The organism is Paenibacillus sp. T2-29 (assembly GCF_052921365.1).
This window is the reverse complement of sequence record NZ_JBREVE010000004.1, coordinates 285867-401209: the sequence shown is the minus strand read 5'-3', so window position 1 is coordinate 401209 and position 115343 is coordinate 285867. Positions and strand designations below refer to the sequence as shown.

Annotated in this window: 114 protein-coding genes and 2 riboswitches (2 of these 116 cut by a window edge); of the genes, 65 read left to right on the top strand and 49 right to left on the bottom strand. The window is 44.9% G+C overall.

What is annotated here, in order from left to right:
- From araA to ACU1JV_RS14590, 3 genes are all read left to right on the top strand, one after another.
- Nucleotides 1-931, top strand: the 3' portion of a protein-coding gene (gene araA / locus ACU1JV_RS14600) for an L-arabinose isomerase (protein ID WP_025678176.1). It extends 494 nt beyond the left edge of the window; only the last 931 of its 1425 coding nucleotides appear in the window; its start codon lies beyond the left edge, outside the window; the stop codon is at nucleotides 929-931.
- Nucleotides 932-1103: 172 nt separating this feature from the next.
- Entirely contained in the window at nucleotides 1104-1349 is a 246-nt protein-coding gene (locus ACU1JV_RS14595; protein ID WP_413987250.1) for a hypothetical protein, read from the top strand.
- 155 nt (nucleotides 1350-1504) lie between these two features.
- Entirely contained in the window at nucleotides 1505-3082 is a 1578-nt protein-coding gene (locus ACU1JV_RS14590; protein WP_413987249.1) for a sigma-70 family RNA polymerase sigma factor, read from the top strand.
- A gap of 31 nt (nucleotides 3083-3113) precedes the next feature.
- Here ACU1JV_RS14590 and ACU1JV_RS14585 read toward each other — a convergent pair whose 3' ends face one another.
- Complete coding sequence (locus ACU1JV_RS14585; RefSeq protein WP_413987248.1) at nucleotides 3114-3470, bottom strand: hypothetical protein; 357 nt, start codon at nucleotides 3468-3470, stop codon at nucleotides 3114-3116.
- 546 nt (nucleotides 3471-4016) lie between these two features.
- On the opposite strand from ACU1JV_RS14585, the gene ACU1JV_RS14580 reads away from it, so the two are divergent.
- The 5 genes from ACU1JV_RS14580 (at nucleotide 4017) to ACU1JV_RS14560 (ending at nucleotide 8590) form a co-directional block, all read left to right on the top strand.
- Entirely contained in the window at nucleotides 4017-5516 is a 1500-nt protein-coding gene (locus ACU1JV_RS14580; RefSeq protein WP_013373848.1) for a malate:quinone oxidoreductase, read from the top strand.
- A 374-nt stretch (nucleotides 5517-5890) separates the two neighbouring features.
- The gene (locus ACU1JV_RS14575; RefSeq protein WP_413987247.1) at nucleotides 5891-6469 is read left to right on the top strand and encodes a TetR/AcrR family transcriptional regulator; all 579 of its coding nucleotides are present in this window, start codon (nucleotides 5891-5893) and stop codon (nucleotides 6467-6469) included.
- An 80-nt stretch (nucleotides 6470-6549) separates the two neighbouring features.
- Complete coding sequence (locus tag ACU1JV_RS14570) at nucleotides 6550-7110, top strand: NAD(P)H-dependent oxidoreductase (RefSeq protein WP_413987246.1); 561 nt, start codon at nucleotides 6550-6552, stop codon at nucleotides 7108-7110.
- Nucleotides 7111-7131: 21 nt separating this feature from the next.
- Nucleotides 7132-7842, top strand: a complete 711-nt coding sequence (locus tag ACU1JV_RS14565; RefSeq protein ID WP_413987245.1) for an SDR family oxidoreductase — start codon at nucleotides 7132-7134, stop codon at nucleotides 7840-7842.
- A 172-nt stretch (nucleotides 7843-8014) separates the two neighbouring features.
- Entirely contained in the window at nucleotides 8015-8590 is a 576-nt protein-coding gene (locus ACU1JV_RS14560) for a histidine phosphatase family protein (RefSeq protein WP_413987244.1), read from the top strand.
- A gap of 90 nt (nucleotides 8591-8680) precedes the next feature.
- Here ACU1JV_RS14560 and ACU1JV_RS14555 read toward each other — a convergent pair whose 3' ends face one another.
- A complete protein-coding gene (locus ACU1JV_RS14555) occupies nucleotides 8681-9748 on the bottom strand; it encodes a DUF4367 domain-containing protein (protein ID WP_413987243.1) in 1068 nt (355 codons plus the stop codon).
- Nucleotides 9709-10299, bottom strand: a complete 591-nt coding sequence (locus tag ACU1JV_RS14550) for an RNA polymerase sigma factor (RefSeq protein WP_413987242.1) — start codon at nucleotides 10297-10299, stop codon at nucleotides 9709-9711. The genes ACU1JV_RS14555 and ACU1JV_RS14550 overlap by 40 nt, the downstream gene beginning before the upstream one ends.
- Before the next feature lie 267 nt (nucleotides 10300-10566).
- On the opposite strand from ACU1JV_RS14550, the gene ACU1JV_RS14545 reads away from it, so the two are divergent.
- Nucleotides 10567-11646 (top strand): elongation factor G, encoded by a 1080-nt coding sequence (locus ACU1JV_RS14545; RefSeq protein WP_238791070.1) that lies wholly within the window; start codon nucleotides 10567-10569, stop codon nucleotides 11644-11646.
- A gap of 63 nt (nucleotides 11647-11709) precedes the next feature.
- Here the strand turns inward: ACU1JV_RS14545 and ACU1JV_RS14540 are convergent, their stop codons facing one another.
- On the bottom strand, nucleotides 11710-13155 hold the full coding sequence (locus ACU1JV_RS14540) for a DEAD/DEAH box helicase (protein ID WP_137079554.1): 1446 nt from the start codon (nucleotides 13153-13155) through the stop codon (nucleotides 11710-11712).
- A gap of 286 nt (nucleotides 13156-13441) precedes the next feature.
- Here ACU1JV_RS14540 and ACU1JV_RS14535 point away from each other — a divergent pair, with 286 nt between their 5' ends.
- Nucleotides 13442-13852 (top strand): YjdF family protein, encoded by a 411-nt coding sequence (locus ACU1JV_RS14535; RefSeq protein ID WP_413987241.1) that lies wholly within the window; start codon nucleotides 13442-13444, stop codon nucleotides 13850-13852.
- 149 nt (nucleotides 13853-14001) lie between these two features.
- Here ACU1JV_RS14535 and ACU1JV_RS14530 read toward each other — a convergent pair whose 3' ends face one another.
- Complete coding sequence (locus tag ACU1JV_RS14530) at nucleotides 14002-14583, bottom strand: TetR/AcrR family transcriptional regulator (RefSeq protein ID WP_264217067.1); 582 nt, start codon at nucleotides 14581-14583, stop codon at nucleotides 14002-14004.
- A 320-nt stretch (nucleotides 14584-14903) separates the two neighbouring features.
- On the opposite strand from ACU1JV_RS14530, the gene ACU1JV_RS14525 reads away from it, so the two are divergent.
- The 5 genes from ACU1JV_RS14525 (at nucleotide 14904) to ACU1JV_RS14505 (ending at nucleotide 19292) form a co-directional block, all read left to right on the top strand.
- A complete protein-coding gene (locus ACU1JV_RS14525; protein WP_016324914.1) occupies nucleotides 14904-15965 on the top strand; it encodes an LLM class flavin-dependent oxidoreductase in 1062 nt (353 codons plus the stop codon).
- A gap of 26 nt (nucleotides 15966-15991) precedes the next feature.
- Complete coding sequence (locus tag ACU1JV_RS14520; RefSeq protein WP_413987240.1) at nucleotides 15992-16930, top strand: alpha/beta hydrolase; 939 nt, start codon at nucleotides 15992-15994, stop codon at nucleotides 16928-16930.
- Between the two features lie 294 nt (nucleotides 16931-17224).
- A complete protein-coding gene (locus tag ACU1JV_RS14515; protein WP_013373834.1) occupies nucleotides 17225-18181 on the top strand; it encodes an endo-1,4-beta-xylanase in 957 nt (318 codons plus the stop codon).
- 188 nt (nucleotides 18182-18369) lie between these two features.
- Nucleotides 18370-18921, top strand: coding sequence for a TetR/AcrR family transcriptional regulator (locus ACU1JV_RS14510; protein ID WP_413987239.1), 552 nt, complete (start codon nucleotides 18370-18372; stop codon nucleotides 18919-18921).
- Entirely contained in the window at nucleotides 18921-19292 is a 372-nt protein-coding gene (locus ACU1JV_RS14505; protein ID WP_016822518.1) for a DMT family transporter, read from the top strand. Before ACU1JV_RS14510 ends, ACU1JV_RS14505 begins: the two co-directional genes overlap by 1 nt.
- Before the next feature lie 107 nt (nucleotides 19293-19399).
- Here ACU1JV_RS14505 and ACU1JV_RS14500 read toward each other — a convergent pair whose 3' ends face one another.
- Genes ACU1JV_RS14500 through ACU1JV_RS14490 form a run of 3 tightly spaced genes read right to left on the bottom strand, consistent with a single transcriptional unit; the run spans nucleotide 19400 to nucleotide 23035 of the window.
- Nucleotides 19400-20746 carry a GntP family permease gene (locus ACU1JV_RS14500; RefSeq protein WP_413987238.1) on the bottom strand — a complete coding sequence of 449 codons (1347 nt, stop codon included), beginning with the start codon at nucleotides 20744-20746 and terminating at the stop codon, nucleotides 19400-19402.
- 26 nt (nucleotides 20747-20772) lie between these two features.
- Complete coding sequence (gntK, locus tag ACU1JV_RS14495) at nucleotides 20773-22311, bottom strand: gluconokinase (protein ID WP_126666313.1); 1539 nt, start codon at nucleotides 22309-22311, stop codon at nucleotides 20773-20775.
- Complete coding sequence (locus tag ACU1JV_RS14490) at nucleotides 22304-23035, bottom strand: GntR family transcriptional regulator (protein ID WP_413987237.1); 732 nt, start codon at nucleotides 23033-23035, stop codon at nucleotides 22304-22306. Before ACU1JV_RS14490 ends, gntK begins: the two co-directional genes overlap by 8 nt.
- A gap of 213 nt (nucleotides 23036-23248) precedes the next feature.
- Here ACU1JV_RS14490 and ACU1JV_RS14485 point away from each other — a divergent pair, with 213 nt between their 5' ends.
- Together ACU1JV_RS14485 and ACU1JV_RS14480 are read left to right on the top strand one after the other, a co-directional pair.
- Nucleotides 23249-24544, top strand: coding sequence for a GntP family permease (locus tag ACU1JV_RS14485; RefSeq protein ID WP_013373826.1), 1296 nt, complete (start codon nucleotides 23249-23251; stop codon nucleotides 24542-24544).
- Nucleotides 24545-24565: 21 nt separating this feature from the next.
- The gene (locus ACU1JV_RS14480; RefSeq protein WP_413987236.1) at nucleotides 24566-25711 is read left to right on the top strand and encodes a glycerate kinase family protein; all 1146 of its coding nucleotides are present in this window, start codon (nucleotides 24566-24568) and stop codon (nucleotides 25709-25711) included.
- A gap of 25 nt (nucleotides 25712-25736) precedes the next feature.
- Here the strand turns inward: ACU1JV_RS14480 and ACU1JV_RS14475 are convergent, their stop codons facing one another.
- Entirely contained in the window at nucleotides 25737-26777 is a 1041-nt protein-coding gene (locus ACU1JV_RS14475) for a CdaR family transcriptional regulator (protein WP_137079550.1), read from the bottom strand.
- A 223-nt stretch (nucleotides 26778-27000) separates the two neighbouring features.
- Nucleotides 27001-28119 carry an RDD family protein gene (locus tag ACU1JV_RS14470; protein ID WP_413987235.1) on the bottom strand — a complete coding sequence of 373 codons (1119 nt, stop codon included), beginning with the start codon at nucleotides 28117-28119 and terminating at the stop codon, nucleotides 27001-27003.
- Between the two features lie 244 nt (nucleotides 28120-28363).
- Between ACU1JV_RS14470 and ACU1JV_RS14465 the strand changes: the two genes are divergently transcribed.
- Entirely contained in the window at nucleotides 28364-28915 is a 552-nt protein-coding gene (locus tag ACU1JV_RS14465; RefSeq protein WP_413987234.1) for a GNAT family N-acetyltransferase, read from the top strand.
- Here the strand turns inward: ACU1JV_RS14465 and ACU1JV_RS14460 are convergent.
- The gene (locus tag ACU1JV_RS14460) at nucleotides 28906-29763 is read right to left on the bottom strand and encodes a GNAT family N-acetyltransferase (RefSeq protein WP_413987233.1); all 858 of its coding nucleotides are present in this window, start codon (nucleotides 29761-29763) and stop codon (nucleotides 28906-28908) included. The two genes, ACU1JV_RS14465 and ACU1JV_RS14460, sit on opposite strands and share 10 nt — an antisense overlap.
- A gap of 172 nt (nucleotides 29764-29935) precedes the next feature.
- Here ACU1JV_RS14460 and ACU1JV_RS14455 point away from each other — a divergent pair, with 172 nt between their 5' ends.
- Both ACU1JV_RS14455 and ACU1JV_RS14450 read left to right on the top strand, forming a co-directional pair.
- Complete coding sequence (locus ACU1JV_RS14455; protein WP_413987232.1) at nucleotides 29936-31888, top strand: BglG family transcription antiterminator; 1953 nt, start codon at nucleotides 29936-29938, stop codon at nucleotides 31886-31888.
- Nucleotides 31889-32058: 170 nt separating this feature from the next.
- Entirely contained in the window at nucleotides 32059-34026 is a 1968-nt protein-coding gene (locus ACU1JV_RS14450) for a fructose-specific PTS transporter subunit EIIC (RefSeq protein WP_413987231.1), read from the top strand.
- A gap of 139 nt (nucleotides 34027-34165) precedes the next feature.
- Here ACU1JV_RS14450 and ACU1JV_RS14445 read toward each other — a convergent pair whose 3' ends face one another.
- Together ACU1JV_RS14445 and ACU1JV_RS14440 are read right to left on the bottom strand one after the other, a co-directional pair.
- Nucleotides 34166-34507: a DUF3243 domain-containing protein gene (locus ACU1JV_RS14445; protein ID WP_013373818.1), complete on the bottom strand. Its 342-nt coding sequence runs from the start codon at nucleotides 34505-34507 to the stop codon at nucleotides 34166-34168.
- A gap of 133 nt (nucleotides 34508-34640) precedes the next feature.
- The gene (locus tag ACU1JV_RS14440; protein ID WP_165082150.1) at nucleotides 34641-35555 is read right to left on the bottom strand and encodes a phosphatidate cytidylyltransferase; all 915 of its coding nucleotides are present in this window, start codon (nucleotides 35553-35555) and stop codon (nucleotides 34641-34643) included.
- A gap of 97 nt (nucleotides 35556-35652) precedes the next feature.
- On the opposite strand from ACU1JV_RS14440, the gene ACU1JV_RS14435 reads away from it, so the two are divergent.
- Nucleotides 35653-36195, top strand: a complete 543-nt coding sequence (locus ACU1JV_RS14435) for a hypothetical protein (RefSeq protein WP_040102510.1) — start codon at nucleotides 35653-35655, stop codon at nucleotides 36193-36195.
- Nucleotides 36196-36209: 14 nt separating this feature from the next.
- Here the strand turns inward: ACU1JV_RS14435 and ACU1JV_RS14430 are convergent, their stop codons facing one another.
- On the bottom strand, nucleotides 36210-37103 hold the full coding sequence (locus ACU1JV_RS14430; protein ID WP_058830945.1) for a diacylglycerol/lipid kinase family protein: 894 nt from the start codon (nucleotides 37101-37103) through the stop codon (nucleotides 36210-36212).
- Between the two features lie 138 nt (nucleotides 37104-37241).
- Between ACU1JV_RS14430 and ACU1JV_RS14425 the strand changes: the two genes are divergently transcribed.
- Nucleotides 37242-38108: an SDR family oxidoreductase gene (locus ACU1JV_RS14425; RefSeq protein WP_013373814.1), complete on the top strand. Its 867-nt coding sequence runs from the start codon at nucleotides 37242-37244 to the stop codon at nucleotides 38106-38108.
- 154 nt (nucleotides 38109-38262) lie between these two features.
- Nucleotides 38263-38604 (top strand): zinc ribbon domain-containing protein YjdM, encoded by a 342-nt coding sequence (locus ACU1JV_RS14420; RefSeq protein ID WP_013373813.1) that lies wholly within the window; start codon nucleotides 38263-38265, stop codon nucleotides 38602-38604.
- A gap of 117 nt (nucleotides 38605-38721) precedes the next feature.
- On the opposite strand, the gene ACU1JV_RS14415 is transcribed toward ACU1JV_RS14420, so the two are convergent.
- Complete coding sequence (locus ACU1JV_RS14415; protein ID WP_016822536.1) at nucleotides 38722-39477, bottom strand: AIM24 family protein; 756 nt, start codon at nucleotides 39475-39477, stop codon at nucleotides 38722-38724.
- Between the two features lie 250 nt (nucleotides 39478-39727).
- Between ACU1JV_RS14415 and ACU1JV_RS14410 the strand changes: the two genes are divergently transcribed.
- A complete protein-coding gene (locus ACU1JV_RS14410) occupies nucleotides 39728-40780 on the top strand; it encodes an LLM class flavin-dependent oxidoreductase (RefSeq protein ID WP_058830946.1) in 1053 nt (350 codons plus the stop codon).
- Between the two features lie 124 nt (nucleotides 40781-40904).
- Here the strand turns inward: ACU1JV_RS14410 and ACU1JV_RS14405 are convergent, their stop codons facing one another.
- From ACU1JV_RS14405 to ACU1JV_RS14395, 3 genes are all read right to left on the bottom strand, one after another.
- On the bottom strand, nucleotides 40905-41414 hold the full coding sequence (locus tag ACU1JV_RS14405) for a DUF1036 domain-containing protein (RefSeq protein ID WP_058830947.1): 510 nt from the start codon (nucleotides 41412-41414) through the stop codon (nucleotides 40905-40907).
- Nucleotides 41415-41495: 81 nt separating this feature from the next.
- Complete coding sequence (locus ACU1JV_RS14400) at nucleotides 41496-43004, bottom strand: aminotransferase class V-fold PLP-dependent enzyme (protein ID WP_165082146.1); 1509 nt, start codon at nucleotides 43002-43004, stop codon at nucleotides 41496-41498.
- 135 nt (nucleotides 43005-43139) lie between these two features.
- On the bottom strand, nucleotides 43140-43616 hold the full coding sequence (locus tag ACU1JV_RS14395; protein ID WP_013373806.1) for a DsrE/DsrF/DrsH-like family protein: 477 nt from the start codon (nucleotides 43614-43616) through the stop codon (nucleotides 43140-43142).
- A gap of 376 nt (nucleotides 43617-43992) precedes the next feature.
- Here ACU1JV_RS14395 and ACU1JV_RS14390 point away from each other — a divergent pair, with 376 nt between their 5' ends.
- From ACU1JV_RS14390 to ACU1JV_RS14375, 4 genes are all read left to right on the top strand, one after another.
- Nucleotides 43993-44736, top strand: coding sequence for a spr1630 family ClpXP-sensitive toxin (locus ACU1JV_RS14390; protein WP_064962866.1), 744 nt, complete (start codon nucleotides 43993-43995; stop codon nucleotides 44734-44736).
- A gap of 40 nt (nucleotides 44737-44776) precedes the next feature.
- Nucleotides 44777-45991: a spr1629 family repressor/antitoxin gene (locus ACU1JV_RS14385; protein ID WP_165082144.1), complete on the top strand. Its 1215-nt coding sequence runs from the start codon at nucleotides 44777-44779 to the stop codon at nucleotides 45989-45991.
- Between the two features lie 206 nt (nucleotides 45992-46197).
- Entirely contained in the window at nucleotides 46198-47163 is a 966-nt protein-coding gene (locus tag ACU1JV_RS14380; protein ID WP_413987230.1) for a radical SAM protein, read from the top strand.
- A 164-nt stretch (nucleotides 47164-47327) separates the two neighbouring features.
- Entirely contained in the window at nucleotides 47328-48302 is a 975-nt protein-coding gene (locus ACU1JV_RS14375; protein WP_058830950.1) for an aldo/keto reductase family protein, read from the top strand.
- An 84-nt stretch (nucleotides 48303-48386) separates the two neighbouring features.
- On the opposite strand, the gene ACU1JV_RS14370 is transcribed toward ACU1JV_RS14375, so the two are convergent.
- From ACU1JV_RS14370 to ACU1JV_RS14350, 5 genes are all read right to left on the bottom strand, one after another.
- Nucleotides 48387-48782, bottom strand: coding sequence for a hypothetical protein (locus tag ACU1JV_RS14370; protein WP_013373802.1), 396 nt, complete (start codon nucleotides 48780-48782; stop codon nucleotides 48387-48389).
- A gap of 189 nt (nucleotides 48783-48971) precedes the next feature.
- The gene (locus ACU1JV_RS14365) at nucleotides 48972-50912 is read right to left on the bottom strand and encodes an ABC transporter permease (RefSeq protein WP_413987229.1); all 1941 of its coding nucleotides are present in this window, start codon (nucleotides 50910-50912) and stop codon (nucleotides 48972-48974) included.
- Nucleotides 50902-51663, bottom strand: a complete 762-nt coding sequence (locus ACU1JV_RS14360; RefSeq protein WP_013373800.1) for an ABC transporter ATP-binding protein — start codon at nucleotides 51661-51663, stop codon at nucleotides 50902-50904. The genes ACU1JV_RS14365 and ACU1JV_RS14360 overlap by 11 nt, the downstream gene beginning before the upstream one ends.
- Nucleotides 51664-51765: 102 nt before the next feature.
- Nucleotides 51766-52770: a sensor histidine kinase gene (locus ACU1JV_RS14355; RefSeq protein WP_040102519.1), complete on the bottom strand. Its 1005-nt coding sequence runs from the start codon at nucleotides 52768-52770 to the stop codon at nucleotides 51766-51768.
- Complete coding sequence (locus tag ACU1JV_RS14350) at nucleotides 52763-53458, bottom strand: response regulator transcription factor (protein WP_016324908.1); 696 nt, start codon at nucleotides 53456-53458, stop codon at nucleotides 52763-52765. The genes ACU1JV_RS14355 and ACU1JV_RS14350 overlap by 8 nt, the downstream gene beginning before the upstream one ends.
- Before the next feature lie 166 nt (nucleotides 53459-53624).
- On the opposite strand from ACU1JV_RS14350, the gene ACU1JV_RS14345 reads away from it, so the two are divergent.
- A complete protein-coding gene (locus ACU1JV_RS14345) occupies nucleotides 53625-54254 on the top strand; it encodes a YfbR-like 5'-deoxynucleotidase (protein WP_013373797.1) in 630 nt (209 codons plus the stop codon).
- A 168-nt stretch (nucleotides 54255-54422) separates the two neighbouring features.
- Here the strand turns inward: ACU1JV_RS14345 and ACU1JV_RS14340 are convergent, their stop codons facing one another.
- Nucleotides 54423-55607 carry an RCC1 domain-containing protein gene (locus ACU1JV_RS14340; protein WP_025675723.1) on the bottom strand — a complete coding sequence of 395 codons (1185 nt, stop codon included), beginning with the start codon at nucleotides 55605-55607 and terminating at the stop codon, nucleotides 54423-54425.
- A 119-nt stretch (nucleotides 55608-55726) separates the two neighbouring features.
- Here ACU1JV_RS14340 and ACU1JV_RS14335 point away from each other — a divergent pair, with 119 nt between their 5' ends.
- Entirely contained in the window at nucleotides 55727-56218 is a 492-nt protein-coding gene (locus ACU1JV_RS14335) for a hypothetical protein (RefSeq protein ID WP_413987228.1), read from the top strand.
- 49 nt (nucleotides 56219-56267) lie between these two features.
- Here ACU1JV_RS14335 and ACU1JV_RS14330 read toward each other — a convergent pair whose 3' ends face one another.
- Entirely contained in the window at nucleotides 56268-56975 is a 708-nt protein-coding gene (locus ACU1JV_RS14330; protein WP_025675725.1) for a phosphodiester glycosidase family protein, read from the bottom strand.
- 238 nt (nucleotides 56976-57213) lie between these two features.
- Here ACU1JV_RS14330 and ACU1JV_RS14325 point away from each other — a divergent pair, with 238 nt between their 5' ends.
- The gene (locus tag ACU1JV_RS14325; protein ID WP_025675726.1) at nucleotides 57214-58200 is read left to right on the top strand and encodes an aldo/keto reductase; all 987 of its coding nucleotides are present in this window, start codon (nucleotides 57214-57216) and stop codon (nucleotides 58198-58200) included.
- A 116-nt stretch (nucleotides 58201-58316) separates the two neighbouring features.
- Here the strand turns inward: ACU1JV_RS14325 and ACU1JV_RS14320 are convergent, their stop codons facing one another.
- The 7 genes from ACU1JV_RS14320 to ACU1JV_RS14290 all read right to left on the bottom strand — a co-directional run bounded on the left by ACU1JV_RS14320 (nucleotide 58317) and on the right by ACU1JV_RS14290 (nucleotide 63044).
- Nucleotides 58317-58616, bottom strand: a complete 300-nt coding sequence (locus ACU1JV_RS14320) for a spore coat protein (protein ID WP_013373790.1) — start codon at nucleotides 58614-58616, stop codon at nucleotides 58317-58319.
- Complete coding sequence (locus ACU1JV_RS14315) at nucleotides 58613-58825, bottom strand: hypothetical protein (RefSeq protein ID WP_013373789.1); 213 nt, start codon at nucleotides 58823-58825, stop codon at nucleotides 58613-58615. Before ACU1JV_RS14315 ends, ACU1JV_RS14320 begins: the two co-directional genes overlap by 4 nt.
- 29 nt (nucleotides 58826-58854) lie before the next feature.
- Entirely contained in the window at nucleotides 58855-59991 is a 1137-nt protein-coding gene (locus tag ACU1JV_RS14310; RefSeq protein ID WP_413987227.1) for a zinc-dependent alcohol dehydrogenase, read from the bottom strand.
- A complete protein-coding gene (locus tag ACU1JV_RS14305) occupies nucleotides 59988-60368 on the bottom strand; it encodes a spore coat protein (RefSeq protein ID WP_090739150.1) in 381 nt (126 codons plus the stop codon). Before ACU1JV_RS14305 ends, ACU1JV_RS14310 begins: the two co-directional genes overlap by 4 nt.
- A 40-nt stretch (nucleotides 60369-60408) precedes the next feature.
- Complete coding sequence (locus ACU1JV_RS14300) at nucleotides 60409-60660, bottom strand: hypothetical protein (RefSeq protein WP_040102524.1); 252 nt, start codon at nucleotides 60658-60660, stop codon at nucleotides 60409-60411.
- A gap of 77 nt (nucleotides 60661-60737) precedes the next feature.
- A complete protein-coding gene (locus ACU1JV_RS14295) occupies nucleotides 60738-62276 on the bottom strand; it encodes an FAD-dependent oxidoreductase (RefSeq protein ID WP_137079533.1) in 1539 nt (512 codons plus the stop codon).
- A gap of 144 nt (nucleotides 62277-62420) precedes the next feature.
- Entirely contained in the window at nucleotides 62421-63044 is a 624-nt protein-coding gene (locus ACU1JV_RS14290) for an acetate uptake transporter (RefSeq protein WP_013373781.1), read from the bottom strand.
- A gap of 217 nt (nucleotides 63045-63261) precedes the next feature.
- Here ACU1JV_RS14290 and ACU1JV_RS14285 point away from each other — a divergent pair, with 217 nt between their 5' ends.
- The 3 genes from ACU1JV_RS14285 (at nucleotide 63262) to ACU1JV_RS14275 (ending at nucleotide 65260) form a co-directional block, all read left to right on the top strand.
- Nucleotides 63262-63618: a nucleotide excision repair endonuclease gene (locus tag ACU1JV_RS14285; RefSeq protein WP_016822573.1), complete on the top strand. Its 357-nt coding sequence runs from the start codon at nucleotides 63262-63264 to the stop codon at nucleotides 63616-63618.
- Nucleotides 63619-63729: 111 nt separating this feature from the next.
- On the top strand, nucleotides 63730-64674 hold the full coding sequence (locus ACU1JV_RS14280) for a helix-turn-helix transcriptional regulator (protein ID WP_216974526.1): 945 nt from the start codon (nucleotides 63730-63732) through the stop codon (nucleotides 64672-64674).
- 64 nt (nucleotides 64675-64738) lie between these two features.
- Nucleotides 64739-65260: a DinB family protein gene (locus tag ACU1JV_RS14275; RefSeq protein WP_040102530.1), complete on the top strand. Its 522-nt coding sequence runs from the start codon at nucleotides 64739-64741 to the stop codon at nucleotides 65258-65260.
- Here ACU1JV_RS14275 and ACU1JV_RS14270 read toward each other — a convergent pair.
- The 4 genes from ACU1JV_RS14270 to ACU1JV_RS14255 all read right to left on the bottom strand — a co-directional run bounded on the left by ACU1JV_RS14270 (nucleotide 65193) and on the right by ACU1JV_RS14255 (nucleotide 67794).
- Nucleotides 65193-65729, bottom strand: coding sequence for a Crp/Fnr family transcriptional regulator (locus ACU1JV_RS14270; RefSeq protein ID WP_013373777.1), 537 nt, complete (start codon nucleotides 65727-65729; stop codon nucleotides 65193-65195). The two genes, ACU1JV_RS14275 and ACU1JV_RS14270, sit on opposite strands and share 68 nt — an antisense overlap.
- A gap of 36 nt (nucleotides 65730-65765) precedes the next feature.
- Nucleotides 65766-66506, bottom strand: coding sequence for an SDR family oxidoreductase (locus tag ACU1JV_RS14265; protein ID WP_129550250.1), 741 nt, complete (start codon nucleotides 66504-66506; stop codon nucleotides 65766-65768).
- Nucleotides 66507-66534: 28 nt separating this feature from the next.
- Nucleotides 66535-67113 (bottom strand): TetR/AcrR family transcriptional regulator, encoded by a 579-nt coding sequence (locus ACU1JV_RS14260; RefSeq protein WP_129550249.1) that lies wholly within the window; start codon nucleotides 67111-67113, stop codon nucleotides 66535-66537.
- 135 nt (nucleotides 67114-67248) lie between these two features.
- Nucleotides 67249-67794 carry a glutathione peroxidase gene (locus tag ACU1JV_RS14255; RefSeq protein WP_040102533.1) on the bottom strand — a complete coding sequence of 182 codons (546 nt, stop codon included), beginning with the start codon at nucleotides 67792-67794 and terminating at the stop codon, nucleotides 67249-67251.
- 277 nt (nucleotides 67795-68071) lie between these two features.
- Between ACU1JV_RS14255 and ACU1JV_RS14250 the strand changes: the two genes are divergently transcribed.
- Entirely contained in the window at nucleotides 68072-68803 is a 732-nt protein-coding gene (locus ACU1JV_RS14250) for a YheC/YheD family protein (protein ID WP_225683706.1), read from the top strand.
- Nucleotides 68804-68985: 182 nt separating this feature from the next.
- A complete protein-coding gene (locus ACU1JV_RS14245) occupies nucleotides 68986-69501 on the top strand; it encodes a hypothetical protein (protein ID WP_025675731.1) in 516 nt (171 codons plus the stop codon).
- A gap of 60 nt (nucleotides 69502-69561) precedes the next feature.
- On the opposite strand, the gene ACU1JV_RS14240 is transcribed toward ACU1JV_RS14245, so the two are convergent.
- Complete coding sequence (locus ACU1JV_RS14240; protein ID WP_413987226.1) at nucleotides 69562-70302, bottom strand: SDR family NAD(P)-dependent oxidoreductase; 741 nt, start codon at nucleotides 70300-70302, stop codon at nucleotides 69562-69564.
- A gap of 159 nt (nucleotides 70303-70461) precedes the next feature.
- Here ACU1JV_RS14240 and ACU1JV_RS14235 point away from each other — a divergent pair, with 159 nt between their 5' ends.
- Nucleotides 70462-71349 (top strand): LysR family transcriptional regulator, encoded by an 888-nt coding sequence (locus tag ACU1JV_RS14235; protein WP_040102536.1) that lies wholly within the window; start codon nucleotides 70462-70464, stop codon nucleotides 71347-71349.
- Between the two features lie 45 nt (nucleotides 71350-71394).
- Here the strand turns inward: ACU1JV_RS14235 and ACU1JV_RS14230 are convergent, their stop codons facing one another.
- A complete protein-coding gene (locus ACU1JV_RS14230) occupies nucleotides 71395-72264 on the bottom strand; it encodes an AraC family transcriptional regulator (RefSeq protein ID WP_040102537.1) in 870 nt (289 codons plus the stop codon).
- A gap of 246 nt (nucleotides 72265-72510) precedes the next feature.
- Between ACU1JV_RS14230 and rlmN the strand changes: the two genes are divergently transcribed.
- The 3 genes from rlmN to ACU1JV_RS14215 all read left to right on the top strand — a co-directional run bounded on the left by rlmN (nucleotide 72511) and on the right by ACU1JV_RS14215 (nucleotide 75363).
- Nucleotides 72511-73608 (top strand): 23S rRNA (adenine(2503)-C(2))-methyltransferase RlmN, encoded by a 1098-nt coding sequence (gene rlmN, locus ACU1JV_RS14225; RefSeq protein ID WP_058830965.1) that lies wholly within the window; start codon nucleotides 72511-72513, stop codon nucleotides 73606-73608.
- Between the two features lie 140 nt (nucleotides 73609-73748).
- Complete coding sequence (locus tag ACU1JV_RS14220) at nucleotides 73749-74450, top strand: dihydroorotate dehydrogenase electron transfer subunit (protein WP_413987225.1); 702 nt, start codon at nucleotides 73749-73751, stop codon at nucleotides 74448-74450.
- A complete protein-coding gene (locus tag ACU1JV_RS14215; RefSeq protein ID WP_129550244.1) occupies nucleotides 74431-75363 on the top strand; it encodes a dihydroorotate dehydrogenase in 933 nt (310 codons plus the stop codon). The genes ACU1JV_RS14220 and ACU1JV_RS14215 overlap by 20 nt, the downstream gene beginning before the upstream one ends.
- A 101-nt stretch (nucleotides 75364-75464) precedes the next feature.
- On the opposite strand, the gene ACU1JV_RS14210 is transcribed toward ACU1JV_RS14215, so the two are convergent.
- Nucleotides 75465-75647: a hypothetical protein gene (locus ACU1JV_RS14210; RefSeq protein ID WP_013373763.1), complete on the bottom strand. Its 183-nt coding sequence runs from the start codon at nucleotides 75645-75647 to the stop codon at nucleotides 75465-75467.
- Nucleotides 75648-75897: 250 nt separating this feature from the next.
- On the opposite strand from ACU1JV_RS14210, the gene ACU1JV_RS14205 reads away from it, so the two are divergent.
- The gene (locus ACU1JV_RS14205; RefSeq protein WP_025675733.1) at nucleotides 75898-77523 is read left to right on the top strand and encodes an ATP-binding protein; all 1626 of its coding nucleotides are present in this window, start codon (nucleotides 75898-75900) and stop codon (nucleotides 77521-77523) included.
- Nucleotides 77520-78257 carry a response regulator gene (locus ACU1JV_RS14200; protein ID WP_090737663.1) on the top strand — a complete coding sequence of 246 codons (738 nt, stop codon included), beginning with the start codon at nucleotides 77520-77522 and terminating at the stop codon, nucleotides 78255-78257. Before ACU1JV_RS14205 ends, ACU1JV_RS14200 begins: the two co-directional genes overlap by 4 nt.
- A gap of 51 nt (nucleotides 78258-78308) precedes the next feature.
- Here the strand turns inward: ACU1JV_RS14200 and ACU1JV_RS14195 are convergent, their stop codons facing one another.
- Together ACU1JV_RS14195 and ACU1JV_RS14190 are read right to left on the bottom strand one after the other, a co-directional pair.
- Nucleotides 78309-79328 (bottom strand): 2-hydroxyacid dehydrogenase, encoded by a 1020-nt coding sequence (locus tag ACU1JV_RS14195; RefSeq protein ID WP_413987224.1) that lies wholly within the window; start codon nucleotides 79326-79328, stop codon nucleotides 78309-78311.
- Nucleotides 79329-79345: 17 nt separating this feature from the next.
- The gene (locus ACU1JV_RS14190; RefSeq protein ID WP_277508141.1) at nucleotides 79346-80401 is read right to left on the bottom strand and encodes an AEC family transporter; all 1056 of its coding nucleotides are present in this window, start codon (nucleotides 80399-80401) and stop codon (nucleotides 79346-79348) included.
- A gap of 291 nt (nucleotides 80402-80692) precedes the next feature.
- Here ACU1JV_RS14190 and mmuM point away from each other — a divergent pair, with 291 nt between their 5' ends.
- The gene (gene mmuM, locus ACU1JV_RS14185; RefSeq protein WP_040102541.1) at nucleotides 80693-81640 is read left to right on the top strand and encodes a homocysteine S-methyltransferase; all 948 of its coding nucleotides are present in this window, start codon (nucleotides 80693-80695) and stop codon (nucleotides 81638-81640) included.
- Nucleotides 81641-81828: 188 nt separating this feature from the next.
- Here mmuM and ACU1JV_RS14180 read toward each other — a convergent pair whose 3' ends face one another.
- From ACU1JV_RS14180 to rhaB, 5 genes are all read right to left on the bottom strand, one after another.
- The gene (locus tag ACU1JV_RS14180; RefSeq protein ID WP_413987525.1) at nucleotides 81829-84066 is read right to left on the bottom strand and encodes a GDYXXLXY domain-containing protein; all 2238 of its coding nucleotides are present in this window, start codon (nucleotides 84064-84066) and stop codon (nucleotides 81829-81831) included.
- Between the two features lie 143 nt (nucleotides 84067-84209).
- On the bottom strand, nucleotides 84210-85103 hold the full coding sequence (locus ACU1JV_RS14175) for a helix-turn-helix domain-containing protein (RefSeq protein ID WP_413987223.1): 894 nt from the start codon (nucleotides 85101-85103) through the stop codon (nucleotides 84210-84212).
- Between the two features lie 268 nt (nucleotides 85104-85371).
- A complete protein-coding gene (gene rhaD / locus ACU1JV_RS14170) occupies nucleotides 85372-86217 on the bottom strand; it encodes a rhamnulose-1-phosphate aldolase (protein ID WP_064962795.1) in 846 nt (281 codons plus the stop codon).
- 52 nt (nucleotides 86218-86269) lie between these two features.
- The gene (gene rhaA, locus ACU1JV_RS14165) at nucleotides 86270-87526 is read right to left on the bottom strand and encodes an L-rhamnose isomerase (protein ID WP_413987222.1); all 1257 of its coding nucleotides are present in this window, start codon (nucleotides 87524-87526) and stop codon (nucleotides 86270-86272) included.
- Between the two features lie 12 nt (nucleotides 87527-87538).
- A complete protein-coding gene (gene rhaB / locus ACU1JV_RS14160) occupies nucleotides 87539-89020 on the bottom strand; it encodes a rhamnulokinase (protein WP_413987221.1) in 1482 nt (493 codons plus the stop codon).
- Nucleotides 89021-89346: 326 nt separating this feature from the next.
- Nucleotides 89347-89450, top strand: a riboswitch (purine riboswitch).
- Between the two features lie 156 nt (nucleotides 89451-89606).
- Here rhaB and ACU1JV_RS14155 point away from each other — a divergent pair.
- The 16 genes from ACU1JV_RS14155 (at nucleotide 89607) to ACU1JV_RS14080 (ending at nucleotide 106746) form a co-directional block, all read left to right on the top strand.
- The gene (locus tag ACU1JV_RS14155) at nucleotides 89607-90224 is read left to right on the top strand and encodes a xanthine phosphoribosyltransferase (protein ID WP_413987220.1); all 618 of its coding nucleotides are present in this window, start codon (nucleotides 89607-89609) and stop codon (nucleotides 90222-90224) included.
- Nucleotides 90218-91525, top strand: coding sequence for a nucleobase:cation symporter-2 family protein (locus ACU1JV_RS14150; protein WP_016822599.1), 1308 nt, complete (start codon nucleotides 90218-90220; stop codon nucleotides 91523-91525). Before ACU1JV_RS14155 ends, ACU1JV_RS14150 begins: the two co-directional genes overlap by 7 nt.
- Before the next feature lie 767 nt (nucleotides 91526-92292).
- Nucleotides 92293-92496, top strand: a riboswitch (cobalamin riboswitch).
- Between the two features lie 219 nt (nucleotides 92497-92715).
- Nucleotides 92716-94299 (top strand): ABC transporter substrate-binding protein, encoded by a 1584-nt coding sequence (locus ACU1JV_RS14145; RefSeq protein WP_413987219.1) that lies wholly within the window; start codon nucleotides 92716-92718, stop codon nucleotides 94297-94299.
- A 15-nt stretch (nucleotides 94300-94314) separates the two neighbouring features.
- A complete protein-coding gene (gene nikB, locus ACU1JV_RS14140; RefSeq protein WP_129550236.1) occupies nucleotides 94315-95244 on the top strand; it encodes a nickel ABC transporter permease in 930 nt (309 codons plus the stop codon).
- Between the two features lie 14 nt (nucleotides 95245-95258).
- The gene (gene nikC / locus ACU1JV_RS14135; RefSeq protein ID WP_413987218.1) at nucleotides 95259-96074 is read left to right on the top strand and encodes a nickel transporter permease; all 816 of its coding nucleotides are present in this window, start codon (nucleotides 95259-95261) and stop codon (nucleotides 96072-96074) included.
- Nucleotides 96074-96976 (top strand): ATP-binding cassette domain-containing protein, encoded by a 903-nt coding sequence (locus ACU1JV_RS14130; RefSeq protein WP_413987217.1) that lies wholly within the window; start codon nucleotides 96074-96076, stop codon nucleotides 96974-96976. Before nikC (ACU1JV_RS14135) ends, ACU1JV_RS14130 begins: the two co-directional genes overlap by 1 nt.
- Nucleotides 96973-97752, top strand: a complete 780-nt coding sequence (locus ACU1JV_RS14125; protein ID WP_413987216.1) for an ABC transporter ATP-binding protein — start codon at nucleotides 96973-96975, stop codon at nucleotides 97750-97752. Before ACU1JV_RS14130 ends, ACU1JV_RS14125 begins: the two co-directional genes overlap by 4 nt.
- Before the next feature lie 142 nt (nucleotides 97753-97894).
- Nucleotides 97895-99520 carry a nickel ABC transporter substrate-binding protein gene (gene nikA, locus ACU1JV_RS14120; protein ID WP_413987215.1) on the top strand — a complete coding sequence of 542 codons (1626 nt, stop codon included), beginning with the start codon at nucleotides 97895-97897 and terminating at the stop codon, nucleotides 99518-99520.
- 46 nt (nucleotides 99521-99566) lie between these two features.
- Complete coding sequence (gene nikB / locus ACU1JV_RS14115; RefSeq protein WP_058830982.1) at nucleotides 99567-100511, top strand: nickel ABC transporter permease subunit NikB; 945 nt, start codon at nucleotides 99567-99569, stop codon at nucleotides 100509-100511.
- Nucleotides 100511-101341 carry a nickel ABC transporter permease subunit NikC gene (gene nikC / locus ACU1JV_RS14110; protein WP_040102553.1) on the top strand — a complete coding sequence of 277 codons (831 nt, stop codon included), beginning with the start codon at nucleotides 100511-100513 and terminating at the stop codon, nucleotides 101339-101341. Before nikB (ACU1JV_RS14115) ends, nikC (ACU1JV_RS14110) begins: the two co-directional genes overlap by 1 nt.
- Before the next feature lie 19 nt (nucleotides 101342-101360).
- Nucleotides 101361-102182, top strand: a complete 822-nt coding sequence (locus ACU1JV_RS14105) for an ABC transporter ATP-binding protein (protein ID WP_413987214.1) — start codon at nucleotides 101361-101363, stop codon at nucleotides 102180-102182.
- Nucleotides 102183-102223: 41 nt separating this feature from the next.
- Entirely contained in the window at nucleotides 102224-103033 is an 810-nt protein-coding gene (nikE, locus tag ACU1JV_RS14100; protein WP_413987213.1) for a nickel import ATP-binding protein NikE, read from the top strand.
- 140 nt (nucleotides 103034-103173) lie between these two features.
- On the top strand, nucleotides 103174-103983 hold the full coding sequence (locus tag ACU1JV_RS14095) for a transporter substrate-binding domain-containing protein (RefSeq protein ID WP_013373735.1): 810 nt from the start codon (nucleotides 103174-103176) through the stop codon (nucleotides 103981-103983).
- 30 nt (nucleotides 103984-104013) lie between these two features.
- Nucleotides 104014-104730 carry an amino acid ABC transporter permease gene (locus ACU1JV_RS14090; RefSeq protein ID WP_413987212.1) on the top strand — a complete coding sequence of 239 codons (717 nt, stop codon included), beginning with the start codon at nucleotides 104014-104016 and terminating at the stop codon, nucleotides 104728-104730.
- Between the two features lie 4 nt (nucleotides 104731-104734).
- On the top strand, nucleotides 104735-105502 hold the full coding sequence (locus tag ACU1JV_RS14085; RefSeq protein WP_413987211.1) for an amino acid ABC transporter ATP-binding protein: 768 nt from the start codon (nucleotides 104735-104737) through the stop codon (nucleotides 105500-105502).
- A 230-nt stretch (nucleotides 105503-105732) separates the two neighbouring features.
- A complete protein-coding gene (locus ACU1JV_RS14080; RefSeq protein ID WP_044786650.1) occupies nucleotides 105733-106746 on the top strand; it encodes an asparaginase in 1014 nt (337 codons plus the stop codon).
- A gap of 38 nt (nucleotides 106747-106784) precedes the next feature.
- On the opposite strand, the gene ACU1JV_RS14075 is transcribed toward ACU1JV_RS14080, so the two are convergent.
- On the bottom strand, nucleotides 106785-107732 hold the full coding sequence (locus ACU1JV_RS14075) for a Gfo/Idh/MocA family protein (RefSeq protein WP_413987210.1): 948 nt from the start codon (nucleotides 107730-107732) through the stop codon (nucleotides 106785-106787).
- 111 nt (nucleotides 107733-107843) lie between these two features.
- Between ACU1JV_RS14075 and ACU1JV_RS14070 the strand changes: the two genes are divergently transcribed.
- Nucleotides 107844-108803 (top strand): helix-turn-helix transcriptional regulator, encoded by a 960-nt coding sequence (locus tag ACU1JV_RS14070; RefSeq protein ID WP_413987209.1) that lies wholly within the window; start codon nucleotides 107844-107846, stop codon nucleotides 108801-108803.
- Between the two features lie 42 nt (nucleotides 108804-108845).
- Here the strand turns inward: ACU1JV_RS14070 and ACU1JV_RS14065 are convergent, their stop codons facing one another.
- Nucleotides 108846-109091, bottom strand: coding sequence for a DUF6953 family protein (locus ACU1JV_RS14065; protein ID WP_013373729.1), 246 nt, complete (start codon nucleotides 109089-109091; stop codon nucleotides 108846-108848).
- Between the two features lie 211 nt (nucleotides 109092-109302).
- Here ACU1JV_RS14065 and ACU1JV_RS14060 point away from each other — a divergent pair, with 211 nt between their 5' ends.
- Nucleotides 109303-110703, top strand: coding sequence for a transcriptional regulator (locus ACU1JV_RS14060; protein WP_446724575.1), 1401 nt, complete (start codon nucleotides 109303-109305; stop codon nucleotides 110701-110703).
- 206 nt (nucleotides 110704-110909) lie between these two features.
- On the opposite strand, the gene ACU1JV_RS14055 is transcribed toward ACU1JV_RS14060, so the two are convergent.
- Nucleotides 110910-112652 carry an ABC transporter substrate-binding protein gene (locus ACU1JV_RS14055; RefSeq protein ID WP_413987208.1) on the bottom strand — a complete coding sequence of 581 codons (1743 nt, stop codon included), beginning with the start codon at nucleotides 112650-112652 and terminating at the stop codon, nucleotides 110910-110912.
- A gap of 148 nt (nucleotides 112653-112800) precedes the next feature.
- Here ACU1JV_RS14055 and ACU1JV_RS14050 point away from each other — a divergent pair, with 148 nt between their 5' ends.
- The 4 genes from ACU1JV_RS14050 to ACU1JV_RS14035 all read left to right on the top strand — a co-directional run.
- Entirely contained in the window at nucleotides 112801-114315 is a 1515-nt protein-coding gene (locus ACU1JV_RS14050) for a DUF4153 domain-containing protein (protein ID WP_413987207.1), read from the top strand.
- A gap of 13 nt (nucleotides 114316-114328) precedes the next feature.
- Nucleotides 114329-114895 (top strand): hypothetical protein, encoded by a 567-nt coding sequence (locus ACU1JV_RS14045; protein WP_013373723.1) that lies wholly within the window; start codon nucleotides 114329-114331, stop codon nucleotides 114893-114895.
- 9 nt (nucleotides 114896-114904) lie between these two features.
- Nucleotides 114905-115063: a hypothetical protein gene (locus ACU1JV_RS14040; RefSeq protein WP_013373722.1), complete on the top strand. Its 159-nt coding sequence runs from the start codon at nucleotides 114905-114907 to the stop codon at nucleotides 115061-115063.
- 214 nt (nucleotides 115064-115277) lie between these two features.
- On the top strand, nucleotides 115278-115343 hold the beginning of the coding sequence (locus tag ACU1JV_RS14035; RefSeq protein WP_040102563.1) for a hypothetical protein. It continues 372 nt past the right edge of the window; only the first 66 of its 438 coding nucleotides appear in the window; its start codon is at nucleotides 115278-115280; the stop codon falls past the right edge of the window.

Here is a 115343-nt window from a genome sequence, read left to right as displayed (position 1 = left end):
TGTAGCGGTTGCTTATAACGAAAGCTTCAATATCAAAGTTGCCCGCTTCGGCGACAACATGCGTAACGTTGGTGTTACGGAAGGCGATAAGGTCGAAGCCCAAATCCAATTTGGATGGACTGTTGATTACTTCGGAATTGGCGACCTTGTTCAGTACGTCAATGCTGTGAAGGAAGAAGAAATTGATGCTTTGTTCGCGGAATACTCCGAACTCTATGAATTTGATTATGGTACTTACAGCAAGGAAGCTTGGGAATCCAGCGTAAGAGTGCAAGCAAGCTATGAAATTGCTATTAAGCGATTCCTGGATGATGGCGGCTATACTGCCTTCACAACAAACTTTGAAGACCTCTATGGTATGAAACAGCTTCCTGGTCTTGCCGTTCAACGTCTGATGGCACAAGGATACGGATTTGCTGGTGAAGGCGACTGGAAGACTGCAGCGCTCGATCGCTTGCTTAAAGTCATGAGCCATAACCAATCCACTGGCTTTATGGAAGACTACACCTATGAATTAGCAGCGGGTCAGGAATCGATCCTTCAATCCCATATGCTTGAAGTTGACCCAACGTTGGCAAGCAACAAGCCTAAAATCATCGTGTCTCCGTTAGGTATCGGCGATCGCGAAGATCCAGCCCGTCTGGTATTTGACGGTAAGGCAGGAGACGGTGTAGTTGTTTCCATGGCTGACTTTGGCACCCATTATAAACTGCTGATCAATGAGGTTACTGCATTTGAACCAACAGTTCCTGCTCCAAAACTTCCAGTGGCTCGTGTACTGTGGAACGTGAAGCCAAACTTTCAAGATGGAGTTAAAGCATGGATTGAGAACGGTGGCGGTCACCATACCGTGGTTTCCTTGAATCTAACCACAGACCAAATTGTTACTTATGCAAAACTGGTTAACCTGGAATACGTAATAATTAAATAATTATAGTTCATCGATAAAAGCATTGGGTCAGTCCTCAAGACCCAATGCTTTTTATTGTTTCTCAGAGGATTTTTAATTCATAAGGACGTGATACTATGACAAATTTACCAGCTACAAAAACGAAATTGGTTATCGTTGAAGGCAACCTAGTGTCCGTGAGGCGATTGAGCGAGTGAAAACGATGAGGTCTCCAGAGTGGCTGGATTTTGTGATTTGGTACCATACAGAGCAGGATTATGGAAAGAATAAGGGGCTGCACGGGTACGAAGGATATATTCAGTTCCTTGAGTATCGACGAGAGCTAGAATTGCACATTATTGAGCAACTTCCTTTTCAATCCTTTATACTGGATAACTCCGATTATGATTGGGGGAATCAACCACAGACCGTTTCAAACATCATGATGAAGTGTTTATAATTACGGGAAACGATCGTTTAATTAGAGAGGGCCATCCTATAAGGGATGGCTCTAAACTTGCTATAGGTTTTTCACAACTTCAATCGAACAAAGTAACCATTTGCAGCAATACCGGCACTTATATATAGAATTTGCATACAGAGGAGGTGCAAGAGGTGCAGTGTTGGATTGAGGAAGCTCGGCTAGGCGATCAAAATGCTTGGAAGCAGATCGTGCAGCATTTCAGTGGGATGGCTTTTTCAGTAGCATATACGAGGTTGGGGGACTGGAGTCTGGTAGAGGATACAGTTCAGGAGGCGTTCGCTGAGGCTTTTGCCAATCTTCATAAATTACAGGAAGCAGAGGCGTTCCCTGGATGGTTCAAGATCATTGTCGAACGTCAATGTCATCGTATTCTGCGCCGGAAGAGGCCCACGATGATGCCGTTGGCCGAAACTATAGTAATGGATGTAGAGAAATATGATGTGGAACTCATCGCAGAGAGAAGGGAATGGCATCAAAAGCTTCATCAATCCGTCGAGGGTTTATCTGACAAGTTAAAACTGGCGGTTCAGCTGTACTATTTTCAAGGGTACTCAATCGGTGAAATATCAAGCTATCTAAGCGTATCTCCATCCGTGCTCAAAAAACGGTTGTTTGATGCCCGCAATAAGCTGAGAGCTTCACTACTTGTCACCGACTTTGTATCCATGTTTAACGATATTTATGAAGGAGGAGAGTCAATGCTACATATAGTTAATGGAGATCATGTCGGTGACAAGCTGAGGAAAGGGAACATTCGTGGAGATATCTTGGTCTGGAGAGAAGTGTATCCGGTAGGTCCAGTTTCCCTTGAAATGAGCGAGCACTCATCGAGAGCAGCTAGAGCAGAATATTTGGAGAAAACTCTCGGTATCCCAGCAGAAGACTATGTATCAAATTGCGAGGCTCAGGAGCAGATTTTGCATAATTTTCATAAATATGATGAAGTCGTGCTATGGTTCGAGCACGATTTGTTCGACCAGCTGATGCTAAGCTACTTATTGCACTGGTTTTCGACGCAGACCCTAGGTCAAACCAAACTGAGCTTGCTGTGTATCGGCAACTACCCCGGTATTGATCCGTTTAGGGGCTTAGGACAGCTTACAACGAAGCAGTTAGAAAAATTGTCAGGCACGTGGCAGCAGATCGGTCAGCAGGAGCTTGAGACGGGCAAAAAAATCTGGGAGGCATATACTTCCCCGGATATAACGCGGCATACTGACATTTTGCATGAAGACACATCTGCCCTGCCTTTTGCTCATGCGGCACTTGAACTGCACCTATCTCGTCTACCTTCCACCATGAATGGGCTGGGCATCGTAGAGCAGACAACCCTGGAACTCATCCAGCAAGGAGTAGACTCTCCACAAGAGCTGTTTAAGCAGATCGGGAACCGGATAAGCGGCCTAGGAATGGGTGATTTGGAATTTTGGTATCGTTTAAGGAATATGTCGGAACAACCACATGCACTATTAGAGATTCAAGGGCCCCACTCATTTCCTGATCATCAAAAGAAAACAACTCCATCCTTTGACCAATGTGTTGTTGTATTAACGGAAGTAGGGAGAAATATAACGGCGGGGGCACATGACTGGGTGAAGATGAAGGGAATAGACGAGTGGTATGGCGGCTTGTGGCTGCAAGGTGATTTAGCATGGCGCTGGGATTCAGAGAGAAACCAGTTGGTGTATACGGAACCGTATCATAAATGACAACAAGTTCTGGATGTAGAGCGGGCTTAGTTCATATCAAAAGCCCGGTTACATCCTGATACCCCATACTAACCAACAATTCATTACCATTTAGCTCATGCACTTTCTCCACTGTCACATCTAACTCCATACAAAGTATATACTGTAACACTTCAGCAACATACTTAGGTTGGTTAAGATTAATAGAATATTGTTTGCCCTCTCTCATCACCCGTAATCCCTCATTCAAAGGGCTACCAGTGACAATTGTATCTTTAGTAGTAAACAGAATTATAAATTTTATATCTTTATTTTCAGAAATAATAGTCAACTTGGATCTACAGTAAATATCTCTGACCGTTCTATAATTCCACAAATACGTATTTCCACTAACTACTATTCTCCTCATAGCACTCTAGTCTCCATTCCTACAAGGATGGCAGAATCATTGCGGATTCTGCTTCTTTAGCATTTCAGTCCGGAAGCCGTTCTTACCTGACAAAAAGAAAATGTTTCAAAAACAGTCCAGGTCATGGGGTATCTTCACCACCTGTCCCTTATTTTACTTGATTTCTACGCATTGTACAGTTGGCGTACGGGTCCTAGATGAATCACGTGTTAATTCTTGAAATCCCACATAACAATTCCTGGTTATTCATATACATAAACTGTTGATTTAATTATTGGGAAGCTGTAATCCACGGGAGTAACAAAAACAGCTAGGTTTCTTATAAAAAAACGGAGTTCAATTCTTATTTTCGCGAAGAAAATTCTCACTTTTTAGCAGAAATGATTTATAATTATCAGATAAAAGTAGATATAATTTTTAAATGATTATATTTAAGTTATAATGGAGATAGAAAAGGTATGTTCCTGAGTGGAGCCTTGCTTCTTGAGTCAGTTAAGCAGGAGGGCCTGCTCTTTTTTGCAAATATAAGAGATAAGGAAGGTTTTTATGAATAGTATTCAGAAAAATACAGACGTTATCTTAATTGGTGCCGGGGTCATGAGCGCGACTCTGGGATCATTGCTGAAAGAGTTAGCACCGGAATGGGAAATTAAAGTGTTTGAGAAACTGGCAAGTGCAGGAGAAGAAAGCTCTAACGAATGGAATAATGCAGGCACGGGTCATGCTGCACTGTGCGAGCTGAACTACACATCCGAAAAATCAGACGGATCTGTAGATATTCGTAAAGCGGTTAATATCAACGAACAGTTTCAGCTCTCAAGACAGTTTTGGTCTTTTCTTGTCAACAGTAATTTGATTCGTAATCCACAGGACTTTATCAGGCCAATACCCCATATGAGTTTGGTAATGGGTGAAAAAAACGTATCTTTTTTAAAAAAGCGCTTTAAAGCGCTTTCAAGTGTTTCCCTGTTTCAAGGCATGGAATTTTCCGATGACCCTGAAAAGCTAAAGGAATGGATTCCGCTGATTATGGAAGGTCGTACATTGAATGAACCAATTGCGGCAACCAAAATCGACTCTGGAACAGATGTCAACTTTGGTGCTTTAACACGCATGTTGTTTGACCATTTAAAAAGCAAAAATGTCGAGATTAAATACAAGCATAGTGTAAAGGATATTAAACGTGCGAGCGACGGCTCGTGGAGAGTCAAAGTGCATAATCTGGATAACGGAAAAATCGAATATCATACTGCCAAATTCGTTTTTATCGGTGGTGGTGGCGGAAGTCTACCTTTACTGCAAAGAACCGGCATTCCTGAGTCCAAATATATCGGGGGATTCCCGGTAAGTGGACTATTTATGGTATGTAACAATCCTAAAGTGGTCGCCCAACATCATGCAAAAGTATACGGTAAAGCGAAGGTTGGTGCTCCTCCCATGTCTGTCCCGCATCTGGATACAAGATACATCGGTAACCAAAAAGCACTGCTGTTTGGACCATTTGCCGGCTTCTCACCAAAGTTCTTGAAAACGGGTTCAAACTTGGACCTGATTGGTTCCGTAAAACCCAATAACCTCATTACAATGTTGGCAGCAGGGGCAAAAGAGATGGCATTGACCAAATACCTGATCCAGCAAGTGATGTTATCGAATGAAAAGCGTCTGGAGGAACTACGCGAGTTTATTCCCAACGCCAAAATCGAGGACTGGGAGATCGTGGTAGCAGGCCAGCGTGTGCAGGTGATCAAAGATACGGAGGGCGGTAAAGGGACCCTTCAATTTGGTACGGAAGTGGTGAGTTCGGCTGATGGTACAGTAGCTGCATTGCTTGGGGCTTCTCCGGGTGCTTCCACTGCTGTGCACGTTATGCTGGAAGTATTAGAAAAATGCTTCCCACAGCATATGGACGAGTGGGAACCGAAAATAAAAGAGATGATCCCTTCTTATGGGATGTCACTAGCGGAAAACCCAGAGCTTTACCAAGAAATCCATAATACCACAACAGAGACGCTGGGTCTGGGCGAAAAAGAACCGCTGCATCATTAATTTTTACATGGCTAGTAAATTCGATCATCCAAATATTTTTAATAAAATACACAGTAATCTTACGATACGTATTCAAGTCGTATAAGCGACAACGCCAAGCGGTGGGAAGCTCCCCACCGCTAAAATGATTATTTTACGAGTGCAAAACTTTGTAATGCTTCTGTGTTTATCGGTGTCTGCTATAGTGACTGCAGTAATTATGGAACGGGTTATAAAGGGAAAAACAAATAATTCTTTACCGACCGTTCCCAATATGTTAGGATAAAGCCAGACAGAGAAGAAAAACATATGCGATGACCAATGTAGAACGATCGTTTCCAAAAGGTCGATCCATTTAATCCAGACATATTCTAAATGGTCAGGGGGTAGATAGAATGGCCAGGAGCAAAGAATTTGAAGAAAACGTTGTTCTGGAAAAGGCCATGAAGCTGTTCTGGGAGCAGGGGTATGAGAAAACCTCGATGAATGATCTTGTCGAACATATGGGGATTCATCGAAGAAGTATCTATGATACCTTTACCGACAAGCATACCTTGTTCCTCAAAGTGATGGACCGATTCGGAGAGCGTATTAACGGTAGGTGGGCAGCAGGCATCAAGCAATCTCGGACGGCTAAGCAGGCACTTCAGTTCATTTTTGACTCCATCATTAACGGTGAAGAGGACGTACCGCCCGGCTGCATGTTCGTGAATTCGGCTGTTGAATTAGCGATTCGGGATGAGGACATTGACGAGATAGCGACGAAGGCCTTTGCAAAATCGGAGGAACTGCTTGCAGAAATCGTAACGTGGGGACAGCAAAACGGCGAATTTACACAGCAATACGAAGCGAAGGAACTGGCTGAGTATCTGCAAAATGCCTTAACGGGACTAAGGGTTATGGTGCGGACTTCCGTTCCGAAAGAAAAGCTGCAACGGATAGCTGAGTTAAACCTACGCATTTTAGAGACATAGACGATAAACGAAAACAAATTTTTTTCATTTTTCTAGAACGATCATTCCCATAAACTTTGAAATAGCAAAGGAGAGTTAGTATGAAAACATTAATCATCGTTGCACATCCAGATTTGCAAAGTTCCCGAATGAATCGAGCCTGGACGGAAATCATGAGGCAGCAGCCTGAAACGACCGTACATGTGCTGTATGAAGCCTATCCTGACCAGCAGATTAATGTCAGCCGTGAACAAGCTTTGTTGGACAGCCATGATCGAATCATTTTCCAGTACCCGCTCTATTGGTATAGTACGCCGCCATTATTGAAGCAGTGGTTTGATGAAGTGTTGGCATTCGGCTGGGCTTTTGGACTCGGCGGGGAGCACTTGAAGGGCAAGGAAATCGGCATCGCCATCTCGACGGCAGGAACTGCGGCCTCATATCAGCCCGGCGGCTACAACCTGTTTACGATTCGGGATATCGCGAAGCCGATGGAGGCGCTGGCCAACTATGTGAGTGCCCACTATCTGCCGCCTTTTGCTATCCATAATGCGAACCATGTGACGGATGAGCAGATTACCGCGAGCCAGGCTGCATATGTCCAGCATCTGGCGACCGTGCGTCATGTCCAAACATCTGATTTGATCACAATCAATAAATAAAAATCGAGGAGGAAATGAATCATGACAAATAAAATCGCATTAATTACCGGAGCAAGCAAAGGAATCGGACTGGAGGTTGCTAGACAACTGGGGCAGCAAGGTATAACGGTATTAGTCGCTGCACGTACGAAAACAGCAGCAGATGAAGCAGCCGCCGGGTTGTTGCAAGAAGGCATTCAGGCAGTCGGTGTGAAGCTCGAGGTGACGAATTCTGCACATATCGCAGAATTGGCCCAATTCATCAAGGATACTTACGGACGGCTGGACATTTTGGTCAACAATGCAGGCATTTTGGCAGAAAAAGCGGATTATGACGGGGATGCTTTCAGAGATACTTTTGAGGTGAACACGTTCGCACCCTATTTGATTACAGAAGCACTGTTGCCGTTACTGCTAAAGAGCAAAGCAGGCAGAATCGTCAACCAAAGTAGCGCTATAGGCTCGATTCAATTTCAGTTGACCAATGAACGGGTGCAGCGTCTTGCTACCCCGGCTTATGCGGCATCTAAAGCAGCTTTGAATATGCTGACGGCCTACTGGGCGCAAAAAAATAGCGGGACACATCTGAAGGTCAATTCCGTACACCCCGGCTTAGTCAAAACGCAAATGGGTGGGGAAAAGGCGGAGCTGTCGGTGGAGGATGGAGCAAAAACGGCGATCCGACTGGCAACCCTGCCGGAAGAGGGTCCAACAGGCGGATTCTATTACATGGATGATCAGCTTCCGTGGTAAAGCTTTATTTATTGAAAGAAAAAGATTTATATGACATCGTAACAGCAATTATCAATTCGTGTATGGTGAGTGCAGACTGATTGGTCATACCGAAAGATTTGCTCTAGAATTATAATTAATGGGAGGTTTCAGGAATTACGAGAACAAAACGATATCCTTTAAGGAGGCTATTTTGGAAACTTTCATTTACATGGTGAGACATGGCGAGTCACCAAAGACGGAAGGAAATGAAAGAACAAGAGGTTTAACGGATAAAGGTAAATCAGATGCTTATCGAATAACTGAATTATTGAAGGGAGAGGGGATCGAGGTTTTCGTTTCAAGTCCATATCAACGAGCAATTCTGACCATTCAAGAGCTGGCTCGGCGTTCAGGACAAGAAGTTTTGGTATTCGAAGATCTTAAAGAAAGGATCTTTTTGAATGAAGACCACCGAATGCCCGATGCGGAATTATTTCCTTTGTTAGATAAGTCATTTTCTGATCCAAACTTTGCTTTACAGGGAGGAGAGTCTAATACGGCTTGTCAGAACCGAAGTATAGCAGTTCTAAAAGAATTGTTAAAAACCTATCGAGGACAGAAAGTTGCATTAGGCACTCATGGGGCGATAATGACGTTGATGATGGGGTATTATGACAAGCAGTACGACTTGAATTTTCTACTACACACATCCAAACCAGATGTATACAGAATGAAGTTCAACGGTCAGGAGTTAATAGAAGTTAAAAGATTGTGGTATACGCCGTAATGTTACGGGAGAAATAGGTACGAAAACGTTGCTCAAAGAGAGACCGTCCTTAGTACAGGATAGTCTCTCTTCAAAACCTTTCTGTAACATCTATTGCAATGAAGCATTAAGCAAATCCTCAGCTATTTTAACCAAATCATCTTTGGTCAGCGGGCTGTCCTGGTTATCGGATATGTTGTAGTGTAAATGTCTTTTTTCATCGAGCCATCCCAGTCGATTTTTTCCTGCTTCCAAGGGCCTGCTTGCTTCACTTGCCCTGATGTAATAGGCCTTGGTTCCTTTGATTGTCAATTGCTCAGCCGAATCCTGTTCATTTTGCATGATGGTTGTCTTTGTGACTTCAGGAGTGTATTTGGTGACGGTAATGTTTACATAGTCGTTTCCTCTCGCATACCGGGCAAAGGAGGAGTCTGATTTGTTCCATCTCAGCTTTTGAATAAACAGATTTTCACCCTTCGGTGCAGCTTTGGCCTGTTGCATCAGTTTATCGGTTAAAGCTCGATATTCCTTTTTATTCATCATCCCAGGATATGCAGCGATTGGATAGACGTATCCGAATTCAAACTGATAGCCATCCGGTAGATGAGTGAGGTTGCTGAATAATGGAGCCTCAGTACGCTTGATTTCATCTTGTAAGCTGTTGAAACTTGAAAGTTCTGCCGGTTTGTACGCAAACAGGGCCAGATTAGATAGGTTGTTTTGATTCATAGAATCGTCTTTGACGTAATAAGCGGCATACTCTCCTGGTTGCAAACGGTTCTTCACCTCTTCGTTCCACCGTGTGTAGGTGGAGGAATACGTTTTGGAGGCGTCCGTTTCGGCAGGTGTTTTGGCGGTATTTAATACAACGTCGCCCTTACTGTTGCGGAATTCAAGATATTGTGAAGCTGCGTAACCGGTCACAGAGGCCCCTACTACAAAAAGCAAAATCATGATAGGGACGGTGATACGAGGCTGGAAATGGATTTTTCCTATATTCCCCTTTTCGAGCGTCGCCTTTTGGTAGACCTGTTCCATCACTTTGTCAGAGACGTCAAAAGCCTGGATTTTTAAGGCATTCTCTGGCTCGGTTAGCTTGTCCATGTTTTTGAATCCCCTGTCTTGCAGATCGGTGTATTTCAGGCTTTGTTTTTGAGTTCTGTTTTGTAACTCACGCATTTGTGATCCTCCTTTAGGGGCTCCATTATTTTTTTGAGCTTTGTTTTTGTTCTGCCGTATTTTTTCTTGATAGCTCCCTCACTTTTGTTCATGATTTCCCCGATTTCTCCAAACGTTCTCTCTTCAAAAATGCGCAGCACCAGCAGGTTACGCTCCTCCGCGCTCAGTTGGTCCAACGCCCGGCTCAGCGGTTCACTGAAAAGCTGACGTTCCATAACCTGCGCTGCACTGTCTGAAGTCATGTTAGTTGAGGTGAACAGGCTAAGTTTAAATTTGCGCTGTAGATTCTTCCTGCGAATCAGGTTCAGGCAGTGATGATAGGCCATTTTATACAGCCAGGAGGAGAAGCCCACTGTCGGCTTGTACCTGCTAATTCTCTCAAAAGCATTGACGAAAATATCCTGCACAGCCTCTTCCGCCTCCTGCTCACTTCCTAATAGCCTCCAGCAGTACACAAAAATCTGACGCTGATACTCCTTTACAATGTAGGCGTAATCCTGGATCTCGCCAGCTTGAACTTGTTTGATTCTGTATTCGATTTCCTCATTCAAAGATGTAGGCACCCCCTCTGATCAAAAAGAAAATTATATCTGTATAACAAACGAAGATGACCGAAAGGGACACTTGTCTAAAATTTTTTTAAGTGTTCTATCAACTCTCTAAGAGAATACGATAAAGCAGAACAATTATCACCCACGTGGTTAGTTTTATAGAATTAAAGGTATATTGTGGAAGTGAGGGGATGGTAAAATGAAATTAAGATATTCCAGTAATAGTAGGCCCATCTCGTAAATAAATAGGAGAGGACACAGTTTCTAATGAATGAAAATGCTAAGAAATATAATTTTGATAATGTGATGCTTTACCTTCATGATCAAATGAAGCTGCTACCTAACTTAGAATCAAAATATATTGGATTAACCATGCCATTTCCTCGACAAGCTGCGCTACGAAGTAGGATTATTGAAAGTATTGAGACATTGAAAGCATACGATGAGGACGTTTGTATTGCTGTTCATTTTAATCAATCTGATGCTGGGACTATTGAATATAAGAAAATAGTTTTTATAGGAACGGATTATTTGCATCTAAAGAAAATCGCTGATTTTATGAAAAGACAAGACATTAAACTGGATATCAAAGACACCTGTATACTCTATAGAGAATGTACTGCTGACTTGAATATAAATTTAAAAGGCAATCATTCCAGAATAACAAGTTTAAATGACTTATTTGCTGGAGTTGAAATTCATATTGATCATTTAGAGGCTGGAATGGGATATCAATATGAAAATAAACAAGTGAAAGAAGATATTATTCATTATTGCTGTCATAAAGACGATGAGGAAGGTAAGGAGCTTGGATACCAATTATTTGTAAAATCGTTGAATTACTTCTCCAGGAGATTATTAGCTGAAGGATTTGTATTAGGGTATCCTGCTGTAGATTCAAAAATTAAAATAATGAAGGCCTCTTGTTCAATGTGTTTTTATCGAGATTATTATTACATTAATGGAGCACATGTATCGCTCAAAACCGCTATGCTTGAGGCAGATTGGCAAATATGCGAACCATTGATGCAGGTCCATATGACCTGTAACAAGCTATATTTCGAAGGGAACTCCTTTTTTAGAGAGGTAGAAAATCTATATATACTCAAAGACGAAGATGATTGTAAGCTGTCTTTTAAATCTAGACTTTCCACAATCATAGGTGTTCTAGAAGAGATGTATGATCACAAACAGGATGTTTTGGACTTCCATATGGAATTGGACAGCTATGTGCCAGTTGAAGATGTTACTCAGTTAAAAGAGAAATTCAAAGTGATTAATAATATCGATAAATGGAAAGATGAATTAGAGGAGCAAGAGATGAACTCGGCCATCCCGCCTGTATAGCTTACGAAAGCCATCGGCCGTACTGAACGGGATTGCCTCACTCTTTTTTATACAGCGTACCTTCTACTTATGCCCTTTGCGTACCTTTAAAAGCTTGCCCTTTACGGTAGTATTCTTCATAATCTCAAGCACCAGTGGGCCCTTGCCATTCAGAATCTCAACATCTGTCACATTATCCAGAATCGTAATGATCCCGATATCATCTGCCGTTACCCCGTCAAGCTTAGCGATGGTACCCACAAAGTCGACAGCTCTAAGTTTCTTTTTCTTACCGCCGTTAAAATTGAGCTTCATAATCTGTTGGTTTAATTGCTCGCGTTTGTCGTTTTTGAGTACAGTTTTCACATGTAGTTTCCGCTCAAAATCTTTTCTGCGTAGATCAACAGCCTCTTCTGAGGGGGCCTTTACTTGCGGAATTGCAAATCCGATATATGCTTCGATATCAGCTAATCGTTTGCTATCTTTAGGAGTGATTAGAGTAATGGCTTTCCCTGTTTTGCCAGCACGTCCTGTACGTCCTGTACGATGAACATAGCTTTCCTTTTCAAGGGGAATATCGTAGTTGATGACATGGGTGATATTCGTGATATCAATCCCTCTGGCGGCTACATCAGTTGCGATCAAGTAACGGAATTGTCCCCTTCTGAATGCGTTCATTACCTCAAATCGCTCATCTTGCTCCATGCCGCCATGGATGCGATCACATGGATATTCGAGGTCAGCCAATGCTCTGAATAGTGTATCTACATGTTCCTGCGTACGACAGAAAATGATGCAGCTGTCAGGGTTCTCAACAATGAGCAGATCCTGTAGCAGAGCCAGCTTGTCCGCCTCCCGCACCTGAATAAGAGAGTGATCAATCGTGGCTGTGGTTATACCTGTCGCCTTAATCTCAATTTCCACAGGATCGTTCATATATTTACGTGACAGTTTGGCTACATCTTCGGGAAAAGTAGCGGAAAACAACATCGTAACCCGGTCATTAGGCAGTGCCTGAATAATCGACTGAACCTGCTCGATAAAGCCCATATTTAGCATCTCGTCAGCTTCATCAATCACGAGATAGGCAATTCGATTTAAGGATAGCGTGCCTCGTTCAATATGGTCTAGTACACGTCCGGGCGTACCTACAGCCACATGTGTCCTTTGTTTTAGCTCGGCCTTTTGTATATGAAAAGGATGTTTCCCATAAAGAGGCGTTGCTTTTATCCGCTTAAAGCGTCCAATATTCGTGATGTCTTCAGTAACCTGTAATGCGAGTTCACGGGTTGGTGTCAGGATTAAAGCTTGGGGTTTATTCTCATTCCAATCTACTAGCTCACACAGTGGAATACCATATGCTGCTGTTTTGCCGCTGCCTGTTTGCGATTTGGCCACAAGATCCTTCTTCTCAAGGGCAACGGGAATAACCTCCGTTTGAATTTCTGTTGGCGTCTCATAGCCCAGGCTATTCAGAGCCCTCACAATTTCTTCACTTAATGGGTAATCTGCAAAATGCTTTTGACTCATTCTCAACCTCTTCTGCGCTGTATTTAAGTACCATTACATATATCATGTCATCGTGTATCGAACTTATACTCAACCAGTATACTCTATTCCAGCTACACTCTAATACATATCAGCGATTAACTTGCTGTTTTCCAGTAAGGCAACTATACTTTTTCTGAGACGAAAAAACACAGTCTGGTTGGTAGTCCAGGCGCATGGACGACTCTATAATTGCAAGAGTGCCATGTCAGTAACCTTCCCCCCCTCGGGATGTCCATCGTTTCGATTTAAAATGAGGGGGATTCAAATGAAGCTTACGATTTATCATGATGGACAGTATTGGGTTGGAGTCATGGAGGAGCAGGACCAAGGGAAATTGAAGGCAGCCAGGTACATTTTTGGGACAGAGCCTAAAGACGAAGAAATTCTCCATTTTATCCGTGAGGAAATGTGGGAACTTGTTAGTCGGCTTTCACAAGAGGTGGCTATAAAGTGGTCTGAAACGAAGAAGGTCAATCCGAAGCGGCTAGCAAGGCAGGCAGCGTATGAATTAAGGCGGAAGGGAGTCTCTTCCAACGCACAAGAGGCTTTAAAGTTAGAGTATGAGAAGCGCAAGTTGGAGAAACGTACCTACTCTAAACAGCAAAGGGAATCTATGAAGGCACGGATAAGGGAATTAAAGGAGAAAAAAGCGAAAGAAAAACATCGCGGACATTAATAAAACCTCCCTCCCTATCCGCCACTGTAACGCATGTTTTATATCTGCATATGTGAAAACATGTGTTACACACACAAAGGGCACCCGACTGGGTGCCCTTTAAACTGTCGTATAGAGATTGCTATCCGCTAAAATGAATCCATTCCAAATTACTTAAGCAATGTGAGTGTTACTTCTATTGTATTATCAATAAATGATCGCTCTGGACGAGACTTTATCATGACGGTCAGACCAATTAACGATACAACTAATGCCTGTGATACAGCCTTCGCATCTAGTCCGATCTCAAGCTCACCTGATTGTATACCTCGTTCAATGGTTTCTTGAAAAATGACCGCCAGGTACATTTGATGCTCCCTTGTAAGAATTTCAAACTTCTCATCATGGGGCGCAAGTTCAACCATTGTATTAATGCAAAAGCATCCTTTTCTAGGATTTTCCGCAAACTCCTCTTCAACCACACCCTCAAAAAAAGTACGAAATGCTTCTTTTACAGATGGAATGCTTTGAAGTTTGGTTCGGATTAAAGAAGCACGGGACATCGTGTATTTGCGTAGCGCGGCTTCGAACAATTCTTTTTTGCCCCCAAAAGTGGAATATATACTGGGGCGTTGAATTTCCATTCTGGAAGTTAAATCACTTAATGAGGTGGCTTCATATCCCTTTTCCCAAAATATTTGCATAGCTGCATCTAAAACTTTCTCTTCGTCAAATTCGCGGGTTCGTCCCATAACAATACCTCTCGTTACTCATGATTTTATTCTTAATGGCTCCATGTATCTGATTATAATGTTCAGTGACATTCATTTGATTACCAATTAGTACGTTATTATCTTATAATTAGTCCTTAAAATTGTCAAATGAAGGTTGGTCTTTCCCGAAAAGAGGAGGTGAATATGAAAGAATAATCAAAGTGGATTTACTATGACTGTTGACAGTATTCTTTTTTGTGAGTTATATTTACTGGGGAAAATAACATACCGGTTGGTATGATATTTATTGTTATTCAATTGGCACACAAAGAAAGCTATTAGAATGGGAGAGATAGACCATGGAGATAGGTATTACCTCGTTTGTAGAGACAAAGCCTGATGTTCAGACAGGCGAAGTGATAAGTCACGCACAGCGGTTGCGTGAAGTTGTCGAGGAAATTATCCTTGCTGATCAAGTGGGACTTGATGTGTTTGGTGTAGGTGAGCATCATCGAAAGGATTATTCGGCATCTTCACCAGCAATGGTGCTGTCCGCGGCTGCAGCGCAGACGCAACGGATCCGGCTAACCAGTGCAGTGACGGTGCTTTCTTCAGCTGATCCGGTGCGCGTTTTTCAAGACTTTGCTACGCTGGATGGTATTTCAAATGGACGTGCCGAGATTATGGCGGGTCGAGGTTCTTTTATTGAGTCTTTTCCTCTGTTCGGCTATGACTTGGATGACTATGATGAGCTGTTTGAACAACATTTGGAACTTCTCCTTAAAATACGGGAGTCCGAAAAGGTAATCTGGAAGGGCGGTCATCGGCCAGCCATTAACAATTTGGGCGTGTATCCCCGGCCAGTTCAGAATCCTTTACCAATATGGGTAGGTAGCGGGGGGAGGCAGGATTCTGCTATTCGTGCAGGTCTGTTAGGACTGCCCTTGATGTTGGCGATCATTGGAGGGAACCCGATAAATTTTGCACCGCTTGTCCAGCTTTATAAGAAGGCAGCAGCGCACGCTGGTCATGATGAATCGCAGCTTAGGGTTGGGTCGCACTCGATAGGATTTGTCGGAGAGAATAATGAGCGAGCGGCAGATACATATTTCCCCTCTACGATGGCAGGTATGAATAGATTGGGCAGGGAGCGAGGATGGGCGCATTATGATCGTTCCAGCTATGATGCCGCGCGCAGCTTTGAAGGTGCGCTGTATGTTGGCGATCCCGAGACGGTTGCCCAGAAGATCATTCATCTTCGCAAGCATGTAGGTGTTACACGCTTTATGCTGTATGTTCCGTTAAGCACGATGCCGCATGCCGAGGTGATGAGAGCCATTGAGCTACTTGGAACAGAGGTAGCACCCCGAGTGCGGAAGGAAATAGCCAAGTGGGAAGCGGAGACGGAAAAAAGACTATAAAATAACCTAACATAGGAGTGATTCGCATGGATTTTGAAAATCGTTTATTACCAGAATTAAGGTCAGTAATTGCACAATTCCCCGGTTTCCAACTAGAGGAGAATTTAGAACTGAGCAGAAGTTATTTGTCGAGTCCGCCTATTGAGCAGTCGGAACACGTACGCACGACAAGCCGGATGATTCCAAGCGTTGCAGGCGAGATATTAGTCAAAATCTACGAACCTGCCCAGCGAACTGACGTTAAGCTTCCGGCCATGCTGTGGATTCACGGGGGAGGCTATGTAATGGGGCATCCTGATATGGACGATGCTTTGTGCGAACGCTTCGTGCAGGCGGCTAATTGCGTCGTCGTATCGGTCGATTATCGACTTGCTCCCGAGCACCCCTACCCAGCTGCCATCGATGACTGTTATGCCGCTTTGACGTGGATGACCGATGAAGCTGAGCTGCTGGGCATCGACTTGGACCGGGTCGCAATTGCTGGTGCAAGCGGGGGTGGCGGTCTAACCGCAGCACTTGCTTTAATGGCTCGTGACAAAGGCGGACCAGCCCTTATCTTCCAAATGCCGCTATATCCGATGATCGACGACCGCAATGTTACGGCATCAAGTCATGAAATTACGGCCGATAATGCACCATGGAGCCGGAAGAACAACTTGACGGCCTGGAACATGTACTTGGGTAATCGTACCGAAGATAGCGAGGTCTCCCCATATGCGGTGCCGTCGAGAGCAGAAAGCTTGGCTGGTCTGCCGCCGACCTACACGTGCGTAGGGCAGCTCGATCTATTCCGAGATGAGACGATCGAATATGTGGCACGCCTTGCCCAAGCGGGCGTTGACGTCGAATTTCATCTGTATCCCGGCACATTCCACAATTTTGAAGGGATGATTCCTCAAGCAGAAGTAAGTCAACGCGCCAGCCAAAGTTATGTAGACGCGATTGCAAGAGCGCTTAATCCTTAAATAATTAAGGAGCGGTCTTCAGGTGATATGCTCCCAAGAAGATAGACAGGTTGAATAATAAAACCTACTACTGTGAAGGGGGTATATCACTTTTCGCAGCAGCCTTTTCTTTTCGTTTCAGAGTTGTTTGGGATTCGTGTTGTGGCTGTTCTGCAATGATGTAAGATTTTTCGGGTAAAATCTATACTTTCACATGTAGCAGAAAACAACTATTCATTCTTATAATTGGAAATGTAAGCGCTTAAATTATTGAGGAAGAGTATTATCAAATTATACGTGTGAGGAGGAGATTTTATGTTAAGAACTAAAGTGGGCAAGCTGGTGAGCAGTTTGGCGTTGGCGGGTGTGTTGTTATCATCTGTTCTGGTCAACCAGGCTGATGCTGGCCTGGCAAATGGAAGCAAATTTCTGGGGAATATCATTGCGGGCAGTGTCCCTCCTAGTTACGGGACATACTGGAATCAAGTGACGCCGGAGAACTCGACTAAGTGGGAATCGGTTGAAGGCAGTCGTAACAACATGAACTGGTCGCAGGCGGATACCGCCTACAATTATGCCCGTAGCAATGGTTTCCCGTTCAAGTTCCATACGTTGGTATGGGGTGCCCAGGAGCCAGGATGGGTTAAAGGACTGTCGGCTGCTGATCAGAAAGCGGAAGTGACTCAGTGGATTAAAGCAGCAGGTCAGCGCTATCCGAATGCGGCGTTTGTAGATGTGGTGAATGAGCCGTTGCATCAGAAGCCGTCCTACCGCAATGCCATTGGTGGTGACGGGTCGACCGGATGGGATTGGGTCATATGGTCGTTCCAACAGGCCAGACAAGCTTTCCCGAATGCCAAACTGCATATAAATGATTATGGTATTATCAACGACCCTTCTTTAGCCGACCAATATGTCAATATTATTAATCAGCTCAAGAGTAGAGGCCTGATTGACGGTATTGGCATTCAATGCCACCATTTCAGTATGGACAACGTCTCAGTCAACACGATGAATACTGTACTAAATAAGCTGTCGGCGACCGGGTTACCGATCTATGTGTCGGAACTGGATATAACTGGGGATGATAATACTCAACTTGCCAGATACAAAGAGAAGTTTCCAGTCCTTTGGCAAAACCCCTCAGTGAAGGGAGTTACGCTTTGGGGGTATATCCAAGGACAAACTTGGAAAGATGGTACACATCTGCTGAACTCTAACGGCACGGAACGTCCTGCGCTCCAATGGCTGAGACAGTATCTGAAGAGATAAGCTATAGGTGGCACTTAAAACCCAACAGATGCGGACTTTTGCTAAATATCCGGGCTGGGTAGTTGTTTATTTAAAGAAGTCTTGGCTGAAATGTTACACGCCCAAGGCTTCTTTTTATTTAGCTTAAACGTATCTTTTGATTGAAATAAAACCGTCTGGACGGTATAGTAAAATAGGTGGTGATCAGAATGAATACAACTAAAAAAACATTAAAAAGAGAATTAATCCTTAAAGCAGCTTCTATAATTGTACAAGAAGAAGGAGTAGAAAAATTAACGTTAGAAGCGGTGGCTAAGAAAGCGGGAGTAAGTAAGGGAGGATTGCTTTACCATTTTCCGAATAAAGATGAATTGATTCTGGGGATGGTTGAACAGCTATCGACCAGCTTTATCACCGAATTTAATGAAAGGGCAGAAAACGATATGCATTCCCAAGGTAGATGGACTCGCGCTTATATGAATACGTCATTTTCCGGGGATCAGGATGCAAGTGACCTGTATACCGCTCTCTCAGCAGCACAATTTACGAACCCTCAAATGCTCAAGCTGCTTCAGGATGAGTATGCGAATATCCAAAATAAAATCGAAAACGACGAATTGGACCCGGTCCGTTCTACGATTGTCCGATTAGCTATAGACGGTTTGTGGTTTGCCGAAATGTTCGGACTCGCTCTTCCTAATGAAGAATTGAAGCAAAAAATTATAGAAGAATTAAAGACATATATAAAGGAGAATGAATGATGGCTTATTTTTTCTTGGCAATCTCTATTGCTAGTGAGCTTATTGGTACTTCAATGCTTAAAGCTTCAGAAGGTTTTACGAGACTGTATCCGACTCTATTCACGATTGTCGCGTTTGTAATCTCTTTCTTCTTTATTTCACTAACCCTCAAGACACTTCCTCTTAATATGACGTATGCCATTTGGTCAGGGGTGGGGGCTGTTGCTACAACGGTGATTTCAGTATTGATTTGGAAGGAGAAAATCAATACAGGGAGTATCGTAGGGATTGCTTTAATTGTTATTGGCGTGGTGGTATTGAACCTATTTGGTGCAGGACATGGTGAGGCCAAAGGAACAACAGAAGCAACCAGTTCAATCGTCCAAAAATGAAAAAGTATAATATCACTCCAGTTTGTAAAGAGGCGGTAGATCCTCACTTATCGACTTAGAGATTCTAAGAAAGATAGGTGGGGGATCTACCGCCCTGAAATCATGGTTTATACGAATAAACTTAGTATTAAGATGAATCCTAATCCGGCTACAGAAATAATGGTTTCAAGCAATGTCCATGTGGCAAAGGTTTCTTTCATGCTTAAACCAAAATACTCTTTAAACATCCAGAACCCGGCATCGTTAACATGTGAAGCTATTAAGCTACCCGCTCCCGTGGCAAGCACGACTAAAGCAAGATTAACGTCAGATTGTCCTAACATCGGAATTACTAAACCAGCGGTTGTTAAGGCTGCAACAGTCGCAGAACCTAGGGAAATACGTAAGATTGCAGCGATGATCCAGGCCAGCAGGATGGGTGATAATGTAGTTCCATTGAATAAATCGGCTACATAGTCACCTACGCCGCCATTAATGAGTACTTGTTTGAAGGCTCCGCCTCCCCCAATGATCAAGAGCATCATCCCAATATGAGTAATAGCAGTTGTACAAGATGCCATTACATTTTTGATTGGAATTTTTCTTGCGATTCCCATGGTATAGACGGCAACCAGTAAGGAAATCAACATAGATGTTGATGCATCACCAATAAAACGGATCGCTGCCAGTAAACTATTATCCTCAAATCCCATTGTTTTTTGAAGCAAAGTAATAATCGTAGCAATCGACATTAAAATGACAGGAAGCATTGCAGTAAATACACTGATTCCGAATCCAGGAGTTTCCTCAGACTTAAATACTTTCTGTTCACCTAAAGAGGCAATATTACCGGTTTTCGTAAATGATGCAGGTACGAGTTTTTTGGCAAGCTTCGTAAATACAGGGCCAGCCAAAATAACGGTTGGGATAGCAATAATGAAGCCATAAAGTAAAACCTCACCAAGGTTGGCGCCATATTCACCAGCAATCACGGTTGGTCCTGGATGTGGAGGTAAGAAACCATGTGTGACGGATAAAGCAGCGACCATCGGAATACCGAGATATAAGATAGAAACCTTTAATTCTTTTGAAATAGCAAATACAATTGGGATTAATAATACTAACCCTACTTCAAAAAATAACGCAATCCCGATAATGAATGAAGCAGCTACGACCGCCCATTGAATATTTTTTTCACCAAATTTGTCAACGAGGGTCATGGCGATTCTTTGGGCACCACCAGAATCCGCGATCAACTTCCCTAACATCGCTCCGAGTCCAAAGATTAACGCTAAGTGACCCAATGTTCCGCCCAATCCAGCTTCAATGGTTTTAACAATTTCCTCTAATGGCATTCCAAGGGCTAAGGCTACACCGAACGATACAATGATTAAGGAAATGAAGGTGTTTAATTTGAAGCCCATGATTAAAACGAGTAATGCTAAAATTCCAATCCCTACAACGACTAATGGCATTGTAATTACCCCCTGTATTTATCCTTTTAGTGTTTAATTAAGCCTCTTTGGTAATGAGCAATCCGTGTATAATCGTCTTCCAATACTCTGGATAGGTTAATGAAAATCGGCAGCAACTTTCTATATTCCTTGGTTGCTTCTTCTTTGGGTGCATGTTTGTTGGTACTGCCAATCATTTCAGAGACGACTTCAAATGATTGGATTTTTCCAGTGGCATACAAGCCTAAAATACAAGCTCCTAGACAAGAACTTTCGTAGCTTTCTGGAACGACGACTTCAGATGCGAATATATCAGACATCATTTGCCGCCAAACATCTGACCTTGCGAAGCCTCCTGTAGCTTGGATTCGGGTCACGGGACCATCCATGCATTCGGTTAGGGCCAAAAATACGGTGTATAAATTGTAAATGACTCCTTCTAAGGCTGCGCGAATCATATGTTCCTTTTTATGTGACATCGTTAAACCGAAGAATGAGCCACGTACGTCTGGATTCCATAAGGGTGCACGTTCACCAGCGAGGTAGGGGTGGAATAACAATCCATCAGATCCTGGCCTTACGCGTTCAGCAATTTTAGTTAACACATCATATGGATCAATTCCTAGTCGTTTCGCTGTTTCTACTTCTGATGAGGCAAGCTCGTCACGAATCCAGCGAAGGACCATCCCGCCATTATTTACCGGCCCGCCAATGACCCAGTGCTTTTCCGTTAACGCATAACAAAATATTCTTCCCTTTTCGTCTGTTTGTGGCTTGTCTATGATGGTTCGAATGGCACCGCTTGTCCCAATGGTGACGGCAACTTCGCCTTTTCGTATCGCATTGACACCTAGATTAGAGAGAACCCCATCGCTGGCTCCAATGACAAATGGTGTTTGTGGATCGATACCCATCTCTTTTGCTAAAACTGAATTACAGTCGGTAAATATTTTGGTTGTGGGTACGAGCTCAGATAGTTGGGAACGGGTTATCCCCGCAATTTTTAAGGCCTCTTCATCCCAATCCAGCTTTTCGAGATTCATCATGCCCATGGCTGAAGCCAGGGAATAATCAACAACATATAGATCAAAGAGCTTTTTGAAAATATATTCTTTAATTCCGATATATTTTTTAACCTTGATAGCGATTTCAGGAAGGTCATTCACAATCCAGGCTATTTTAGTTAAGGGTGACATGGGATGAATGGGTGTTCCTGTTCGTCTATAGACTTCTTGGCCGTTCAACTCATCTTTTATTAGATGTGCCCACGCTTCGCTGCGATTATCTGCCCAAGTGATACAAGGTGTAAGTGGCCGGTCGTGTTCATCCATTGCAATGACACTATGCATGGCACTGCTAAATGAAACAAACGATAGCTTTTTTTGTGAGTGATGTTTCATGATATTGGAAGTCGCTTGTAGGACTGCCTGAAAAATCTCCTCGGGGTTTTGTTCAGCTGTCGCTATATCTGGTGTATAAAGCGGGTACCCAATATTTTCTTGTTGGATGACCTCGCCTTTTTCACTAAATAAAACGGCTTTTGTACTGGTGGTTCCGATATCTATACCTAACATATAGTTAGTCATTTTGTGGCACGGCTCCTTTAGACAGCAGTTGTTGGGACATCCATAAGTCTTCTACTTTACCTTGAACATCATCAAAGTTTACATGTAAAGACTTAATCATAAGGTCTCTATCTTTTGCCTGGATTGCTTCAATATAAAGCTCATGATTTTTTACAATCCGCGTAAAGTCTTCATACTTTTCTTTGAAACGCATACGCATCGACAACAGAATAAGGCTTTCCATCACGGGCTTTAAATTATTCCAGATCATCAGGATATATGAATGATTAACTGTACGAATAATCGTTTCATGGAACAAGACATCTTGATATGAAAATTCATCGGCATCACTGTATTTGACCGCGACCTTCATCATTTCGAGTATTTTACTAAGTTCCTTTGCTAAATCATTCGTGTCCATCTTTATAAGACGTTCAAATACGAAGGATTCTATAAGTAGACGAACATCATAAATTTCTTCTATTTCTTTCTCTGATAGCCCCATAACAACGGCACCCATTCTTTCTAAGCGGATGATATTTTCGGAAGCCAGTATTTTTAACGCTTCACGAATAGGTGAGCGACTTACAGCAAAATCAGCAGCCAATTTATTTTCAGATAATATGGTACCGCTTTCAATTGCACCAGAAATGATGCGCATTCTAAGCTCGGATGTTACACGATCACCAGCAGAGGCTTTTAGAAGCCATTTGGAGGGATATAGGAATTCACTGGATTGAACCATAAATTCACCTTCTCATCAAGCAAGTATACTTGTATACAAGTATTATAATCTAAAATTTTAAATTTGCAAGCGTATTCATTAGATTATTTTTGTAAGCCAGTTCGGTTTTTTTGTGCAAATGCACAATCAATTTCGTCTGTTCTTCAATATAATTCACACTCTGCAATCGATATAATGAAAGCGTAATCAAAAATTGCCCGGGGGGTTAGACAGATGGAAGGGTTAACGATCAGTTGGATAGGAGCTCTGGCAGGGCTGGCTATTGCAATTATTTTGATATTGAGAAAGCTGAATCCGGTTTACGCCTTATTTTTGGGAGCTATTGTAGGCGCTTTATTGGGCGGAGCCAATCTGGAGCAAACGATCAGCGTGTTAATTAGTGGTACGCAAAGTGTGATGGGGACGGTCATTCGTGTGCTCGCGGCCGGTGTATTAGCAGGCGTGATGATGGAGTCTGGGGCAGCGGAGACGATTGCACAGGCTATTGTAAAGAAGTTTGGCGGCAGTAAAGCGATCCTTGCCCTAGCGTTAGCGACGATGATTATTACAGCAGTAGGCGTATTTATTCCCGTCGCAGTGCTAATCGTGGCACCTATTGCTTTGTCGGTTGGGAACAAAATGGGGATATCCAAGCTGGCTCTCCTGCTGGCCTTGTCTGGAGGCGGAAAGGCGGGAAATATTATCTCTCCAAATCCCAATACGATTGCGGCGGCGCGTGGGTTTAATCTGGATTTAAGCCACGTTATGTTGGCGGGTGTGGTACCTGCGATATGCGGATTAATCATGACGGTTCTGGTAGCGTCTATGTTGAAAAACAAGGGCGTGAAGGTATCCGAACAGGATATTATGGATAGTGATGTCGATACGTCGAAGTACCCAGCATTGGGACGGGCAATTGTAGCCCCGGTGGTAGCCGTTATTTTGCTGATGATTAACCCGATTGGTTCCATCTCTGGCATTGAAGCACTGTCGAACTTCAAGGTCGACGCGATGTACATTTTGCCGATCGCCGGGATTGTAGGTATGCTGGCCATGGGACAAGGGCGCAATATACTGAAATATTCGGCTTCCGGTTTGAATAAAATGACGGCAACCGTGCTCATCTTGATCGGTGCAGGTGGGATTGCGGGTCTGATTTCTGCGTCTAATTTATCTGCTCAGGTAGTTGGCTTGATTGAAGCTTCGGGAGTTTCTGGCACATTTTTGGCACCGCTTGCAGGGATTCTGATGGCGGCCGCCACAGCATCGACTTCAACTGGCGTTATTTTGGCGACTGGCTCGTTTGGGGAAGCCATTCTGAACATGGGAACAGCCCCGTTAGCTGCCGCTGTGATGGTGCATACAGGAGCTACCGTCATTGATTCCTTACCACAGGGAAACTATTTCCACGTTACGGCAGACAGCATGAAAATGAGCATTAAGCAACGGATGGGATTAATCCCTTATGAAGCTATTGTGGGCGGAACTATGGCGATTGTAGCAACAATCATATATGGATTTATACTTTAATATTCACGATGGGGTGACAAAATGAGAGAGAAAACATTTGTACTGGCACCGGACTCTTTTAAAGAAAGCATGACGGCAAAGGAAGTGTGCATCGCAATGGAGAAAGGGCTGCGCAAGGTCTATCCGACAGCCCATTATGTCCACGTTCCGATGGCAGACGGCGGTGAAGGAACGGTACAATCACTGGTGGATGCGACAGGCGGACAGCTTCGTTACATGGAGGTGACCGGACCGCTTGGAGAACCTGTAAATGCGGCATACGGCTTGCTGGGAGACGGCACCACTGCGGCAATCGAGATGGCATCTGCCAGCGGAATCCATCTGGTTAATAAGGGCAACAAAAACCCGTTAAAGACAACAACCTATGGTACAGGCGAGTTAATTCGGGAGTGTCTGAACCAGGGAATTCGAAAAATTATCATTGGCATTGGCGGAAGTGCCACGAATGATGGCGGTACAGGTATGGCAGAAGCGCTGGGCGCTAGATTTCTGGATGCAGCAGGCAATCCTCTTCCACGCGGCGGCGGCAGTCTGGGCGAGCTGGCCAGTATTGATATTTCATCACTGGATGACCGCTTGCAACAGGTGCAATTGATTGTAGCCTGTGATGTGACAAATCCGCTCTGCGGAGAGCATGGGGCATCCCGTGTATTCGGCCCGCAAAAAGGGGCAACGCCAGAAATGGTGCAGCAATTGGATGCCAATCTTGCCCATTATGCGGATGTGGTGAAGCAGCAGCTGGGCAAGGATGTACGCGATCTTCCGGGCGCAGGTGCAGCAGGTGGCTTGGGTGCGGGCTTATTGATTTTTACTCAGGCGACGCTGCAAAAAGGCATTGAAATCGTGATTGAATACACTGGCTTAAAGCAGAAGCTAGCCACGGCCGATATCGTATTGACGGGGGAAGGCGGCATTGATTTCCAGACCAAATTCGGTAAAACTCCGTACGGAGTAGCTCAGGCAGCCAAACAATCCGGCAAAAAGGTCATTGCGATCGCAGGTTATATCGGGGAAGGGATCGACACGCTGTACAAGGAAGGAATAGATGCAGTGTTTGGCATCGTGCCGGGAGCCTCGGAGCTGGGTAAGCTGCTGGCCGAAGGACCGCAAAATGTAGAGCGTACGTGCGAGAATATCGCAAGAGTACTTCAATTCAATGAGAAATGAACGGATTCTCGCGTGATCCGGCAGTTTATTGATACAGCGCCAATAAGCCGTGCGTAAGCTCAAAAAGCTGAAGGAGATTCCGGGGATCTTTGCCAGTTAAGGTATGGATGCGCTTCAGGCGGTATTGCAGTGTATTTCGGTGAATGTTTAATTCATCTGCGGTGAAGGAGACACTGCCGTTATGGTTAATAAAGCTTCGCAGCGTATCCAGCAAATCCACGGTATCTTCCAGCTTGCTAACCAGATGAATCGTGTTGGTCAGGTTGGTTTGGCTTAATTTGACCAGAAATTCGACTTCAACAAAAGAAACGATCTGCACAGGCGGACGCAGTGCTAGTAAAACATTCATAGCGGACTTGGCTTGCATATAAACATTGGCAATGCTGTGTTCTTGTCTGCTGATGGCAAGCAGCACATCGGGATGGCTGCGTACAAGTGGTTCCAACAGTTTGGCGGTTGGTTCCTGATTTTGTATCAGGATGAGATAACTGTCTTCCTCCATCCGAAAGGATGGGTGCTGCATCAATATATTGGATAACTCGGCCAAATGAGCAGGATCTGAAGGAAGATGCTTTACATATACAGCCGAAGTTTTGAGAAGCAAATCAATGTGATATTGAGCAGCTTCTTTTTTTATTTTTTGGGTGTAGGCTCCCTGATGATTTAACAGCATTTCCAGTACGGATTTTTTACGGTTGGCCTCGTGGGCCAAATGCTCCAAGGAAATGCGCTGTTCAATGAGAAGAGATACCGTAGTTTTAACAATATTGCAAAAAGGACGCACTTCGTCAGGATTGCCTGAAATACCAATGACACCGACTAGCTCATGATGAATGACAATTGGTTCATTGGTTCCCTTTTTCTCGTAATGTCCGTCCTGCCACACTTCAATCATTTTCCCGGTTTCGAGCGCCTGAACAGCCCCTTGGTGAATGGTTCCGATTCGTTCACTCTCGCCGCTGCCAATGATGATGCCTCGTTCATTCATAATATTGATGTTGTATGGAATATCCTTCATCATTTTGTCTACGATGTCTTGGGCTTGTCTTTCGGAGAGCGGAAACAAATCAGGATTCCTCCTTTATCTAGTGATGTAAGGTGTTTTACTATATCGCATTTTTTGAAAGGGTTTTCAATTTGTTGTGCATCTGAACAATATAATAAAGCAGGGCGCTGAACATGTCAGCCTATTTTATCATAGATATCAAGAGTAGTTGTATGCAAAAAAAACAGGGCTCCAAGGAGCGCCTGTCTTTTGCGTCGTATTCTCTCATTGCCAGTCATGTTGCCTATGGTCGAACCTCACGAAAGCTATAGGTAATGTCATGAAGTTCTTTCTTTAAACGGCTATATTTTGATGCAGGTGTATAACCGATGATCTGATAGAAATTATTTTCAGTTTCAATAATAGCTACATGGGTGACATAACGGTCTACATCTTTCTGTCCTTTAATCGTGAACTGAGTGGCAGGATATCCTTGAATCGTGGTGTTGGATGAAGGTCCTACCGTAGAGAGATTAAACTCTTTGGTTATATTGTTTTGGATTTTCTTTGTGTAGTACTGGCGCGTTACATTACCCAATTTCTCCTTCGAATTGGATCGTACGATAACAGACTTTTGAATGTAGGGATTGAATATCGCAATATCTGCTTTTCCTTCCCAGTCCGGGTCTGTTGACCAGTCTAACGGGGCTGAGATTTGAAATCTTCCATCTCTACTTACATAGCTCTGTTCCTGCTTGCTTACCGGAGCTTCATTGGACTCGTAACTGTTTGCCAGTACAAAAATAGCATTTACAAACGAGGCTCCCAAAATCACCATTGCGGTAAAAAATATAAAGAGCGACCATCTCATTACCTTTTTGCTAATCGGCTCTAAATCCCGTACCTTTACCACATATGTACCTGCAGCTAAATCACCAATTCGTTGTCTTGATGCAGTTACTAACACGCTGATACCAGCAGGTAGTGAACCCATTAGCAATGGATTGGTGTCTATTAACCTGAGCAGCGTGCGAATGAGTGATTTAAGAAAACCAGGAGGGTTTCCTTCTCCGTTAACCACCTTAATACGAAAAACGAATTTGCCAAGCGTATAACCTGTGTAACCTTCCAAAAGCAAATAATAGCAGAAGAAAGCTATAATCAGAATGCAACGGGAAGCAATCGCTAAAGGCAACAACCATCTATCTGTTACCTGAATGACCGAGATGAAAAAACAAATATAACCAATTATAAAAAATATGAAATCAAAAATCGTTGCTCCCCAACGTCTAAACAAAATAGACGAACCGTAGGTTTTTGATATTTCAGCCATTCTGTTTGTTTCTCCATAGTTTTGCCCATGCCGAATGTAACTCTCTCTTGCTGTTGCCTGTGAATTCTGTGATATGTGCTGGTCTTCCAAATCGTACACCTCATTTTAATATTCCATAATTTAAGACACACTCCTTATATAACGGTCTTTTTATCATCCATGTTTAGGAAAACATTCTATAAACAAAGAACTAATTATAAATATCCCTTTAGAGGTATTCTTTCGATTACTTTATAATTGGAAGAAGAAAGTAATGAAATCGAATATTGAACTTAGGAGGCGTAGGTATGAATGGAAAGCTGGCGAAAGTGAACAAGGGGACAGGGGTGAGAATATGAAAGGTGAGTTTCCGGTTATAACAACCGAACGTCTTGTATTACGGAAAATGGTAGCGACGGACAGCAAGGACATGTTGGAATACTTTTCAGATGAGCAGGTGATGAAGTTTTATGGAGTGAGCCCATTTGAGTCTGAAGAAGAGGCACTGGAAGAGATCCGTTGGTATGATCAGATTTTTGAGACAGACCAGGGAATCCGCTGGGCTCTTCAAACGAATGAAGGTAAAATCATCGGTTCTTGCGGATTTCATAACTGGGATCAACGTCATCACCGAGCAGAAATGGGTTATGAATTGTCCAGAGCCTATTGGGGCCAAGGGTTAATGTCAGAGGTACTTGCAGCTGTAATCGACTATGGGTTTCATACCCTCCTCTTGAACCGCATTCAGGCACTAGTAGAGCCGGAGAATACGCAATCCTTGCGTTTGCTTGAAAAAGCAGGCTTTCGGCAGGAAGGAATCCTGTCCCAGTATGAATTTACGTTGGGGAAATATGATGATCTTTGCATGTGCGCACTCGTTAAATCAGAATATATCAATTATCTATGAAGGGGTATATACATTTCATATTGCTCAATAGGGTCCTTAGAGAAGCCTACCTTTTGGATAAAGCCTTCAAGAGAGTTATTGTCGGACAGGCAGATATATACCTTCTCGGCCTTTTGGGTTTCTGCCGCTTTATGAAGTAAGGTACGTCCAAGGCCTTGGTTTCGATGTTTGGGATCGACCCAAAGAAAGTTGATTTTACCTTGAGCACCCATAGCAATCATGCCGAGTCGGGTTTGATCGACTGCATAGATGCCGAGAAAAACTTCTTGTGTGCTGTTGGCGTAATAAGGTGTGTCACTTTGCCAATGGATGTGACAGTCGGTGAGGGTTGTACGGAAATCTGCGACATCATCAAACATAAGTTTTTTAAGAGTGTACGAAGATGAAGGAGCGGGAGAGACCGATGGGAGCATAGCGTTATAATATTTTAGCGTATAGCGTGCCTGATAGCCGTGCTTTTTATAGAATTGGACAGCTCGGTGATTATCTCTGATGACTTCGAGCCATAGCTGCTGGCAGCCCGCAGAGATGGCCGTTTGTTTATGCAACTCGAGCAACCTGTTGCTAATACCCTGGCCACGGTAAGCTGGACCGATGCATAGCGTACCGCAACGCATGGTCTGGCACCCGTCAAACTGCCTGATACCGCCTAGAATTAAGCCAATTGGCTGATCTTCATCCATGGCAAGGAAAGAGTGGCTCCGTGAATTACCCTCTGGACCGAAAAAACGTGCCGCGAAATCGTCCTGTTCCATGGTCAGGCGAATGGAATAGTCTGAGAATCCGAGCGAAAATGCCTGGAAAATGTGCTCCATGCTGACTTCATTGCATCTCAAATAGGTGATCACTGTTCTTCCTCCTGAAAATCCAGTATATTGGGATTGTCTTATTATACACTCCGTATGTTGCTGTAGGGTTACAATTAGTATATCGATAAGCTAATATAAAGTTAATATAAAGCTAACGAAATATAAACCGATATGCCTGAACATTCTTTATTTTGGAAGATAGGAGATTGGAATGAACAAAAGGCAAGTAGAAATTTTCCGCAAGTTGTTAATTGAATCGAACCGACTGTGGTTAGTGCAGGATCTGGCCGATCAAACGGATTGCTCAGAAAAGACGATTCGAAACGATCTAAAAGTAATTGAAGAATACCTAGTCAAGCACTCCGATGCAAATCTGGTGAGAAGACCGGGACGCGGTATTTATTTGGAGATAAGTGAAGCGGAGCAGGCTGATTTATTTCACCGCCTGTATGCAGGCGAGAGTACAGCCCAGCATGAATCGGATGAGGAGAGGGTGTTACATCTCGCTTATCGGCTCTTGATGGATGCCAAGCCTGTAACGATACAAGATCTGGCCTCCCAGTATTATGTGAACAAGACGGTGATCCGTAGAGATATGGAGAAGATTGATGACTGGCTGCACAGCTTTGATCTTGCCTTGGTTACCAAGCAGCGCGTAGGCTTGACCATTCAAGGCACAGAGAAAAACAAGCGGATCGCTTTGGCGCGGATGAATCAGCTGATTGATAGTCCTGAGTTAACGGGACAGATGATGCGCAAGCAGTTTGAGCCGCACGAGATTGCGACCATCAATTATGAATTAAAAGCATTTCAAAAGCTTCATGAACTCAGCTTTACTGATGAAGCTTTTGAGGGTTTAATGCTCCATATTCTCTTAATGGTCAAACGAACCAAGCTGGGACAGCCCATCTCTCTCTCCGAGCAAGACATTGCCTTTTTGCAGGAGAAGGCCGAATTTACATGGGCTACTTCGTTTTTACGGCAGCTGCAAAAGCTGTTTTCCGTACCTTTTTCCAAGGAAGAAACGGCCTATCTAACCCTGCATTTGCTGGGCGGAAAGTTCCGTTACCAGCAAGAGGATAGAAAGGGCAAACAAAGCGATCTGGCAGACAGCAATCCGCTTTTGCCTAAACTGATTGAGCAGTTAGTCCGGCGGATGTCGGAGCTGAATATGATTGACTTTTCCAAGGATAAGATGTTGCTGAAAGGGTTGAAGGTCCATTTATATACGACCCTGAACCGGCTTCAATATGGTTTGACGGTGTCCAATCCTATGCTGACTGAGATTAAGAAGATGTATCCTTACATGTTCGACCGGGTTATTATTACGCTGGAAGAGGTAGGGGATTTGGTCCGGTTATCGTTCCCTGAGGAGGAAGCGGCGTATTTAACGCTACATTTTCAGGCTTCTGTGGAGCGACTTCACCAGAAAGAGAGTCATCCTCAGAGAGCCATCATCGTGTGTCACATGGGTATCGGTATGTCCCAGCTACTGCGCACAAAGGTGGAACGTAAGTTTCCGGCTGTACATGTGGAGACAACCCTTTCGAAGGCTGAAGTTCAGGACTATCTGGCAACCCAGGAGGTGGATCTCATCATTACAACCGTAGCTCTTACAGAGCTGAGCGTTCCGCACATTCTCGTCTCTCCATTGCTGGATGCCAAGGATGAGCGTCAACTGGAACAAGTGATCAGACGAATGGATGAGCCGGAACCTAGAGTCGCAGATGAATCTGTATTTTTTAAGTACACAACACCTTTTTTAGTATTTCCCCAGCAAGAAGTGCAGCGTCCGGAACAATTGATTTCCAAGCTGGCGCAAATACTGGAGGACAAAGGATATGTGGAGACAGGATATGTGGACAGCGTATTGGCGCGAGAAAAAATGTCAGCTACGACGATTGGGGGAGGCATAGCCATCCCGCATGGCGGCTCAGAGTGGATAAGGCAGTCCTCCATTGTAGTCGCTACTTTAAAGAAGCCACTTACTTGGGGAACCGAGAAAGTAGAGCTTGTCTTCTTGCTTGCGGTAAAACAGGATGGGCGGGAAGAAATGCGGCAGTTATTTAAGGAATTATCCCTAATCAGTGAGCAGCCAGCTCTAGTCCATGCTTTATCTAAGGAGACCGATGCGATGAGACTATTAGGGAAGCTAAAGGGATAAACTAAAATTAAAAGCCGTGCTGTGGAGCAGGACTTATCTATAAGTCCTGTTTTTTTGTCCGTATTATTCTATTTTTCCGAAAGTTCCGGTAAAAAGTTCGCCCGATAACAGCAAAAAAGGCGGTTATACTATCAATGTAAGCGGAAACATCAGAGAGAAGGGGAATGACTATGAAGATATTAGCGATAACCTCATGTCCTAACGGAATTGCACATACGTATATGGCAGCTGAGAATCTGCAAAAGGCAGCAGCCAAACTGGGTATCGAGATGAAGGTCGAGACACAAGGCTCCATTGGAGTAGAAAATCAACTAACGGAGCAGGAGATCCGTGAAGCGGATGGCATTATTATTGCAGCGGATAAGACGGTGGTCAAAGACCGCTTCGTCGGCAAGAAATTGCTGGTCGTTGGAGTACAAGATGGGATTCGCCGTCCGGAAGAATTGATCCAGCGGGTGATGAAGGGGAATGTGCCTGTGTACCAGGCAGAGTCACGTGCCTCCGAAGCTAGCTCACAGGAGAATAAACCGAAGCAAAATCCTATCTACCGCCACTTGATGAATGGTGTATCCTATATGGTGCCCTTTATCGTCATTGGGGGATTGCTCATTGCCATTGCGTTGACGATTGGCGGTGAGAAGACACCAGGCGGTCTGGTTATACCGGACGGTTCATTTTGGAAGACGGTTCAGGATATCGGTTCGGCTTCGTTTACCTTTATGATACCAATCCTCGCTGGATTCATCGCGATGAGTATTGCGGATAGACCGGGGCTTGCACCGGGTATGGTTGGCGGATTCATTGCTGCGAACGGCAGTTTTTATGGAAGTGAGGCGGGAGCCGGATTTATCGGCGGAATTATCGCTGGTTTCCTGGCGGGTTATGTTGCACTGGGTATTCGGAAAATGAAGGTTGGGCGAGCGTTACAGCCGATCATGCCTATTATTATTATCCCTGTGTTGTCATCTTTAATTGTAGGATTAATCTTTGTCTTTATAATCGGTTCTCCAGTCGCACAATTGTTTGAAGCTTTGACGGGTTGGCTTGCAGGTATGCAAGGTACAAGCTCAATTCTATTGGCACTGATTTTAGGTGCGATGATCTCCTTTGATATGGGTGGTCCAGTCAATAAAGTAGCATTTTTATTCGGCTCGGCCATGATTGGTGAAGGAAATTACGAAATTATGGGACCGATCGCCGTTGCGATTTGTATTCCACCGATTGGAATGGGACTTGCAGCAATGATCAACAAGCGTAAATTTGCATCAGCAGAACGCGAAGCTGGGAAAGCGACATTCACGATGGGATTATTCGGTATTACTGAAGGAGCGATTCCCTTCGCTGCACAAGATCCATTGCGTGTTATTCCTAGTATCATGGCAGGATCTATGGTCGGTTCAGTCATTGCGATGTTGGGAAATGTAGGAGATAAGGTAGCTCATGGTGGACCGATTGTAGCCATTCTTGGTGCAGTGGACAATGTGTTCATGTTCTTCATTGCTGTTATTGTCGGCGCAGCCGTCTCGGTTATCCTGGTGAGTCTGCTGAAAAGGGATATTGCAACTGCAAATCTGGCTGTTGCTGGAGAAGAGACATCTGGAATGACTACGACCGCCGCCGAGTCATCAGCTTCAGCGATTGCATATAACGAGCCCGAGGTATCTTCGCAAGCCATTCACATTGAGAAGTTGACAGATATTGTAACGATGGATCTGATTAATCTGGATCTGGAAGGAACGACACAGGATGCCGTGATTGATGAAATGATCGGAGCACTTGAGAGAAATGGAGCCGTAAGTTCTGCCAGTGGTTTTAAACAGGCTATATTGGACCGAGAGAAGGAAAGCTCCACAGGCATTGGAATGAATATTGCCATTCCTCACGGTAAATCGGAAGCTGTTCTGAAGCCAAGCGTGGTCTTTGGGGTGAAGCGGAGCGGAGTGGACTGGAAAAGCATGGATGGAAGTGAAGCGAAACTGATCTTCATGATTGCTGTTCCGCGTAATAGCAAGGACAATGCCCATCTGAAGGTGCTGCAAATGCTGTCTCGTAAGCTGATGGACGACCATTTTAGAGAAGCGCTTCTGGCGGTTACGACCAAGGAAGATGCATATCAATTACTGACTCAGGTGCATTAATTCCATGCGCTAAGCAGAACATATTGTAATCACTAGCGGAACGCACTGCAACGATAGTAAACGCAAGAGCAGTCTATCCTCATCTAAGGATAGACTGCTCTTTTATAGTAAAATATTGTTTTTCATAAATTAAATATTTCTACGAGGATTGAGCCACACGTACTAGCATGTGGGCAAGCGCGTGCTGCTGCTCTTTGTCCCCTACCTTCCACAATTCCTGAAGAAGCTTCTCCTCGCTATTACGCGGTTCTTCCTTGGCTGCCAGATAGCCTGCGATCTTCTCAGCTGCTTTTGCCATCACTTCTTCATTCAAGCCGATTTTTTGAGCCATTTCAATTTTGTCGCTCAAATAACTTTTGAATGAATCAAAGCTGCCCAAGATGTCATCCTTTTTGCTGTCGTCTATCCGATTTAATGCGTCATCTACCTTGTTCAGGGCCACTTCGCCTTCCTTATTCACAACATGATTATGTTCTGCCATTTCTAACGCCTCCTCAAGATTGTTTTCTAGGATAAGGACTGCTTGCGGTACAGTAGTACTTACCCGGGCTAACCAAAATGAAAACGGTGAGAAGCAAGCAGAGTATCGTGAAGCGATGAAGAAAAACATATTGTTACATAAAATCGAAAAAATAACGAATCACGTGAAAAAAGACGGGCGAGGTGTAGGTCAAGCTATCCACCCGGCTTAAATAGCTTTTTTTCAAAGCATCGAACTTATTATCATCGCCGATTAATAAATCTCGTTTCAGCACGGAAACCGTTAAGCTCCCGAAGAAACCGCTCAAGCTAATCAACATGCCCATAATAATCCCAAATTTCAGATCAAACGGCGTCAGGTACGGATAGATTAGATAGGAAGCCGCTATGGTTACGGGAAAAGCAAATGCAAAGCCTTCCCAAGTTATATTGGGATTGGATGTCGGGACGATTTTCCGTTTGCCGAAATAGAGTGATGCCAGATAATGTGCGACATCATTGAGCTGTGTCAGTACCACTAGAAAAAGTACAAGTTTCGCTCCGTATTGCGGCGTAGCAAACTGAAAATAAGCCAGGTGACTCAGTCCAAAAACCATCAGCATGAGTCCCCATTGAGTCGAGCTGACGCTGCGCAAGAAACCAACGGTTCCTTTATTGATCAATCGCGGGAGCGGTAGCAGCAAGAATACATAGATAGGGATAAAGACGATAAACATCCCATACCACCCGATATAAATCCAATAAAACTGTACAGGAATCGCCAAGTATGCCCATAAAAACAACCTGCGGTCAGCTTTTCTGGATCTAATCATGGAGAAGTATTCTTTTAGCGCAAAGAAAGTAAGCACCATCAAGGAAAGCAGTGAAACGATCGGATTGAAAAGTGTTGCCAGGCAAAAGATAAAGAACATGCCCCACCAGGTCTTAATGCGAAGTCCAATAGCTGCATAGTCTTTGTTTGGCTGTGTTTTGACTACCACTATATAAATTAGATGGATGATTAATAAGGCTATACAAATGAGGGTTAACGTTAATAACGAACTGTCCATTGCGACTCACCAACTTATAGCGAAATAGGATTCCCTGAAGGAGGTCCTATGTTATTATGAAGGAATAATTCAAACTTGATAAGGGGAAGTTTCGTAAATGGTAGCTGATCAATCGGTTTTTATCTTGCTTACGAATACGGGAACGTTTCTGACGAGAGTCATTAAAAGCTATACAAGAGCACCATACAATCACGCCTCCATTTCCTTCAACCGAGAACTTTCGGAGTTATACAGCTTCGGGAGAAAGACCCCCAGTAACCCTCTGGATGGTGGTTTCGTGAAAGAGGATATTAAGACAGGTACATACAGCAGATTTCCGAATACAACATGTGTCATCTACGAGCTTCAAGTAACCGACCGTGAAGTCGAGAAAATGAAGAGAGTTTTACACGTTTTTATCCGAAGTCGGCAAAAATATATGTATAACTTACTGGGATTAATTGGCGTTGCACTCAAAGAACCAGTCGAGTTCAGTAATTCTTATTTTTGTTCGCAATTTGTCGCGGAAATTTTACAGCGATCCGGCATCAAAATATGGAACAAGTTGCCCGCCCTTATTACACCAGACGATTTTCGGCAAAGTGACCGATTCCATCTGATCTACGAGGGGAAATTGAGCGAGTATGAGCCTCAAGCCTGAGGATAAGCACTTTATTACTTAGACTCCTCAGGCACAATCACCTCGATGTGACGCGCTAGAATACTAAGCTCGATAGGCAAAGAGGGTCCTTCCTCACCATCTACATTCGTACTGACCGGTTCTGCAGAGCTGACACTTACATGCTTTGCAGTAAAGTAAACGATATCACTATGATCTTTCAGGTTGCCTAAAAATAAGCTTATGCTGGCCGTCACCGTGTTCAATATATTAAGGTTTTTGAAAATAAAGCAGTGAAGCAGGCCATCATCAACAGCCGCCCCGGGCGCCAGTTTCTCAAATCCGCCAACTGAGTTGGTTAAAGCAGCAAGAAAGAGTGGGGATTCGCCTTCCCAAGTCCTGTCATCATAGCGGACGATAAGCGGATGGACAGGATGATTGATAAGTTCTTTCAAACCTTCTTTAAAGTAGGCAAATGTACCAAACATGGATTTATCGTCTGACGACACAGCGGATAGCGATTCGGCAAGCGAGCCAGTGGCAACAACATTGGCAAACATTCGACCGTTTAAGAGACCCATATCTACGGCTTTCACGCGAGCAGAAGTGAGTGTACGGATCGCCAGTTCAGGACTTAGCGGAATTTGTAAGGCACGGGCAAAATCATTGACGGTCCCAAGCGGGATGACCCCTAGTTTTGGACGATGGGCTTGATCCATGAAACCATTAATGGTTTCGTGAAGCGTGCCATCTCCACCGAGGGAAACGACTAGATCATAAGTCTCCTGACATGCAGTGACGCAAAAACGGGTGGCATCAAGTTCTTGTGCCGTTTCTTCGACTGTAACGGCGTATCCTTGCTCACGTAGAATTTCTTCTACGTTTCTGACATGTTGGAGGGATTCCTCTTTGCCAGAAGAGGGATTTACAATGACCATAGCTTTCTTCATATACATATTCCTCTCTTTGGGGAAAGTCGGGGTTACCAACCCTTACCCGAAAAGCATACCTTTAGACTCTAAATTAGACATGTGTCATATTTTTAGTTACTATATAAAAGTAAATAAAATCTGAATGGAGGATTTCGTATGAAAATCGCATTAACAGGAGCAACGGGGCAACTGGGTTCCATTGTGGTAGATACATTGCTTGCATCCGTCCCGGCAAAAGACCTTATTGTTAGCGTAAGAAATCCGGAAAAAGCAGAGGGGTTACGTAATCGTGGCGTTGACGTTCGTCATGGCGATTTTGACAAGCCAGAAACGCTGGATCAGGCATTTGCTGGTGTAGATCGATTGTTGATTATATCCGCAGACGGGGATAATGATACTAGAATTCGTCAGCATAAAGCGGCTGTTGATGCTGCTGTGCGTGCGGGAGTAGGGTTCATCGCGTATACCAGTGCGGCCAATGCCGCTGACAGCACTCTATTCCTTGCACCCGTACATCGTATTACGGAGGAGTTCATTCGTGAGTCAGGTATTCCTTACTCCTTCTTGCGTAATAATTGGTATCTTGAGAATGAAGCAGGCACGATCCAATCCGTACTCGCGGGAGCTCCATGGTTAACCTCAGCAGGGTCCGGTAGAGTAGGTTGGGCTGCCCGCGCTGATTACGCGCAAGCGGCTGCAGCCGTGTTGTCTGGCGAAGGACATGAGAATACAATCTACGAGCTCTCTGGTAAGCCGATTACCCAAGAAGAGTTGGCAGCGATACTTGCTGAGGTCCTGGGTAAGGACGTTCCTGTACAGCAGGTAGACGATGCTGCGTATGCCGAGATCATGCTCGGTGCGGGAGTACCGGAAGGTGCCATCCCTATTGTGGTAGGCATTCAACAAGCGATTCGTGAAGGAGCTTTGGATGTCGTAAGCAACGATTTTGAGAAGCTGTTGAAGCGTCCCCTGACGCCGCTTAAGCAAGGAATTAGTGAACTGGTCAAACAAATCCAAGCATAATAAACATGTCGTACAAAACGGATGCTGCCTAGGAAGGTTAGCATCCGTTTTAGTTACATTCATAACTGGAACCGCGACTGATTATCCAATATACTTGTAGGGAACTCCAAGGTAGCTTGGAATAGAAATAAAAATGAATGGAGTACATAATACCATGTCTAATTTGCCAAATTGTCCTGAGTGTAATTCAGAGTACACTTATGAGGACCGTAGTCTGTTCATTTGCCCGGAATGCGCCCATGAGTGGTCTGCCGAGTCAGAAACTGAAAGCAGTGAAGACGTAAAAGTCGTCAAAGATGCGAATGGTAACATTCTGAAGGATGGTGACTCTGTAACTGTCATCAAAGACCTTAAAGTGAAGGGAAGCTCTTCCGTCTTGAAAATTGGCACCAAAGTAAAAAACATCCGTCTGGTGGAAGGCGACCACGATATTGATTGCAAAATTGATGGTTTTGGAGCAATGAAGCTAAAATCGGAGTTTGTTAAAAAGAATTAGAGTATATAGCAGAGAAACTGTTCAGTTCCATGAGGATAAAAAGGAGAAGCCGAGGCTTCTCCTTTTTTATTAGCATTGGGCATCATTGGGCTTCCAATGCTCATGCCCATATAGATGTCATAGTGGTGCCAGCCACACGGTTCCTGTTCCCCTGTATACATTAACCAGCCCTTCGCCGGAAGCGGCTGAGCCCATTTTGGTTTTCCCCGATTTTTCAACGGTGAACTGTAGGGTGTTGGACCACATAAGGGCAAAGTTGCCATCCACCTTAAGCACATCATTTTGCAATTCTATAACGACTGCTTCATCAGAAGGGATCGGCGCTTGAAGTGCCAGCACTCCTTTTCCACGGGCGCTTAAATTAAATAACCCTTCTCCGCCCAGTGCAGCAGAGGAAAGATTACTACGTGCAACGACGGATATGTCGAGTGTGGTGTCGCAAGCTAAAAACAATCCGTCTTCGATGGCAATGTCATCATTATCGACATCAATAAGCCAGATATATTGATAGGTAGGCTCCAGCATGATGGTTCCCGTGCCTTTATAGTGCGGCTTAATGGCACCTGTCCCTGTTACAGCACCGGATACCAAGTTTCGCATTAAGCCTCCGACGCCTTTTACACCGGTAGTCATTTCCATGCTACCTACAGTATATTGCATGGCACCAGCCCTCATCATAATCTCACTATTATTGATTTCGATCATGAGCTGCTTGCGGCGCATGTTACTTTTGCTCATATAGTAATTGTCTTTCGCAGCCGCAACCGAGGTGCAACTCAAATCTGTTATGTATTCCAGTACCGTAAATCCACCTAATTGGTCAGTGATGGCAACATTGCTGTTATCCTTTAAATTATTAATAACAAAAGCCATAAATGTATGCGCCTCCTTGTTGTTTTCATGGTGTGGGGATGGAAATCTTATTTACTCCATACCATAATTCGACAAAGAGACTGCTTTTCCTGCGCAGATCTCGGCACTTTTCTCGCCTGATTTTCAAACTCAGAAAAGGAGAGCTTGAAAAAGATATAAAAAAGGTTCAATATAAAGATATCGGTTTTTAAAATGATTGCTTCGAAAGCAACCGAATGAAAAATGAAACATACAATAGGGGGTAAGACAAGTGGAGATAGGTATAAGTACGTTTGTAGAAACAACACCGGATCCCCAAACCGGTGAGGTTATCAGTCACGCACAACGGATACGTGAAGTGGTCGAGGAAATTGTACTTGCTGATCAGGTAGGACTGGATGTGTACGGCGTGGGAGAGCATCATCGTAAAGATTATGCGGCATCTGCTCCGGCTGTTATACTGGCTGCTGCTGCGGCACAGACCCAACGAATTCGCCTAACCAGTGCGGTTACGGTGCTTTCATCGGATGATCCGGTGCGTGTGTTTCAGGATTTTGCTACGCTGGACGGTATTTCGAATGGACGAGCTGAAATTATGGCAGGCCGAGGTTCTTTTATCGAATCGTTTCCGTTGTTTGGGTATGACCTGGATAACTACGATGAGTTGTTTGATGAAAAACTGGAACTTCTATTGAAAATACGTGAATCCGAAAAAGTGACCTGGAAAGGCGGACATCGGCCTGCGATCAACAATTTAGGCGTGTATCCGCGTCCGGTGCAAAATCCTTTGCCTGTATGGATCGGGAGTGGAGGCAATCAGGAATCTGTGGTTCGTGCGGGCTTGCTTGGATTGCCGTTGGTGCTTGCCATTATCGGAGGCAGCCCTATGCAGTTTGCACCATTGGTGGAGTTGTACAAAAAGGCAGCTAAGCACGCAGGTCATGATGCATCGCTGCTTCCAGTTGCATCCCACTCGCATGGTTTTATCGCGGAGACCACCGAGCTTGCAGCTGAAAAGTTTTTCCCTTCCACTCAGCAGAGCATGAATGTGCTTGGGCGTGAACGCGGTTGGGGTCCTTATACTCGTTCCAGCTTCGATGCCGCGCGCAGCTTTGAAGGAGCATTGTATGTAGGCGATCCCGATACAGTTGCCAAGAAAATCATTCATCTCCGTAAACAGGTAGGCATTACACGTTTTCTGTTGCATGTGCCCGTCGGCACGATGCCGCATGATGATGTCATGAGAGCTATTGAGTTATTGGGAACAGAGGTAGCGCCACGGGTGCGTGAAGAGATATCCAAGTGGGAATCTGAGAGCAAATAAGCGGATTGACCTCAGTATAGAGAAAAGAGAAAGGAGCAGACCGTGTAAGGAGGTCGCTCCTTTTTGGTTCTAAATAGTCTATATTGTTTCTAATTAATCTGTATAGGTGAGTTCAGATCATTCTTTATTTTGTCCGTTTTTTATGAGTGATGCGTTTCTGTAATTGAAGTTTCCCTTGTTGTAATCTCTTAGGTTTGGCAGGAACTCTGCGCAAGATAGGTTTCTCTTGGGTTGCTTTGGAAGGCAGCGTCATGCGGAGTGTGGTTGAGGCAGGTTTTCTTTGACTGCTGCTTCTTATAAAGTCGATAGTATAGTTCAAGACGAACGGGCTAACCGCAATTCTCCGCAGTCCCACGTTTCTACAAGTGGTACAGCCTGTATCCCAGCACCAATCGAAGGCATTCTCAGGAACTTGAGTGAAGTAAGAACCCTGCCATGTACGTCCAAAATCATCCTCGGCGTAATAGAAAAACGTATTACCTCCGGCGAAGCCGCTCCATACTTGAATAGTTTGACCGGGGTTCACGCGATACCAGCCTGCTTTGGAGTAGTTAACAGGAGTACAGCTGAAGTCCGGATAGGCAAAAACTACAAAGATAGCCGCATTGGTGCTGTTGCGAAAATTGAGACCCATTGTCGCCCCTTCTTTCCTCATATAGTAATCTTACAGTGTAGCTTATGAGTATTTTGAAAGAAGGAAACAGACAAGAGTCTCTTAATTGCTAAAGTTGAACCATTTGCTGATGTCCATTTTGTTATGTTCATTCATAGATCGCCACTCGTTGGATTCCGGTTGATAGGTATAATCTTTTTGCCAGGTTGTTATGTTTTCCACGATAGCCCGTATGGAAGAGACAATATAGGAGACTTCCTGATTGGTCATCATGGGATGAAGCGACAGACGCACCCAGCCCGGCTTTCGAGATAAGTTTCCCGCATGAATCAGGTCTGTCATTTGCTTAGATGCTTGCTGGTCGATGCCCAGCAAATAATGTCCATAGGGGCCTGCACATGAACAGCCGCCCCGGGCCTGAATGCCAAATCGATCATTGAGTAGTTTTACAATCAGGTTATAGTGAATATGACCAACAACGAAAGAAACGATTCCCAGCCGATCTTGGCTGCTCCCTCCCAAAATGTGTAGACCTGGTATGATGCTCAAGCCTTTTAGCAATAATGAGGTCAGCTCCTTTTTACGCTCCCACATGCGGTTGTATCCCATTTGTTCCTTCAACTGAATACAGAGCGCGGTTCGAACAGCCTGTAGAAAAGGAGGAGTGCCTCCATCCTCGCGGGCCTCAATACTATTTTTATACTCGTATCCACCCCAAGGATTGGTCCAACTTACCGTGCCGCCTCCGGGCTGATCGGGAGCACAATGGAGACACAGCCGCGAATCCATAATGAGAACGCCGCTTGTGCCGGGGCCACCAAGAAATTTGTGAGGAGAAAATACAATCCCGTCCAGTTTCTCAAGGGGATCTGTAGGATGCATGTCGATCTCCGCATAAGGTGCGCTTGCCGAAAAATCAATGAAACATACGCCACCATGTTCATGCATTTTGCGGGATAGTTGGTGAATTGGCACTTCGAACCCTGTAACATTGGAGCAGGCGGTAAAAGCGCCAATCTTGATCGGGCGATGCCGAAATTGATGCAGCAGTCGTTCGAGATGAGCTGGATCGACCATTCCTCCGGGGCCCGGAGGGAGACACACAACGTCTCCAATGGTTTCTGCCCAGGAAATATGATTGGAATGATGCTCCATGTGTGTAACAAAAATAACGGGGCGGTCTTTTTCGGCGATGGGGTAGAGAGGCTTTAATTTTTCATGTATTTTTAATCCTAATAGTCGCTGAAGCTTATTCACCGCACCTGTCATCCCAGACCCGGCGAATAGAATGATATCATGTTCGTTGGCATGAACGTGGTTCTTAATGATTTGCTTTGCTTTTTCATAGGCTTGGGTCATCAGAGTTCCTGTCAAATTAGACTCCGTATGCGTGTTCGCCACAAATGGACCTAATTCATTAGCTATTTTCGACTCGATGGGTCCATATAGACGACCGCTGGCTGCCCAATCCGCATAAATCAGCTTTTTAAGCCCATATGGAGATTCAAAGGTCTGGTGATAACCGATTGTATTTTCGCGATACTTTTGGAAATGAGCCTCGTTAGAAGGCTGATACCTACAGTTACTACTTCCGATTCGAGCCATGAGCATACGGCGCCTCCCAAGTCGTTCTGTCTTCTTAGGGTACGTAGGTAGGCGAGGATAGGTTAAAATAATTAGGCGAATGTCATCATTTAGTCAAATTAAAAAGCCTCATCCAATAGCAGGATAAGGCATGAGTATATATTAGATAAAAAGCTGCATATCCGACTCGAGGGCGTCTTTTAGATACGTTTTGGCCTCGATAATTTCCAGTTCAGGGATGAATTCTTCCGGTTTAAAACCCATAATATCCACCGATAGCTTGCAGGCATAGAATTTGACGTTTTTCTTCCGGGCTCCCTTCAGGAAATGGATCAACTTCGGTGCCTCATTATCTTCCAGCATTTCCGTCAGCATCAGCTTGCCCAGACCGCTAAAATTCATATGGGACAGCGGCAAGGCCTCAGGTCCTTTGGGAGTCATCAAATCCATAAGTTTCTCGTAAATGGTCTTGTCCTCAAGCGTCATTTTATCGGGATCACGAACCAATGATAATCCCCAGAATGCAAAAAACATCGTAACTTCGACATCCAGCTCCCGAGCTGTATTGGCCAAAATCAGTCCAGCCATTGCCTTATCATAATCGCCGCTGAACATAAGCAGATTCATCCTTTTGTTCACGATCTTCCGCCTCCATTACCAACAGATATATTCAGTATGGATTTGGAAATGAGAACTATGCCCAGTTCACATATTGATCACAATTGTAGAGGGGATGTAAATATTGAAAACTGGTATTTTATAAAAAACCATTCCAGTTGCTAGTAACCAGTATTAAGTACCCATTTCTCGTCAACAGACGAATGATTTGAGGGCAGGAAGAGAATAATTTAAAGGCAACATTGTTTTCAATCCTAAATGACTATAAAGGTTTTGTTCAATATACAGGTTAAACTTTAAAAAAAACAGAAAAAATCATTTCCTTAAGCTCGAATTTCGATTAAAATGTAGGTATTCTTCATACCTATGAATCGGAGCGATGGATATGGATATGGATATGGATAAATTCAAATTTAATTCCAAACACAATAAAATGATTGTTGATGCTATCGTAGATGGATACCGCGATTATATTGAGCATCGTAAAGATCGAAAAGCAAAAATGAAGATCAGTTCAGCTTTTGCCTGGACCAAGGGTAACTTTATCGAAAGTAAGATCGCAGAAGAGTGCGTTGATTACGGTTTTACATATAAAAAATCGAAGGCTGGATTAACGTGGGACTATCTCCAATTTATCCACGGAGATTCTAAAATTCTTTTTCTTATTAAGAATGCGGCTTATTTCAATGAGCAATGCTTTTCACAGGCAAAGCTACCTAACAATTACGGGAGGAAAGGTCCACGTCGTACCTATCTTCATGAACTTTCAAAAATTAACAAAGATTTATTGTTTTCCTCTACTCAGCAATCCTCGAAAACAGGGGAAATACCGGAACAACTTTCCTTTCTGATTTTAGAGAGCCAGGTAAAAGATGAACTCGAAAGCTTTAAATCATCCTATAATGAGTTCCATATACTCACATACGCACTTGATGAGGCATATCAGATATCTGAAGTAATGCATTATTTACCCAATCCCAATGATAATATCGCTTACCTGATAGAAGACCTCTCAAGCCTTATTTCTGGAGCTGATTTAACTGAAGAAGATCGCGAAGTAGTGGCGCCAGAAATGAATGAAGATATTATGGACCCAGCAGCTTTCGATATCGGGATATTGGAAGAAGAGCAACACAACTAGATAAACAAGACGGGGTTAGTCAAAATAAGGGGGGAGCAGCATGTTCATAGGTGAAAATTTGATCAATCTACGGATCATGCATGGGTATTCAAGAAAACAGCTCTCTGAAATGTTGGGTGTTACAGAACAAGCAGTCTGGCAGTACGAGAATGCATATACATCTCCTAAAATGCAAATTGTGAATGAGCTAAAGCGGATTTTTAAGGTGAAAAGCAAATATTTTTATACTAAAGACATGCTCGCACGGAATACGACACCTGCTAACGTAAACGTAATGAACATCGCTTATCGTTCAAAAGTTTTGAATGTTATCTCTAAGACGCAGGCGGAAGCGAAGCATGTTGAATATTTAGATGCTTTTATTAACTATATTACAGCCAGAATTAGCCTTCCTACCCTCAAAATTATTAGTTTAAGGGATGAAGTTATCGAATATCTGAACCATTCAGATGACGATAGATCGACTCAAATCGATAAAGTTGCTCATTTGGCACGTAAAAGACTAGGCCTAGCGCAAGATACAAATGACGATCTTATGTTTCTAGTCGAAAAAAGTGGAGTATTCGCCTTTGAGAAGGCAATGGGTGAGGAGACTGATGCTTATAGTCTCTGGACTCGAAACGATCGTCCTTATATCATATTAGGGAATATGAAACGATCAGCTGTTCGGAGAAATTTTGATATAGCACATGAACTGGGGCATCTACTGCTTCATTATCGTCTTGAATTTGCTAATTTAGATAGAAAAGAACACAAAATTATTGAGAATGAAGCGAATATGTTTGCTGGAGCATTCTTGTTACCTGAAGATGAATTTACACTTGATATGCAAAATGTGACCCATATCACAAATCCGGATAATTACTTGGATTTGAAAAAAAAATGGAAAACTTCACTGCAAGTGTTGGGATACAGGGCAGCCCATTTGGGACATCTTAAACCAAAAGATCATCGAAACTTCTACGCAGCTTTGCATCGAAAAGGTTATTTGAAGATTGAACCGCTCGATGAATTAATTCCGATTCAGAAACCAACGAAAATCAAAACAATTATCGATCTTGTTTCTAAAAAGGGTGTCGTGAACATTCATCAAATGGTTGAGAATGATTGGAAAACTGAAGTATCATTCTTTTATCATATGACCGGAATTGTCCCTGATTTTTTTAATAAATATTTGGCGAAAAGTCTTGATTTCGGTCTGCAAAATGTCACGGATATATCCAAGCGTATCTCAGATGTAGCTAAGCAAGTGTAACTATAATTTTAAAAAACATACATTTAAGGCTTTTAAGACTGTCGAGAAACCTATTTTTTTAGATGCAGGTTTCTTTTTTGTATTAATTCAAAATGTCGGAACTCCATTTTCACCGTTACCAATGTCATATCTACAAACCCCTCTCATTCTGTATAATCTCAAGGGAATTCAAGACACAAGCCTGAGATCGGGAGGATTATAAGAAATTGAGTATAGAGAACAAATATAAAGCACTTGAACTGGAAAAGCCGGGCATCTACGAGCTGGAGGGACTGGAAGTCGGGGTCACCTCTAATTGCAACTTCAAGTGTGATTACTGCTGTGCATATCGGCGGAACGACGGACAATGCATCAGCAGCAAAGAGGTCATAGGTATTATTGATGACATTCCAACGTTAAAACGTGTGCGACTTTCCGGGGGCGAAGTAACCTTAAAGTATGACGATTGTCTGGACATCGTGGCTCACTGTTCGAGCAAGGGAATTGCAACCCAGCTTAATACCAATGCGAGCTTGCTTAGCCCTGAACGAATTGAGAAACTGCGTGATGCAGGGCTTTCCAATATTCATATCTCCTTTAACTTCACGGATGCCGATAAATATGCAGCCTATTATCATGTTCACCCTCGTATGTATGAGAAAATCGTTCAAAATATCCGTTTGTGTACCGAAGCCAAGCTGGAAACGGTGCTGGAGACATTGTTATTTGAAGAGACGCAGAACAACATGCCAGCGATCAGTGAAAAGGTTTACGAACTCGGTGTACGCATCCATGAAATCCAAAACAGCATCGTGATGGATCATACGAATTGGAACGCGATCTCCACCAAGGAAGCACTTGTCCGTTCCGTTCATGACCTGATTGCGCATAAAAAAGACGATACTGTGTTGTATTTTACCTGTATGGACCGTTTTGCTGAGGCGCTGGGCTTCAAGGAGCAACCGGGGGTATACTTTTCCAACTGTGTTGATGGTAAAAAACAGCTCCATCTGCACGGGAACGGGGACATCCTAATCTGTGAACTATGCCATCCTGTAGTCATCGGTAATATCTATAACGGAACATCCTTAAAGGATATTTACAAAAATAAGCCGAAGCAGCTTCAGGAGTTTCTCGACAAACTGCCTTGTCCTGCATATGATGCGCTTTTCCCTGAAGGAAGCATGGAGTAGGTATGATTTGAAATGATGAGGTGACAAACATCTACTGCCCTAACAAGTAGGGTGGTAGATGTCCTTCATGTAACTCCAAGAGTCCTTTATTATTTGTTTTAATGAAAGGGTTTACATGTTAAGATATATAAAAATGCAAGCTTCTTATGAAAGAAGGAGTAGATATGAGATATAGAAATGTAGGCAACAGCGGTCTTAAAATTAGTGAAATCGGACTGGGGAGCTGGTTAACGTACGGTACGGCCGCCGAACAGGAAGCAGCTCATACCTGTATTGCCAAGGCCTTTGAACTTGGGATTAATTTTTTTGATACCGCGAACGCGTATAACCGTGGAGAAGGCGAGAAGGCTATGGGAGCCGCATTGAAGCCTTATCGGAGAGAGAGCTATGTGCTTTCTACTAAGGTATTCTTTCCTATGGATTCCGGTCCCAATGACAGGGGGCTGTCACGCAAGCATATTATGGAGCAATGTGAGGCGAGTTTGAAGCGGCTCGGCACGGATTATATCGACATGTACTTCTGCCATCGTTATGATCCAGATACTCCGTTGGAAGAGACACTGCGGGCGCTAGATGATCTTCAGGCTCAAGGCAAGATCTTGTATGCTGCGGTCAGTGAATGGAGTGCCGCCCAGCTCACGGATGCCTATGGTATCGGAAAAAGGCTGAATCTGCGGCCGCTGATTGCCAATCAGCCGATCTATAATATGTTCGAGCGTTATATCGAGCATGAGGTTCTTCCCGTATCCGGGCAGATAGGCATCGGCCAAATTGTATTTTCACCTCTAGCCCAAGGCATCCTCACGGGTAAATACAAACCGGGACAACCTATACCGACGGGGAGTCGCGGGGCTGATGCCTCTGTCAATAATGTCATCAGCAGTTACATGAACAATACCGTTCTCAACTGCGTTCAGGAGCTGGACAAGCTGGCGAAGGATTTGGGTGTCACCCTGTCACAACTCGCGCTTGCCTGGATTCTGAGAGAACCGGGTATCAGCGCTGCACTGATTGGGGCTACCAAACCGGCACAAATCGAAGAAAATGTGAAAGCAGTCGAGGTGACTTTGCAACCGGAGACCTGCGCGGAAATTGAGCAGATTCTGAAGCAAACAGAGGGATTTGAGCCTTTGCGCTAAGCATTCACACGAGCCTCTATAGAGGGAAGCCATCAATAACAAAGTCTCGCTCTTCCTGTCCTTAACAGAGAAGGGCGAGACTTTTTAACTTGCTTCAAGCATCGCATAGATGCCTGAAATCATACTAAGTGCAATCCCGCTCACTAAAACAAGGATTTGCTTCTTACTGAGATCCAGCGGATCAAAAAAGATGGGCAACAGCCATTTTAGACTGATGACAGCCCATAGACCTTCCACCAACCCCAATATCAATACCTTTTGCCCCCAGTGAAGCTTCATCTGCGGTGTTAGCGGACCTTCAAGAAACAGGTCACCTGAAGTATGAATATTCCAAGAAACGATAACTACGAATATCACAAGCGTTAATAATGTTGACATAATATAAGTGATATCTTTTTTAGCCTTTTTCGTGAGTTTGGGCGATTTTTTAAACTCAGGGAAGCCGATCAGGAAAAAGACGATTCCTACGATAATAGCCACCCCTACAGAGGAACCGAGTATAATATTCGCTATAATGCCGATGCCATTGATGAGTAATAATAAAATATGCTCTCCCCCTTTGGGGCTACGATGATAGTTATTTTATTGTACACGCAGGAACGAAAATGCTCAAATATTTGGAAAAGCCCCTGGCACTTTTTTGCCAGAGACTTTTGGGCGTATGACTGATTATAAAGCTGCTTTAATGACCTTTTTATAGTACAGAATGGATAGAACTCCAAAAATGGAATATAGGGCAGTGTATAGTACCATTACGATGATCATAGGCATCCAAACTTCGGTTCCAAACAAGAACCAGCCGGATTGGACGGCGAAATAGCTGTGTGATAGGCCAATCACCAACGGAATGCCGAAGTTAAAGAGTTGTTTTATTTTAATGCCTCGCAGCAGGTCACTTTGGGTGAAGCCTAACTTTCTCAATACAGTATAATTGGCCTTTTCGTCTTCGCTCTCATCCATCTGCTTAAAATAAAGGATACAGCCTGATGTAATGAGAAAGGTCAGTCCCAAAAAGCCAACGACAAACATGATCACTCCCATATTTCTCTTCTGATTGTTGCTCATTTCAAGGCGGGATGATTGTTGATCATTAAAATTCGAAGCTGCAAAGAGGCGATCAGCTTCTTCAATCTGTGCTGCATTAAGTATATCAATTCCAATATACAAGGATGACTTCTTTTGAATCTCTGGATTTACATCTTTCTTTAACCGCTCAAAGATGGTTTCGTCTACAATGGCAGTGGGTAGTCCCCCGGCTGCAAAATAGTAAGGAATTACATAATCCTTTTTTAGACCCACATATTGTTGAGGTATGACTTCTGTTTTTCCCTTCAAATCCAAGGGTCCAAAGTCTTTCAAGGACATGAATTTCTGTAACATATCATTATAGCCCGTTAAAACCGTTTGGCCTGGAGATACATCCGTACCCTCCACAGATTGGTCGCTGATGACAGGCAGTGTCATGGAATCCGTACCATCATTTAATGGTTCCATAGGAGTCTCCATAATTTGTGCTGTCTTCACACTGACTTGAATGACTTCAATTTTCTTTTCTCGATACTTTATATCATGTTCATGAAGTAACGCTTTGAATTTCTCCGCATCCGGCACATTCGTCATGGCAAAATGGGAAGGTACATTGTCCTCAGCTGCTTGATCCGCAGAATAATAGGCGATATAGCTTAAGGATAGTAAACCGATAGCAAGTGCCGATACTGTCGTAATAATGGTTAACAACAAAGCATTGGATTTCATGCGGAACATAATGGATGAGAGGGACAGCACCTCATGGATGTTTAAATAACCGCCTTTGCTTTTTCTGATGATATTGGAAATAAAGCGGATGGATCCTTTATAAAAAAGAAATGTCCCGATGATGACAGAGCCCAAAATAAACACCATCGCCATAAATAGTTCATTTAAGGATGTAAAATCTCCACCAAATAACCTGGAGGAAACATAGTAACCTAAGGCGATAAGCGAGATGCCAATGATCCCGATGATCATCTCAAAGATCGTTATTTTCTTGATTTTCCCTTCGGTGGTTGAGGTCACTCGGAACAAAGACAAAATACTTTGTCTTTTGATAAAAGAATAATTCATGATCATGATCAGTAAGTAGATGACAACAAAAACGATGAGTGTTTGAGTCAGTGCTTGGTTAGAGAAATATAGAGTGGCAATGGCTTCGACACCCGTCGTCTTAAATAAGATCATGATCACTAGTTTGGAAAAGGAGAATCCAACCCCTATTCCGACGAAAAGCGAACCGAAGTATAAAATTAAGTTTTCAGCACTTAGAATGCGAAAAATTTTGTTTTTAGTCATTCCAATCAATTGAAATAAGCCAATTTCTTTACTGCGTCTTTTTATAAAAATATTATTAGCATACATAAGGAAAATGCAGACAATAGCGACCAGTAAAACAGAAGCTGCCCGTATGGAGGCTGCACCTTTAACAGAACCCTTCACTTCATCCATGGAGGGATCGTACTGTAATGTGACGAAGGAGAAATAGAGCGCAACACTGAAAATGAGAGCAAAAACATAGAGATAATAATTGCTCAGATTTTTTTTCAGATTTTTAAGAATGAGTAGATTAATGTTCATGTTGAACCCCGCCTAAGACCGCTTGGGTTTTCATGATATCCTGGAAGAAGCTTTGTCTCTCCTGCACGCCTTTATGAAGCTGCGTGTACATTTGCCCATCCTTGATAAAAATAACGCGGCTGCAATGGCTGGCTGCAACCGGATCGTGCGTGACCATAATAATGGTTGCCTTGCGCTTTTGGTTCAGCTGACCCAGCTTGTTTAATAAATCGGATGCCGACTTCGAATCAAGCGCACCCGTAGGTTCATCGGCAAAAATAATAGTAGGCTCATGAATAAACGCTCTAGCCGCAGATGTACGCTGTTTCTGCCCGCCCGAGATTTCATTGGGGTATTTGTCCTTGAGCTCATAAATCCCCAGTTCTGTAGCGACTTCCTGAAATCTTCGGTTAGCCTCTTTTTTAGGCGTTTTGGTGATAGATAGCGGCAAGAGGATGTTTTCCTTCACGGTGAGCGTATCCAGCAGATTATACTCCTGAAAAATAAAGCCTAAATGCTTTTTGCGGAATTCAGCCAGTTGCTTTTCTTTCATTTTCGTCATTTCGATATCATTGATCTTAATGGAACCGTGGCTCACTTTATCAATGGAGGAGAGGACATTTAGCAGTGTGGTTTTACCTGAACCGGAGGCTCCCATAATACTGACAAATTCACCTTCTTCAATAACGATATCTATTCCCTTCAAAACCTCCTGCATATTTAGCTTATTACCATAGCTTTTGTGAATCTTATGGGCTTCTAAAATATTCACTTCGATGCACTCCTTATTGTTCTTGTAGCCTTATTATAAAAATCGTGCCGATGATTTTCCTTTGATTGGGCGAACAGTATATAAAAGCATGTGACATCTCTGTCACATGCTCAGCATACTTACGAAATCATTTCGTTTGGGGAAAATTAAAGTGAAGGTAGTACCCATGTTCGGTTTGGAGTGCACATCTATATGTATGAGCAGGGACTGCGCTGCCTTTTTCGTTAAATATAACCCCATGCCCGTCGAAGTATGATCAGAATGTTGGGTCGTGGATGTAAAACCTTTCTCGAAAATACGAGGTATATCCTTCGGATCAATACCGCGCCCAAAGTCTTGGACCTCAAGCTGTATTCGATCCCTTTGTTCATAGCTGTGAATGATAATATCGCTGGCATCGCTATATTTGATGGCATTGGTTAAGAGCTGTCTGATGATAAAAGCCAGCCATTTGGCATCACTTAGCACTTCCATTTGCTCAAGTCGGATGTCAAAACCGATCCCTTTTTGGATGCACCATGACTGTAATGCTTTGATTTCTTTAAAAACCAGAGATTTTAAATCCACTTGCTCGACATATAGATCATTTTCAATAAAAGATATGCGTTTGTGATGGAGCTGTTGATCCAGCAGTAAGTGAATTCGTAGCCATTCATAGGTTAACTGAGCTTTTAGGGACTTGTCGTCCAACCGCTCAATCATCAAATGCATGGTGGTTAAAGGTGTTTTTACCTCATGAATCCAGGATAGTAGTTCATCTTTTTCATGTTCAAGTGTCAGTTGATTTTGCGAGATGATCTGTTGTAACCGTTCGGTCTGGTCCGTGATTTTTTGTTCAATGATTTGCTCAAACGGACTCTCCGGTTCGCCTATACCCGTTAGTTCTAGAGGGCTCTCCCATTCTTCTAATGTGGTATAGAATTTAGTTTCCTTGAGATAGCGAATGATTAAAAAAACCAAGAAAATCATCATAGATAAGAAGACGATATAAAGGATCGGCATTAATGGAATTGCTGCATCCACATAAGCGATGAACAGGATCAGGAATTGCTGACACACAAACAGTAGAATCCAGCTCAACCTTTCCCTCAGATATTTTTTAATCATAGGCAGGTGCCTCTTCTGTAGCCATGTAGCCTTGCCCCACTTTCGTTTCAATGAAACGGCCCAAATCCAGCTCGTCCAATTTTTTACGCAGGCGGTTCAAGTTGACGGTCAGGGTATTGTCGCTGACAAAACGCTCATCATCCCAGAGGCTTTTAATTAATTCCTCTCGTGCGACAATTTTATTTTTTTGTTCAATCAGCAGCTTCAAAATAAAAATCTCGTTCTTGGTTAATTCGATGGAGCCAGCCTCATTGGCTACTACATTTTTTTCATAATCGACCGTCGCTCCACGCCATGTTTTCAGGGAAACAGGTTCTGTATTGTAATTGTATACACGGCGAAGTGTCGCCTGTAATTTTGCAATCAGTACGTCAAAATGGAAGGGTTTTTGGATAAAATCATCCGCTCCAAGCTGCATTGACATCACTATATCCGTAGGGTGATCCCGCGATGATAAGAAGATGATCGGGACGTTAGAGTGGGATCGAATCATTCGACACCAATGAAAACCATCAAATTTCGGCAATTGAATATCAATCACGACCAGATCAGGCTTTATCGTTGTGAATTCTTGAATGACTTTACTAAAATCCTGGATACCGTACACATCATAGGCCCATTGAGTTAACCTGTCCTTTATTTCATGGAACAAAGTTTCATCATCTTCAATCAGCAAGATTTTAAACAACGATTTCACCACTTTTTACTTTTTTATATAAAGTGTATAGCAAAATTTGTTTATGTGCTATATGGGGTTGAATCAACTTGATATTGCGATAATCTGCTGTTAATAGTTGAGGTTTATAGTTGGTTTATATCTACAATCTCATACCGTTAAAAGGATGGATGCATGGATGGGGATTCACACCTATTTTCGATCGCTAAATGAGTTGGAAAGAATTATTCGTTGTCCGGGCAAGTTTAAATTCGAGGAACATAGTGTATCGGCTCATTCCTGGAAAGTAGTACAATATGCCAAAACGCTAGCTGATATTGAAGAGAGAAACGGTGTCTGCATTGACTGGAAAAAGCTATACGAGATTACCAGCAGTCACGATTATGGGGAGATTTTTATTGGAGACATTAAGACGCCTGTTAAGCATTCCTCCAAGGAACTCCGGCTATTAATCCAGCAGGTCGAAGAAGGTATGATTGAGTATTTTATTGAAGAGAATATTCCCGAGGATTTTAAAGCGATTTTCCGCAAACAGCTAAGAGAAGGTAAAGATGATTCTGTTGAAGGTTTAATTTTAGAAGTAGCGGATAAAATGGATCAGGTGTATGAAGCATTTGCCGAGCTTCAGCGGGGAAATACGGAAAAAGAATTTATAGTCATGTACCGTAATGCACTTGTAAAAATCAAGAATATTCAATTACACTGCGTTGAATATTTTTTGGAAAATATCCTACCAGATATGGTAAAGGAAGAAACGCCTTCATCCATTGATATCAAAAAGATTACGGAAGAGGCCTTAGCTCTGTAAATAAATTTCCTTACCATCTTTCAGAAGCTGTGAAGCGCTTCTGTTCATACATAATCATAGGCTTATTTGTAATAAGCAGCTCCTAAGTAAAATTAAAGAGCCAAAGCAGCAGTTGATTGAACTGCTACTTTGGCTTCTTTTAGATTGAGAAGCACGGAAGAGCTATGCTTATTTTGAAAATGGATTCGGGAAGTTGGTTTTAGTGGCTGCATTTTGTTGCTTGGTATTGCCAATTCCCAGTTCACCATTTCTATTAAATCCCCAGGACCAGACCGTCCCATCGGCTGTCAAAGCATGGGAGTGGGTTCCTGCTGCACTGAATGCTACTACATCGGTTAGTGGCGTGTTTGTGTCATCTACAACTTGGGATGGGACTTTAACAGAAAATACATCGGTCCCGTCACCTACCTGTCCTTCATTATTAGTTCCCCAACCCCAAAGAGTTCCGTCATTTTTCAGCGCGAAAGTTTGGGTTTTGCCTGCCTTCAGTCTATTTACGTCGGAAATGTTGATCAATACAGGTGATCTTCTAAAGGTAGAGGTTCCATCCCCCAGCTTACCAGAAGTATTGCTACCCGAAGCGTATACTTCCCCGCTGTTCGTTAATACATAAATACGGTCAGCTCCAGCGGTAAAGGTTTTGATATCATCAATTCGGTATTGAACAGGGGTAAGCTGGTTTTCTTTATCGTCCTGTCCCAGAGCGCCATCATAACCACGCCCCCATACCCATAACTGATTATTTTTGTCTAGAGCTGCGCCAAAACTGTCACCAGCGTCAATGGCTACAATATCTTCTAAGCCTTGTACCTGGACAGGCTTAACGGAAAAGGCGGAAACTCCTTTGGTGCCAATGCCCAGTTGCCCAAAGTTGTTTTCTCCATAAGCCCACACCGTACCGTCATTTTTGAGGGCAAGTGTAAATTGACCTCCTGCTCTCACTTCCTTAACATTATCAATATATTTGTTTTTAACAGGGACTCTTGCCGTATCCCGCTTGTTCCCTGTTCCTAGTTCGCCGTAACTTGCAAAACCCCAAGACCAGATCGTTCCGTCTTTTTTGAGCAAGGTTGAGTGCAAATCACCAGCATCAATCATAGCGATGTCAGATACATCTGCTTGCATCGGGCTTGTTTTATTATTCCCTCCGCCAGCGCCCACGCCGAGCTTGCCATTGCCGTTACTTCCCGTTGCGTAAAATGAAGATCCATCTTCCATAGCCAAGTAAGCGTTAGTGGTCCCTGCTGAAAGCAAATGGTCGTAATTCACGGTAGAATCGGCGCTTGCCGTAATGGAGCTCCCCACTAGAAGTGTTGATGCGGCAAGAGCGGTTAGAGCGAGTTTTTTTAACATATAAACTACACACCTTTCGAAATGGTAATGGATGAATACATGATGAAAGCAACCAAATTGTTCCTGTCACGTCTTATTAGTAAGTCGCAAATGATAAACCAGATTAGGGAGGATCACTGATGAGAAAAGGAGTTTTTGTCCTAGTCTTACTTGTATCAGCCTTATTGTCGGCATGTTCTAAAACGGAATCGGCGTCGCCAGTTAAACAACCTCATACAAATGAAGTGGTGGCTCAATCCATTTTTGATTTAGAACGCCTGGAAAGCACAACGGTATACATGGGACGTGCTAAAATTAAAAGCATCGAAAAAATGGATAAAGAGATCGAACAACCATTGGCAGCCCCCAGCATGGATTATTTGATCCGATTTGAACAGCCGGTTCAATTTGCTCAAGAACTACCTCAAAGTGAAGATCCAACGGAGAAGCCTATCCAATCGGTCTATATATCCGTTCCAGACACACATATTTATAAGCAGATGGATGGTCAGCGGAGGCAATTAATCCGTCCGGCAGAATTACAGGTGGGGCAATCCATTGAAGTCTCCTATGTGTACCCTGTAACACCTGTTTTCCTAGCATTGGAAGTGGTCGTGCTGGATGATTTGTAGAGGAGGCCAGTAAGGCCTCCTTACTTCCTATGGAAGCACGTCATAAGGCTTAGGTGATGTTAATAAGTTTCACCATGTTGTAGATATAACGTGTTTGCTCATATTTGACCATAGTGCCTGCAGAATTTTTGACCTGAATGCCGGACGAGCCTCCACCATCCAGAAGAATGGCTTCGAAGCAATCCTGCTTGATAAAATAGTTGCGAAGTTGTTTCAGCGTCGCATTTTCATGAACAACCAGGTAGACCTGCCAAATGTTATTGACGACTTTGAAGCCCAAGCCTGTCCGTCCGATGGATTCGGTGTATCGCAAGGTTCCGTTCAGATCGAAATTTTCAATCTCTTTCAGCTCCTTGAGCCATACTTCTTCCTCATTCTTCAATGATAGACTACCGCCGCTAATAATGGATTTGTACTTAATGGCCGTTCCCATTTGTTTTTTGAGATCCGCCACACTTGAAGTACGGGTAATCCCTATTTTTGTTTTGTTGCTTTCCGTAAAAATAAATGCAGTACCTCGACTATTCTCTTTGGCATTTGCCTTAATATCGTGAGTGTTATTAGGTGTCACCGCAATGGATAAACCTTGAGTCGGCGGTTTTGTGGTGCTGATAGGGTAAAAGAAGCCCCCATTAATCCCGTAATCGGTTTGCTGTGTGATCCGGCTTCGAATATTTTTATTTTGGATATTCGAAGCTGGCGTAATGATCACATGGAAACCATCAGACGTTTTGGTGTAAGAGTAGTTTGCTGGCATGGGAAACCTCCAATTAGATGATTTTGAAACAGAATCTCGCGCGATAATTCGTTTCTCATATATATAGGAAATTTACAGCTGTCTTTTACAACCCGGAAATCAAATTTTTCTAAAAAAATTTGAAACATCATATACAAGAAACCACTTGACTTAAAGTTAACTTTAAGTAGTAACATACTGGGTGTGACGTGGTGATTAGGAAATACGTAACTATTCTGACAATTTGGGAGTGATAGAATTGAAAAAGAAACAACTGGGTAACAGCGAGCTTCAAGTATCTGCACTGGGTCTGGGCTGCATGGGAATGTCCGAGTATTATGGTGAGTTGGATGATCAGGAATCGATCAAAACGCTTCATCGTGCGTTGGAGTTGGGGATCAACTTCTGGGATACAGCCGATGTGTACGGTGTGGGGAAAAATGAAAAACTGATCAGTCAAGTCCTGCGCAGCTACCGGGATGAGGTAGTGTTGGCTACCAAATTCTCCATTATGCGCGGAGAGGATGGGGGATTCCTGGGTGTCAGCGGTCGTCCTGAATATGTAAAACAGGCATGTGATCGCAGCCTGCAAAGATTGGGTGTAGATGTCATTGATTTGTACTATCAGCACCGTGTTGACCCGAATGTGCCTATTGAAGAAACAGTAGGGGCGATGAGTGATCTGGTTCAAGCGGGAAAAGTCCGCTATCTGGGGCTATCCGAAGCGTCTCCTGCACTGATCAGACGTGCTCACAAGGTACACCCGATTACAGCGTTGCAAACAGAATACTCCTTATGGAGCCGGGAAGCGGAAGATGAGGTTATACCCACATGTAAGGAGCTGGGCATCGAATTTGTGGCCTACAGTCCACTTGGCCGCGGCTTTTTGAGTGGGCAAATTCAGAAGTTTGATGATTTTGCAGAAGATGATTTCCGTCGCACGGTGCCGCGTTTTCAGCCTGAGAATTTCCAGAAGAATCTGGATCTCGTGCAGCATGTTAAGGATCTTGCGGCTCAAAAAGGGGTCAAGCCTTCTCAGCTTGCTTTGGCCTGGCTGCTTGCGCAAGAGGGAATTGTACCGATTCCCGGTACTAAACGGGTCACGTATTTAGAGGAAAATGCAGGAGCAGTGAATGTGGGCTTGTCCGCAGAGGAAATGGAGACTATTAACGCAATCATCCCCAAAGGAATGGCAGCGGGCCTTCGTTACCCGGCAGAGCGGATGCCAAATTGGCAAGCGGAATAATGAGGACCACGAAATAACCCCCAAAGTCGTCTTTAACGCCAATCAGCGTAACGGACGGCTTTGGGGGCTTTATATATACGCAAGAACGTGCTTCGTATAATGCCGAAGGCATCCTTTTACAAAACAGGAGCTTGCAATGCAGTATTGATATTTTGCAGATCCATCGACAGCTGCTCGTTTACGTTCCATGGGTGATACCAGCCGCGTTCGATCATGTACGTTGAGATTTGCTCATGCATATCAATAGCTTCATCCAGTTGTTTTGTAAGCATAGCTTTAATTTCTGGAGTTCCCGCTTCCGTTACAGCCATGGCGTAATTTCTCACACCGCTTTTGGCGGTGTTTAAGAAATCGGCAGCAATCACTTGGTCGGTTAAAATATTTAGTCCGGTCAAATGCTCCAAGAGTATGTTCATTGTTTTACCTCCTGTGATGACGAGGCTTGATTTAAAATGTTACCCAACTCTTGCAATTGCCGTGTTGTTAGGTCAACATCCTTTTGCAATATAGCTTTGAGGACCGGATCTGAGATCAATGCTTGCATTGTTTTAGATTTGGTAAGGCACACTGTTTTGAATGCTGACAATTCATGGACTTCAAGTGTTTCGTGCAGGCCATACACCATACGACATTTGCCTCCAGTCCAATAGATAGTTAAGGTTTAAGTACAACTTTGATGCAATTGTCTTGTCTGGTATCGAAAATTTCATACCCCCGTTTGGCATCGCTTAGCGGAATAACGTGTGTGACAACGTCCCCCGGGTCAACCTTCCCCGTATCGATCAGCTCATACATATAAGGCATATAGTGAATCACAGGAGCCTGTCCAGTACGCAAATTAACATTTCGCTGAAAAATGTCTCCCAGAGGAAAACCGTTATATCGACCGCCGTATACCCCGGTAACTTGAATGGTGCCGCCTTTGCGGACAGCCTGTGTAGCTATGATCAGCCCTCCTAAAGCTCCACCGTGAAGCTTAAGCCCGGAAGCCAAGGACTCCAGCGGAGACATTTTGCCGCTCATGCCGGAGCAGTCAATAACTACGTCCGCGCCTCCTTTGGTTATTTCCTTGAGGTAGTTGCCGACGTTTTCTTGCGATTCCACATTCACGATCTCCACGTGATTGGTGCGCTTCGCGTGTTGCAGACGATAATCGAGATAGTCTGCCGCAATGACTCGTTTAGCCCCTTTGAACCAGGCGAACTTTTGCGCTAACAGACCTACCGGTCCACAGCCGATAATAACGACGGTATCCCCATCCTTCACTCCGGCATTATCGACGCTCCAGAATGCAGTAGTCATGGCATCAGCAATCAGGCAAAGCTTCTCGTCAGGATGTTCACAACTCTCCGGAATTTTGAAATGAGTGAAATTGGCAAAAGGTACCCGTAAATATTCAGCTTGTCCACCCGGATATCCACCGGTTGTGCCGGAATAACCAAAAAAAGCACCCATCTCTCCATTTTCATTAGAATGATCACATTGGCTTTCCAATTGGTTTTTACAGTAAAAGCATTCCCCGCACGCGATGTTGAACGGAATGATCACGCGATCTCCCTTTTTCAAGTTAGTCACGCCGCTGCCGACTTCTTCTACAACCCCCATCGGCTCATGTCCAATGACATAATCCTCTTGTAGATTCGGAATCATTCCATGAATGAGATGCAGATCTGAACCACAAATAGCGGTTGTTGTCAGTCTGATAATCGCATCATCGGCTTTTTGAATACTCGGGTCCGGAACATCTTTAACCACAACGTTTTTGATACCTTGGTAGGTCACTGCCTTCATGCCTGACTCCCCCCAATATGTTCATCCGGCGTGCGATCAAACATACCTTTGCGGGTGGTATCGTCTGGGAACAGTTTCATATTGCTAATGTCCACCGTCTTATTGGCTGACAGTTGATCCAATTGATATTGCTTTTGCAGATCATAGGGATGAAACCATTTTTTTCGTACCATAAGATCGGTAATTTCCTGATGAAGCGCAATGCCTTGATGCAGTTGATTACGTAATAGGGTTCTGGCATCGGTAGAGACAGTTTCTGTCAAAGCTATTGCTGTGTTCCGAACCCCTTCCTTGACGCGAACCAGAAAATCCATTGCAAGTGTCGTGTCTGCCATTTCCGGCATATTTAATGAGTTTTTTGGGTCCACATAATCCATTTTAGCGGACTGGGTCTGGTTAGGTGTCACATCATTCACCTCAATTTAAAATTGGTGTTGGGCGGAAGTCAGGAACAGGCGCTTGAAACGGTGCTTTAGCATAGATTGCTTGCAAATCGGCAATAGCCTGAATAGATTGCTGAACATCTTTTTCCATTAAATCCTTTAGCTCTTGATCGAATACTAAGCCCTGCATTAATTTGGACTTCGCTAAACATAAGGTTTTGAAGTTAAGGACTTCGTGGATTTCCAGGGACTCATGTGCCGCTAATGTAGGCTGTTGGCTTGTCATAGGATCACCTTTCTTTTATGACTCTCGAAGGTATTTTGTCCAGCATAACTAGGTTTATTCCGAAAGGAAGGATCGTGCTATTCGGCTTCAACCTTGCCAAGTGCTTTTTTGGCCGGTCCTTCAATGACTTCGCCTTGATATGAAAAGCGTGAGCCATGACATGGGCAATCCCATGTTCTTTCGGCCTCGTTCCAGTCAACTTCACAGCCCATATGGGTGCACGTAGTGTCCACCAGGTGCAGTGCTCCTTGTGGATCTCGATATGCGCCCGCCCTTTTGCCGTTTACCCGGACGACTGCCCCTTCGTCTTGCTGGAGTTCTTCGGCTTTTTTATAGCTGATTTCCAGCTTACCAGCAATCAAGTGCTTCGCCACATTCGCATTTTGAGTTACAAATGTTTTAATGTCAGGGTCTGCATGAAATCTTGAAGGGGAGAAAAGATCCTGATACGGGCTTTCCTTTCTGGTTATCAGATTCGTATTTAATAAAGCTGCCGCGACACTTGTCGTCATCCCCCATTTTCTATAACCCGTAGCAACGAGGATGTTAGAAACATCGGATAATTCCTGCCCGATATAAGGGAGCTTGTCTAACGAGTACAGGTCCTGTGCCGACCAGCGATAGACGATTTCCTTTAATCCAAATGTTTGCTCTGCAAACTTTTCTAAAGCTTCATAGTATTGAAATGTGCAGATTCCTTGACCCGTTTTGTGGCCTTCGCCACCGACGATGACCATCGGTTCACCGTTTATTAGTACAGAGCGAAGCGAACGTTTGGGGGTTTCCGCACTTATGTACATACCACCCGGATAGGTTTTGTCCGTCTTGACCGCTAGTACATAAGACCGCTCGGCATGCAATCGCGCAAAATAAAGACTGTTTGGATCATTGAACGGAAAATGAGAGGAGGATACGACATAGTTGCAGGTAATCTTGTGCCCGTCGCTTGTATTAATAATAGAGGGGGTTCCTTTATCCACACCCACAACGGTGGTCTGTTCATAAATCTTCCCGCCTTGCCGGATGACTTGATTGGCTAGATACCTTAAGAAAGGAATCGGATTAAACTGAGCTTGGTTTTCCATCATAATAGCTGCTTTAGTTGAAAAGGGCAGAGGCGTTTGTTCGACATAACTTCCCGGGATGCCAAGTTCCTTGTAAGCTTTATATTCGTCGTTGATTTTTTCCACATGCGTATCCGCACATGTATAAACATAGGCATCTTCTTCTGTGAATTGACAATCGATATGATACTCTTCTACCGTTTGTCTGATGAATTCAAGAGCATCGCGGTTAGCTTCATAATAGAGTTGGGTTTTCTCTTTACCAAAATGTGAGAGGAACTCGCTATAGATCAAATCATGTTGTGCGGTAATTTTGGCGGTGGTATGGCCCGTTGTTCCATGAAGTATCCGCCCTGCGTCAACGACTGCGACGTTTAGTCCTTTTTTAGAAAGTAAATAAGCAGTGGTAATACCGGTGATCCCCGCACCTACAATAGCAACATCCACCTGAATATCTTCATTAAGCTTGGGGAAATTGGGGACGTCAGTTGAAGCTAACCAATACGATTCTGGAAATTGCGGGAAGGTCGTACGACACTCGTCTTGTTTCATTTACAAAACCCCTTTGATTACAATTTATGTATATTGTTGTCATTGTGGATTTTTATATTCACTAATTCCGGCATTATAAACGAACAAAGCCGTCCTTAACGCGGATCGGCGCGAAAGGTGGCTTTGGGGGGCATACATATGCAACTAAGGACGTGGTTTGAAAATGCCGAATGGCCGTCCTACGGGCAGGAATGTACGGCCAAAATGTGCATTCAGAACGGCAGCTCCTGTACCGTACAGCGAGAGTAGACCAATGCCCATTTCAGCATAAGCAGCGATGGTGTGGAACACCTCTGGGGCGATGCCGAATGCATCGAAGCTAAGGCCGAGGAACAGAAAATCAATCAACACAAAAATAAAAAATAGAACCTTGTGCGTCTCCATGGCTCCAATGGTCATGAAGAGCGTAAAGATGAGATAGCCGGCAAAGGCAACGCCGAGCTGCCTACCATCCACCGCTGATGCCAGCTCTGAGCCGAATACGCCCATTTTAATCATCCAGCTACTAGCTACGGCTAACCAGAAGAAGGCGTAAGCGCCAAATGCCGTCATGCCAAAGGTGTTGTTATGCTTTGCATCCTGAATGCAGGCAAACAGCTGTGCAAAGGCACCCAGGAAGATAGCCCAAGGAATAATAAAGCTCAAGCCCTCGGTGAGACCAAGCTTTTGGGATGAAGCTACAAGCGTTACAATGGCCAAGCCAAACAGGCCGATCGCGCTCGGATCGGCCGTTATGATTTTTACGTTAGAATGAGATTCATTTTGCATGAAAAAATAGAAGCCTCCAATAATATTTAAGTACGTGTCAATCTGCCGATGCCAGAATCACACTGACATATTGTAACGGAAACCAACCTACTCCGCATAGTAGGGAAATCATAAAATTCCTCCCGATCTGTTAGTAATGGGGCAAGAATTTATGGAATGGTGTTACCTTCATCTTTGTGGTAATATTTACACCTATATAGAATGAGGAAGTGACATAGTGATTAATATAACGATTCCAACTCCGGATATCACAATTACCAAACAGGTTAACCCTGAGCTCAGCCATATTTATGGATTTACAGATTTCCACCTGATTCCTAGAGATAAGGCTGGTATCTTTATGTTCTACAATGCACAGGAGGAATTACTGTTCGTTGGTAAAGCAAGAAAGTTAAGACCCAGAATCAAAAAGCATTTTGAAGATAACGTATCGCCGATCAAGGCTAATCGGAACGAAGTGGCGATTATTGAGGTCTGTATTGTGGAAGATGCGGTAGATCGTGAAATTTATGAAACCTACATCATCAATTCGCAAAAGGCTAAATATAACGTTGAAAAAGTGTTTTTTAAGTAAAGAAGCAACTACGTCTTATAAAAAAAGAGCAATAAGCCGCAGTCGTGCACTGCCCTTATTGCTCTTTTAAATTCGTGCATTTAGATCCTCTCAAGGACGGGGCGATATAGTATGAACAAAACCGACCGCTTGCTGGCTATCTTGCTAGAGTTACAACGTAAGGATATTATACGGGCCGAGGATTTAGCGGCGATTTTCGAAACGAGTGTGAGAACGATCTATCGGGATATTCAGGCTCTCAGCGAATCGGGCGTACCGATTGTAGGAGCACCGGGTATTGGATATTCTTTGATGGAGGGATACTTCCTGCCTCCTGTAAGCTTTACTGTAGAAGAGGCTGTAGCGCTGCTAATCGGAACAGATTTTGTCGAACAAAAATTTGATACAGACTATGGCATGAAGGCGCAAACTTCACGCAGAAAAATCGAAGCTATTTTACCAGAGAGCGTTCGCAGGGAAGTTGCCCAGGTGCGAACGACTATCAGACTGCTGGCGGTGGGTAAAGGAACAAACCATACAGAGAAAGCCTATTTGGAAACGCTGCGCATCGCTGTATTGGCTAAACAGAAGGTTCGGTTTGGTTACTCCAAAAAAATGCCAGAGGCTGACGGGAATCGCCAAAGTGTGCGTGTGGTCGCTCCTTATGGTCTTGTACTGCTGCATGGTTCGTGGGTTTTGATTGGACAATGCGAATTGCGGCAACAGCTGCGCCATTTCCGTTTGTCGCGTATGAACGATCTGATCATGCTGGAGGACGGTTATCAGTTGCCTATTGATTTTAATTTGCAGGATTACAAGCAATCCGATGACCGCCACATAAATGTTCACATACAAGTCCGTTCGGATATTGTAGATAAAGTGAAGGAAGCGAACCATTTTTACATGGAGTCCATGGAGGAGCGTGAGGATGGAATCCATGTATTTTTCCGTGTTAGACACCCAGAGGAATTACTATCATGGATACTTGGTTGGGGCGCAGATGTGGTAGTGCTGGAGCCTGAATCGCTTCGCGAGCGTGTCCGGACAGAAGTGGAAAAAATGTTGAAATGCTACTGACATAATGCTGTCAGTAGCATTCTTGTATAGTAAAGCTACTTTGATAGAGAGGGGCATTTACTATATGAATACAAGCGAAACATTACAGCGTTTTGAAGAGACGGCACAGCACTATCTTCTTGAATTGGACAGCTTTAGCCTGGAGCAATTGCAGTACACACCGCAGGAGGGACAATGGTCGCTTGGACAAATGTATCTTCATTTGGTGAACTCTGCTCTTTATATGCATCTTAGGAATATAGATCTTTGTCTACAGTCTAATGGGGAAAAAGGGACTAAAACGGAGGCGGGCACAACCGCATTTAACTTGGGAAGCTATCCACCCATACGTATTCAAGTCCCACCATCTCCGCAGTATACTCCCCCCCAACCGACGAGCAAAGAAGAGATTGCAGAAGGATTAAACGTGGTGATCCGTAAAATGAGAGAGATTGAGCCAACCGTTGAGAAATCAACAGGGTCGTCTACTTCTCCTCATCCCGGATTTGGCGCGTTGAATGCGGGAGAGTGGTTTAGACTCATCGAGATGCATTATCGTCACCATCTTTTGCAGATGGAGCGCTTGAAGCACGCAATAGTCGGTTAATTGTCTCCCGGCGTAGCCCGATGAACTGCCCGATTTCCTCCTGCGTCAATACGTCTGTTAACGTAGCGGGTGCGATGTAGGAGTGGAACCAGCGTTGAAGCTTCCGAAGCTTCTCGGCAGGCGATACCTCTGTGAGCTGGTCAATTCGTTGCTGCATCATGCGTAGCTTATCCTGTAGCTGCAAAGCGATGGCTCGACATTGAGCCGGGTCTTGCTCCAGCTTCAGGTACCATTCTTTTTGCGACAGAACCTCAATCTCTGAGGTGACCAGCGCCATCGCGGTACCATAATAGGGATTGGGACTGATGAGGGAGTGGTGCGGGATGATTTCATCGGGCACAATTACATTAACTAAAATTTGCGAGCCGTCTTCATGGACTCGGATAATTTTTAACAGGCCGCTTTTTAAGTGATATAAAGGGCCAGTTTCCCCTTGTCGAAATAAGGTCTCGCCTTTGTGTAATATCATGAACGTGTATAGCCTCCATTTCATGTATTCCAGCTTTTAGATGAACCCGCCATTGACGCGGATGGTCTGTCCGGTAACCCACTGCGATTTAGCGCTGACCAGAAACTCAATCACATCAGCGATATCTTCCGGTTCACCGAGACGACCCATAGCATTCATTTTCTTCATGCCTTCGATCTGCTGCTCTGTTTTTCCTGCTTGAAAAAGCTCTGTGTTGACAGGGCCGGGAGCCACGGCATTGATCGTAATTTGCCTGCTTCCGAACTCCTTGGCTAGCTGACGGGTAAATTGCTCCACCGCGCCTTTCGTACCCGCGTATACGCTATAAGCCGGAAACATTTGTCCGATCACGGATGTGGAGAGGTTTACGATTCTTCCGTAGTTCTCCATGTATTTCATCGCTTGCTGACAGGCAAAGAAGGTACCTTTTACATTCAGCGCGAATTGTTGGTCAAAATCAGCTTCGGTCACCTCAGCCAGAGGTTTGGTAATCATCAGCCCGGCGTTGTTAACCAGAATATCTACTTTGCCGAATTCAGCAATCGTATTGGTAAATAAGGCTTCAATATCGCTCATCTTGCTCAGATCAGCGTGAAGAGCTTTGGCTTTTCCGCCTTTTTGAATAATGCCTGCTACAACTTCTTTAGCTCTATCCGGACTGTTGGCATAATTGACAACTACAGTAGCACCTAGATCAGCCAGCTGCTCAGCAATGGCACGTCCAATTCCCCTGGATGAGCCAGTGATAATTGCTATTTTCCCATCCAAATGCTTCATATGTGCTCAGCCTTCTTTCTATATATTTTTAAGAGATCCCTTTTTCTAAAAGCATCCACACATCTGAAAACTCCTGATCAATTGTCGGACTCTTCCATTCGTAAGCATGTGCGGGATGATGGAAACGGGCTGTGGCATAGAAAAGCGTACGCGCCAGTTGGGTCGGCTGATCCGCTGTGATGCCCCCGCGTGCAATAATGTCAGCGAGCTGACCCACAATGTGGGCGATATGCTGGTCGATTAAATCCGCGGCTTGCTCGGTGACCCGAGTATACATCCCGAACATTTCCTCGTCATCGCGGGCATAATACTGCTTAAGCTCGATCAAGGTCTGAATATATCGTTTTAAGTGCGGTATTCCTAGCACAGATGAATCCTGACATATCTCCGTTAACGGATCGATTATCTTTTCATTTAGCCATTTTTCGGTCACGCCTTCAAGAAGCTCGGCTTTACTTTTAAAGTGTCGGTAAATGGTGCCGTGACTTACTCCTAATACTTTGGCAACATCCGTCACGGAGCTTTTAGCTACACCAAAACGCCTAAGTGTGTCTTCTGTAGCAATGAGAATCTGTTCCTTGGTCAGTATATCTGAGGATTTTTCCATAGAGACACGGTTAACTTACCGTGTGAGTCACCTCCTTGAAGTCAGGATAACACAATGAGTATCAAATGACAAATATTCGTTTTTGTCATTTGATACTCATTTTTTTAAAAGAATCCAAAGAAGTGACCAGAAAAACTACAATAGCGATTCGATCACAGGATCAATAGCACAGGGCGCTGTTGTTACTTCAAATCTGCCTTTTACATGGCCATCGCGATTAATCAGGAATTTGGAAAAATTCCACTTGATACCGTCGCCGACGTATATTTCTGGATATTTATCCCGTAAGAAATCGTCCATCCATTGACCGTCTTTGGTCTGGGTATCAAAGCCTTGAAAAGGTGACTGTTGGGTCAGATATTGAAATAAAGGATGAGCAGATAAACCTCTTACATCCGTCTTCTCAAATAGTGGGAAGGTTAATCCATGGTTATTTTGGCAGAATGCCTGAACCTCCGAATTGCTACCCGGCTCTTTTTCATTGAATTGGTTACAAGGAAACGCAAGGATTTCAAAACCTTGTTCCCTCCGTCTTTCATAGAGCTTTTGCAGATCAGAGAATTGACTGGAGAAGCTACACATGCTGGCAGTGTTTACAATAAGGAGAACCTTACCTCTATAGTTTGAGAATTCAATCGGTTTCCCGTTAATTAAGGTTGCTTGAAAATCATAAACAGACACGTTAACATTCCTCCTCACGTTATTTTATACACATCGTATATCCAGAATTGCTATTGGTCTAATATATTATTGGAATCAACTTTATAGGAATTTACAATAACCCCGTCATGTAAAGATACATTGTCCATCTATCTTTTGAAATCAAAGAAGGCTCGACATAGGAAATAGGAGATTCGCTTCTTACATAGCAAACTGTGGCATTCGCCGTTACCAAGATAGAATATAGATGCATATTCATGTAGTGTGTGCAAAAACCCAACAGAATCGAGGGATATTCGTGCCCATTGGAAAGATGATTCAATACAAGGAAATGCGACAACATCCCATTTTACGCTCGCACTTGCCCGAAACCCGCTGGATTACGAATGCAAGGACTTTACGGATGCTGGATACCTATCGCACAGTCTTCATCAAGCCTAATTATGGGAGTGGGGGAACCGGCATCATACGCGCGAAAAAGGTAGGGAGGAGATATGAAGTTCGTTGCGGCTCCAGTCGCAGAGTCGTTAGATCCCACGCCGTAAGAAGAGCAATTAGAAGCTACCGAAGACCTCATCGTCGTTATTTGGTACAGCAAGGACTCAAGTTAGCCAAGTACAAAGGTTCGATTTTTGATGCCAGAGTGTATATGCAAAAGCCAGACTCGGAATGGGTTATCTCAGGGGTAACCGGTCGTGTCGCTGCACCCCGAAAAGTGGTTACCAATTATCGGAAGGGAGGACATGCGGCGCCGTTATCCAAAGTGCTTTTAAGGGTTTTTAAAAATGACAGAGCAAAAATGAAAGAGATTTTGGACCAGATCATCGAGCTTTCTAGAATTATTGCCGACACGATTGACAAAAATCATCCGGTTCGCGAGCTGGGCATCGATCTTGCTGTTGAGAAGAGTGGCCAAATCTGGATTATCGAGGCCAATCCGCATCCCGGACATATGTTATTCAGGCAGCTCCCTAATCATAAGATGATTCGCAACATTTTGAGAAACAAACGTCGTATTCATCATCATTAGGATAAAGTATTTTAAAGCAGCACTCTAATATCAGAACGGCAACATTTCAAGGTATCGTTGAGATGAACGATGCCTTTTTTGTGTTAAAAGAGAGTGTCTATCGAATTGTTCACAAAATGTTCACTTATGTGAGGGTTTCGACTATTTATATAATTAGCAAAGCAAAAGAAGGGATGATGGAATTGCCAACAACGAAGAAGGAAAATTTTTATTTTGGTTTAATGATGTGCTTGGGGATGGTCGTATTCATGACATTGTATAATCTATATACAAATGGCTTGATTGGCACCATGTCTCTAAAGGCAATGCTTCTTCAATTTATTTTATGTTTTATCACTGCTTTCGTATTGGAATTATGTATTGTCGGTCCAGTAGCAAAGAAAATAGCCTTCTCATTACCGTACGACAAATCCAAAAGGCTATTTGTAATTCTATCCCTTTCATGTTGTATGGTCATTGGCATGGTTCTCTGTATGTCACTTTATGGTTTGGGGACGGCTTACTTTTTTAATAGTCTTTCAGAAGGCTCATTATTTAAAAATTACTTATCTTTAGTTGTTAAGAATTTTGCGTTTGCTTTTCCTCTACAGCTCTGCATTGTAGGGCCGCTTGTTCGCTATTTATTTGTTAGATTCGTGAAAGGTACAAGTATGGGGATGCCATTAGGCAAAAACGTAGTTAACGACGGTATTCGATAGCTCAACAGCCGCCTTCTGTCTGAGAAGGCGGCTTGTTTTTTACCCAGAAGCTCAGTACCTTTATAGCGTTTGTCCGCTGTCTACCGTAATGATCTGGCCTGTCATGGCTTCCTGTTCCAAAGCAGAGCAGACCATGCTAGCAATATCCTCAGGTGTGGAAATGCGCTGTAGCAGCAGATGAGGAGCCAATTGTTTCATTTGTTCTTCCCTACCTGCCCACCATCTTGTCGCCACCGCGCCTGGCACGATGCAATTGACTCGAATATCAGGGGCCAGGGATCGTGCTAACGATTTGGTCAGCCCGTGGACGGCTGCTTTGGATACTGCATAGGGTAGCGAGGAACCTAGCCCTGTTTGTCCAGCTATACTTCCCAGATTGACGATAGCTCCTTGTTGACGATGCTTCATATAAGGAGCTACGGCTCTAGCACAGTAAAACATGCCTTTCACATTAACAGCCAAGAGATCATTCCACACCTCTTCCGTAACGGCCTCTAGATCGTCCATTGGAATATGATGTGTAATGCTGGCGTTATTCACCAGTACATCAACCGTGCCGTATTGCTGAACAATCTGCTCGACCATATCCCGAACTTCCCGATCTTGGGAAACATCTGCCTGTAATGCAATTGCACTTCCTCCCTGTTCAAGTATCATACGTACGGTTTCCTCTGCATCGTCTTTAGAACGGGAATAGTTTACGACTACCGTAGCCTTTCGATCTGCTAATTCCATACATATGGCTCTCCCAATTCCTGTACCGCCGCCTGTAACTAGGGCTACTTTTTGATGTAAATCCATGTATATCCGCTCCTTAGCCAACTCGTTAGTGTTGTGTGAGAAAAGTAATATAATCTGTTATGGATCATTGTAGAGGATGTATTATATTTTGTATAATTGAATTAACTAAACTTGTAATTCAATAAACTTGAATTAAACAAGCGACTTGGGAGTAGGAGAATGGATATTAAAGCACTCAAAACATTTCAGATGATTGTGAATTACGGGAGTTTTATGCGTGCGGCGGAAGCGTTGAATTATGCGCAATCCACTGTGACGATGCAAATACAGAAGCTGGAATCCGATCTAGGAGTTCAACTAATTGAGCGGGGCAAGAAAATAAAGTTAACTGAAGCTGGCAGGATGTTTTATGAGCAGAGTTTGCCCATTGTAAAAGACATGGAGCAACTGCAGGAAAATATGGAGAACCTGCAAAGGGGAACCGCAGGTGACATTCGTATAGGAGTGACTGAACCGACCGCCAGTTACCGACTACCCGAAATTTTAAAGCGGTTCTTAAACCATTACCCTCACATTCGGGTTTCTGTTGAGTTTGGGAATACACCTACATTAAGCGAGCGTATTCTCCAAGGGGACGTGGACATCGCATTATGCTCTGCCCCGGATTTGGGTACAGAGCTATATTTTGAACCTTTATTTAAGGAGAATTTTGTAGTTTTGATGCCTGAACATCACCCTCTTGCAGAAAAGGAGTGCATTGGACCCGCAGATTTACAGGGGCATCGCCTACTTATTACGTCGTCCATCTGTCCTTATCGGCGCAAACTTGAAATGGTCATGAAGGAACATGGAATAACTACGTTAGACACGATGGAAATTGGCAGCATGACGGCTCTAAAATCTTATGTGGAATGTGAATTAGGGATTGCCCTTGTGCCCCAAATTCTAGTCCATCCTGTCCCGGCAGGAACAGCAGTGAGGCAATTAAGCGGCAGCTTGATCGATATGACCTTTGGTCTTCTTTGTAAAGCAAACGAGGCACCGCTGAAGCTGGCAAGCTCAAGGCTATATTCTGTGTTAAAGCAGGAGCTTGGGCAATTGTCGTGAGCATACGATATCAAACCGACTGCAATAGGCAGCCGGTTCGTTTGGTTATTTTTTCGTAATCGGAATCCATACTTCACTTCGGTATTCCTCAGCATGAGTATCTCCCATGGTATATACCTCTAGCTCAGGCCCGCCTGAGTGCTCATAGTTGCTGGCAGGGAACCATTCCTGATAAATTCTTTGCCATACCTTCTGGATCGAGTGAGGCATAGGGCCGATGGATGTAAACACGGCCCAGGTTGCAGCCGGGATGGTTCTGGCTTCTAATCCGTTCGAGGCTGCTACGTCTTCACTGCCCTCTGCGGCGATAAGGTAGCTAAACGTTTCCTCACCGTGCTTCATGTCCAGACATATACCGAGGATATCATCGCCTGTCCCCAAGGCATGAATGCGATCCGATGTGCCATCTGCGTTAAGTTGATCCCAGAATTTTGGGATTTCCCGAAGGTTTTCACCGTTCTTAGTAGTAACTTGAATGGACTTCCCAATGACCGTAAAGGCCGCCTTCTCTACAATTTTATAATCCATTTCCTGATCTCCCTTCAGTGATAGATGGAAGGTGATGCGTGGAAAGGCTTTCAGGTTCACTCCCGGGTTTCTGGCCTCAGAGGGAGAAATACCGTGTACCTTTCGGAACGCTTTAGAAAAAGATTCGGGGGAATCATATCCGTACTTGAACGCAATATCTAGTACTTTGGTGGTAGAAAGACTCAATTCCTGAGCAGCCAGGGTCAATCGACGTTTGCGCACATATTCTGCTACCGTAACGCCAGTCAGCATATAAAACATCCGTTGAAAATGAAAGGGCGACGAGTAGGCAGCCTTTGCAATTTCATCAATATCGAGGGGCTGCTGCATTCTTTCTTCCATTAGATCGAGTGCGTTCTTGATCCGAAGCAACCATTCCAACCACATCACCTTCCTTGGTTGTAATCATATCATTCACGGTGTCCGTCATCCTGTCTTTGCGTGCTTTTGTCGAACAGGATATCATCAGCCTGCCCCTTGTGTTCATAATTAAAATTTGGGACAATACAAGAAGTGTTTGAATAGCGCAGAGCGCTCAAACATGCTATGATGCAATGATAGTTGAGACGAGTCGTGATGGCTAGGGTTTATATATAGAAATACGAATTTTAACGTTTGAAAAGAGGATCGAACATGAAAAAGGAATCCATTTATGGATTAACGCTAGACCAATTGACAGCATGGCTCATGGAGCATGGACATAAAAAATCTCGGGCATTGCAGGTATGGGACGCATTGTATCGGAAACGGATTACTGATTTTGCGGCGATGACAGAGGTTCATGAGAATTGTACTCGCCTGTTGGCAGAGAACTTCTCTATTGAAACCCTGGAAGAACATGTGAAGCAACAATCAGCAGACGGGACGGTCAAGTTTTTGTTCCGTTTGCAGGATGGTAATTTGATTGAGACGGTATTAATGCGGCATAAGTTTGGATTATCCGTATGTGTGACGACACAGGTGGGATGCAACATTGGATGTAGCTTCTGTGCAAGTGGGCTGTTGAAGAAGAGCCGTGACCTTTCCAGTGGTGAAATCGTAGGACAAATTATGAAGGTGCAGCTGTATCTGGACCAGGAACGTCCGGGCGACCGGGTTAGTCACGTCGTAGTAATGGGGATTGGCGAACCGTTTGATAATTTTGTGAACCTGTCCGATTTTATTCGGGTCATTAAGGATCATAAAGGGCTGGCGATTGGGCCGCGGCATATTACCGTTTCTACAAGTGGTCTTGCTGATAAAATCATTGAATTTGCTGATTCCGATCTGCACGTCAATCTTGCGATCTCCCTCCACGCTCCGAATAATGAGATTCGTACCCGCATTATGAAGATCAACCGGGCGATCCCGATTGAGAAGCTCATGCAGGCAATTGATTATTACTTGGACAAAACCAATCGTCGGATTACGCTGGAGTACATCTTGCTGAAGGATGTTAATGACGGTAAGGAGCATGCGCTCGAACTGGCTGAGCTGGTGGGCCATCGTCGCAATCTGGCGAACGTGAACCTGATTCCATACAATCCGGTGGATGAGCATAGTCAATACCAGCGGAGTGAGTCGGAATCGATTACTGGCTTCTATGATGTTCTGAAAAAACAAGGTATTAGCTGTAGTGTTCGGCTGGAGCACGGAGTCGACATTGATGCGGCCTGCGGACAGCTGCGCAGCAAGCAAATTCGCAAGGATGCCAATAGCAGCCGCAATGCGGAGCGCGAAGCTATTAGTTAAAATATACGAGCGTACTCTCTAACAGGAGTACGCTTTTTGTATACATGAGCCATCGAACAAAACGTCAACTGTAAATGTGAAAATAGTCACGTAATAGTTGCTGCTTTTACGTTATAGTGAGTGGTTAGTGGAGGGGTTATATGGCTAACGTAATTTCAAATGTGGCGCTCGTTCCGGGCATTTATGTGATGAAGATAGAGGGGAAATTTAAGGGGAAGATGGGTCAGTTCTACATGCTGCGCAGCGGGAATGGTTACCCACTGCTGCCCAGACCCATCAGCATTTATGATATTGGGGAAGAGAGCATTTCCTTTTTGTACCGGGTTGTTGGAGAGGGGACCCATCTATTTTCCCAATTACAGCCTGGTCAGGAGATTCAATTGGAAGGACCCTTTGGAAACGGGTTTCCGCAGGTTGAGGGCAGTTTGGCTTTAATCGGCGGTGGCATGGGTACAGCACCATTGTTATTGGCTGCAAAATATTACCCGCATGCAGACGTTTATCTGGGGTTTGCACAGCAGGCCTTCGGGGTTGAAGCGTTCGAGGCTGCGGCAGCATCTGTAGAGGTCAAGGTAGGGGGGAGCATCGTCGAGCAGGTCGATCCGGCTCGCTATGCGAATATGTTTTCCTGCGGGCCAACTCCGATGTTGCAAGCACTCGCGCTGAAAACGGCGGGTACAGCGTCCCGCTTATATATTTCAACAGAAAGACATATGGCCTGTGGCATTGGCGCATGTTTGGGCTGCACCGTGCGTACCCGTGGAGGCAATCGGAGGGTATGTAAGGAAGGGCCTGTATTCCCGGTGGAGGAGGTGGAGTTCGATGATCTCCATGGCGTGTAATATAGCAGGTGTACCGTTCAAAAACCCGATTATCATGGCATCCGGTACGTTTGGGTTCGGGCGTGAGTATGCGGAATTCTATTCTCCTGAACTACTCGGCGGCATCGTCGGCAAGGGGCTAACCCTTCATCCGAAGGCGGGGAATACGGGGCAACGAATACATGAGACAGCATCAGGCATGCTGAATAGTGTAGGATTGGAAAATCCGGGTGTGGCGGCTTTTTTGAAGGATGAACTGGATGACATGACTCGCTGGAATACGGCTGTTATTGCCAATGTGGGCGGCTCCAATCTGGAGGAATACGTACAGGCCGTAGCTATGATTACGGAAAACGCGCAAAAACGCCGTACAATGAACCGCAGAGGCGTTGACATGCTGGAATTGAACATTTCATGCCCCAATGTGAAGCAGGGCGGAATGCAATTTGGTATCCAGACAGAGGTAGCGCGGGAGGTGGTGCGTCAGGTGCGCAATGTGACGGCGCTTCCGCTAGTTGTCAAGCTGTCTCCAAATGCAGAGAACATCACGCAGATGGCGATTATGTGCGAGGAAGAAGGCGCCGACGGCGTTTCGCTGATCAATACATTTTCTGCAATGAAAATAGATATACGCCGGCGCCGCAGTGTGTTCGCCAACACGTATGCAGGCCTTTCCGGACCGGCAATCAAGCCGATTGCCTTGCGCATGGTTCACCAGGTGGCGCAGGCGGTATCCATTCCCGTGATCGGGATGGGCGGGATCAGCTCTGTGGAGGACATTATTGAATTCACCATGGCAGGGGCCGCCGCCATTCAGGTGGGAACGTATAATTTTGTCCATTTACATGCAGGAGCTGAGTTGGTATATGGACTAGAACAATGGATGCAGCAGGAAAAGGTGCAGTCGTTGGATGAGATACGAGGAATTTTGTAAATTTAGCACTCATATGTGTATAAACTTGAGCATACAAAACCGGCTTGTCTTCTAAGGCAAGCCGGTTTTGTATTTTATTTTACCGAACCAGCCAGACTTGACTAATGGTTAATATCGCATTTGTTCAAGATGAACGAAATTTGATTTTCCAGCCGGTGAATGGCTTCCTTGGATGCCTGGTCATTGGCACCTTGTGCCTGAAGCGTAGCGAGCTCCTGCTTGAGTTGATGAAGGTCTTCTCCTGCATGAGCGCAGTCGTAATTGCTCTCGAGATTGTCAATCATCCGTTATCCTCCCTTTCGTCAGGTATACGTCCTTATTATGGAGAATTGACCTTTCCTTATTCAGCATATTGTTTTATTTCAGATAAAGGCTGCGTTATCCACTAATGGGGCGCGTAAAGCTTGTAAAATAAGAAGGGATTTTGTCAAACAATGTCGAATAAAAAGGGATTATAGGGGCAAGATAGGCTCTTCTTCCCATTGGAGAGCTTGATAAAGAAGCTGGGTGATAGGGTTGCGGTTAAAAGGTAAGTTGAAACCGAGAAGACAATTCAAAGTTTCGCTACAATTCATGATTATTATTTTGGTTGTTTTAGTTATTATTATTTCCTTGATTATATCCTTGCTTCTCATTCGTAATTTCGTGATTAACAAGCATTTTGATAATACGAAGGAAAAACTTTCAGGTATTGCCAAGGTGGTTGCCAGTGACAACGATGTTATTCGTAATGTTGAGCAGGGAGTCCCTGTGAAGCAGATCCAAGACTATTCTCTTGGAGTAATGCATAACGTTAATGTGGATTTTGTAGTCATACTGAACCACGATTTAATTCGGCTTTCCCATCCGAATGAAACCATGATTGGCAAGCCATTCTCTGATTTGGACGATGCCAGAAAAGCACTATCCGGTCAGGGACATTTTTCTGAAAATATCGGTGTTTTAGGCCAAGGCTACCGTTATTTTACGCCGATATTTAATCAACAGAAAGAGGTCATTGGCATTGTATGTGTAGGACTGACCATGAGAACGCTAAATCATGATTTGATGCAGGCGCAGTATACCATTTTTGGAGGACTGATGCTGGGACTCTTTAGTGGAGTTCTGGGCGCGATCATTCTGGCACAAAAAATCAAAACGATCTTATTTGGTCTGGAACCACAAGAGATAGCAACACGATTACGTGAAAAAGTAATTATTGAAAATGAGGTCGCTGAAGGAATTATAGCCATTTCGGCTGACAAGAAAATTATGCTTATGAACAAGGAAGCTCAGGCCAAGTACCAACTGGCGAATCAAGACAGAAAAGCCCCGATTGGCGAGCAGATCGATACCAACTTTTATAACGCGCTCTTCAAGAAAGTGTTTGATAGTAAGAAGAAGATCAAGGACCGCTCGTTTTATGTGAATGGTATAGAAGTCATTGCGACAGTAACCCCTATACATGTAGAAAATGAGTTTTTTGGGGCAGTTGCTACACTGCGCGACCAATCCGAGATGATTCATCTTAGCAATCAGTTGAGTGGCACAAAATATTATATTAACTCTCTTCGCGGACAGACGCATGAGTTTATGAACAAAATGCACGTGATCTCCGGACTGATTGAGATGAGGAAATATGAAGAAGTCAGTCAGTATATTCAGCAGCTAAATCACCGGTATCAAAATGAAGTAGGCTTTCTAACAGAGAGGATTAAGGTTCCGGCTTTAGCAGGTTTTATTATGGGGAAAATCAACGAAGCACGCGAGCAGAATATTTCAGTGTTACTGGAAGAAAGCTCGAATGTATCCAATCTAGAGATGCAGGACATTGTTCATGATGTCATACACATATTGGGCAATTTTTTTGACAACGCGATAGACTCCATTTTACAAAAAAGGCAACCCGGCAAAATTGAATTGAAATTGAATTATGAGTGTGAGGGAAATGTGTTTATTTTGAAAGTGAAGGATAATGGTATGGGAATTGACTCTGAAATGCAACAAAGAATATTCGAGCATGGCTTCTCAACCAAAGGAGAGGACAGGGGGTACGGTTTGAATCTGGTTAAGACCATGGTGGACAATCACCAGGGCATCATTGAGATTGACAGCCAACCGGGTCTAGGAACAAGTATCTATGTAGAGTTGCCCTGTACATTGGAGGTGACGAGTGAATGAAGGTACTCATTGTTGAGGATGATCCTATGGTTGCTGAGCTCAATCAACAGTTTATTGAGCGTATGGACAACTTGGATGTGGTATGTAAAGCAGATACTGTCCAGAAGGCACAGGATTGTCTTCAGAAGTTCACACCTGATCTGGTATTGCTGGACGTTTATTTACCCGGGAAAAGTGGATTAACCTTGTTATCCCATATGCAGGAGCAGCAGTACCATGCTTCGGTTATTTTAATTACGGCTGCAAAAGATATTCAAACGGTAAAGGAAGCTGTTTTCTATGGAGTGGCAGACTACCTAATTAAGCCTTTTACATTCGAACGCTTTAAGCTGGCTGTTGAGAAAATCCAGCGTTTGGCCACGGTGATGGAGGAAGGGAACGGAATTAATCAAGCTGTCATTGATCAATATTTTAATAAAGAAGAGCCTATGGGTGTAGAAAAGAAAAAACCTGCTGAACAACTTTCCCCAAATCTATCGAAAAATCTGTCTAAAAACTTGTCCAAATTGACCATGACTACCATACTGAAGAGTATCCAAGAGCTGGACGGACCTTTTTCGGTTGAAACATTAGCCAGAGAAGTGGACTTGTCCCGTATTACAGTCAAAAAATATATTCAGTTCCTGGTAGACGATGGCTTCCTGATTGAATCGATAGAATACCACAAGGTTGGAAGGCCGCTAATGCTCTATCAGATCAATTCGGATATAAAAGAACCGCCATTTCCAGTATGATCTGGAGATAGCGGTTCTTTACTGTCCAATGAGTGTGCCAAGCTTCCTACCCTATTTCATAGCGAGAACAGGAAGTGGGACCAGATTGTCCGAAGAATGAGTTGTAATGATATCATGGAAGTTTTCGTAGCTGGTTTCAATCATGTTGGATAACGCAGTAACGGTATTCGAGCCGGCATGAGGTGTGACCAACACTCTTGGATACAGCTCCACAAGCTTCTGGATCGTTGGGTCCGGGAGCATTTGCCATGGGTCAAATGCTTTAAAAAATAGTTCTTCCTCTTTAGGAAAGACATCTGTTCCGAACCCTTCCAAATGATTGCTGAGCAAAGCATCCAGAATGGCTTGGTTATCTTGTAATTCCCCACGTGAGGTATTGATGAGAATAGACCCTTTTTTCATTTTCGCTAAAAAGCTAGCATTAATCATTTGGTCGTTCTGTCCCGGCAGGTAAGGAACATGCACACTGACGATATCACTCTCTGCCAGTAGTTCATCCAAGGTTGTGAATGGAATGACGGCCTTGGCAGCCTCGGATTGGTACACATCATAGCCGATAACAGAAGCTCCTAATCCTTTAAATAATTTGGCTTCCGTCAGGCCGATGCGACCGACCCCGATAATCCCAACTTTACAATTGTGAATCTCTTTGCTGAACGTATGCTCGTCCACAATAAAATTTTTGAAAGAGCTTTTGGTAGTCATATAAGCGGTGTGACGGAGCAGCATCATAGCAAGCGTTAAGGATAGCTCTGCGATAGCATTCGGAGAGTAGGATGGCACACGTGCGACCTTCATTCCAAATTCGCTGCAGGCATCCAAATCAATATGGTTGATTCCAACCGTTCTGGTGAAAACATATTGAATGCCGTACTTATTGAATTTTGTAAGATTTTCTCGATTGGCAGCACAGTTTCCTCTTAACAAAACAGCATCGTGATGCTGCGCCAGTTCTGCATTGCTGGAGGTCAGTAGCTCTTCTACCAGCGTCAGTTGAAAGTTATATTTATTAAGCTCATGGAAATAGGGCTTCTCATATGAACGGGCACCATAGCAGATGATTTTTAACATGTTGTTTTCCCCCTGGTTTAGAAAATTCCAATTTTATCGATGACATTGAGCGTAATGATCCACACTGGAATCATGACGACGGAAGTAATAGTTGATAGAAGCGATGCATTAGAAGTTAGTACAGCTTCCTTATCAAAACTGATGGCATAGGCTGCGGCTACGGTAGCTGTAGGAGTAGCCATCATAATGACAATGGTAGATAAAGCGACAGTATCGACCGACAGAATATGAGATATAGTCAACAAAGCCAGCAAAACGATGTTCACAATAGGTACCAGCCAAACTTTAACAAGGCTGTAATACCATGATGTCTTGTCTGTAGCTGCCGACTTGAAGCTGATTTCACCCAAAGTTGAACCAATCGATAACCAGGCCAATGGTGAAGCTAGTCCGGCGAGGTAGGTCATGGGCTTGAACAACCAGACAGCGGTTTGATCAATTCTTAGAAAAGCAAACTGCTGAATGGTCCCATCCTCTGTAGCCACATTCATTTGTGGTAAATAACCCTGGAACAACCAAACAAACAAGCCTATAAAAGTCGCAATAACAATCGGATTCAAAAACATAGTTTTGAGATTTTTAAGCTCCATTTTTAAGCCGCTCATTTTGATATAGCCATAAGAATATAAGAAAATGCGGTAGCCTATATTAAAAATGGAACTGTACATCACTCCGGTAGGACCGTAAATGGCACCGACAATGGGAATTCCGAAAAAAGTAGTAGAACCGAAAATGGTTAGTACCCGTAAAACATCCTGCTTATCCTTGTTGTAGCTCAGGAAGAACGGCTTGGAGATAAAGATGAGAATGATATAAATGAGAATCCCCCATATTAAAACATTCATGCCTTGTTTTAATATTGTAGGATTGATATCCTGCATGAAAGAATTAAAGGCTAGTGCTGGTAGAGCCACAGTGAGAACAACCTTAGATAGCATCTTTCCTACGGCTGCGGTAAAAATCCCCTTCTTGCGGCAAAAGAAGCCGAGCAGGATAATAAAAACGGTAGAAGCGATAGAACTGACAATACTGTTATCTGTTAAGGTCGCTGTAATCATTTCTAGTAAAGACATAGATAAAACCCTCTCTTGTACCTTTTTTCACATAAATGCCGATGCAAAATGTGACAATGCAATTCCCTGATCTTTTGGCCAAAGTGTTTGGTTTGCACCTTTATAGTAAAAAAACTTTGTGAAAAAAAGAACAATATCTAATTAATTTAACTTATGAAACTAATTTAAAAAATTTATACGTCACATCAGGATGTAAATGTAAGGTGCTCATCAACATACATGCTATAATATAAAAAATTAAATCCAACCTAGTCAGTGGGTTAAATAGATTAGACAAGCAGGAGGGGCCGCATGAATCCGATACAACGTATAGTGAACAAATTTCAGCTGATCGTGCTGGACGGCGCAATGGCGACTGAATTGGAACGTCATGGGCATGATCTGAACGATAGCTTATGGTCGGCCAAAATACTCTATGAACATCCGGATTCGATCAAGCGTGTACATCGAGATTACTTTGAGGCTGGGGCAGACTGTGCAATTACGGCGAGCTATCAGGCCACTGTGGAAGGCTACGTTCAACGAGGGCTAAGCGAAAATGAGGCGTTGAAGCTGATTCAGTCATCGGTGCAGATTGCTTTACAGGCACGAGATGAGTTTTGGGCCGATGTGACGGCTACTGCAAGTCAGCAGCATCGTCCCAAGCCGCTGGTTGCGGCCTCTGTCGGACCCTATGGAGCGTTTCTCGCTGATGGTTCAGAGTATCGCGGTGATTACAAGCTGAGCGAAGAGCAGCTTATGGAGTTTCACAGGCCGCGCATGAAAGCTCTGATCGAGGCGGGAGCAGACATTTTAGCTTGTGAAACGATACCCTGCCTGGTGGAAGCCAAGGCTATTGCCCGCTTGCTGAAGGAATTCCCCGGTACGTATGCCTGGATCAGCTTTAGTGCAAAGGATGAGCAGCATATCAGTAATGGCGAGTCTGTCGCCGCATGTGCAAAGTGGCTGAATGAGCATGAGCAGGTGGCTGCGGTAGGGATCAATTGCACGTTGCCCAAATTCATTCCATCTCTTATTCACGAAATACACAGCCATACGGACAAGCCGGTGGTGGTATATCCCAATCTGGGGGAGGAATATGACCCGGTCACCAAGACATGGCAGGGCCATACTTGTACAGAAACGTTCGGACAGAGTGCCCAGCAGTGGTATGAAGCAGGAGCGCGTATGATTGGTGGCTGTTGTCGGACTCAGCCGCAGGATATTAAAGAAATCGTGGCATGGTCGAGAGAGATATAAACGAGGATAAACTTTAGGGAAAGGTTATCATGGAGTTTTCCTCCATTGCCGCAAAAGAACAAGCAGGCTGAACCAAGTTATGCTCCAGCAATGGAGCAACCTGGTTCAGCCTGCTTTTTGTACAAATAAATTTTTAAAGCCCCGCTTTGTTCAATACCTCTACCTCTCTACCACTTTGCCAATCCAGATCAGCTTTCCACCAAACGTTCCAGCAGTGCGTCTCCATTGCGGCTGACCCGAATATAGGCATAATGAGCGTTCTGTTCAACAGTACGTCCGGTTCCTTCAGGAATGAAATAATTCTCAATACCGTACAGAATACGAGAACCATTCCATTGTCCATTGAGAACAATTTCATGATGGGCAAGTTTCTCACCATCTTGATATAGACGATCAGCGATGTATACTCCTTGGCTATCTGGTGTGAGAACGACTTTAACCTTGCCTCGGTTCCAATCCTTCTCCTGAAGAGGGTTCTTGGAAGGAGGGGTAGAAATATCGTAATTCAGTGCCACATAATCGCCCTGCAACAGGGAGCGCGGGTCTATAGGAGCCAGCTTGAGCTTAACGGAGGCACCTGTGGCGAGCAGGGTTTCACTTCTCGCCGTCTGATAGCCGATAATTCCTAGCTGTAGCACAATGACAATGGCAATGAGTAACGGGCTTAAGCGCATAAAGCTAAAGCTGCGGTGGTCGGCATCGAACGCTGTTTTGCCGCTATGGGCCATTCGTCGATCGAACCACCAGGTAATTCCCAGTACAATGATTCCCAGTAGCGCCAGTGTAAAAGATTTATAGAGCAGCGTCCACAATAAATCATAGTATTTGAAGCCGATAAAAATAAACCAGAATACGACGCTTGTAATAGCCTCTGATTTTTGTTTGTGACGGATAAAGGCAAAGACCATCCATGTAACGATAACAAAATAAAAAATGTTCATGAACATATAAGAGTGTGGAATGACATCCTCGAAAAACGTCGTCCAAAACAGGAACAATAAGCTGAAAAATAATGAACTATCCCGAAGATGTCCTTTTAGCTCTGTCTTGGGTCTAAAGTAGCTTAGCCCATATAAGACGGCATTGAGAGCGAACAGGGCGAAGATGATGAACTTATAGGTCCAGTTCCAGCCATCCCACTCTTGATACTGTTGAAACAAAACAGTTGCCATATTCAGGTTTACAAAAGTATAGGCAAAAAATCGCTGCCTTTTCCCCTTGGAGCGAAACCATCCGGCGATGGAAACGATCAGAAATAATACCGAAAGTAGCGTCTGATCTGACCATAGAATGGCCGCCAGGCCGGTAATATAGCTGATGGTCAGCAGCGTATAACGGATTACAGAATCCAGCTTGGACTCTGGTATGACGATCATCGTAATCATCAGCAACAAAGACACGCCCAGCAGTACATATTCGGTGTGATTTACGTTCGTGCTAATCATAATCAGTCCGATGAGAGATATACTGCCAATCAGCACTCCAACCACTTTGATTATGCGAGATACGGTTTTGGTGATCCACTCACTGCTATGTTCCTCAGGGACGGCTGTCTCATCCGGAGATGGTTTTCCCAAACGATTTAAATAACGGAAAAACCATACGTTACCCGTCAATAGCAGTGCCACAAAAATCAACCCGAAAACAAAGAATAGTGATGAAGAGTACGCCTCTGCCAGCTCTATAAATTTAAAGACAGCAAACGCCGAAAGCGCCAATGCATTCAAGGTCAGTAACGTTTTATTCAGCCGAACCTTGGTAAATATATAAAATCCTAAAGCAATCACAGCGATATGCGGTATATTCATGATTAGGCCATATCCATCGAATGCAAAGGAGTTGGTCATCGCCAACATAGCTATATGGAGAACAGTAAAGCTCATATATTGTAGTGGAGCCGAATGTATACGATGAAGGAACGTCAATAGAAATAGCACCAGATTGAATATTGCGAACACTCCAGCGATGGACAACGATTCCAGTTGGCTATAAGACGGGCTTTGCATCGTTGGATAGAAGTAAAGCCATACCCCTAAATGAATCAGTACATAAGACAGCATATATAAAGGATTGTAGCGAGTAATCCAGCTAAGCAGTAAAGCCGGCACTGACCAAATGAAAAACAACCCGTAGCTGTCCGCATGGGAGTTGTAAATTTGACCGAGCAACGCCACGGAAATGCCGAAGGCTACACAGCCAGCCACCAGAAATATATTGGACAGAAAAGCTTGTTGCCCGGGAACAGCACGTATACGTGCAAATACAAAAGATAAGCCATAAAACAAAACAATAAGCGCAACAGCTAGCACAATTTTGACTGTTCGATCCAGTCCGCCCCAATTGGAGGCGAAAAAATAAATAATCGCAGCCAGTATCAGTGAGATGCCCAGCAGATAACCTGTACGTATAGCATTGAATCGCAGCATGGAATTCACGTACCTTTCCTGTTGGTTTGATGCTTATTATAGCGTTGATAGCGCTCAGAACCAAGTACAAATTAGGATCAGGTCATAAAAAAGGGAGAGCCGCCGTATGATGGTGGTTCTCCTGTATCATTACTGGATTCCGACTAAGCGTTGGCAGTGCGGATCTCTTGCCGGGACTGATGCCGGAAGCGATACTCTCGGGGTGGGATTCCTGCTGTTTTCTTAAATGCTTTGGAAAAGGTGGACATATCGGTATATCCGATGGATTGGGCGATAATCGACAAATTGTAAGTAGTTTGTTCCAGCAATCTTTTGGCTTCGTTAATCTTAAGAGTTTGCAAATACTTGGCGGGGGATATGAGAAAGGTGGAATGGAATTTACGTGAAAAATGCGCACGATCCACACCTACATGCTCAGCAATTTGCTCGATTGTAACACGGTCACAATAATGCATTTCGATGTAATCTTTCCCCTGCTGGAGCCAACAATCAGAGCATACAGAGTTGCGCAGAGCGCCAGATGTGTTGCGGGACAACTCCTCGAAGATCTGGTGTAGTGTAATTAAGCGGGCCAGATCGCTGCCCTGTCTGTTGTGGTCGTTGACGATGGAAAATAGGTTGGAGATCAGTTCGAGGATGTCCTCGCTCACTGCGTTAGCCATAAATGGCGTAGAGGGATTAATTCCGATCCGCTCCAGCAATGCGAGGGACTTGGGTCCCTCAAAGGCAATCCATACCTTTTGCAACGGGTGCTCTTGGTTGGTGTAATATTCATGGGCAAGATGGGGGGGGAAACAGAATAAATCAGACTTTTGGACACGATACTTCTTTTCCTTATAAATGAACTCAGCCTGCCCTTCAAGTACAAAAATAAAATAAAAATAAGGGACAGCCTTGGGGCCGACATGACAGCTTGTTTTCGAAATATCCATACCCAGTCTGACCGGCCAAATAGCACTGGATTTTTCCAGTTCGGTTGTTGTGAAATAATGGTCTTCCACGATGTCGAAGTGATCTTCATTCTTTGTTCTTCTCATATTGTCACCTCTCCTTTGGTGGAGATAAGGGAATTTTGATTTTATTGTATATAAAGGAAAGTGTAATTACAAGTTAATTCATTGGAATTTGGGGTTATAAAATTAAATTGCTTTATAGAGGATACTGTTTATACCTGCTGTCGGATCGTGTCATGGGTAAAACATTCGAATCCAGTAGCATTCAGATATGCATGGTAAAGGCTCCATGGCTGGTAGGAGACGAGCCGTGGAGCCTTATAGAGTTCGGTGCTATACGATTAGCCTATGTCTATACGTTCAGGATTCCTTCTTTTGGGGTAACATTAAAGGCTTTAGCCAGATCGGCCAATTCCTGATCTGTAATCCGTTGCTTGATCTCATGCTGAGCAATCAGCATATAAATTTGTGCTGCTTTTTCAATCGTTTCAATCAGGCCAAACGCTTCATCAATGGAGCTACCTGTTCCGAAAATGCCGTGATGAGGCCATAATACAGCGTGATGATCCTTCATTTTTTTCGCTGTTTCGCGGCCGATTTCGCTGGAGCCTGGCACCATCCAAGGAATTACACCGATACCGTCTGGAAAGACTACGATACATTCGGTACACATTTCCCACAGCGTTTTGGTGAATTGGTTTTCGTCCAGACTATGAATAAAGGTCATGGCAATGACATGAGTGGCATGATTATGGATCACAACCCGATGGTTAGGATCGACCTTCAAGCGTTCAATGTGGCTCATAAAATGAGATGGCAATTCGCTGGTAGGAACCGCGTCATGCTTGAGGCCCCACAAAATTTCTAACTGCTCACCATCTTGGGATACACGCAGGACTCCTAAATTGGCTTCCGGATCGGCAATAACGTTTTTGAAGTACTTGCCTGATCCAGTGACGATAAAATATTTGCCTGCCAGTTCATTCACTGGGAAAGCGGGTTTAATCGTTCGAATGACTTTTTGAATATCAATATATTTGGCAACCTCGGCCTCATCCAGAATATAACTTACATTGCCTCCATTGCGTTCATCCCAGCCGAATTTCCACATGTTTTGCGTAATTTCCGCCATCTCGCGAACAAATGGGATATCCAGTCCTGATTTTCGTTCTTTTTGATTCTCCAGCACAGTAGTCATGGATGATCTCTCCCTTTGGATGATATGAATATAAAATTATTAGTGCAGTGGTTTATCGTTTCAGCAGGACCTGTTGTTCATAGTTTTTAGCTTCGGTTAGCCATTCCTCACGAACGGGAACGCCGTTTTGAGCGCAATAGTAATCCCATACAGCCCCAAACGGATAGGATTTAAACTCTTCGACCAAGGCAAGGCGTGTCGTGAAGTCTCTTTCCTCTTCGGCCTTTTTCAGTTCCTCAATCGGTTCCAGCATGGCGCGAAGCAACGCTTTGATGGTGTTGCGTGTTCCAATGACCCAAGCAGCCACATGGTTAATACTTCCATCAAAGAAATCAAGGCCGATATGAGTGCGGGAGAGCAGCTCACCGCGCACCAGCTCACGGGCAATGTCCAGCAATTCGTCGTCCATCGTCACGACATGATCGCTATCCCAACGAACAGGTCTGCTGACATGGAGCAATAATTGATCGGTAAACATCAGCACAGAGGATAGTTTGTTCGAAATGACTTCTGTCGGGTGGAAGTGACCGGAATCGAGACAGATAGATTTACCCCGTGTCAGGGCGTAACCCATATAGAACTCATGAGATCCGACGACATAGCTTTCCGAACCGATGCCGAACAGTTTACTTTCAACTGCATCGATGTTGTAATCTTCACTAATTTCCTCACTGAAAATCTCGTCCAGAGCGTCCCGCAGACGTTCTCTTGGAGCCAAGCGATCCACTGGGGTATCCTTGTAACCATCCGGCATCCAGTGGTTTGTGACACATGGCTGACCGAGTTCTTTACCGAAATGTTCTGCAATCCTGCGTGATTTTTTACAGTGTGTGATCCAGAAATCGCGAATATCCGGATCCTTGTGACTTAGTGTGAAGCCATCCTCCGCTTTGGGGTGGGAGAACAGGGTCGGATTAAAATCAAGTCCAAGCCCTTGCTGTTTGGCCCAGTCTACCCAGTTCTGAAAATGGCGTGGCTCCAGTTGATCCAAATCTACTTGTTCTGTAGTATCCGCATAGATCGCATGCAGATTAACCTTGTGTTTACCGGGGATGAGCGATAGAGCTTTTTCTAAATCCTGACGCAGCTCATTAGGCGTGCCTGCTCTACCTGGGTAGCTGCCTGTTACGGCAATTCCCCCGCTAAGCTGTTTATCTTTGAACAGGAAACCCTGCACATCGTCTCCCTGCCAGCAGTGTAGTGATATTTTAATTTGTGAGAGCTTCCGTAAAACGTCATCCACCTGAATACCGTGGCGGGCATACAGCTTTTTCGCTTCGTTATAACTCGCTTCAATGGCTTCGTTCATGGCTTTACTCCTTTATTGAGATATGTGAATAGGGGGTGTTGCTTGTATCTTGAGGCGTTCCCAGCGATCCAGAAGCTCTCCCATGCCTTCCACCGGTTGCGGCTCATATAGCCGAGTCGGGAAGGAATTGGCTATGGTTCGGCCAGCAGCTTTCAGATCTCCAAGAGCACCAGAGCTGATTAATTGCACGACAATATTGCCGATGGCCGTCGATTCGGAAGGTCCTGCCTGCACCTCAATTTCTAAAAGGTCGGCTGTTAGCTGACATAGTAATTCGTTGTTAGCGCCTCCGCCGACAATGTGCAATCGGGTAATCGTTTCGTCTGTTAAACGTTGTAGCTCATGTAGGGCATCCCGGTAGCTTAAGGCCAGACTGTCGAAAATACAGCGGGCAAGCGCGCCAGGTGTGTGCGGGATAGGCTGCCCGGTTTCTTCACAGAACCTCTGAATCTCAAGGGTCATACTATCTGGATTTAAGAATGAGGACTGGTTGCAGAGGACGAGACTGACAAATGGTGTCTCTGCTGAAGCCAATTCGGCCAATTCAGCAAAACTATGTGCAGAGCCTCCCTCTCTTCTAACCTCCTGAATCATCCATAAGCCCATAATATTTTTCAAAAAACGGTACGTATCGTAAGCGCCCCACTCATTGGTGTAGTTCGCCTGCATAGCTATCTTGGTATTCAAGGGTTGGGATCGTTCCATACCCAGTAGCGACCATGTTCCACTGCTAATATAAGCCCAAGACTCTTCCCGCGGTGATGGAACACCTGCAACCGCTGAGGCGGTATCGTGCGTAGGCACAAGGATGAGTTGGCAGTCTGGAAGATCGTACTTCCGAACAAGCTCCGGCAAGATGGAGCCCAGAACACGACCAGGCTCAGCCAGCTCCGAAAATTGATTGCGCCGAAGCTGGAGCAGGGAGAGCAGGTCCTCATCAAACTCTCGGGTGTTCACGTTGAGAAGCTGCATAGTGGATGCATTGGTCATTTCATTGACCATAATGCCAGTCAAGCGATAGTACAGATAATCGGGAACCATCAATATTTTATCTGCCTGGGCGAGTTGTTCCCGATCATGGACGAACAGCTGATACAAGGTATTAAAGTTTAGTTCCTGGATGCCCGTTTTCTCATATACATCCTCTCGGCTGATGAGCTGGTGCAGCTTATCGGGGGCATGTAGAGTGCGTGCATCGCGGTATGCGTACACCTCATGGATGCGATGACCTTCCTTATGAAGTAACACGTAATCTACAGCCCATGTATCAATGCCGAGCGTACAGGATTCAATCCCGTTTTGCTTAGCCTTTTGCAGTCCTTGAATGATCTCATCAAATAAATTGTCTATATTCCAGTAATTGTGCCCGTGCCTCTCAGTAAAGGAGTTGTTGAAACGATGAAGCTCTTGCAAGTGAATTTGTTCACCTTGTAGAGTTGCACTCACGAGTCTTCCGCTTGAAGCTCCAATATCAACAGCAAGATAGTTGTTCATATCTAATCTCCTTGCATGGTGAAGTCCTGGCAGCCTGAAAGTCTGCCTTTTGTTTCTTAACTAATTCCATACTACTTCCGTTTGTCTGTGTAGTCAACATAAACGGAAGTGAAAATTTTGGTTTATCTTTGAATTTAAAAATAAAAATAAAATTAAATGTTGTTTTGTGTGGTTATTCGTTTTTTAACGTTTGCTTTCTACTATATATATACCTCAAACAGGGATCGGTGTGTTGCTGCGATATTCAAATTGTGGAAGGTTCTCCAAATGCCGCTGTTTGTATGAAAAATAGTCTTGAAACCGCCCGCCAGAGGGTGTAGTATACAAGATATCAATTTCATATGACTCGTATAATATTGGGGATATGGCCCAAAAGTTTCTACCGGATGACCACTGTAATCGTCCGACTATGAGTGATAGCGCATCAGCTTCGGATGAATGCGGGCATTTTATTTGTGCGCCAATCCGTCAGGGATTACGACCCCAAGGACAGGCTTCACTTGAGAAACGACTCAAGGGAGCTTGTCCTTTTTTGGTTTTAGCAGGTTTTATTCTATTTAAAGTACAGAGGAGCGATATTCGCATAATGAAAGCTTTGGAAGAACGTATTCGTCAAGAGGGACAGATTTTATCCGATACGGTGTTAAAGGTAGATTCATTTTTGAATCATCAGGTGGATACAGCATTAGCATTGGAGATTGGCAAGGAGTTCGCACGCCTGTTCGGCAGTGCTCCGATTACCAAGGTACTTACCATTGAAGCTAGTGGCATTCAATTTGCGATGGCTACTGCTATTGCCTTGGGGGTACCGTTCATTTATGCGAAGAAAAAGAAGGCGATCACGCTGAATGAACAGGTATACTTCGCAGAGGTTCATTCATTCACTCGGCAGGAAACCTATCAGGTGAGCATTTCCCAAAAATATCTCGATTCTAGCGACCATGTACTGATCGTGGATGATTTCTTGGCTACTGGTGCAGCTTTGGTCGGACTTACGGATATTGTGAAGGAAGCAGGAGCGGAACTGGCCGGAGTCGGCTGTGTAATTGAAAAGAGCTTTCAGGAAGGCCGCGGGTTGTTGGAGCAAAGGGGCATTGCCGTACGTTCTCTTGCGCGTATCGCTTCCATGGCACCGGGCGAAGTCCATTTTATAGAGGAAGCTGGCATGGTGATTCCTCCCGTTAAGGAGAATGTGGGATGTTAAGTAAACAAAAATTATTTGCGCTGGGCTTCCAGCATGTCATGGCGATGTACGCCGGAGCCATTGCTGTTCCTCTGATTGTAGGGGGAGCACTTCACCTGACGCCAGCCCAGATGGCCTATCTAGTGGCTGCTGATCTATTCACTTGCGGGATTGCTACGTTATTACAGATTATGGGCACACGCTTTTTTGGAAGTAGATTGCCTGTCATTTTGGGCTGTACGTTTACGGCAGTAGGACCCATTATCGCAATTGCTTCGACCTCAAATCTGGCGACAGCATACGGTGCCATCATTTTGTCCGGTATATTTGTGGTGCTTGCGGCACCGCTATATGGCAAACTGTTACGCTTTTTCCCAACAGTGGTTACCGGCTCGGTCGTTACGATTATCGGTCTATCCCTTATTCCGGTAGCGATGAACAATGTAGCGGGTGGTCAGGGCAGCGCGGATTTTGGACAGCCGCGTAATTTGCTGCTGGCACTGGTTACACTACTGGTTATTCTGCTTGTCAATCGAGTAGCTAAGGGCTTTTTACGCTCGATTTCCGTGCTTATTGGTCTGTTCGCAGGTACTGTAGTCGCCTATGCGATGGGAATGGTGCATTTTGCTCCCGTAGCGGATGCTTCATGGGTGAGTATTGCGCAGCCGTTTTATTTTGGCAAGCCAGAATTTAGCATTATGGCGGTATGCACGATGATTATCGTCAATATTGTCAGCATGGTCGAGTCTACGGGGGTTTATCTGGCAGTAGGTAAAGCGATTGATCAGAAGGTGGAACAAAAGCAAATCGTCAATGGACTTCGTTCGGAGGGGCTTGCGATTATGCTGGGCGGTATTTTTAATGCGTTCCCTTACACGGCCTTCTCGCAAAATGTGGGTCTGATCTCGCTGACTCGCGTCAAATCGCGTAACGTTATTTTTGCTGCGGGCGGCATTATGGTCGTTCTCGGTTTGCTGCCTAAGCTGGCTGCTTTGACGACAGTGATTCCTAACGCTGTGCTGGGTGGGGCGATGATCGTCATGTTTGGTTCGGTTGCTGCATCAGGTATGTCTATTTTGTCAGAAGTAGATCTGCGGAAGGAAAGCAATCTGCTGATCGCAGCATGCAGTATTGCTGTAGGCCTAGGCTCAGCTGTTCTGCCGCAAATGTTTGACCAACTGCCTAGCTTTGCCAAAATGCTGCTGCAAAATGGTATTGTATCGGGCTCGATTACGGCAATTGTCTTGAACATCGTTTTGGCAAGAAAACAGGGTGAATCGGTCAAAGGTGTAAATGTCTCGGAGGTTCCACAGAAGGTTTGATGAATAGGAAATAAACCAAAACAGCCGGAGAGAGGGGGTAGCCTCTTTTCCGGCTGTTTGGCATGGGGTTATCCAGAACTAGTTATTTATTAAGCAGCATGAAGTTATTGATAAACACCCTTCTTGTATGAAAATGGGGGATTGAGAACCTACTAGAAAAGTTTGCTAGAGTAGTAGGTGAAGGAGTGGTATAATCTACCTTATGGACTTTGAATAGTGGTGGATGTTTTCCGACCATGGCGCAGCTTCCCGAAAGGGGGTGAAGCCGATGGTCAACCTTGTGTCGTGCTACGATGTGCTACGTTGGATGGTTACGTTACTAAGCCTGGTGTTTAGTATTCGTAAGCTTTATCGATGGCTGCGTCGGAAATTTCGGAACAAGCGAAAACCCACCGCGTAATTAGGTTAGGCGCCTAACGGTGGGTTTAGCTAAGCATTTAGCGCGCCGTGGTGATCCACAGCCCTTCAAGTCCTAAGAGTCTTTGCCGTTGGAGCGGCGAAGGCTCTTTTTAGTATACGGATACGGTGGGTATCTCTATACCTAATTTTAGCACGTGAATTGCGTGCACGCAACGTTAAGACATACCCTCAATTGCGCGCAAGCAATGAAGAGCCATGGTCTTGATTCACACTATATCGTTCAAATTTAAATTATTACGCAACATTTGTTGACAAGCCAGTAGCAACAAAATAAGATAATCCTAAATCGTAATAAAAAGGAATAAAGGAAGAAAACAGGTGTGAACGGGACAACTCTATGTACGAGGTTTTGTTGAGACGATGTAGATAGTTGTTGAGCGTGTTCACTTAAAAGGGAAGTTCGGTAGATTCCGACACGGACCCGCCACTGTATACAGGCATCAGCAGGGTACTGCTGGAGCTTTCAGAATAGCCACTGGAACTGTGAGGAACCGGGAAGGCCTGAAAGATAAGCCTGGAGTCAGGAGACCTGCCTGTTTTGACATCACTGTCAGACCCACGGGATGCTGGGGAGGTGGTTAGGCGTGCTGCATACGGAATGTCTGAAACCGATCTGATCCCTTCTATGTTTTTGGAGTTGGCTTTGAGGTGAGTTTTGACATTTTATAATGAAAGCATTTCTGACTGCTGGTCAAGTGGTTGGGAATGCTTTTTTCGCGTTTTGCGTTAGGTTTATACGATATTTTACAAGATAGAGGAGGACATGTGGGATGATAGGCAATCGTAATAGGCGTTCATGGTTCATATGTACAGGATTGCTGCTGCTGATGGCAATTATGGCTCTTTCGGGATGCGGCACAGCCACGAAGACGGAGGATAGCTCAGGCAAGGGTGAGAATACGCCTGCACAACAGACTCCAGCAGGTAAAAAGCTGGTGATGGCGTATACGTGGAAACCGTCAGGCGTCGATCCGCATGGAGACAATAGCTGGGATGTGATGCGTTCCGGTGCCGGTGAGACACTCATTCGTTTGAATGAAAAGTTGGAGCCTGTGGCTTGGCTAGCCAAGGAATGGAAGCACGACAGTCCTAACGTGTGGACGTTCAGCTTGCAGGATAGGGTCACTTTTCATGATGGAAAGAGTATGGATGCAGCAAGCGTAAAAGCATCTTTGCTGCGCTCTATCGAGAAAAGTCACCTGGCGAAGGATTTACTGGATGTGAAGTCCATTGATGTAAATGGCCCGCTGACGCTGAAAATCACGACAAACCAGCCGAATGCAGCGCTGGCATCCAATCTGGCTGATCCGTCAACGATCGTGCTGGATGTGGCATCCATGAAAGATGAGCAGAGCTACCCTGCAATGACAGGTGCTTTTAAAATCAAAGCCTTTAACAAGGATCAATCCTTGGTCGTAGAGCGTTATGACGGATATTGGGGCGAAAAGGCACGACTGGCTGAAGCAACGATGGAATTCATTACGGACGGTAATTCGCGCCTGATGGCGTTACAATCCGGTGAGGTGGATGTAGCGACGGATATTCCGGTAGATAACGCAGAGGTACTAAAAAAGAACGACAAGCTACAAGTGCTGTCGGCTCCGTCCTTGCGTACCCATATGATTGTGTACAACATGGAATCGCCTGTGTTCAAGGATGCGACCAACCGTAAGGTGGTGGACAGTCTGATTCCGCGCGCATCCATTGTGAGCGCCGTCATGAGGGGCTTCGGTACGGAAGCAAGCAGCCCGTTTCCGAGTATTCTTCCCTTCGGTAAGATTGAGCGTAAAGCATTGAACGGAACGACAGAGCAGTTGTTGACGAAGGATGGCTGGCAGAAGGATGCCCAAGGCACATGGTCCAAGCAGGGCAAGCCATTCGAGGTTACGCTGCTGACCTTCCCTCAGCGTCCGGAGCTATCCGTCATGGCTGAGGTTATTCAGAGCCAGTTGCTGAATGAGGGAATCCAGGTCAAGATTCGCAAGGTGGAAAATATCGACGAGGCGTTGACCAAAAACGATTGGGATTTTGCTATGTACAGCATGCTCACGGCCCATACAGGAGAACCGCAGTATTTTATGGACATGTTCTACTCCTCTACAAGTGAAGCTAATGTAAGCCGTTATGCTTCCAAACCGCTGGAGGATATTCTTCACAGCCTGAAGTTGGCAAAGGATACCGCACAGCGTAATGCGGTAACACTGCAAGCGCTGGATATCATCAATACAGACTTGCCGCAGTCGTTCATTGTACACCCTGACAATGTGTTTGGCGTGAAAAAAGGGGTAGAGGGCTTTACGCCGCATCCGATCGAGTATTACTACATTACAGCGCAATCTGATATTGCGGAATAACGGGCTACGTATCCTATGATTCGTTTTATACTGGAACGTGTGGCGCAGCTGCCCATCATTGTATTCGTTGTATCCACGCTGACTTTTGTACTGATGAGGCTGGCCCCTGGTGACCCTGCCCTCATTTTACTCACCGCGCATAATGTTCCTGCTTCTGGGGAGGCGCTGACCGCGCTGCGAAACGAACTGGGCTTGAATGAGCCGCTTCATATTCAATATGTGAACTGGCTGCGGGATGTGTTCACGGGACATTGGGGAACCTCATATGTGTCCAAGGAGTCGGTGCTAAACGAACTGTGGAGCAGACTTCCCGCTACAGTGGAGCTAGCTTTGGCGGGCTTTGCCGTCATGACGGTGCTTACGCTTGGGATGGGGCTGGCTGCCTCGCTAAAAGTCAGCGGTCCACTAGATCGTCTGGGCAGGCTGTTCGCTTTGCTGGGATCGTCGATCCCTTCTTTTTGGCTTGGTTTTCTGCTAATCTATCTATTTTCCGTTCGCTTGGGCTGGCTCCCATCCATGGGAAGGGAGGACTGGACACATTTAGTACTCCCAGCGCTGACGCTTGGTGCAGGATTGGGAACGGTGCAAGCTCGTGTATTGCGCGCTCAAATGCTGGAGCTGAGTGACCGCAATTTTGTGAAGGCAGCGAGGGCTCGCGGTTTTTCCCGTATGCATATTCTCTTTTTTGAGCTATTTAAACATGCCGTTCTGCCAATGATTACGCTGTTAGGTACGAATCTATCATTTATGCTGGCAGGTAACGTCATCGTAGAGACCATTTTTTCATGGCCAGGGTTGGGCAAGTATTTTATAGATGCAATTACGCAGCGGGATTACCCGGTGATTCAGGGATATGTTATGTTTGCCGCATTTTTAATTGTAGGTGTTCAGTGTTTGGTGGATGTGGTCCAGACGGTGATAGATCCAAGGCTGCGTTTGCGTTAAGGGGGAAGCTGAAAATGAAAAAGATACGGCTTTCCTTTAGAGGAAGCTTGCTGACAGGGGGCGCACTGTTTGGCCTGATCGTGCTGCTCGGATTGCTGGCTCCATGGGCCGCCCCTCATGATCCTCTGCATGTGGACCTTCTGAACCGTTTGGCACCACCCAGCCGCAAATATCCTTTCGGTACGGATCATCTGGGTCGGGATGTGCTGTCACGGCTCATTTACGGAATTCGGTCGAGCGTGCTAATCGCGTGTGCGATTACGGTAGCAACGCTGTGTATTAGTCTGCCTACAGGCATGCTCATTGGTTATGTGCGAGGACGCGTGGATCAGCTGATTATGCGGGGAATCGACGGCGTACTGGCTTTTCCTGATATTATTTTAACGGTAGCGATTGTGGGTATTTTGGGGCCGGGTTTCGTCAACATGACCTTAGCGATTATTGCGGTACGGTGGGCGGGCTATGTCCGCTATATCCGTAGTTTGGTTCAAAAAGCTTGCCAGGAGGACTATGTACGGTATGCCCGTTTGTCCGGTAATTCACACGTGCGCATACTAAGGCGTTATGTATTGCCACAAGTATGGCCGCAATTGTTGGTTTATACGGTATGGGATATCGGACGCGTGGTGTTAATGATCGCTGGGCTCTCCTTTCTTGGACTGGGTGTACAGCCGCCCAAGCCAGAGTGGGGTGTGATGCTGCATGATGCAACCTCGTATTTTCAGGTGGCTCCGCATGTTATGATCTTCCCGGGTTTGGCGATTATGCTATTTGTGCTTGCCTGCCAGCTTCTGGGTGATCATTTTTCAGAAAAGGAGGCGGCGAAATAGTGGGGGAGCGACCAGTCACGGGGCGAAAGGACATAGAGCAAGCATACATGCAAAAACCGTTGTTACACGTGGAACATTTGGAGATTTGCCGTACAGGTGTAAGAGCCAGCGGAAGCGAAAGCAAACCGCTATTACGGGATGTGAACTTTTCCGTCTACCCAGGGGAAATTGTAGCCTTGACTGGGCCAAGTGGATGCGGCAAAAGCCTGACCGCACACGCAATCGCGGGTATGCTGGACCCCGGTGTTGGTGTTGCGCAAGGGTGCATCTACTATAACGGGGAAGACATTATCCCGTTCCATGAACAGCGCTGGCAAAGACTGCGCCGTGAGGAAATTGCCCTGCTCATTCAGCAATCGCTGAGCGGGCTGAATCCGATCCGTACCGTCCGCGCCCAGCTGACGGATACGCTTAGACTGAACGGGGGGCGCCTGATGCGCGCCCAGAAGGAGCTGGGGCAAGCTGATGCTGCCCCGTCCCACACTGCATCGCAGCCCCAGGGTGTGCTGTCACGGATGCGGCTGATGCTAAATCGTGTCACAGAGCTGGCTGGAGGCCGTACTATTCCAGGGCAGGAAGCCTATTTGTGTTCTCTGCTCCGCAAGGTCGGTTTTGCCGATCCTGAGCATATTCTGTCATCATATCCTTTTGAACTAAGCGGAGGTATGTGCCAAAGGGTACTGCTGGCTGCAATGTTAAGCTCTGGTCCGCGCCTCTTTATTGCCGACGAGCCTACTACAGCGCTGGATGTTATTAACCGCGACAAGGTTCTGGCCTTGCTTCTACAGTTGAGGGAAGATTTCGATCTCACGATTTTGTTAATTTCACATGATCGTCAGGGGATAAGCCGCATAGCAGATCGGGTGCTGGAGATGACCCCGGAAGGAAGGATGCAACCGTGATACTGGAATTGAAGAACGTCACCAAAGCTTACCCTGTCCGCAGACGGAGAAAAGGCTGGTTCAACACGAGACAGAGTGAGCAGCAGGCTATACAGAAAGTGAGTCTGGAATTACGACAGGGAGAATGCCTTGGATTGGTTGGAGAAAGCGGAAGTGGCAAAAGCACGCTGGCACAGTGTATCCTGGGGCTGGAGTCGTTGACTTCAGGGGAAATCTGGCTGGATCACCAGCCCATACATACTAGAAGGATGAAGGATATTCATTTGTACAAACGAATCCAGTTGGTTGCGCAGGACCCGGCCTCTTCACTGCATCCCCGTATGACCATTCAAGATATTTTGATGGAGCCGATCCGTAACTATTTTCCTGAGCGAAAAGTAAGGGCGCTGGATATCTGCCTTTCCTTACTGGAATCGGTAGGGTTGGAGGCTGACAGTCTGGGAAAATACCCTGCGCAGCTAAGCGGTGGACAAAAACAGCGGGTGTGCATTGCTCGGGCGTTGGCGGTTGAACCAGAAATCATCCTGTTCGATGAATCGGTCGCCAATTTGGATACGTCAACCCAGTCCTCCGTGCTAGACATGCTCAAAAGAATGCAGCTCGAACGCCAGCTGTCCTATCTTTTTATCACCCATGATCTTCAGTCCACCCGTACGTTCTGTGATCGTGTTGCCGTCATGGTTCAGGGAGAGATCGTGGAAATATTTGAGGATTGGGATGAAGAACTATTGAAGCATGAATACACGCGTGCCCTATTTCAAACATTGGCGGATTAATCCATAAATTTAATATTATACAAATTCAAAATAAATAATAGCTCTGCTTGCCGAATATTGTTGACAAAATATAATGTGGTACCTATTCTAAATATGATTATGATAATCATTATCACATATATAGAAAAGGGGAAATACATTGATGTCCGTTCGACACCGCAAGACTGCCACCCTTATGTTGGTGACACTCCTCTTATTATCCGTTATTCTGGGCTGCGCGAAGCAGGAGAACACACCTGCATCCACCTCTACTAACGGAGCTGCCAATGAAAAGTCGATCACGCTATCGTGGCCACGGGATATTGGTACAATGAATCCTCACGTATACAACCCTTCCCAACTTTTTGCACAATCCATGATTTATGAGCCGTTAGTCAGCTACAAGCAAGGAGGCAAGCTGGAGCCTGCTTTGGCTGAATCTTGGACCATATCCAAGGACGGCAAGACATATACGTTTAAGCTGCGTAAAGGTGTGAAATTTTCCGATGGAACGCTATTTAATGCGGCGATTGTCAAAAAGAACTTTGACGCTATTATGAAAAATGAGAAAACGCATAGCTGGCTTGGTATAGTAGGCGTTCTCGACAAAACTGAAGCTGTAGATGACAGAACGTTCCGAATGACACTCAAAGAGCCATACTACCCGGTTCTTCAGGATCTGTCTGTCGTTCGCCCGTTCCGGTTTTTGGGTGAAGCCGGGTTCCCGGATGATGGAGATACGTCCAAAGGAATTAAGAAACCTGTAGGTACAGGACCTTGGATGCTGGATGAATACAAGCAGGATGAGTATGCAACCTTTAAGCGTAATCCGAATTATTGGGGTACTGCACCGAAGGTGGACAAAATTACGGTCAAAATTATTCCCGATGGTGAAACACGTGTAATGGCCTTTGAAAAAGGCGACCTGGATCTGATTTATGGAGAGGGTGTTATTAGCCTGGATGCTTTCAAACAGCTTCGCGACACGAATCAGTATGTTACTACGCTGTCCGAGCCTGTTGGCACAAGAAGCCTGTTGCTCAACTCGTCCAATCCGAAGCTGGCAGACCTTCGGGTACGTCTGGCACTCCAGCATGGATTTAACAAGCAGGCGATGGTGGAAGGCGTAACCTCGGGGCTGGAGGAAACAGCGGATACGGTTTTATCCAAAAACTACCCGTATACGAATGTCGACTTACAGCTAATAGGCTATGATGTGGAAAAATCCAAAGCATTGTTGGATGAGGCTGGCTGGAAGCTGCCCGCAGGCGGCACAGTACGGGAGAAAGACGGACAACAGCTGGATTTTGAGCTGATTTTCGATAAGACCGATCCGATCCAAAAGGCGATGGCTGAAACCATTCAGGCCGAATGGGGAGAGCTGGGTGTCAAAGTGAATCTGACCGGACTGGAGCTGACGGTTCAAATCAAGCGGCTTAGATCCAACCAGTTTGATCTGTATTTCTGGTACAACTATGGTGCGCCTTATGATCCGCATTCCTTTATTAATGTTATTGCCAAGAAGAGCTTCGGAATTTCTGAGGTGCTGAGCGCCCTTCCCATGAAGAAGGATCTGGATCAGCAAGTACACGAAGCGCTCTCATCAACAGATGAAACCAAGCGGCAAGAGCTGTATGCTTCGATTTTGAAGACGCTCCAAGAGCAATCTGCCATTGTGCCTATTTCGTATATTAAGAAAACGGCAGTGTATCAGAAAAAAATTACTAACTTTGTTTTCCCAGCTAATCGGGATGAGAATCCATTTGAGGGAATTGAAATTGGAAAGTAACTGAAACGGTGAGGTAACGTTAATTTATAGGATAGGAGGACAACTTATGATTAGCTATATCGGGAAGCGAATGGTAGCGGTCATTCCTATTGTTCTCTTTGCCACCCTCGTTACCTTTGCACTCATTCACATTTCACCGGTTGATCCCGCTGAAGCTTATTTGACGGCTGCTCATATTTATCCTACCCCGGAAGTCCTGGAGCAGAAAAGACATGAGTTCGGACTGGATCAGCCATTGCTGACACAGTATATGCATACAATTCAAAGAATCAGTCGGTTGGATTTTGGTACTTCGTATCTGACCAACAAGCCAGTGTGGGATGAGGTGAAGGCTCGATTGCCTGCCACTGTTGAGCTGGCCTTAAGCAGCATGGCACTATCTATACTGGTGAGCATCCCGCTGGGTGTGTTGGCGGCGATGCGTAAAAATGGCTGGATCGACATACTGAGTCGGGGGATTTCGTATTTCGGGGCATCTATTCCCCAGTTCTGGCTGGGATATTTGTTAATCTTCTTTTTCTCTGTCCGATTGGACTGGCTACCTGTAGAGGGCCGGGGAACGTGGCAGCATCTGGTGTTACCGACGTTGACTCTGTCGCTGGTTCTGATTGCTTTATATACGCGTCTGTTGCGATCCAGTGTGCTGGAACAGCTTCAGGAAACGTATGTACAGTATGCCAGAACCAGAGGAATACGCGAGCGGGTGATTATGCTCAAGCACATACTCAAAATGGCTATGACTCCGCTAATAACAAGTATGGGCATGAATCTGGGCAAGTTGCTGACTGGAACGATTATTGTGGAGCAGGTGTTTTCATGGCCCGGGTTTGGCCGTTATTTTGTGGAAGCCATTTTTAACCGGGATATTCCCGTCATACAATGCTATGTGTTTCTGGCGGCATGCCTGTTCATCGTATGCAATTTGCTCGTTGATCTGGTGCAGTTGTATATGGATCCCCGAATTTCCTCGAAGGGACGAGCAGAGCAGTGATGATAAGGTTGCGTAAAATGTTCAAGGATCAAAAAGTAATCGTGGTTTGCTCAGTCGTGCTGGCAGCCCTTTTTATCATAATGGCGCTGGCTCCGTGGCTGGCTCCCCATGATCCCGTTAAGGTCAATTTACTGCACAAGCTGGAAGGCCCTTCAAAAGAGTATTGGCTGGGAACGGATCATTTGGGTCGGTGTAATCTATCCCGGCTGCTGTATGGAGCACGAATTTCGCTCGGCTTTGCGACATTAATTTTCCTGTCCTCGCTTAGCATCGGTGTTGTAATCGGATCAATTGCAGGTTATTTGGGCGGTTGGGTCGATAGTGTACTGATGCGGTTTTGCGAAGGCATTATGGCGTTTCCCAACTTGGTGCTTGTGCTCGGCATTGTCGGTATTTTTGGGCCGGGTCTCATGCAGGTGCTGTTTGCCTTGATGCTGGTGCAGTGGGTGTACTATGCCCGAATGTGCCGCAATATGGTCGTCAGTCTGAAAGAGCAGAATTTTATAGCGGCCGCAAGGATTAGCGGCTCCTCCTCAGGGGCCATTATCCGGCGGCACATCATTCCAAATGTGCTGCGGCCGATTATGGTCATTGGTACGCTGGAGATGGGCTGGGCGATTATGGACATCTCCGCGTTGTCATTCCTTGGTCTAGGTATCCAGCCGCCGACTCCTGAATGGGGAGCCATGATTCATGAGGGAACGGGATACATCCGCAGTCATCCGGAATTAATGATTTATCCGGGTATCATGATTCTGGTGGTAGTGATGGCCTTCAATATATTGGGGGAGACGCTGTCCGACCGATACGGGATTGCCAAACGTCAGTAAAACAGGAGTGGGGACAACGATGGATGACACGGCCAAGACGCAGGTGCTGGAGGTCAGCGGCTTGCAGGTAAAGCTCAAAACTGATGCAGGGGCGGTATCTCTACTAGAACCTACCCATTTTGAACTGAAAAAGGGGCAGGTTCTGGGTCTTGTCGGCGAGAGTGGGAGCGGCAAAACAGTAACCTGTAACGCGCTTCTCCAGTTACTGGATCGCCAGACGATGGATGTGGAAGGCAGTGTCCGTCTGAACGGTCGTGAGTTGAACGGAATGGCAACTGAGGAGATGCGCCGCATTCGGGGCAAGGAAATCGCTTTTATTATGCAAAATCCGATGCGAGCTTTTACGCCAGTGTATACGATTGGGGATCAGTTTATGGAAACGATCCGCACGCATACCGGATTAACCAAACAACAGGCGCGCGATCTTGCCATAACGGCTCTGGAAAATATGAATCTGCCTGATCCAGCCAAGCTGATGAAGCGTTATTCGTTTCAGTTGAGTGGCGGGATGCTGCAACGGGTCATGATCGCCATTTCCATGTGCCTGCGGCCAGCAGTGGTTATTGCGGATGAACCGACAACGGCACTCGATGTGGTTAATCAGCTACAGGTGCTGAGAGAGTTGGATAGCTTGCGTACGGAATATGACACGTCTATTTTACTGATCTCGCATGATCTGGGTGTCATCTCCCAAATGGCGGATGAAGTGGCAGTGATGCAGCGGGGACGTATTGTTGAGCAGGCAGAGGTTTTTCAGTTGTTCGACCAGCCACAGCATGAATATACGAAAATGCTGCTGCAGGCCAGACCTAAGTTGTCCCTTCAGGGCATAAATCAGTAGGGCGATTAGTTGCCTGTTGGATACTTTCAAAAGGGGAGCGAATGCGTGTGCTGCAAGTGAAGGAAGTAACTCATAGCTATAGAAAGCGCAAATGGCTGGGCCGCTCCGAATCACGTCTCCCTGTGCTCACTGATGTGTCGCTTACCATAGAGAGCGGATTTTGTCTGGGACTGCTGGGAACCAGCGGAGCGGGGAAGAGCACGCTGGGCAAGGTTATTCTGGGGCTGGAGAAGCCGCAGGAGGGTCAGGTACTGTTTCAGGGGCAGGACATCTATAATGGGAGTCCTCAAGTACGCAGGGGATTGCGACGGGATATGCAGGTTGTATTCCAGGACTGCTATTCTGCTGTAAACCCTCGCATGACCGCCGGACAGATTGTCGGAGAGCCTTTGGATAATTACGAGCGGTTATCAGTGCAGGAACAAAAAAGAACGGTAGAAGGCCTGCTGGAGCGGGTGGGTCTCAAGCCGGAGGATCGGAATAAATATCCGCACCAATTCAGCGGTGGACAATTACAGCGGATTAATATTGCACGGGCGATTGCGCTCAGACCCAAGCTGATCGTGCTGGATGAGTCCGTCAGCAGTCTGGATATGGTTCATCAGATACGCATTTTATCCCTGTTGGAAGAGCTGAAAACTTCATTTGGATTGTCATATCTGTTTATCACGCATGATATTCGAGCGGCTTACGCCGTCTGTGATGGCATTGCTGTGATGGAACAGGGGAGATTAATCGAGCACTGTGATAAGAAAGATCAGATTTTTGAATCTGCTCACCCGGCTGTGCAACGTTTAATTTCGTCCATTTTGCCGGAGCACCCTGCAGACCGTCTTCCACTTCATGAATAACAACTGACCCGCAAGGGTCTTTTTTTGTGCAATATCTGATTAGATAATCGAAATGAAATTTGCTAGTTGTATTATTTGAATAACTCGTTATAATATAAAATCATAGTAAATTACTTGGATTTCAAAAGGGGATATCACTTATGAAGAAATCTGCTTTAGTAGCAGCGATTGGCCTATCTCTTGTGTTATTAACGGGTGCTTTGAGTGGATGTTCCTCGAAGGAAGCGGCATCAGGGGATAAGGTACTCTATGTGGGGACACAAAATGACTACCCGCCGTTTGCTTTTACGAATGATAAAAACGAGCTGACCGGATACGATGTGGAAGTAGTCAAGGAGATCGATAAGAAGCTGGACGGCTATAAGATTGAATTTGTACCTTCGGGCTGGGATGCGATATTCCTTGCGCTGGATGCGAATAAAGTTCAGATCATCGCAGATGAAGTTGCCAAAAATCCGGAGCGAGAAAAGAAGTATCTGTTCTCGGATGAGTCCTATTTCTCCGCTCAGTCGGTTATTATTGTGAAAAAGGGTAGAACGGATATCCATTCTCTCAAGGATTTGGAAGGCAAGAAGGTAGCCGCCTCGGTAGGGGATTCCTATACGCAGTTGCTAGAGCAGTATAATGCGAAGAACGGGAACAAAATTATTTTAAAATATAACGATACAGGCACTTCGTCCGATAACCTCCAAGACGTGCAAAATGGCCGAGTGGATGCTTATGTGAATGATCCAGTGATGGCCGCAGCAACGATCAAGAAGGAAGGCTTGCAGGTGGAAGCTGTGGGCGAGCCTGTGCAAAGCGATAATATCAATCTGGTGTTCAAAAAGGATAAGCAGGGTGAGGAGCTGAAAGCTAAAATCGACCCGATTATTAAAGAACTTAAAGCGGACGGAACACTGAAAAAATTGTCTGAACAGTGGACAGGCGGAGAATTTATTCCTCAGTAATAACAATGTAAAAAGTAGAGTGGGGTTCCTATGGAAAAGCTGTTTGATTTAGATTATATGCTGAAAAGCCTTCCCCAGATCGTGGAGTATCTCCATGTTACATTATGGATTGCGTTTGTCTCCATGCTGCTGGGTGCGATCATCGGGTTGGCTACGGCCTTAATCCGGATATACAAGGTGCCTGTCTTGGCGCCCTTGTCTACGTTGTATGTCTCGTACATCCGGGGAACACCGCTCATTGTGCAGCTGTTTCTCGTATATTACGGAATACCCAAGTTTTTGTATTATTTTCAGAGCGAATATGGCTTCTTGCAGCAATTCAATGTCTATGTCATTCCACCCGAGCTGTTTGCGTTGCTCTCATTTTCATTGAACCTTGGAGGATATTTGTCGGAGACATTCCGGGCAGCGATTCATTCAGTCGATCGGGGACAATTTGAGGCTGCCAATTCCATCGGCATGAGCCAAACACAGATTATGCTCAAAATTGTATTGCCGCAGGCGCTAACGGTGGCTTTGCCCAATTTGGGAAACACACTGATCAGTACAGTGAAGGATACATCTTTTATTTTTATGATTGGTGTCGTCGATATGATGGGACAGGCCAAAATTATGGGCGCGCGAGCGTTGGCTTTTTTTGAGGTATATGTTGCAGTGTCTTTGATCTACTGGTTGGTGTGCATCATTATTGAGCGCGGGCTTGTTGTGCTGGAGAAGCGTATCCGAATATACGAAAGAAGTGAATAAGGGCATGATTCAACTTCATCAAATTCATAAGCATTTCAGGCAGCATCATGTGTTAAAGGGCATAGACCTGACGGTGGGCAAGGGAGAAGTCGTGGTCATCCTGGGACCAAGCGGATCGGGGAAGTCTACACTGCTGCGTAGCATTAATTTTTTGGAACAGCCAACCAGCGGTATCATTGAAATTGACGGTCTGAAGGTAGATGCGGCCAAGGCAGGAAAAAAGGACATTCTCGGATTGCGGATGGCAACGGCAATGGTATTTCAGCAATATCAGCTGTTTAAAAATTTGAATGCACTCCACAATGTGATGATTGGTCTGACTAGTGTGAAAAAGATGGATCGCAAGCAGGCAAGGGAGATCAGTGAAGGCATTTTGGAAAAGGTCGGGTTAAAGGATCGTATGACCTATTATCCTGCCCAGCTTTCGGGTGGACAGCAGCAGCGTGTTGCGATTGCCCGCGCTTTGGCGCTGAATCCGCAGGTGTTGTTGTTCGATGAGCCGACCTCCTCACTTGATCCTGAGCTGGTGGATGAAGTACTGTCCGTGATTCAAAAGGTAGCGAGTGAAGGCAATACGATGATTATTGTCACGCATGAGCTTGGTTTTGCGAGGGATGTAGCGGATCGGGTCGTGCTGATGGAGCATGGTGCGATCGTGGAACAGGGGCCGGTGGAACAGTTTTTCAATCATCCGAAGGAAGAACGGACACGACAATTCTTGGGCAAAGCTTTGGGGCAAAGAACGTTACAGGACCAGCCAGCATCGCCATAAAAGTACGTGAATGGGTTAAAGGTATGTGCAGTGCTGTAGATTCATTGCAACTATCGTAAAAAGCACGCTAAACAAGTCGCGGGAGGCAGGAAAGTCGGCGCTTGTTTTGCCGTGTTTTTTTAGCTTTACATTCGAAGTTATTTTCCGTTGCAAAGTAGCTAATCACCCTTATTCATGATAAATTCTAAGAACAATAAAGTGAAGTTGTAATCGGGAAGGAACATTGGCAAATGAAAAAGGTTCTGTTCATTAATACCGGAGGAACAATTTCCTCCTCCTATCAGGAAAACGGCCTGACTCCAACCCAATCGGCTGAAAATATTTTGGCTGAAATTCCGGAGCTTCAGGAAATTTGCGAGATTGATGCTTGCAATCTGATGAGCATTGATAGCACCAATACACAGCCAGAGGATTGGGCTTCCATCGCCCGGATGGTACATCGTTCGCTCGATCAATACGACGGTATTGTTATTGCGCATGGTACGGATACGATGGCTTATACGGCTTCAGCCCTGAGCTTCATGTTGGGGACTGTGGACAAACCCGTTGTGGTGACAGGTTCGCAGGTATCCATATTGGCGGAGCACAGTGATTCCAAAAAAAATGTAATTGACTCATTCCTGACCGCATGTGGCGAGGTGGCAGGGGTTTTTGTCGTGTTTAATGGCAAAATTATCAACGGTAGTCGCAGCTCGAAAATCAGAACACGCAGCTATAACGCTTTTGAGAGTATTAACTATCCGTACATAGGTCTCGTGGAGAACGGCAAGGTGGTCTATACGGAGGGTGTATTTGCAAATCGTGATACCGTTCGTCACCCTTACAATGACGGGTATGCTGCTGAAGTATTTCTGCTCAGGCTGATTCCAGGTACGAATCCCGCGATTTTCGATGCTATTCAGAGTTTGGGCTATAAAGGTATCGTCATTGAGGGCTTTGGTATGGGGGGCGTGCCTTTTAAAGAAAGAAGCCTCATTAGCAAAATTGAGGAGCTGATGAAGGACGGTATGAGTATTGTCGTCACAACTCAATGTCCTTATGAGGGCGGGGACCTGACGATTTATGAGGTAGGTCAGAAGGTGCTGGAGAAGGGTGTTATTCCGGGCTATGACATGACAACGGAAGCGCTGGTGACGAAAATGATGTGGGCGTTGGGACAGACGACAGACCCGGCCGGGGTAGCCAAGATTATGGCAACGAACTACGCGGACGAAGTGTCCTTGCCTGCGGATACAGCTTCCTGATAGGAAGCTGATTTCCGTAGGTGCCAGCTACATACCGGCTAACGCCGAGCCTGCTCCAGCCTGTTTTTAATCTCAATGGCCATTTCCAGTGCTTGTACGGCCGACTCCAGGGGAATGAGGCATTCCGCATGTCCGCCAAAGCATTCAAGCGCATGATCCCAACTTTTTTCGTATGGATTGGCAGATTCGAGATTGATTTTTTGCTGTCCTGATGCGGTATACTCAAATAATGCGGTGGGTATAGGATCGTTTTCGTCACTCTCATGAAATACCAGTTTGGCTTTTTCAAAATAAGCCTCATAGGCTACCGTGAAAGGATAGCTTTTCGGCATATGGGAAGAAGCGATGACTTCTGTGAAGGCATCCCGATGCTGATAGTAAGCCCGAACCTGTGCTTGTTCGGGATGGACTACCTCTGAACCCCACACTGTATATGGATCACAGGGACCCCATAGCCAGGTGAATAAATCCAGTTCATGAATCATGAACTGCGTAGGGATGTAGCTTAGTCCAAGGTCTCCCCACAAGGGAGGGGTTTCTCTTTTCAAGGACAAGGAAATGAGTTTTCCGTATTTTTGTTGGCGATAAGCCTCGTACAGATAGGTATAGGCAGGATCAAACTTAATGAACTGGTTGACCAGAATTTTTTTGCCATATTGCTTCTCAGCTTGTTGCATAAGAAGAGCGTCTTCGAGATGAAAGCAAACCGGTGTTTCACAAAATACATGCTTCCCGTGCTTTAGCGCATCAATGGCATGTGACCTATGCAGGTGGGAGGGCAGGCATAGATCGACGATATCCACGTCCGGATCCAGCAGAATATCCACTATATTTTGTGTGACTTCTACGTTTAGCTCCTCTTTCAATTTTTGCAGCTTGGTTTCGTTCCTTCCAAATACAATGAGTCTGTTTACCTTGGGATGGTTGTTTAACAGTGAGGCATGATACGCGCCGAATCCCGTCCCCAAAATTCCAATATTCATCATCCATTACACCCCTTACTTCTATGATACACACCTATTGTTGCCAACAGGGTGTCAACAATCTTTGCATCATCTTTTCATTTCGGGTTAACCATCTATTGTGGAGGTATGATTGTGAGACTGCATCGTTTAATCGCGATTTTATTATGTATCGAATCTAGAGGGAGAATGAAAGCCAGGGAATTGGCGTTGGCATTGGAAACCTCTGTACGCTCCATTTACAGGGATATCGACCTTCTGGCTGAAGCCGGAGTTCCGATTGTTACCGCATCCGGCCCGAAGGGCGGAATTTATTTAATGGACGGTTATACAGCGAATCTGAAACAGTTGAATGGCGGGGATGTCATTCAGTTGTATTTAACGGGGATGGGCATTTATACGGGCGGGTCCACAGAATCGGGTTTGAAGTTAAAGAATACTTTGCTCAAACTGGAACAGACGATGCCGGCCCCATATCAGTCCGATATTCAAAAAGCCAAAGCGCGGTTTTATTTTGATGATACACCGTGGTGGACGGAACGTGTAGCGATTCCTTGCCTGGAAGCCGTGAGAGCGGCAGTGTGGGGGTCCTATAAAGTAACTATTCAGTATGAGAAAGCTGACGGCTCTTGTTCTTCTCGCCATGTACATCCCTATGGACTTGTGGTTAAAAAGGGAGATTGGTATCTTATTGCCTTTTGTGAAGTCGGGCAGGAGATTCGGACCTTTAAGTGTGAGCGAATTATAGAGATTCAGCCGTCTGCCGAAGTCTTTGAGGTTCCTGGAGATTTCTCACTGGAACATTATTGGATGAGGCAAGAAAGCACGTTTAAGCAGCTTTGTAGAGAGAAAGAATACTATCCTGTTCTGATCCGAACGACTAAGAAGCAAGCTGGAATACTAGCGAAAAGGATGGAAATCATTCAGTCTGTGCAGGAGGGCAGTCACTTCCTTGTAACCGTTAACATGTATAGCTATGAAGCGGCTTGTCGCGATGCGATGGATTGGATCGGCCGGGTTGAAATCGTGGAGCCTGCAATACTCCGACAGTTTGTGAAGGAGGAAATTAGCCGACTCCAGAGGATCTACGGTTAAATCATCAAAAAAACATCTGCCGATAGCAGATGCTTTTGCTTGTTAAGTCCAGGCCCAGAGGAATGCATCACGATCCCAGGCGATTCGGCCACCATGTAGCTTGCGAAATGCCTTTTTGATTTCTTTTTCCAAAGAGACATGGCCATGCTCGCTTATAAACACATACTGCTCTCCGTATTCAGAGCGTACATATGCAATGGCATCTTCTTGTTTCAAAGTGCCCACTTCACGGATCTGCGCGACCATCCATTGTGCAATTTGTTGTTCTATAGTTGGGGTGTTGTCCATTTGTCGTATCCTTTCCTGCGACCGATTGGGTGTAGCTGTTCAGCTCGCCTCCTGTAGTATACGGCAATTCGGAGAATTATTGAATTTTTTGATATAAATGTACTTATGCAGTTGGCTAAGTGGGCTTTCTTTTGTATAATTAAGGGAATATTCACGGGAATTTTCTTTTTTTGTATTGAAATCATGCAAGTTATCCCTGGGGGTGCCTGATTTGAAGGAAACAACCACTATTCGCGCAGAGCTGGAGCAGTACATCAGACGAGAAGGAATTACGATTAGTAAGTTTGGGGAGAAGACAGGTATTAATGCAGGTACGATTAGTGCCATTATCAACGGTAACCGGCCAATTGCGATGCTGTTGCTGGATCGGATTGCTGCAGGCATGGGGCTTGAAGAAGGGAGCCTCTATGAGCTATACATTGATGAATTTATACGGAATACGGCACCGAATTGGCGACGGGTTCGTCCCTTTTTGCATCGCTGTGCAGAGCTGAATAAATTGGATTGTATTAAGCAAGTCGTGGAGTTTATGATGGACTATCTCATATACGCCCCGGCTTTATTTGAGACAGCGGAGGAATTGTTCAGCGAAGGTAGGTTTGAGGCTGCGGCCATTATTTATAAGAATGTCGCGGAAAGTGAGAAGTATCAACATTCGGAGCGGCTGGCGCTTTGCCAATACCGTTTATTTACGATTGCCATTGGTGATGATCAGGATGAGAATTTATGGGCAGCCACACATTTTGAAAGCTTTGTGGAGCGGTTGGGTGAGGCAGACCAATTGGATGCCCTAAGAGACTTGGCTAATACGTATGCCTCCTTGCGGCGTTGGGATAAAGTAGAATGGTTTGCTGAAAAAATGGCTCAAAAAGCCAAAGTACAATACGAGCAAAGATATGGAAATACCAAAAAATCAGAGCGTGGCAAGGAACCTAAGGGTCCTTTGTTTATGTATATCGTTTATTCTTACGTGCTGCGTGCCGGGGTATGGGATGAGCGCGGGGATTACCAGAAGGCCCTGGAATATGTATCGCTATATTCTGATTTGAGCTGGGTGCAAGAGGATACGGAAGAAGCTCGGCGTCTGAAGGCTCTTTGTAGCAACTGGGCTGAGGCCAACGGGTATTTGTATCAGTTGATGTCCGGCAGCCTGGATGTAATTCCACAGTATGTGGATTATTTAAAAAAAAATGAAGGCGAAATTCTGGTGGGGTTACATAAAATAATGGTAGCGGCCAACCGTTATGACTTTAATGTAGATCATGTACTGCAACACTTTGAAAAACAAATTGAGGCATTTGCAGATCAGCATGCCAAGGTAGGCACCTATACCGAGCAAATGTCAGCAGATCTCTATGCACGATTTTTGGCAGAGATGGCTTGTTACGATCTCAACAAACATCGTTATTCCAAAGGTATGAAATTCCTGCTCGAGAGCCTTTCCTATTCCGTCGTGCTGAATGGTAATCCTGTCACCATCAAATGTGTAGGACTATTTGAAAAGTATCGGCATACTGCCACTTCTGAGGACAAAGAGGAATATAAAAACTTACTTGGAGAGGTAGAGTACATCCATGATAAAAAAGATCGTTTTTTCTCTGCTCGCATTTAATGTTTTTATCCTATTGCATTTTCCACCCGTTCCCCCTCCTATAGAAGACCCAAGCGATGTCCACAGTCATGGGCTGGGGGGATGGGCATTGTCATCTCCTGAACCATCCGCATAGAGGGTCTCGATAACATTAAAAAAGGTATTCTCTTATGAAGAAGAGGATACCTTTTTTATTTGGAAGTGCATTTGAAGGAGCGTCCTTGCCGTCAAGTGAGAGGAGTTGGGAGCTGGGCAGGCGGAAACCATACATGACGCAGATCCACCCAGCCCTGGCTGTTAAAGGATACGCCGCGTACAGTAGGAAGATATGCCGTTTGAACGGGCTTTTCATATAAGATATGCAGCTGGTGCTCATCCATGAGCCGAGTTTCGATATGTTCAAATTGCTGCGCTCTGACGGTATGATCAGCTTCCCGTGCAATTTCGCGCAGCAGTCTTTCGATATCCACGCGGCTATGCGGCTCCACATGTCCGGATACATTAAGATACAGATCAAACAGGCGCAATTGCTCATCACGGTCACGAAACAGAGAAAAGATGATTAAGTCTGACTCCATACGAATCGATGAACTTTTAAATTCATTCATGGATGCGGCCACGATGTTACAGGTATATCCACAGGATTCGAGCTGGGCCGCGACCCGTTCTGCATCCGCTCTATACTCAGGAATGGTGGCAATTTGCAACGCCGCCAGTGGTTCACATGAATCGTTAGCGTTAGATGAATCCACTGCTGAAGGAAGGGGGCGATGATCCAGACATGCTACAATCCGAGCACGTATTTCCGGGTTGCGCAGCGGTCCGTCCTTGTGTGTGTTACATGTGATAAATTTGCGCACCGAAGCTGCCGAGTGAATCTGGCTCCATGCGGTATCCGTGTCTCTTGCCAGGATAGGATTATGGATAATGTGAAAAGAGGAAGCGGTGTCTTCCATATCCGACGATTCCAGCTTAGTTGCCCACGGGAGTTGGACGATTTCCACCCGATCTAGATGAGCACGACCTTGAAAATAAGGCGAAAAAGCCTCAAGTAGGCACAGGCTTTCGTTCATTTCCGTGACCTTGAAAGCCCCTGTACCGATAGGACGGATGCCAAATGCGGCTTCACCCACCTGATTAAGCTCACGCGGTACAATTGCAGCCCGGCTGGTACACAGGAAGGATAGAAATAGCTCGTTCGGCTCCTTTAGTACAAAGCGTACCATCGTCGGACTCAACGCCTGAACGTGCTGAATTTGCCGGACAATAAAATGGTAAAGTCTCCTTCCCGGCGCCCGGCTCAGTCGCTCAAAGGTATAAACGACGTCTTCCGCGGTCAGTATTTTGCCGTTATGAAACAGCACTTCTTTACGTAGGAAAAAAGTCCACTGCGTACGAGTAGTGTCCACTTCCCAAGCGTGCGCCAGTCCGGGCAAAATCTCGCCGCTCTCGTTCGCCCGGCGGGCCAGCCCGTCAAAAACATGGCTGGATACGAAGGACTCGGCGAGCCAGTTCAAGTACAACGGGTCCAGCGTATAGAGCTGCTGGCGAATAGGCAGACGCAGCGTGTCGATCTGCTGCTGATCACTGCGCACCTCTGCGTGATGCCCGAAATAATTCAGCAGCCAGCCCTGTAAATGCTCCTGCATGGTGGAGGAGCGTGAATGAGCTCGGATTTCATCCAGTGCGCGTTTGATATCATGGCGGTCTATGGCTTGCATCATGGATTGCACGGCAATGTCTTCCGGCTGAATGAGGAAGCGTAGAATGGAACGGCGGCCTCTGCCTCGGCGGGGAGTCCATTGTATCCAGTCGTGCTGCTCCATTTTCTGAATGATCATCAAGGCGTTGCGGTGGGTGCAGTCAAAAATAGCTGCTAGCTCATCCAGCGTAGTCTCTATGGTATGGTTCTCGTCCCTGTCGTCAGCTGCGTGGGAGTGAAGCCGTAAAAATTGGGCGTGAAGTTTCATTCAGGAATGCTCCGTTTCCCCTATCCCTTGAGTAAAAGCGTAACTGCTTTTATAAAATAGGAAATTTTATTTCGATTAATTTCTCTTTATCTTCTTATTTTATCATCTACAATAAGGGTTATAAAGCATAGTTGTGGAGGTATTTACCATGCATGACAAGATGAGTGGATCGTCTTTACCGAAAGCGTCATTGTTGTCCGCCTTTGCTGGCGCTATTGTGTTGGCGCTGGTTCATCAATATCTGTTCTTCGGACATGGGCTGGGCGTGTCTATGCCTATTTTTGTTATTGTATTTTACGTGTATATGTATTCCTTTAATCGAGATCGTTGCCAGCCCCTTTCATGGATAGGACGTCTGTTGTTTGTAGTCATTATGATGCTGGCACTGACATATGTGCTGTTCGATAACCCGATCTTCTATGTGTTAAATGCCCTGGCTATAGCTGCTCTGATTAGCGTGCATATGGTGTTGCTGTTCGGGGAAAAAAGGCATGGCTGGTCGGAAGTCGGTATTATCGGTCAGGCGCTAAGCCATTGGTTTTATCAAAATTTTCGCCATATCGTGACCCCGTTTCGGATGTTTAAGACGGCAGCCTTTCGGAATGTAAAGGATGAGCGTAAGCGTGTATTGGGTAAAGTGATAATCGGTCTACTTATTGCCTTGCCGTTGCTACTCATTATTATATCTCTGCTGGCTTCGGCAGACGGGATGTTCGAAAAGTTGTTATCAGGCATACCCGCATGGATTGGTACATTGACCTTTGGGAGTGGTTTGCCGCGGCTGATTTGGACCTGCTTTTTTACCTTCTGTTTTTTCTGTTACTTGTGGGGATTTGTACAGCCTGCTCCGCGGAATACGGAGAGAGAGGCTCAGCCAGCAGCAGCAGTACCTTACCACGAGCCGGTCGCGATCAAGTTTGATCCTGTCATTACCGCTACAGTGCTGATTGTCATGAATCTGGTGTATGTTGTGTTCGTCGTGCTGCAGTTCGGATATCTGTTTGGTGCATGGGAAGGGGCTTTGCCAGAAGGAACCTCGTATGCTGAATATGCGAGAAGAGGATTCGGGGAGCTGGTTATGGTAACAGGTATCAACTTTGTGCTGATGATCAGTGTATTGAAGTGGACTGAATTCGGCTCAGGTATAGTGCAAACATTGAACAGCGGTCTGCTGTACATACTCGTTGGTTGTTCGGGTGTGATGCTGTACTCGGGATATACCCGGCTGGTCATGTACGAAGAAGCATACGGCTATACGTATATCCGCTATCTGGTACACGCATTTATGATTTTTCTAGGCCTGTTGCTGCTCGTTGCAGCTGTGCGCATTCATGTCCGCCAGCTTCCGCTGGCGAAATATTATATTGTACTCGCTCTAATCGCCTATGTCGTCGTGAACTATGTGGGCATTGATGTACGGATAGCTGAAAATAATCTCGAACGGTATCGTACAACATCGGTGATAGACAAGGAATATTTGAGTGAGTTATCAGCGGACGCGATTCCACTGCTGATTGATTTTAGCCGTAAGGAACATGGAGCGCTGGATGAGTTTTTACAAGCCCGCTTGATGAGCATGACGAGAGAAGAATCGAATTGGCCAGAATTCAATTGGGCTAAGTATCGAGCGCAACAGGAATTGCACGACTATATTTTGGAATGAGAGGTGTTTGGGAATGATCGGAACAGATACGACACAGGATATGGTATTGGAGCTACAGGATGAAATGTCACAGTATCAGTATCAATTTGGTGTAAGGCGGAATGATTTTCTCGTGGAGGCTATGTCCTACGGAATGAGTGAGGAGGAAGCCCGTGCTTATGCTATCCAACGTATTGGCCCGGTCGTTCCCGTCACCTGCATCCCTACGTTGGCTCTAGGCAAAGTGAGACCGCTCAGTCCAATGTTGGCAGCGCGGTACCAATATGCAGGGGATTGGAAGGACATCCATGAGCATCTGCTCCTTCCTGATGAAGTGCTGCGAATCGCAGGTACACAGCATTTTCGCAGCTGGATCAGCGATATGCGAAATTACTGGGTAGAATCGGCCCCTTACCGATTCGGGGATGATCGTCTTTCGCTGCTGTCGGTTGCAAGCGAGAAAGAAGGTCACTTTTCCATGCTCGTCTGGAGGGAACCTGGTGAAGAGCCAGAGGTATGGACGTATGCTTCCCAGCATGAATACCGATTCAGTCATTTGCTCCACTGGTTCAAGTGGCTGAACGGGCGCAGTGAAGAATGAGAGGTACAGATGATGAAAAAGAATCGTAATTGGATCGTCCTGTTTATTGGCATTGCTGTAATGGTGGGAATTGCAGACTATTTTACACCCGCTAAGCCTGCGACTACTCCTGAGCTTATCGTTCCAACCGTAATCAGTGAAGAAAGTCTTCAACTAAGTGATGATTAATCAAGCAAAAGCCCTGGTTATCACTGTGAATGGAATCTGAATAGGAAATATAAAAAAAAGTTCATTTTCTGTGGTATTGCGTTGTTAAAGTAAGCCGGAAATCACCCTAATAGTTGAGAGGGAATTGAAGCCAACATCAATTGAATGTGGAGCCATTCAGATGTTCAAGCGACTCCGTCATTTCCTCTACAACTTATATTCAGGGGGAATTTCAATGGCTAGAAGTGCAAGCACATACGCATCTGTAATCGATGGCTTTAAGGTAGAAACGAACAAAAAG

Excerpts from the sequence above, each read along its gene's own strand:
- ACU1JV_RS14585 (WP_413987248.1), bottom strand. The coding sequence starts at position 3,470 with ATGAGGAGAATAGTAGTTAGTGGAAATACGTATTTGTGGAATTATAGA.
- ACU1JV_RS14580 (WP_013373848.1), top strand. The coding sequence starts at position 4,017 with ATGAATAGTATTCAGAAAAATACAGACGTTATCTTAATTGGTGCCGGG.
- ACU1JV_RS14575 (WP_413987247.1), top strand. The coding sequence starts at position 5,891 with ATGGCCAGGAGCAAAGAATTTGAAGAAAACGTTGTTCTGGAAAAGGCC.
- ACU1JV_RS14570 (WP_413987246.1), top strand. The coding sequence starts at position 6,550 with ATGAAAACATTAATCATCGTTGCACATCCAGATTTGCAAAGTTCCCGA.
- ACU1JV_RS14565 (WP_413987245.1), top strand. The coding sequence starts at position 7,132 with ATGACAAATAAAATCGCATTAATTACCGGAGCAAGCAAAGGAATCGGA.
- ACU1JV_RS14555 (WP_413987243.1), bottom strand. The coding sequence starts at position 9,748 with ATGCGTGAGTTACAAAACAGAACTCAAAAACAAAGCCTGAAATACACC.
- ACU1JV_RS14545 (WP_238791070.1), top strand. The coding sequence starts at position 10,567 with ATGAATGAAAATGCTAAGAAATATAATTTTGATAATGTGATGCTTTAC.
- ACU1JV_RS14540 (WP_137079554.1), bottom strand. The coding sequence starts at position 13,155 with ATGAGTCAAAAGCATTTTGCAGATTACCCATTAAGTGAAGAAATTGTG.
- ACU1JV_RS14535 (WP_413987241.1), top strand. The coding sequence starts at position 13,442 with ATGAAGCTTACGATTTATCATGATGGACAGTATTGGGTTGGAGTCATG.
- ACU1JV_RS14530 (WP_264217067.1), bottom strand. The coding sequence starts at position 14,583 with ATGGGACGAACCCGCGAATTTGACGAAGAGAAAGTTTTAGATGCAGCT.
- ACU1JV_RS14525 (WP_016324914.1), top strand. The coding sequence starts at position 14,904 with ATGGAGATAGGTATTACCTCGTTTGTAGAGACAAAGCCTGATGTTCAG.
- ACU1JV_RS14520 (WP_413987240.1), top strand. The coding sequence starts at position 15,992 with ATGGATTTTGAAAATCGTTTATTACCAGAATTAAGGTCAGTAATTGCA.
- ACU1JV_RS14515 (WP_013373834.1), top strand. The coding sequence starts at position 17,225 with ATGTTAAGAACTAAAGTGGGCAAGCTGGTGAGCAGTTTGGCGTTGGCG.
- ACU1JV_RS14510 (WP_413987239.1), top strand. The coding sequence starts at position 18,370 with ATGAATACAACTAAAAAAACATTAAAAAGAGAATTAATCCTTAAAGCA.
- ACU1JV_RS14505 (WP_016822518.1), top strand. The coding sequence starts at position 18,921 with ATGGCTTATTTTTTCTTGGCAATCTCTATTGCTAGTGAGCTTATTGGT.
- ACU1JV_RS14500 (WP_413987238.1), bottom strand. The coding sequence starts at position 20,746 with ATGCCATTAGTCGTTGTAGGGATTGGAATTTTAGCATTACTCGTTTTA.
- gntK (WP_126666313.1), bottom strand. The coding sequence starts at position 22,311 with ATGACTAACTATATGTTAGGTATAGATATCGGAACCACCAGTACAAAA.
- ACU1JV_RS14490 (WP_413987237.1), bottom strand. The coding sequence starts at position 23,035 with ATGGTTCAATCCAGTGAATTCCTATATCCCTCCAAATGGCTTCTAAAA.
- ACU1JV_RS14485 (WP_013373826.1), top strand. The coding sequence starts at position 23,249 with ATGGAAGGGTTAACGATCAGTTGGATAGGAGCTCTGGCAGGGCTGGCT.
- ACU1JV_RS14480 (WP_413987236.1), top strand. The coding sequence starts at position 24,566 with ATGAGAGAGAAAACATTTGTACTGGCACCGGACTCTTTTAAAGAAAGC.
- ACU1JV_RS14465 (WP_413987234.1), top strand. The coding sequence starts at position 28,364 with ATGAAAGGTGAGTTTCCGGTTATAACAACCGAACGTCTTGTATTACGG.
- ACU1JV_RS14455 (WP_413987232.1), top strand. The coding sequence starts at position 29,936 with ATGAACAAAAGGCAAGTAGAAATTTTCCGCAAGTTGTTAATTGAATCG.
- ACU1JV_RS14450 (WP_413987231.1), top strand. The coding sequence starts at position 32,059 with ATGAAGATATTAGCGATAACCTCATGTCCTAACGGAATTGCACATACG.
- ACU1JV_RS14445 (WP_013373818.1), bottom strand. The coding sequence starts at position 34,507 with ATGGCAGAACATAATCATGTTGTGAATAAGGAAGGCGAAGTGGCCCTG.
- ACU1JV_RS14440 (WP_165082150.1), bottom strand. The coding sequence starts at position 35,555 with ATGGACAGTTCGTTATTAACGTTAACCCTCATTTGTATAGCCTTATTA.
- ACU1JV_RS14435 (WP_040102510.1), top strand. The coding sequence starts at position 35,653 with ATGGTAGCTGATCAATCGGTTTTTATCTTGCTTACGAATACGGGAACG.
- ACU1JV_RS14430 (WP_058830945.1), bottom strand. The coding sequence starts at position 37,103 with ATGAAGAAAGCTATGGTCATTGTAAATCCCTCTTCTGGCAAAGAGGAA.
- ACU1JV_RS14425 (WP_013373814.1), top strand. The coding sequence starts at position 37,242 with ATGAAAATCGCATTAACAGGAGCAACGGGGCAACTGGGTTCCATTGTG.
- ACU1JV_RS14420 (WP_013373813.1), top strand. The coding sequence starts at position 38,263 with ATGTCTAATTTGCCAAATTGTCCTGAGTGTAATTCAGAGTACACTTAT.
- ACU1JV_RS14415 (WP_016822536.1), bottom strand. The coding sequence starts at position 39,477 with ATGGCTTTTGTTATTAATAATTTAAAGGATAACAGCAATGTTGCCATC.
- ACU1JV_RS14405 (WP_058830947.1), bottom strand. The coding sequence starts at position 41,414 with ATGGGTCTCAATTTTCGCAACAGCACCAATGCGGCTATCTTTGTAGTT.
- ACU1JV_RS14400 (WP_165082146.1), bottom strand. The coding sequence starts at position 43,004 with ATGCTCATGGCTCGAATCGGAAGTAGTAACTGTAGGTATCAGCCTTCT.
- ACU1JV_RS14390 (WP_064962866.1), top strand. The coding sequence starts at position 43,993 with ATGGATAAATTCAAATTTAATTCCAAACACAATAAAATGATTGTTGAT.
- ACU1JV_RS14385 (WP_165082144.1), top strand. The coding sequence starts at position 44,777 with ATGTTCATAGGTGAAAATTTGATCAATCTACGGATCATGCATGGGTAT.
- ACU1JV_RS14375 (WP_058830950.1), top strand. The coding sequence starts at position 47,328 with ATGAGATATAGAAATGTAGGCAACAGCGGTCTTAAAATTAGTGAAATC.
- ACU1JV_RS14365 (WP_413987229.1), bottom strand. The coding sequence starts at position 50,912 with ATGAACATTAATCTACTCATTCTTAAAAATCTGAAAAAAAATCTGAGC.
- ACU1JV_RS14355 (WP_040102519.1), bottom strand. The coding sequence starts at position 52,770 with ATGATTAAAAAATATCTGAGGGAAAGGTTGAGCTGGATTCTACTGTTT.
- ACU1JV_RS14345 (WP_013373797.1), top strand. The coding sequence starts at position 53,625 with ATGGGGATTCACACCTATTTTCGATCGCTAAATGAGTTGGAAAGAATT.
- ACU1JV_RS14340 (WP_025675723.1), bottom strand. The coding sequence starts at position 55,607 with ATGTTAAAAAAACTCGCTCTAACCGCTCTTGCCGCATCAACACTTCTA.
- ACU1JV_RS14335 (WP_413987228.1), top strand. The coding sequence starts at position 55,727 with ATGAGAAAAGGAGTTTTTGTCCTAGTCTTACTTGTATCAGCCTTATTG.
- ACU1JV_RS14330 (WP_025675725.1), bottom strand. The coding sequence starts at position 56,975 with ATGCCAGCAAACTACTCTTACACCAAAACGTCTGATGGTTTCCATGTG.
- ACU1JV_RS14320 (WP_013373790.1), bottom strand. The coding sequence starts at position 58,616 with ATGAACATACTCTTGGAGCATTTGACCGGACTAAATATTTTAACCGAC.
- ACU1JV_RS14315 (WP_013373789.1), bottom strand. The coding sequence starts at position 58,825 with ATGGTGTATGGCCTGCACGAAACACTTGAAGTCCATGAATTGTCAGCA.
- ACU1JV_RS14310 (WP_413987227.1), bottom strand. The coding sequence starts at position 59,991 with ATGAAGGCAGTGACCTACCAAGGTATCAAAAACGTTGTGGTTAAAGAT.
- ACU1JV_RS14305 (WP_090739150.1), bottom strand. The coding sequence starts at position 60,368 with ATGGATTATGTGGACCCAAAAAACTCATTAAATATGCCGGAAATGGCA.
- ACU1JV_RS14300 (WP_040102524.1), bottom strand. The coding sequence starts at position 60,660 with ATGACAAGCCAACAGCCTACATTAGCGGCACATGAGTCCCTGGAAATC.
- ACU1JV_RS14295 (WP_137079533.1), bottom strand. The coding sequence starts at position 62,276 with ATGAAACAAGACGAGTGTCGTACGACCTTCCCGCAATTTCCAGAATCG.
- ACU1JV_RS14290 (WP_013373781.1), bottom strand. The coding sequence starts at position 63,044 with ATGCAAAATGAATCTCATTCTAACGTAAAAATCATAACGGCCGATCCG.
- ACU1JV_RS14280 (WP_216974526.1), top strand. The coding sequence starts at position 63,730 with ATGAACAAAACCGACCGCTTGCTGGCTATCTTGCTAGAGTTACAACGT.
- ACU1JV_RS14275 (WP_040102530.1), top strand. The coding sequence starts at position 64,739 with ATGAATACAAGCGAAACATTACAGCGTTTTGAAGAGACGGCACAGCAC.
- ACU1JV_RS14270 (WP_013373777.1), bottom strand. The coding sequence starts at position 65,729 with ATGATATTACACAAAGGCGAGACCTTATTTCGACAAGGGGAAACTGGC.
- ACU1JV_RS14265 (WP_129550250.1), bottom strand. The coding sequence starts at position 66,506 with ATGAAGCATTTGGATGGGAAAATAGCAATTATCACTGGCTCATCCAGG.
- ACU1JV_RS14260 (WP_129550249.1), bottom strand. The coding sequence starts at position 67,113 with ATGGAAAAATCCTCAGATATACTGACCAAGGAACAGATTCTCATTGCT.
- ACU1JV_RS14240 (WP_413987226.1), bottom strand. The coding sequence starts at position 70,302 with ATGGATTTACATCAAAAAGTAGCCCTAGTTACAGGCGGCGGTACAGGA.
- ACU1JV_RS14235 (WP_040102536.1), top strand. The coding sequence starts at position 70,462 with ATGGATATTAAAGCACTCAAAACATTTCAGATGATTGTGAATTACGGG.
- ACU1JV_RS14230 (WP_040102537.1), bottom strand. The coding sequence starts at position 72,264 with ATGTGGTTGGAATGGTTGCTTCGGATCAAGAACGCACTCGATCTAATG.
- rlmN (WP_058830965.1), top strand. The coding sequence starts at position 72,511 with ATGAAAAAGGAATCCATTTATGGATTAACGCTAGACCAATTGACAGCA.
- ACU1JV_RS14220 (WP_413987225.1), top strand. The coding sequence starts at position 73,749 with ATGGCTAACGTAATTTCAAATGTGGCGCTCGTTCCGGGCATTTATGTG.
- ACU1JV_RS14215 (WP_129550244.1), top strand. The coding sequence starts at position 74,431 with ATGATCTCCATGGCGTGTAATATAGCAGGTGTACCGTTCAAAAACCCG.
- ACU1JV_RS14210 (WP_013373763.1), bottom strand. The coding sequence starts at position 75,647 with ATGATTGACAATCTCGAGAGCAATTACGACTGCGCTCATGCAGGAGAA.
- ACU1JV_RS14200 (WP_090737663.1), top strand. The coding sequence starts at position 77,520 with ATGAAGGTACTCATTGTTGAGGATGATCCTATGGTTGCTGAGCTCAAT.
- ACU1JV_RS14195 (WP_413987224.1), bottom strand. The coding sequence starts at position 79,328 with ATGTTAAAAATCATCTGCTATGGTGCCCGTTCATATGAGAAGCCCTAT.
- ACU1JV_RS14190 (WP_277508141.1), bottom strand. The coding sequence starts at position 80,401 with ATGTCTTTACTAGAAATGATTACAGCGACCTTAACAGATAACAGTATT.
- mmuM (WP_040102541.1), top strand. The coding sequence starts at position 80,693 with ATGAATCCGATACAACGTATAGTGAACAAATTTCAGCTGATCGTGCTG.
- ACU1JV_RS14180 (WP_413987525.1), bottom strand. The coding sequence starts at position 84,066 with ATGCTGCGATTCAATGCTATACGTACAGGTTATCTGCTGGGCATCTCA.
- ACU1JV_RS14175 (WP_413987223.1), bottom strand. The coding sequence starts at position 85,103 with ATGAGAAGAACAAAGAATGAAGATCACTTCGACATCGTGGAAGACCAT.
- rhaD (WP_064962795.1), bottom strand. The coding sequence starts at position 86,217 with ATGACTACTGTGCTGGAGAATCAAAAAGAACGAAAATCAGGACTGGAT.
- rhaA (WP_413987222.1), bottom strand. The coding sequence starts at position 87,526 with ATGAACGAAGCCATTGAAGCGAGTTATAACGAAGCGAAAAAGCTGTAT.
- rhaB (WP_413987221.1), bottom strand. The coding sequence starts at position 89,020 with ATGAACAACTATCTTGCTGTTGATATTGGAGCTTCAAGCGGAAGACTC.
- ACU1JV_RS14155 (WP_413987220.1), top strand. The coding sequence starts at position 89,607 with ATGAAAGCTTTGGAAGAACGTATTCGTCAAGAGGGACAGATTTTATCC.
- ACU1JV_RS14150 (WP_016822599.1), top strand. The coding sequence starts at position 90,218 with ATGTTAAGTAAACAAAAATTATTTGCGCTGGGCTTCCAGCATGTCATG.
- ACU1JV_RS14145 (WP_413987219.1), top strand. The coding sequence starts at position 92,716 with ATGATAGGCAATCGTAATAGGCGTTCATGGTTCATATGTACAGGATTG.
- nikB (WP_129550236.1), top strand. The coding sequence starts at position 94,315 with ATGATTCGTTTTATACTGGAACGTGTGGCGCAGCTGCCCATCATTGTA.
- nikC (WP_413987218.1), top strand. The coding sequence starts at position 95,259 with ATGAAAAAGATACGGCTTTCCTTTAGAGGAAGCTTGCTGACAGGGGGC.
- nikA (WP_413987215.1), top strand. The coding sequence starts at position 97,895 with ATGTCCGTTCGACACCGCAAGACTGCCACCCTTATGTTGGTGACACTC.
- nikB (WP_058830982.1), top strand. The coding sequence starts at position 99,567 with ATGATTAGCTATATCGGGAAGCGAATGGTAGCGGTCATTCCTATTGTT.
- nikC (WP_040102553.1), top strand. The coding sequence starts at position 100,511 with ATGATAAGGTTGCGTAAAATGTTCAAGGATCAAAAAGTAATCGTGGTT.
- ACU1JV_RS14105 (WP_413987214.1), top strand. The coding sequence starts at position 101,361 with ATGGATGACACGGCCAAGACGCAGGTGCTGGAGGTCAGCGGCTTGCAG.
- nikE (WP_413987213.1), top strand. The coding sequence starts at position 102,224 with ATGCGTGTGCTGCAAGTGAAGGAAGTAACTCATAGCTATAGAAAGCGC.
- ACU1JV_RS14095 (WP_013373735.1), top strand. The coding sequence starts at position 103,174 with ATGAAGAAATCTGCTTTAGTAGCAGCGATTGGCCTATCTCTTGTGTTA.
- ACU1JV_RS14090 (WP_413987212.1), top strand. The coding sequence starts at position 104,014 with ATGGAAAAGCTGTTTGATTTAGATTATATGCTGAAAAGCCTTCCCCAG.
- ACU1JV_RS14085 (WP_413987211.1), top strand. The coding sequence starts at position 104,735 with ATGATTCAACTTCATCAAATTCATAAGCATTTCAGGCAGCATCATGTG.
- ACU1JV_RS14080 (WP_044786650.1), top strand. The coding sequence starts at position 105,733 with ATGAAAAAGGTTCTGTTCATTAATACCGGAGGAACAATTTCCTCCTCC.
- ACU1JV_RS14075 (WP_413987210.1), bottom strand. The coding sequence starts at position 107,732 with ATGATGAATATTGGAATTTTGGGGACGGGATTCGGCGCGTATCATGCC.
- ACU1JV_RS14065 (WP_013373729.1), bottom strand. The coding sequence starts at position 109,091 with ATGGACAACACCCCAACTATAGAACAACAAATTGCACAATGGATGGTC.
- ACU1JV_RS14055 (WP_413987208.1), bottom strand. The coding sequence starts at position 112,652 with ATGAAACTTCACGCCCAATTTTTACGGCTTCACTCCCACGCAGCTGAC.
- ACU1JV_RS14050 (WP_413987207.1), top strand. The coding sequence starts at position 112,801 with ATGCATGACAAGATGAGTGGATCGTCTTTACCGAAAGCGTCATTGTTG.
- ACU1JV_RS14045 (WP_013373723.1), top strand. The coding sequence starts at position 114,329 with ATGATCGGAACAGATACGACACAGGATATGGTATTGGAGCTACAGGAT.
- ACU1JV_RS14040 (WP_013373722.1), top strand. The coding sequence starts at position 114,905 with ATGATGAAAAAGAATCGTAATTGGATCGTCCTGTTTATTGGCATTGCT.